Source organism: Paenibacillus sp. FSL R5-0623, assembly GCF_037974265.1.
GTDB lineage: Bacteria > Bacillota > Bacilli > Paenibacillales > Paenibacillaceae > Paenibacillus.
Genome location: NZ_CP150233.1, coordinates 3748647 through 3863989 on the forward strand (window position 1 = coordinate 3748647; position 115343 = coordinate 3863989).

The 115343-nt window shown below is 43.5% G+C and carries 96 protein-coding genes and 4 pseudogenes (2 of these 100 cut by a window edge); 60 read left to right on the forward strand and 40 right to left on the reverse strand.

The window, feature by feature from the left end:
• From MKY92_RS16370 to MKY92_RS16410, 9 genes are all read left to right on the forward strand, one after another.
• Window positions 1–300: the 3' end of an extracellular solute-binding protein gene (locus MKY92_RS16370; protein ID WP_339296928.1), read on the forward strand. 1353 nt of this gene lie to the left of the window's left edge; the window shows 300 of its 1653 coding nt (coding positions 1354–1653); its start codon lies beyond the left edge, outside the window; it ends in the stop codon at window positions 298–300.
• Between the two features lie 74 nt (window positions 301–374).
• Window positions 375–2213: a histidine kinase gene (locus MKY92_RS16375; protein WP_339296929.1), complete on the forward strand. Its 1839-nt coding sequence runs from the start codon at window positions 375–377 to the stop codon at window positions 2211–2213.
• Window positions 2214–2216: 3 nt separating this feature from the next.
• Complete coding sequence (locus tag MKY92_RS16380; RefSeq protein ID WP_339296930.1) at window positions 2217–3758, forward strand: response regulator; 1542 nt, start codon at window positions 2217–2219, stop codon at window positions 3756–3758.
• Between the two features lie 153 nt (window positions 3759–3911).
• Window positions 3912–5960, forward strand: a complete 2049-nt coding sequence (locus MKY92_RS16385) for a glycoside hydrolase family 16 protein (protein WP_339296931.1) — start codon at window positions 3912–3914, stop codon at window positions 5958–5960.
• Window positions 5961–6162: 202 nt separating this feature from the next.
• Complete coding sequence (locus MKY92_RS16390; protein ID WP_076250519.1) at window positions 6163–6537, forward strand: DUF2750 domain-containing protein; 375 nt, start codon at window positions 6163–6165, stop codon at window positions 6535–6537.
• A gap of 32 nt (window positions 6538–6569) precedes the next feature.
• The gene (locus MKY92_RS16395) at window positions 6570–7007 is read left to right on the forward strand and encodes an Imm26 family immunity protein (protein ID WP_339296932.1); all 438 of its coding nucleotides are present in this window, start codon (window positions 6570–6572) and stop codon (window positions 7005–7007) included.
• A gap of 323 nt (window positions 7008–7330) precedes the next feature.
• A complete protein-coding gene (locus MKY92_RS16400) occupies window positions 7331–7537 on the forward strand; it encodes a helix-turn-helix transcriptional regulator (protein WP_076215179.1) in 207 nt (68 codons plus the stop codon).
• Window positions 7538–7978 (forward strand): hypothetical protein, encoded by a 441-nt coding sequence (locus tag MKY92_RS16405; protein ID WP_339296933.1) that lies wholly within the window; start codon window positions 7538–7540, stop codon window positions 7976–7978.
• Between the two features lie 581 nt (window positions 7979–8559).
• Window positions 8560–9315, forward strand: coding sequence for an AAA family ATPase (locus tag MKY92_RS16410; RefSeq protein ID WP_339301816.1), 756 nt, complete (start codon window positions 8560–8562; stop codon window positions 9313–9315).
• Window positions 9316–9913: 598 nt separating this feature from the next.
• Here MKY92_RS16410 and MKY92_RS16415 read toward each other — a convergent pair.
• Window positions 9914–10114, reverse strand: a complete 201-nt coding sequence (locus tag MKY92_RS16415; protein WP_339296934.1) for a hypothetical protein — start codon at window positions 10112–10114, stop codon at window positions 9914–9916.
• A 686-nt stretch (window positions 10115–10800) separates the two neighbouring features.
• On the opposite strand from MKY92_RS16415, the gene MKY92_RS16420 reads away from it, so the two are divergent.
• The 4 genes from MKY92_RS16420 (at window position 10801) to MKY92_RS16435 (ending at window position 14218) form a co-directional block, all read left to right on the forward strand.
• Window positions 10801–11991: a glycine C-acetyltransferase gene (locus tag MKY92_RS16420; protein ID WP_339296935.1), complete on the forward strand. Its 1191-nt coding sequence runs from the start codon at window positions 10801–10803 to the stop codon at window positions 11989–11991.
• A 37-nt stretch (window positions 11992–12028) separates the two neighbouring features.
• A complete protein-coding gene (locus tag MKY92_RS16425; RefSeq protein WP_339296936.1) occupies window positions 12029–12988 on the forward strand; it encodes an NAD-dependent epimerase/dehydratase family protein in 960 nt (319 codons plus the stop codon).
• Window positions 12989–13468: 480 nt separating this feature from the next.
• Complete coding sequence (locus MKY92_RS16430; protein ID WP_339296937.1) at window positions 13469–13945, forward strand: SDR family NAD(P)-dependent oxidoreductase; 477 nt, start codon at window positions 13469–13471, stop codon at window positions 13943–13945.
• A gap of 39 nt (window positions 13946–13984) precedes the next feature.
• A complete protein-coding gene (locus MKY92_RS16435) occupies window positions 13985–14218 on the forward strand; it encodes an NAD(P)H-binding protein (protein WP_339296938.1) in 234 nt (77 codons plus the stop codon).
• Window positions 14219–14626: 408 nt separating this feature from the next.
• Here the strand turns inward: MKY92_RS16435 and MKY92_RS16440 are convergent, their stop codons facing one another.
• Window positions 14627–15478: an aldo/keto reductase gene (locus MKY92_RS16440; RefSeq protein WP_339296939.1), complete on the reverse strand. Its 852-nt coding sequence runs from the start codon at window positions 15476–15478 to the stop codon at window positions 14627–14629.
• A 173-nt stretch (window positions 15479–15651) separates the two neighbouring features.
• On the opposite strand from MKY92_RS16440, the gene MKY92_RS16445 reads away from it, so the two are divergent.
• Together MKY92_RS16445 and MKY92_RS16450 are read left to right on the forward strand one after the other, a co-directional pair.
• The gene (locus MKY92_RS16445) at window positions 15652–16101 is read left to right on the forward strand and encodes a MerR family transcriptional regulator (RefSeq protein WP_339296940.1); all 450 of its coding nucleotides are present in this window, start codon (window positions 15652–15654) and stop codon (window positions 16099–16101) included.
• 638 nt (window positions 16102–16739) lie between these two features.
• The gene (locus tag MKY92_RS16450) at window positions 16740–16931 is read left to right on the forward strand and encodes a hypothetical protein (protein ID WP_339296941.1); all 192 of its coding nucleotides are present in this window, start codon (window positions 16740–16742) and stop codon (window positions 16929–16931) included.
• Window positions 16932–17337: 406 nt separating this feature from the next.
• On the opposite strand, the gene MKY92_RS16455 is transcribed toward MKY92_RS16450, so the two are convergent.
• Entirely contained in the window at window positions 17338–18402 is a 1065-nt protein-coding gene (locus tag MKY92_RS16455) for a GntR family transcriptional regulator (protein ID WP_339296942.1), read from the reverse strand.
• Window positions 18403–18664: 262 nt separating this feature from the next.
• On the opposite strand from MKY92_RS16455, the gene MKY92_RS16460 reads away from it, so the two are divergent.
• The 5 genes from MKY92_RS16460 (at window position 18665) to MKY92_RS16480 (ending at window position 25445) form a co-directional block, all read left to right on the forward strand.
• Complete coding sequence (locus MKY92_RS16460; protein ID WP_339301817.1) at window positions 18665–20002, forward strand: extracellular solute-binding protein; 1338 nt, start codon at window positions 18665–18667, stop codon at window positions 20000–20002.
• A gap of 84 nt (window positions 20003–20086) precedes the next feature.
• Window positions 20087–20983 (forward strand): sugar ABC transporter permease, encoded by an 897-nt coding sequence (locus MKY92_RS16465; protein WP_221821455.1) that lies wholly within the window; start codon window positions 20087–20089, stop codon window positions 20981–20983.
• A gap of 1 nt (window position 20984) precedes the next feature.
• Window positions 20985–21833 carry a carbohydrate ABC transporter permease gene (locus tag MKY92_RS16470; protein ID WP_339296943.1) on the forward strand — a complete coding sequence of 283 codons (849 nt, stop codon included), beginning with the start codon at window positions 20985–20987 and terminating at the stop codon, window positions 21831–21833.
• Between the two features lie 27 nt (window positions 21834–21860).
• A complete protein-coding gene (locus MKY92_RS16475) occupies window positions 21861–22844 on the forward strand; it encodes a family 43 glycosylhydrolase (RefSeq protein ID WP_339296944.1) in 984 nt (327 codons plus the stop codon).
• Window positions 22845–23459: 615 nt separating this feature from the next.
• A complete protein-coding gene (locus MKY92_RS16480; protein WP_339296945.1) occupies window positions 23460–25445 on the forward strand; it encodes a beta-L-arabinofuranosidase domain-containing protein in 1986 nt (661 codons plus the stop codon).
• A 137-nt stretch (window positions 25446–25582) separates the two neighbouring features.
• Here the strand turns inward: MKY92_RS16480 and MKY92_RS16485 are convergent, their stop codons facing one another.
• Entirely contained in the window at window positions 25583–26515 is a 933-nt protein-coding gene (locus MKY92_RS16485) for a helix-turn-helix transcriptional regulator (protein ID WP_260632768.1), read from the reverse strand.
• Between the two features lie 376 nt (window positions 26516–26891).
• Between MKY92_RS16485 and MKY92_RS16490 the strand changes: the two genes are divergently transcribed.
• The 3 genes from MKY92_RS16490 to MKY92_RS16500 all read left to right on the forward strand — a co-directional run bounded on the left by MKY92_RS16490 (window position 26892) and on the right by MKY92_RS16500 (window position 34208).
• Window positions 26892–32531, forward strand: coding sequence for a DUF5695 domain-containing protein (locus MKY92_RS16490; RefSeq protein WP_339296946.1), 5640 nt, complete (start codon window positions 26892–26894; stop codon window positions 32529–32531).
• Between the two features lie 8 nt (window positions 32532–32539).
• On the forward strand, window positions 32540–33094 hold the full coding sequence (locus tag MKY92_RS16495) for a hypothetical protein (RefSeq protein ID WP_339296947.1): 555 nt from the start codon (window positions 32540–32542) through the stop codon (window positions 33092–33094).
• 85 nt (window positions 33095–33179) lie between these two features.
• A complete protein-coding gene (locus MKY92_RS16500; protein ID WP_339296948.1) occupies window positions 33180–34208 on the forward strand; it encodes an S-layer homology domain-containing protein in 1029 nt (342 codons plus the stop codon).
• 149 nt (window positions 34209–34357) lie between these two features.
• On the opposite strand, the gene MKY92_RS16505 is transcribed toward MKY92_RS16500, so the two are convergent.
• Window positions 34358–35566, reverse strand: coding sequence for a sugar efflux transporter (locus MKY92_RS16505; protein WP_339296949.1), 1209 nt, complete (start codon window positions 35564–35566; stop codon window positions 34358–34360).
• Between the two features lie 582 nt (window positions 35567–36148).
• On the opposite strand from MKY92_RS16505, the gene MKY92_RS16510 reads away from it, so the two are divergent.
• From MKY92_RS16510 to MKY92_RS16520, 3 genes are all read left to right on the forward strand, one after another.
• Complete coding sequence (locus MKY92_RS16510; protein WP_339296950.1) at window positions 36149–36652, forward strand: sigma-70 family RNA polymerase sigma factor; 504 nt, start codon at window positions 36149–36151, stop codon at window positions 36650–36652.
• A 1010-nt stretch (window positions 36653–37662) separates the two neighbouring features.
• Window positions 37663–38685: a glycoside hydrolase family 43 protein gene (locus tag MKY92_RS16515; RefSeq protein ID WP_339296951.1), complete on the forward strand. Its 1023-nt coding sequence runs from the start codon at window positions 37663–37665 to the stop codon at window positions 38683–38685.
• Window positions 38686–38931: 246 nt separating this feature from the next.
• Window positions 38932–39768, forward strand: a complete 837-nt coding sequence (locus MKY92_RS16520; RefSeq protein WP_339296952.1) for an alpha/beta hydrolase — start codon at window positions 38932–38934, stop codon at window positions 39766–39768.
• A 786-nt stretch (window positions 39769–40554) separates the two neighbouring features.
• On the opposite strand, the gene MKY92_RS16525 is transcribed toward MKY92_RS16520, so the two are convergent.
• Window positions 40555–41763 (reverse strand): IS110 family transposase, encoded by a 1209-nt coding sequence (locus tag MKY92_RS16525; RefSeq protein WP_339296953.1) that lies wholly within the window; start codon window positions 41761–41763, stop codon window positions 40555–40557.
• Between the two features lie 860 nt (window positions 41764–42623).
• On the opposite strand from MKY92_RS16525, the gene MKY92_RS16530 reads away from it, so the two are divergent.
• On the forward strand, window positions 42624–43325 hold the full coding sequence (locus MKY92_RS16530; RefSeq protein ID WP_310335857.1) for an SDR family NAD(P)-dependent oxidoreductase: 702 nt from the start codon (window positions 42624–42626) through the stop codon (window positions 43323–43325).
• A gap of 215 nt (window positions 43326–43540) precedes the next feature.
• Window positions 43541–44002 carry a MarR family transcriptional regulator gene (locus MKY92_RS16535; RefSeq protein WP_339296954.1) on the forward strand — a complete coding sequence of 154 codons (462 nt, stop codon included), beginning with the start codon at window positions 43541–43543 and terminating at the stop codon, window positions 44000–44002.
• A gap of 128 nt (window positions 44003–44130) precedes the next feature.
• Here MKY92_RS16535 and MKY92_RS16540 read toward each other — a convergent pair whose 3' ends face one another.
• Window positions 44131–44604 (reverse strand): tautomerase enzyme, encoded by a 474-nt coding sequence (locus tag MKY92_RS16540; RefSeq protein ID WP_339296955.1) that lies wholly within the window; start codon window positions 44602–44604, stop codon window positions 44131–44133.
• A gap of 226 nt (window positions 44605–44830) precedes the next feature.
• Here MKY92_RS16540 and MKY92_RS16545 point away from each other — a divergent pair, with 226 nt between their 5' ends.
• The 4 genes from MKY92_RS16545 (at window position 44831) to MKY92_RS16560 (ending at window position 50475) form a co-directional block, all read left to right on the forward strand.
• Window positions 44831–45388 carry a PadR family transcriptional regulator gene (locus tag MKY92_RS16545; protein ID WP_310335863.1) on the forward strand — a complete coding sequence of 186 codons (558 nt, stop codon included), beginning with the start codon at window positions 44831–44833 and terminating at the stop codon, window positions 45386–45388.
• Between the two features lie 212 nt (window positions 45389–45600).
• Entirely contained in the window at window positions 45601–46263 is a 663-nt protein-coding gene (locus MKY92_RS16550) for an NAD(P)H-dependent oxidoreductase (protein ID WP_339296956.1), read from the forward strand.
• A 432-nt stretch (window positions 46264–46695) separates the two neighbouring features.
• Window positions 46696–47961 (forward strand): DUF1565 domain-containing protein, encoded by a 1266-nt coding sequence (locus MKY92_RS16555; protein WP_339296957.1) that lies wholly within the window; start codon window positions 46696–46698, stop codon window positions 47959–47961.
• A gap of 231 nt (window positions 47962–48192) precedes the next feature.
• Window positions 48193–50475 (forward strand): helix-turn-helix domain-containing protein, encoded by a 2283-nt coding sequence (locus tag MKY92_RS16560; protein ID WP_339296958.1) that lies wholly within the window; start codon window positions 48193–48195, stop codon window positions 50473–50475.
• Window positions 50476–50563: 88 nt separating this feature from the next.
• Here MKY92_RS16560 and MKY92_RS16565 read toward each other — a convergent pair whose 3' ends face one another.
• From MKY92_RS16565 to MKY92_RS16580, 4 genes are all read right to left on the reverse strand, one after another.
• Window positions 50564–52075, reverse strand: coding sequence for an extracellular solute-binding protein (locus MKY92_RS16565; RefSeq protein WP_339296959.1), 1512 nt, complete (start codon window positions 52073–52075; stop codon window positions 50564–50566).
• Window positions 52076–52119: 44 nt separating this feature from the next.
• On the reverse strand, window positions 52120–53001 hold the full coding sequence (locus MKY92_RS16570; protein ID WP_339296960.1) for a carbohydrate ABC transporter permease: 882 nt from the start codon (window positions 52999–53001) through the stop codon (window positions 52120–52122).
• A gap of 19 nt (window positions 53002–53020) precedes the next feature.
• On the reverse strand, window positions 53021–53962 hold the full coding sequence (locus tag MKY92_RS16575) for an ABC transporter permease subunit (RefSeq protein WP_339301818.1): 942 nt from the start codon (window positions 53960–53962) through the stop codon (window positions 53021–53023).
• A gap of 565 nt (window positions 53963–54527) precedes the next feature.
• Window positions 54528–54806 (reverse strand): helix-turn-helix domain-containing protein, encoded by a 279-nt coding sequence (locus MKY92_RS16580; protein ID WP_339296961.1) that lies wholly within the window; start codon window positions 54804–54806, stop codon window positions 54528–54530.
• 46 nt (window positions 54807–54852) lie between these two features.
• On the opposite strand from MKY92_RS16580, the gene MKY92_RS16585 reads away from it, so the two are divergent.
• Window positions 54853–55053, forward strand: coding sequence for a hypothetical protein (locus MKY92_RS16585; protein ID WP_339296962.1), 201 nt, complete (start codon window positions 54853–54855; stop codon window positions 55051–55053).
• A gap of 154 nt (window positions 55054–55207) precedes the next feature.
• Here the strand turns inward: MKY92_RS16585 and MKY92_RS16590 are convergent, their stop codons facing one another.
• The 5 genes from MKY92_RS16590 to MKY92_RS16610 all read right to left on the reverse strand — a co-directional run bounded on the left by MKY92_RS16590 (window position 55208) and on the right by MKY92_RS16610 (window position 59337).
• On the reverse strand, window positions 55208–55729 hold the full coding sequence (locus MKY92_RS16590; RefSeq protein WP_339296963.1) for an NUDIX hydrolase: 522 nt from the start codon (window positions 55727–55729) through the stop codon (window positions 55208–55210).
• Between the two features lie 37 nt (window positions 55730–55766).
• Entirely contained in the window at window positions 55767–56519 is a 753-nt protein-coding gene (locus MKY92_RS16595) for a ribonuclease J (protein ID WP_339296964.1), read from the reverse strand.
• Window positions 56520–56533: 14 nt separating this feature from the next.
• Window positions 56534–57331, reverse strand: a complete 798-nt coding sequence (locus MKY92_RS16600; RefSeq protein ID WP_339296965.1) for a ribonuclease J — start codon at window positions 57329–57331, stop codon at window positions 56534–56536.
• A 106-nt stretch (window positions 57332–57437) separates the two neighbouring features.
• Window positions 57438–57857, reverse strand: coding sequence for a universal stress protein (locus MKY92_RS16605; RefSeq protein WP_339296966.1), 420 nt, complete (start codon window positions 57855–57857; stop codon window positions 57438–57440).
• A gap of 16 nt (window positions 57858–57873) precedes the next feature.
• Window positions 57874–59337 carry a SulP family inorganic anion transporter gene (locus MKY92_RS16610; RefSeq protein WP_339296967.1) on the reverse strand — a complete coding sequence of 488 codons (1464 nt, stop codon included), beginning with the start codon at window positions 59335–59337 and terminating at the stop codon, window positions 57874–57876.
• Between the two features lie 163 nt (window positions 59338–59500).
• On the opposite strand from MKY92_RS16610, the gene MKY92_RS16615 reads away from it, so the two are divergent.
• Entirely contained in the window at window positions 59501–60043 is a 543-nt protein-coding gene (locus tag MKY92_RS16615) for a recombinase family protein (RefSeq protein WP_339296968.1), read from the forward strand.
• A 92-nt stretch (window positions 60044–60135) separates the two neighbouring features.
• Here MKY92_RS16615 and MKY92_RS16620 read toward each other — a convergent pair whose 3' ends face one another.
• Entirely contained in the window at window positions 60136–60675 is a 540-nt protein-coding gene (locus MKY92_RS16620; protein ID WP_339296969.1) for a cupin domain-containing protein, read from the reverse strand.
• A gap of 239 nt (window positions 60676–60914) precedes the next feature.
• On the opposite strand from MKY92_RS16620, the gene MKY92_RS16625 reads away from it, so the two are divergent.
• The 8 genes and pseudogenes from MKY92_RS16625 to MKY92_RS16660 all read left to right on the forward strand — a co-directional run.
• Window positions 60915–61964 (forward strand): NAD(P)-binding domain-containing protein, encoded by a 1050-nt coding sequence (locus MKY92_RS16625; RefSeq protein ID WP_339296970.1) that lies wholly within the window; start codon window positions 60915–60917, stop codon window positions 61962–61964.
• Between the two features lie 65 nt (window positions 61965–62029).
• Window positions 62030–62488: a MarR family transcriptional regulator gene (locus MKY92_RS16630; protein ID WP_079350227.1), complete on the forward strand. Its 459-nt coding sequence runs from the start codon at window positions 62030–62032 to the stop codon at window positions 62486–62488.
• 80 nt (window positions 62489–62568) lie between these two features.
• Window positions 62569–63972 carry an NAD(P)-binding domain-containing protein gene (locus MKY92_RS16635; protein ID WP_339296971.1) on the forward strand — a complete coding sequence of 468 codons (1404 nt, stop codon included), beginning with the start codon at window positions 62569–62571 and terminating at the stop codon, window positions 63970–63972.
• Window positions 63973–64118: 146 nt separating this feature from the next.
• Window positions 64119–64445: a metalloregulator ArsR/SmtB family transcription factor gene (locus tag MKY92_RS16640; protein ID WP_339296972.1), complete on the forward strand. Its 327-nt coding sequence runs from the start codon at window positions 64119–64121 to the stop codon at window positions 64443–64445.
• A 72-nt stretch (window positions 64446–64517) separates the two neighbouring features.
• Complete coding sequence (locus MKY92_RS16645; protein WP_339296973.1) at window positions 64518–65813, forward strand: arsenic transporter; 1296 nt, start codon at window positions 64518–64520, stop codon at window positions 65811–65813.
• A gap of 25 nt (window positions 65814–65838) precedes the next feature.
• Window positions 65839–66258: an arsenate reductase (thioredoxin) gene (gene arsC, locus MKY92_RS16650; RefSeq protein ID WP_339296974.1), complete on the forward strand. Its 420-nt coding sequence runs from the start codon at window positions 65839–65841 to the stop codon at window positions 66256–66258.
• A gap of 116 nt (window positions 66259–66374) precedes the next feature.
• Window positions 66375–66812 (forward strand): dual specificity protein phosphatase family protein, encoded by a 438-nt coding sequence (locus MKY92_RS16655; protein WP_339296975.1) that lies wholly within the window; start codon window positions 66375–66377, stop codon window positions 66810–66812.
• Window positions 66813–66963: 151 nt separating this feature from the next.
• Window positions 66964–67429 (forward strand): annotated as a pseudogene (locus MKY92_RS16660) (5-methyltetrahydropteroyltriglutamate--homocysteine S-methyltransferase); the annotation flags it as partial.
• A 296-nt stretch (window positions 67430–67725) separates the two neighbouring features.
• Here MKY92_RS16660 and MKY92_RS16665 read toward each other — a convergent pair.
• The 4 genes from MKY92_RS16665 to MKY92_RS16680 all read right to left on the reverse strand — a co-directional run bounded on the left by MKY92_RS16665 (window position 67726) and on the right by MKY92_RS16680 (window position 71885).
• Entirely contained in the window at window positions 67726–68178 is a 453-nt protein-coding gene (locus MKY92_RS16665; RefSeq protein ID WP_339296976.1) for a GNAT family N-acetyltransferase, read from the reverse strand.
• A gap of 155 nt (window positions 68179–68333) precedes the next feature.
• Complete coding sequence (locus MKY92_RS16670; RefSeq protein ID WP_339296977.1) at window positions 68334–68945, reverse strand: TetR/AcrR family transcriptional regulator; 612 nt, start codon at window positions 68943–68945, stop codon at window positions 68334–68336.
• Window positions 68946–69963: 1018 nt separating this feature from the next.
• Entirely contained in the window at window positions 69964–70854 is an 891-nt protein-coding gene (locus tag MKY92_RS16675; protein WP_339296978.1) for an alpha/beta hydrolase, read from the reverse strand.
• Between the two features lie 137 nt (window positions 70855–70991).
• On the reverse strand, window positions 70992–71885 hold the full coding sequence (locus tag MKY92_RS16680; RefSeq protein ID WP_339296979.1) for an MBL fold metallo-hydrolase: 894 nt from the start codon (window positions 71883–71885) through the stop codon (window positions 70992–70994).
• A 258-nt stretch (window positions 71886–72143) separates the two neighbouring features.
• Between MKY92_RS16680 and MKY92_RS16685 the strand changes: the two genes are divergently transcribed.
• The 11 genes and pseudogenes from MKY92_RS16685 to MKY92_RS16735 all read left to right on the forward strand — a co-directional run bounded on the left by MKY92_RS16685 (window position 72144) and on the right by MKY92_RS16735 (window position 85141).
• Window positions 72144–72689, forward strand: a complete 546-nt coding sequence (locus MKY92_RS16685) for an XRE family transcriptional regulator (RefSeq protein ID WP_339296980.1) — start codon at window positions 72144–72146, stop codon at window positions 72687–72689.
• A gap of 331 nt (window positions 72690–73020) precedes the next feature.
• A complete protein-coding gene (locus tag MKY92_RS16690) occupies window positions 73021–73254 on the forward strand; it encodes a hypothetical protein (RefSeq protein WP_339296981.1) in 234 nt (77 codons plus the stop codon).
• An 81-nt stretch (window positions 73255–73335) separates the two neighbouring features.
• Window positions 73336–75312: a sigma-70 family RNA polymerase sigma factor gene (locus tag MKY92_RS16695; RefSeq protein ID WP_339296982.1), complete on the forward strand. Its 1977-nt coding sequence runs from the start codon at window positions 73336–73338 to the stop codon at window positions 75310–75312.
• A gap of 73 nt (window positions 75313–75385) precedes the next feature.
• Window positions 75386–75496 (forward strand): annotated as a pseudogene (locus tag MKY92_RS16700) (tyrosine recombinase XerS); the annotation flags it as partial.
• A gap of 473 nt (window positions 75497–75969) precedes the next feature.
• Window positions 75970–76635 (forward strand): GntR family transcriptional regulator, encoded by a 666-nt coding sequence (locus tag MKY92_RS16705; RefSeq protein ID WP_100527506.1) that lies wholly within the window; start codon window positions 75970–75972, stop codon window positions 76633–76635.
• Between the two features lie 15 nt (window positions 76636–76650).
• Window positions 76651–78342, forward strand: a complete 1692-nt coding sequence (ilvD, locus tag MKY92_RS16710) for a dihydroxy-acid dehydratase (protein WP_017688240.1) — start codon at window positions 76651–76653, stop codon at window positions 78340–78342.
• Between the two features lie 569 nt (window positions 78343–78911).
• Window positions 78912–80036: pseudogene (locus MKY92_RS16715) on the forward strand (IS3 family transposase).
• Window positions 80037–80254: 218 nt separating this feature from the next.
• Window positions 80255–81874, forward strand: a complete 1620-nt coding sequence (locus MKY92_RS16720) for a spore germination protein (RefSeq protein ID WP_339296983.1) — start codon at window positions 80255–80257, stop codon at window positions 81872–81874.
• A gap of 12 nt (window positions 81875–81886) precedes the next feature.
• On the forward strand, window positions 81887–83110 hold the full coding sequence (locus MKY92_RS16725; RefSeq protein WP_339296984.1) for a Ger(x)C family spore germination protein: 1224 nt from the start codon (window positions 81887–81889) through the stop codon (window positions 83108–83110).
• 29 nt (window positions 83111–83139) lie between these two features.
• Window positions 83140–84237: an endospore germination permease gene (locus MKY92_RS16730; RefSeq protein ID WP_339296985.1), complete on the forward strand. Its 1098-nt coding sequence runs from the start codon at window positions 83140–83142 to the stop codon at window positions 84235–84237.
• Window positions 84238–84784: 547 nt separating this feature from the next.
• Window positions 84785–85141, forward strand: coding sequence for a TetR/AcrR family transcriptional regulator (locus MKY92_RS16735; protein ID WP_339296986.1), 357 nt, complete (start codon window positions 84785–84787; stop codon window positions 85139–85141).
• A gap of 436 nt (window positions 85142–85577) precedes the next feature.
• Here MKY92_RS16735 and MKY92_RS16740 read toward each other — a convergent pair whose 3' ends face one another.
• On the reverse strand, window positions 85578–85886 hold the full coding sequence (locus MKY92_RS16740) for a helix-turn-helix transcriptional regulator (RefSeq protein ID WP_339301819.1): 309 nt from the start codon (window positions 85884–85886) through the stop codon (window positions 85578–85580).
• A gap of 43 nt (window positions 85887–85929) precedes the next feature.
• Here MKY92_RS16740 and MKY92_RS16745 point away from each other — a divergent pair.
• A pseudogene (locus MKY92_RS16745) lies at window positions 85930–87132 on the forward strand (family 1 glycosylhydrolase); the annotation flags it as partial.
• Between the two features lie 283 nt (window positions 87133–87415).
• Here MKY92_RS16745 and MKY92_RS16750 read toward each other — a convergent pair.
• From MKY92_RS16750 to MKY92_RS16775, 6 genes are all read right to left on the reverse strand, one after another.
• On the reverse strand, window positions 87416–87814 hold the full coding sequence (locus MKY92_RS16750; RefSeq protein ID WP_339296987.1) for an RDD family protein: 399 nt from the start codon (window positions 87812–87814) through the stop codon (window positions 87416–87418).
• Between the two features lie 299 nt (window positions 87815–88113).
• The gene (locus tag MKY92_RS16755) at window positions 88114–88323 is read right to left on the reverse strand and encodes a hypothetical protein (protein ID WP_339296988.1); all 210 of its coding nucleotides are present in this window, start codon (window positions 88321–88323) and stop codon (window positions 88114–88116) included.
• Window positions 88324–88705: 382 nt separating this feature from the next.
• Complete coding sequence (locus MKY92_RS16760) at window positions 88706–89017, reverse strand: hypothetical protein (protein WP_339296989.1); 312 nt, start codon at window positions 89015–89017, stop codon at window positions 88706–88708.
• Window positions 88993–89382 (reverse strand): ABC transporter substrate-binding protein, encoded by a 390-nt coding sequence (locus MKY92_RS16765; protein WP_339296990.1) that lies wholly within the window; start codon window positions 89380–89382, stop codon window positions 88993–88995. The genes MKY92_RS16760 and MKY92_RS16765 overlap by 25 nt, the downstream gene beginning before the upstream one ends.
• Window positions 89379–89624, reverse strand: coding sequence for a hypothetical protein (locus MKY92_RS16770; protein ID WP_339296991.1), 246 nt, complete (start codon window positions 89622–89624; stop codon window positions 89379–89381). The genes MKY92_RS16765 and MKY92_RS16770 overlap by 4 nt, the downstream gene beginning before the upstream one ends.
• A gap of 83 nt (window positions 89625–89707) precedes the next feature.
• The gene (locus MKY92_RS16775) at window positions 89708–91003 is read right to left on the reverse strand and encodes an ABC transporter ATP-binding protein (protein ID WP_339301820.1); all 1296 of its coding nucleotides are present in this window, start codon (window positions 91001–91003) and stop codon (window positions 89708–89710) included.
• A 123-nt stretch (window positions 91004–91126) separates the two neighbouring features.
• Here MKY92_RS16775 and MKY92_RS16780 point away from each other — a divergent pair, with 123 nt between their 5' ends.
• Together MKY92_RS16780 and MKY92_RS16785 are read left to right on the forward strand one after the other, a co-directional pair.
• Window positions 91127–91684, forward strand: coding sequence for an XRE family transcriptional regulator (locus MKY92_RS16780; protein WP_339296992.1), 558 nt, complete (start codon window positions 91127–91129; stop codon window positions 91682–91684).
• Window positions 91685–91738: 54 nt separating this feature from the next.
• Window positions 91739–92212 (forward strand): YbaK/EbsC family protein, encoded by a 474-nt coding sequence (locus MKY92_RS16785; protein ID WP_339296993.1) that lies wholly within the window; start codon window positions 91739–91741, stop codon window positions 92210–92212.
• Window positions 92213–92366: 154 nt separating this feature from the next.
• Here the strand turns inward: MKY92_RS16785 and MKY92_RS16790 are convergent, their stop codons facing one another.
• The 10 genes from MKY92_RS16790 to MKY92_RS16835 form a co-directional block, all read right to left on the reverse strand.
• Window positions 92367–94874, reverse strand: a complete 2508-nt coding sequence (locus MKY92_RS16790; RefSeq protein ID WP_339296994.1) for a WG repeat-containing protein — start codon at window positions 94872–94874, stop codon at window positions 92367–92369.
• Between the two features lie 181 nt (window positions 94875–95055).
• Complete coding sequence (locus MKY92_RS16795) at window positions 95056–96453, reverse strand: hypothetical protein (protein WP_339296995.1); 1398 nt, start codon at window positions 96451–96453, stop codon at window positions 95056–95058.
• 13 nt (window positions 96454–96466) lie between these two features.
• Complete coding sequence (locus MKY92_RS16800; RefSeq protein WP_339296996.1) at window positions 96467–97009, reverse strand: sigma-70 family RNA polymerase sigma factor; 543 nt, start codon at window positions 97007–97009, stop codon at window positions 96467–96469.
• A gap of 342 nt (window positions 97010–97351) precedes the next feature.
• Window positions 97352–97630, reverse strand: a complete 279-nt coding sequence (locus tag MKY92_RS16805; RefSeq protein ID WP_339296997.1) for a hypothetical protein — start codon at window positions 97628–97630, stop codon at window positions 97352–97354.
• Window positions 97617–99449 carry a hypothetical protein gene (locus tag MKY92_RS16810; RefSeq protein ID WP_339296998.1) on the reverse strand — a complete coding sequence of 611 codons (1833 nt, stop codon included), beginning with the start codon at window positions 99447–99449 and terminating at the stop codon, window positions 97617–97619. The genes MKY92_RS16805 and MKY92_RS16810 overlap by 14 nt, the downstream gene beginning before the upstream one ends.
• A 4-nt stretch (window positions 99450–99453) precedes the next feature.
• Complete coding sequence (locus MKY92_RS16815) at window positions 99454–103011, reverse strand: DUF4132 domain-containing protein (protein WP_339296999.1); 3558 nt, start codon at window positions 103009–103011, stop codon at window positions 99454–99456.
• 19 nt (window positions 103012–103030) lie between these two features.
• Entirely contained in the window at window positions 103031–104254 is a 1224-nt protein-coding gene (locus tag MKY92_RS16820; protein WP_339297000.1) for a VWA domain-containing protein, read from the reverse strand.
• The gene (locus tag MKY92_RS16825; RefSeq protein ID WP_339297001.1) at window positions 104239–106707 is read right to left on the reverse strand and encodes a DUF5682 family protein; all 2469 of its coding nucleotides are present in this window, start codon (window positions 106705–106707) and stop codon (window positions 104239–104241) included. The genes MKY92_RS16820 and MKY92_RS16825 overlap by 16 nt, the downstream gene beginning before the upstream one ends.
• The gene (locus MKY92_RS16830) at window positions 106695–107795 is read right to left on the reverse strand and encodes an AAA family ATPase (protein ID WP_091019424.1); all 1101 of its coding nucleotides are present in this window, start codon (window positions 107793–107795) and stop codon (window positions 106695–106697) included. The genes MKY92_RS16825 and MKY92_RS16830 overlap by 13 nt, the downstream gene beginning before the upstream one ends.
• Window positions 107796–108214: 419 nt before the next feature.
• On the reverse strand, window positions 108215–109192 hold the full coding sequence (locus MKY92_RS16835) for an aldo/keto reductase (protein WP_339297002.1): 978 nt from the start codon (window positions 109190–109192) through the stop codon (window positions 108215–108217).
• A gap of 190 nt (window positions 109193–109382) precedes the next feature.
• Between MKY92_RS16835 and MKY92_RS16840 the strand changes: the two genes are divergently transcribed.
• The 4 genes from MKY92_RS16840 to MKY92_RS16855 all read left to right on the forward strand — a co-directional run bounded on the left by MKY92_RS16840 (window position 109383) and on the right by MKY92_RS16855 (window position 112830).
• Complete coding sequence (locus MKY92_RS16840; RefSeq protein ID WP_339297003.1) at window positions 109383–110582, forward strand: cytochrome P450; 1200 nt, start codon at window positions 109383–109385, stop codon at window positions 110580–110582.
• Window positions 110583–110622: 40 nt separating this feature from the next.
• Window positions 110623–110964, forward strand: coding sequence for a ribosomal protein L7/L12 (locus MKY92_RS16845; RefSeq protein WP_339297004.1), 342 nt, complete (start codon window positions 110623–110625; stop codon window positions 110962–110964).
• Window positions 110965–111134: 170 nt separating this feature from the next.
• Entirely contained in the window at window positions 111135–111419 is a 285-nt protein-coding gene (locus tag MKY92_RS16850) for a metalloregulator ArsR/SmtB family transcription factor (protein ID WP_176872808.1), read from the forward strand.
• Window positions 111420–111645: 226 nt separating this feature from the next.
• Window positions 111646–112830 (forward strand): MFS transporter, encoded by a 1185-nt coding sequence (locus MKY92_RS16855; RefSeq protein WP_339297005.1) that lies wholly within the window; start codon window positions 111646–111648, stop codon window positions 112828–112830.
• A 110-nt stretch (window positions 112831–112940) separates the two neighbouring features.
• Here the strand turns inward: MKY92_RS16855 and MKY92_RS16860 are convergent, their stop codons facing one another.
• Together MKY92_RS16860 and poxB are read right to left on the reverse strand one after the other, a co-directional pair.
• Window positions 112941–113696: a glucose 1-dehydrogenase gene (locus MKY92_RS16860; RefSeq protein WP_036673709.1), complete on the reverse strand. Its 756-nt coding sequence runs from the start codon at window positions 113694–113696 to the stop codon at window positions 112941–112943.
• A gap of 323 nt (window positions 113697–114019) precedes the next feature.
• Window positions 114020–115343: the 3' portion of a ubiquinone-dependent pyruvate dehydrogenase gene (poxB, locus tag MKY92_RS16865; RefSeq protein WP_339297006.1), read on the reverse strand. Its footprint extends 404 nt past the window's final position; only the last 1324 of its 1728 coding nucleotides appear in the window; its start codon lies beyond the right edge, outside the window; it ends in the stop codon at window positions 114020–114022.

Sequence of the window (115343 nt, forward strand, 5' to 3'; positions counted from 1 at the left end):
CCCGAGCATACTCCGTCCATTAAGCAAATGGAGGCGTTCGCTAACCAACACGCCGATCTGGACAGCGGCATCTATAAGGGACTCGATCCTGTAGGGGATTCCGATATAGCGTTAGCCTGGTCACGTATTTCTCAGAATTGGGAAGAGGTGCTGCCAGAACTGATTACAGCGAAGGATGAAGCTGCCTTTGACAAAATTTTTGAAAATTTTCTGATCCGTCGTGTGAACTACGGCTTTAACCAGGTGATGGAATATCGCCAGGCTGAACTGGAACTGAGGAAAGCCAAGATAGCCAGATAACCATTCCCTACTACATTGTTAACGATCAGCTAACTAGTAATATATGGTATAACAAAGGTGGTGAATACATCAGAATGAAATACCTGCTAACGAGATTGAGGAAGCTTTATCGCAATGCCCGTATATCCCAAAAGCTGTTTCTGGCATTTAGCCTGATGATTGCCATACCTGTTATTTTGATCTCCTTTGTGTATATCCGCATGCAAGAAACCCAGCTATATAAGGACGCTATGGCAACGGGCAACAGCCACGTTTCATGGCTGAATGAACAATTGCGCAGAAGAATGGATACAATTGAGAACGCTTCCAACACAGCCCTTACTCAAAAGTCATTTGTGGATTTTATTCATTCCAATATGCTTGTGGATGGACTGCGTCTGGTGAAGTTTAAGCAAAACCAGTTTGAGCAAATGCTTAATATCATTCAAAGCAATGCGATGATCAGTGAGCTTAGCTTTTACGTTGATAACCCAAACTTGTATGAAATCTGGCCTGAAATCTATCATTACAAGAAATTTTCGCCGCAGGATTATTGGGTAAAGCTTCGGGATGAAGGTGGCGCGGCTTACCGCTTATTTTCTTTTAGGGATGGTGAGCACACCTTATCCTACTATCGTCTGGTTCGCCTTCAAGGGCAGGAACAAAAACGCCCTAGTATTATGGAAGTGCGAGTTCCCCACAGCATATTTTTCAGCGACCTGCTCCAGGAGAGCAAGGGGGACTTCTTTTCGGTGTTGATGAACGCAAGCGATTCTCCCCAGTATGTTTACAATCCTCAGCATGAGTTTTCTGAGAAGTACGGGAAGGCGCTGAAGGAGATCCTTGGCAGTATTCATCACCAGCTGGATATATCGCCGCAGGAAAGCCCGCTTCAGGTTAGGGTGGGAGATCAGAGTTACTATGTATTGTATCGATACATCCCTCCATTGAACACTTATGTGGTCGATATTGCTTCCCATCAGGCATTGATGAAGGGACCGCGCAGTTGGTATGCATTTGTGGTAACGATTACATTATGTGTATTGCTGCTGATTATGCTACTCGTATCCCAAACGACGCGGCGTATTTTCCGGCGGTTGGACAGCGTACTGATATCCATGCGTCAGGTACGGAAAGGCGAGCTGGATGCAATGATTGATACAGGCCTGGATGAGAACGAAAGAGGAGATGAAATCGATGAGGTGGCGGTGAACTACAATAAAATGTTACATGAGGTCAAACGTTTAATGACACAGGTCGTGGATAAGCAGTTAATTGCCAAAAACGCACAGTTGCACTCCCTGCATTCGCAAATTAACTCCCATTTTTTATATAACGCCCTGGAATCGATCCGGATGGTGGCAGAGGTACAGAGGCAGCCTGCTATAGCCAATTCATTGGTGTCGTTGGGCTCCCAACTACGCTACAGCATGCAGTGGCGTAGCGATACCGTTGCTTTTCGTGAGGAGCTTGCCAATATCCAAAGTTATATTGAATTTATCAACTTTATGGAAGGCGGCAGTATTGTTATGACCGCGGATCTTCCTCAGGAAATACTTCGCTACGCCATTCCCAAGATGTGTATGCAGCCCATCGTTGAAAATGCCGTTCATCACGGGGCACCTTCAGGTGGCAGGGTATCTATAGAGATTACCTTTTCTGTGGAGAATGACAGTCTGCTATTCATTAACATAAGAGATGACGGAGAGGGGTTAGAGCCTGAGATGTTACACCGTCTTCAGGCAGTACTGCAGAGCGAATCGGATACACCGATGGTGACTAGCAGGAGCGGACTTGGTTTGGAAAACGTGAATAAGCGATTGCAGCTTCATTATGGCAAGAATTGCGGTCTTTGGATTGATAGTGTGCAAGGTGCATATACCTGCGTAACGATACGCTTGCCTTGGGAAAATGTAAATCTTGGAGGGTGGTAGAGCATGATTAATATCCTGATTGTGGACGATCAAAAACACATTCGTGATGGCCTGCAGGCCATGCTGCATCAATTTCCTCTGGAGCTGAACAACATATACTGTGCCGCGAGCGGGATTGAGGCGCTGGGCCTATTGCGGCAGCATTGCATTCACATCGTGATTACCGATATTATGATGCCGGATATGGATGGGTTGGCACTCATGGCTCAAACCAAAGAGGAATACATGGATGTGGAATACCTCATTATCAGCGGTTATAGTGATTTTACATATGCCCAAAAAGCGATCGGGCTTGGGGCAAAGGGCTACCTGCTCAAACCTTTGAAGCGAGAGGATCTGCAACATTCCCTGGAGCATGTGTGGCAAGAGATCCAGACACGGCAGGCACTTACGCATAATATGCAGCGTGTATCCCGTCTCGCCCAAGAGACCGATCGTAAAGAATTAAGAATGTTTATGCAAGGTGCGTTAAGTGATGACGCATGGATTCTTCAGATTGAGGAACAACATTATGCGTTATGGCGTAATTATCGCCTAGCCCTACTGCGGGAAGAAGTTTGCATGAACCAGCCCGGAGCCAGCAGCGCCCATAGCATGGAAGCCATTGCGTATCGTGTGTTTGGCAGACAAGGTTGTATTTGCCTGCAACATCGCCCATACCTGATCCTTGCGGTGGATGCATCCATAGATCCAAGTGTTTTGCCTGCAGCGCTCAAGGAAGGAAAGATCGATGCCATAACGGCCATGACTAACCCGATTCAGGGGTTAAAAGAACTACCAGACAGCTATACCCAAGTGCTTGAGCTCTATCGCCACAGTTATCTGTTTCCTGATCAGTACAGTATCTTCCCAGCACATATTGAGCATATGGAACAGCAGTGGCAACTTCCCTATGAAGACTTATATGAACTGTTCCAGTCGGTTGGAACAGATAACAGCGGAACAATTACTCAGGGTATTTCTGCAATATTTCACAAAAAGGTGCTGCAACGTTATCCTATTCGCTATACTCAACAGCTCTGCGCCGCTACCGTTCAGATGATGGAGGAATACGAACGAGTTATTCACCCTTATATGGGGAAAGAAGTGCTGGACCTTGAATCATTGCGTAATCTCTTTGATTATCAAGGGATGCGTGAGTATATACAAGCACTGCAACAGCAGCTGCTTCGGCTGAATCAGTTCTATTATGACTATAAATGCAGCTATCGCCATTCGCAGGATCTAAATGAAGCCATTCGTTATATTCACGAGAGTTACCACAAACCGCTGGATCTTGCGATGGTATCCAATCATGTATCGCTTAATTATGCTTATTTCTCAAATCTGTTTAAGAAGAATATTGGTAAGGGTTTTGCTGAGTACCTACGAGATGTGCGTCTGGATAAAGCGCGGCGGCTTCTCGCCGAAACCGATTATAAAATTGTTGAAGTGGCTGCTATGGTAGGCTATGAAAGCTACAAAAGCTTTACACGCGCGTTCCGACTTGTGATGCAGATCCAACCCACAGAGTACCGACAGATGATGCGGCAGAAGGCAGATTGAATCAAAAGCCAAAAAAATGGGATATCACAAAAACAATTGTACCTTTTCAGCGAATTAACCTATTCGATAGAATAAAGATATCCCTTCATGTAAGCGATTTCCTTAATGCGCATGGATTGGGAGAAGTTATTATTCTATTAAAGGAGGGCAATTATGAATCCATCTCACTTTAGGGAGAAACGGTTTATGAAAAAGGTACTCGGTATGTTGCTTGTGATTGTGATGCTGACTAGTGTTGGCATACTGCCAGCTTCAAAGGTTCAGGCAGCCGGAACTACCGTAACCTCAATGGAGTACTTCTCACCCGCAGACGGGCCTGTTATTTCAAAATCAGGGGTTGGCAAGGCCAGCTACGGATTTGTTATGCCTAAGTTCAATGGAGGCTCCGCGACATGGAATGATGTTCACAGTGATGTGGGCGTTAATGTAAAAATGGGCAACAACTGGGTTGATATCGACCAGGCAGGCGGTTATATCTATAACCAAAACTGGGGGCACTGGAGTGATGGCGGCTTCACTGGCTATTGGTTCACCCTCTCCGCAACAACCGAGATTCAACTGTACTCCAAAGCGAATGGTGTTAAGCTGGAGTATCAACTTGTATTCCAAAACATCAACAAAACAACCATCACAGCGATGAATCCGACACAAGGTCCACAAATCACTGCAAGTTTCACAGGCGGTGCAGGCTTTACATATCCAACGTTCAACAATAATCCTGCCGTCACTTATGAAGCTATTGCGGATGATTTGAAGGTGTATGTCAAACCTGTAAACAGCAGCACCTGGATTGATATTGACAATAACGCAGCCAGCGGCTGGATCTACGATCAAAATTTTGGCCAATTCACGGATGGCGGCGGTGGGTACTGGTTTAACGTAACGGAGTCGATCAATGTCAAATTGGAATCAAAGACTTCTTCGGCTAATCTGGTTTATACGATTACGTTTAATGAACCTACAAGAAATTCATATGTCATTACGCCATACGAAGGAACAACCTTTACAGCAGATGCAAATGGGTCCATCGGGGTTCCGCTTCCGAAAATTGATGGAGGGGCGCCAATCGCCAAGGAACTAGGTAATTTTGTATACCAAATTAACATCAATGGGCAATGGGTTGATTTGAGTAACTCCAGCCAGAGCAAATTTGTATACTCCGGTAATGGGTATAACAATATGTCCGATGCCAACCAGTGGGGTTATTGGGCCGATTATGTCTATGGTCTTTGGTTCCAGCCAATCCAAGAAAATATGCAGATCCGTATTGGATATCCGCTGAATGGACAGACTGGTGGAAATATTGGCAACAACTTCGTCAACTATACCTTCATCGGCAATCCAAATGCCCCGCGTCCGGATGTATCCGATCAAGAGGATATCTCCATCGGAACACCAACCGACCCGGCAATCGCGGGCATGAATCTCATTTGGCAGGATGAATTCAACGGAACTACGCTAGATACAAGTAAATGGAACTATGAAACAGGATATTATCTCAATAACGATCCCGGTACTTGGGGATGGGGAAATGCAGAACTGCAGCACTACACAAACAGCACTCAAAATGTATATGTACAGGACGGGAAGCTGAATATCAAAGCCATTAACGACAGCAAATCTTTCCCGCAGGATCCGAATCGGTATGCGCAGTATTCTTCAGGAAAGATTAACACCAAGGATAAACTATCCTTGAAATACGGCAGAGTCGATCTTCGTGCCAAGCTTCCTACAGGTGATGGTGTATGGCCAGCACTGTGGATGCTTCCACAAGATTCGGTATACGGCACTTGGGCTGCATCAGGTGAAATTGATGTTATGGAAGCGAGAGGCCGTCTGCCTGGATCAGTAAGCGGTACCATACACTTTGGTGGACAATGGCCTGGGAACCAGTATTCGGGCGGCGATTATCACTTCCCGGCGGGGCAAACTTTTGCCAATGATTATCATGTGTACTCGGTAGTCTGGGAAGAGGACAACATTAAATGGTATGTGGATGGCAAGTTTTTCTATAAAGTCACTAACGAGCAGTGGTATTCCGCAGCTGCACCGAATAATCCGAATGCACCTTTTGATGAGCCGTTCTACCTTATTATGAACTTGGCAATCGGCGGAAACTTTGACGGTGGCCGTACCCCAAACGCCTCCGATATCCCGGCGACTATGCAAGTGGATTATGTACGCGTGTATAAAGAACAGTAATTTGCAATTTCCGATACGGAGAATGAAGATCAGATGGAACAGATGCCGGGCAAACCGAAGAACCTGAAATCTCATACTCTAAAATTGGCTTACGACCGATTCCCAATATTTCTACCTGGGAGTCGGTCGTTTATATTTAGACTTGATAATTTAGTTCATCGGCTGCAACTCTTGTCGAAGGACAACATCATTAGGAGGAAATATGAATCAGAAAGAATTTGAATCAGTCATCAATCTCCCTGCAAATATTCGTTATGAATACTTCATCAAAAAAGTAGTAGATTCAGAAGAAGTGTGGGGGCTTTATGAGAATGGTTGGTCAGTTACTGAAGATGATAAAGGTAATAAATTACTTCCATTTTGGCCTAAGAAAGAATTCGCGGAATACTGTGCAACTGATGGTTGGGAAATTTACTCAAGTAAAAGTATGGATTTGTACGAGTTCATAGACGATTTTCTACCCAATTTAAAAAAAGAGGGTTTTAAACCTTCAATATTCTTAAATAATGCTGATTCTGCTGTATTAGAAGTCGATATACTAATTGAGGATTTAAAGACAGAACTTGAAAAATACTAACTTAAAACCTCAATAAAGGAGTTTGGAAAACCGTGAAAAATACGAGACGTAAACGAATAAAATTGGGTGATATCTACGCTATACCTCTGCCTAACGCTAAGTTTGCCTTTGGGAGAAGGCTTAAAGATGCCAGCATTGCAATCTATAATGTGATAAGTGACACGATAGAAGAGATACCTCAAGAAGAGGAATACCAATTTATCGTGGGTGTATATGATGATGTACTGAAATCAGGTGATTGGCTGGTCGTTGAGAATCGTCCGTTCCCGGATGAAGAAGAGGCGTGGCCCCCACCTGCCTGTATCATTGATAGGATATCAGGAGGGTATGAAATATATCATTTGGGAGAGATTAGACCTTCTACTCGCGAAGAATGTGAAGGGTTAGAGATGGCGGCTGCTTGGGAAGCTCATCATATTGTTGATAGAATAATGGGAGATGATAAGTGGCACCGAGACCCGAATAAATAGTGTACGAGTATACCATCTATGGTTCCAGAGATCAGGTGTAGCGGTTTGAACCGCTTTTTCACTTTCCAATACAAACATTAAGTCACGGCCTACATACGTTTCTATAGGGGTAACACCAAGCGCTTCAACCATTTGCTCTGTTAAAGTAAACTCTTCTCGCATCTTATATAAACAAAATCAACCGAGCCAAGCCCTCCTTTTACAAAGAGGGGCTTGGCTTGTTTTGCATTCAGATGTAAGTAATAATGCAAAGTGAACTTGACACATAATGCAAAGTGAACTATGCTAAAAATGCAAAGTAAACATTGCAAGGACGTGATCACTTGAAGACAAAAATTGCAGAACTGCGTAAGCAGCATAAGCTGTCACAGGAAGAACTGGGACGAATTGTTGGTGTTACCCGGCAAACCATCACCTCTCTTGAAAGGGGAAAATATACGGCTTCCCTTATTCTTGCTTACAAAATTGCCAATTTTTTCGGACTCGCCATTGAAGATGTTTTTGATTTCAGCGAAGTGGAGGAAATGTAAATGGACAAGTACAAGATTAAAGTAAAAACTCGCAAAAACGTACTGTCACTGGTAGCTGCTGCTACACTATTGATCTATGTAGGACTTATATTTTACCGAGGTGGACTACCCGATTTACCTAGTTTTATAAAGGGATTTCACACAGGCGCTTTTATCGGGGTTGAATTGGCCGTCGCTTTTTTCCTCGTCAGGTATATAAAAGCCAGTAATAATGAAGCCGAGCTGAAGAAGCAGTATATTGAGGAGAATGACGAGCGGAGTGTGATGATACTCCAGAGAGCCGGCACACTCAGCACAGCAATCATTCTCGTTGGTCTGGGCATTGCCTCCGTGATCGCCGGTTTCTTTAATCCCTTGATATTCTACACCTTACTAACTTGCTTATTATTTGTTTTAATCGTATTTTTTGCACTGTGGATGTATTATGCGAGAGCAATTTAAGGTTTAGATCAAAGCAGTGGAGAGAGGTGAATGTTTACGGGTGTAGTTGTACTTGGTGCATATCGAGCGGTCCGTAATCGTGGGGTATTTTCGTGATTTGAAACACTATGAGGGAACATCATGTATTAAACAATTAGGTCCGTAGATTCTGCGGGTTTCTTTTCATATGAATAAGAATGGCAGTGTCCCGAGCTGAGGACAAGAACTTGGTTCCATTGCCAAAAGGACAAGTACATTGTGTCATTTCAGATTAGGTAGTTATCTAAATAGTAGTATGATGGAACTCCTATGGCGAGATAAAACCCACATTAATATAAGACTTCGTTTGATTTTTGTATCAGGAATTGGTTCTTCCGATCTAAGTCAAGAACTTAGTACCATTCTTGAAATGGTTAAGAACTGGTACCGATGTCGATTAGAACATTTATCTGTTTCATTAAACTAACGGGCAGGTTAGTTTCGGTATGTGGTATTATTTGTTTGATGGAGTAAACTAAAAGGCGAGACTAACATGAGTCAGCGTTTCCCAACATAGGTAAGCATAACGATCAAAGTTTTAAAAGGGAGTGAACTATATTAATATACACCATCCCTATTTACGACAAATTCAGCTTAAGAGGCAACAAGTACCCACCTATAATTGTTACCCCTTTGATTTGGTGGTCATTCGAAACCTAAATACTCTTGATTTCCACCCCAAGGTAACCTATATCGTAGGTGAAAATGGGATGGGCAAATCTACACTGATGGAGTCCATTGCTGTCGCATGGGGATTTAACCCGGAGGGTGGGACGGTCAACTTTTCCTTTTCAACCCAGGCTACTCACTCGAGCTTATATGAATATATACAATTGATCAGAGGTCTGCGACGCCCGAAGGATGGCTTCTTTTTCCGGGCAGAAAGTTATTATAATTTAGCCACGACGATCGATGAGTTGGACAGCCAACCTTCATTTGCTCGCCCTATTATAGAATCGTACGGTGGCAAGTCCTTGCATGAGCAGTCCCACGGAGAGTCGTTCTTTTCCACTTTCATTCATCGGTTCGGGGAGAATGGATTATATATACTGGATGAGCCTGAGGCTGCACTGTCTCCCCTTCGCCAAATGGCGATGCTGACACGAATCCATGAACTTGTTTTGCAAAACTCTCAATTTATAATTGCGACCCATTCCCCAATCCTTATGGCATATCCAGATTCGATTATTTACAATCTAAAGCCGGATGGGATTGAAGTCCAAGTTTTGGAAGAAACCGACCATTATATGATTATGAAAGAGTTTGTAAATAACAAGGATCGGATGCTCAGAGAGTTGTTCGAAGAAGCTCAAGATTAAATCCACTGCTATCCTATAGAATCTAAAAGCTTAAGAGAGATCGTTATAAAGAAACCGATCTATTGTCGAGATTAAACTTAATAAGGCATCAAATTGATCAGCTACTGATTTTAATTAGCGGACTGACAACAGGGATCGTTGCAGAAATGCTGACGATCCTTTTTATGTATATACGTATGAGTATTTAAATCACGAAAAAGGGCTAATCCGTAGACAATCTTACATGCTGTAAGCTTAGTAGAAGTGACTTTGTAGAACCATTCAAACGCTCTACACAGAGAAACAACGGATCGAACGGGAAGAATGGTACGGTATACTTCAACTACTTGAAGAACGGTTTATGTCCATTATATAAGCCTATTGACAAGAAGATGGGGGGGAAGTATAACTATATTGGACTGTTATGGAAAAACAAGGTATAGAAAGCCACTGCCTATATATATTTTAAAACAGAAGATTCTATTTTCTGGCATGGGTGCTTGTGGGGGAGAATGCATGTTGGAGGAGATATATTTCATTATTTTCTGAAGATAAGCAGAAACATTGTTAGGATTGCTACTGGGAATCATTCGTCCTAAATCGAGGAAGTATAAATATATTACTCTCTATTTTCATCATCTAATCGCCGACGAAATATCAAAGCCGAAACAGCAAATATAATAAAAGATAATGTTGAAGCAGCAGTAACTATCTTCAACACACTTCCTATTGAGGGGTTAAACAACAGAGCAATTGAGATGATTAAAACAGCACCTGTTAATCCCATTCCCAAAATCGAGATCGCTAAAATCTTGTTCATCAAATCACCTCACAGGTTGAAATAGAGTTTCTCATCAAAATAATTGTGTCTGCTCAATAAATGGGGGGTTATCGGCCAGTACTCCATAGCGGAAATATCTTCATACTTTTGGAATATTATACCATATAAAATATAATTATGAGAAACATAGATACAGATAGACACATTTATCCATATATTGAGACCAATTAGAAATTTATATATCTTTCGCAGGTAGTGGTGATAAAAAAATGGATTAATGAATATGAATCGCCTTGGTCTGTATTTGAAAAATTGGCTTAGGTAAACTAAACCTTACGGATGGGTGTCGAGGGACAAGAACATATTTCCATTGAAGTCGCTATTTTAGCGGCTTTTTTTAATTTTATCGGTACAAGTTCATGTCCCGAGCCGAAGACAAGAACTTATACCGATTACCGATTTGTCGTGTATCTAATCGGCATGGTATCGCAAACTACCAAGCAGCAAAAGATATAAGCAAAGATTAAGTAGCGATTGCTTCCGGGAATGGGGGAAGCAATCGCTATGTTTTTTTGCGGATATTTTTATTTTTTGTCCACCACATGTGTACAAAAAATAAAAATGATGATACATTGAAATTAGTTTATTTCCTTTTATAACAAGGTTTTTTTGAAGAATACTATGTCTCCTGTACGAGGACATGCGTATATCGAGGAGGGAATGGAATGTCAAGTCAAGCATTGGACCAATTTTTAAGTTCGAACATCGAAGATCTAAAGACCAAAGGTCTATATAACGTCATCGATACGCTGCAGGGTGCAAATGGTCCCGTTATTCGTATCGACGGAAAGTCCCTAATCAATTTGTCTTCCAATAACTATTTGGGACTGGCAACAGATTACCGGCTGATTGATGCTTCAGTTAAGGCGTCGCAGACATACGGGGCAGGCGCAGGGGCTGTGAGAACAATTAATGGTACGATGGATCTTCATATTGAGCTTGAAGAAAAACTGGCCCGTTTCAAAAAAACGGAAGCCGTTATCGTGTATCAATCGGGATTTAACTGCAATATGGCTGCTATATCCGCGGTAATGGACCAGCATGATGCGATTTTATCAGATGAGCTGAACCACGCTTCGATTATTGATGGCTGCCGCCTGTCGAGAGCCAAGGTGATTCGCTTTAAGCATTCGGATATGAATGATTTAAGACAGCAGGCGAAAGATGCCAAGGAATCCGGTCAGTACCATAAAATTATGGTCATCACCGACGGGGTTTTCTCCATGGATGGTGATATAGCAAAGCTGCCCGAAATCGTGAAAATAGCAGAAGAATTCGATCTGATTACTTATGTGGATGATGCCCACGGTTCGGGCGTTCTCGGAGCAGGTGCGGGAACCGTGAAGCATTATGGATTGTCCGACCGCATTGACTTTCAAATTGGTACTCTTTCCAAAGCGATTGGCGTTGTCGGCGGTTATGTGGCGGGTAAAAAACAACTGATTGAATGGTTGAAGCTGAGAAGCCGTCCGTTTCTGTTCTCGACATCGCTACCTCCGGCTGCAATCGCTTCTTGCAACGCTTCTGTCGACATTTTGATGAATGACAAAGAGCTGATCGAGAAGCTGTGGGAGAACGGCAATGATTTGAAAAATGGCTTGAGCCGGCTTGGATATGATGTAGGCCAAAGCGAAACGCCGATCACACCTTGTATCATTGGGGATGAAGTAACCACCCAACAGTTCAGCAAACGACTTTATCAAGAAGGCGTTTACGCCAAGGCAATCGTGTTTCCGACGGTTCCGAAAGGAACCGGAAGAATACGCAACATGCCGACAGCTGCCCATACCAAGGAGATGCTGGAACAGGTGATCTCCGTTTATGAGAAAGTTGGCAAGGAAATGAAGCGGATTTAGCTGCATTCACGGGAGTATATTTCGGGAGGAATGTCTTATGAAAAAGATATTGGTGACCGGAGCACTGGGCCAAATCGGCTCTGAGTTAGTTGTTAAATTACGTGAAATTTATGGTCAGGATCACGTCGTTGCTACGGATCTCAAGTCATCATCCCACGAAATTACCCGATCCGGACCATTCGAGCTGCTGGACGTGACGAATGCTAAGGCGATGTTCGAAATCGCTAAGCGATACGAAGTGGATACCGTCATTCATTTGGCTGCGCTGCTGTCAGCTACCGCAGAGGAGAAACCCCTGCTTGCCTGGAATTTGAATATGGGCGGATTGATGAATGCACTTGAAATATCCAGGGAGCTCGGCTGCCAATTTTTCACTCCAAGCTCCATTGGATCTTTTGGTCCTTTGACTCCGAAAGACAATACCCCGCAGGATACGATCCAGAGGCCCAATACGATGTACGGCGTGAACAAAGTGTCCGGCGAACTGCTTTGTGATTATTATTTTCACAAATACGGCCTGGATACTAGGGGGCTGCGATTCCCAGGTTTGATATCTTATATGACGCCTCCCGGCGGAGGGACGACGGATTATGCTGTTGAAATTTACTACGCAGCCGTGACAGCCGGCCGATACACATCTTATATCGCCAAAGACTCCAACATGGACATGATGTATATGCCGGATGCCCTGAACGCTATCATTGTTCTAATGGAAGCGGATTCATTTCGGTTGATACACCGAAACTCATTTAATGTCACCGCAATGAGCGTGGACCCGGAGGCGATCGCTGCAGCGATTCGGGATGAGCTTCCCGGCTTTATCCTCGATTATGACGTTGATCCGAAGAGACAGGCGATTGCCGATAGCTGGCCGCATTCTATTGATGCAACGGCAGCGAAAACAGAATGGGGATTTCATGCCCGCTACGACTTGAAGACCATGACGAAGGATATGCTTTCACAGCTAAGCGATAGACAAATGCTTCGCAAAGCTTAAAGTTATTATGAATTCGATCGAAGAGTGACAGCTAGAAAAAGCAATTCGGATTTAATCCGAATTGCTTTTTAATGATTACTCTCATTCAAAGATGGCTTACGATGGTGAGAGGACAACTTGGACTGGCCATAAGGTAAATAGGTGATACCCGTCAGAAGAGCGAGACCAGGGATTCTTTTCTTGAAGTCTCTCTGCAAAAGGTGCACTGTTCTTTTCTTCTGAGAGGAACGACCAAACCGAATTTATACATCAATCTGCGAATTTATTTAAACGACCACATCCAAAATATGGTGAAACATATACAGATATGATTTATATACGTTTACCATTTAATTTGGTTTATTATCAAGTATCCTTCAGCAATTCAACCATGTTAGAATAGTGAATTTCTCTAAGTTGCTCGATAAAGTTATCTACCCTGTAGTTCTCCGGTTCAACAATCCAGAGACAAATTACTCCTACCAACAGGCTATGACCAACATGAAAGAAAAGTATGGTCCGATTGATGTGTTGGAATTCAGTCCAACAGCAGGCAATTATCCTCCGACTTCTGTATTGGAGTTAACGGTGGAGAACGCCAGGGACGCATTTGAGGCGAATGTGGTTAGTGCCATCCATGTCGTCAATGCTGTTCTCCCTGATATGCTCGCCAGGAAAGAGGGAGCCTTGCTCTTTACCTCAGGATTATCCGCCATGTACCCTGTGTCCATGATGGGGAATATCGGTATTGCTCTTTCAGGGTTACGCAATTATGTTGCTAATCTTCATACTTCATTGTCTGCTCAAGGGATTTTTGTGGGCCACCGCTCTTTAGGTTTATTAATCAAGGAGTCGGGTACTGGCGCAATTAATGATCCAGATGTAATTGCCGAGATGTGGTACCAGGCCTATGTAGAGAAAAACGTATGGGAAGAAGAGTATCCTAAGGGTGTTACCCCCGAAACCATTCTGTTTTAACATTTGTGATAATTTCTGCTTCCTTGCAAAGATGTGGAGGTGGATAACAAGAACATCACAGTATTTGACTGTACGGGTAAAACCAGACGAGAAATCGTCCGTCAGGCGCTTGAGCGCGGACACTTCGTAACGGCTTATGCTCGCAATCCACAAAAGCTTGAAATGACGCACCCCAATCTGAATGTAGTCAAGGGAGAACTTTACGACTTGGGAGTTCGTGGAATTTTCATAGGTTTTATGTACATCTTCAAGACAATGATAAACGCAATGTGAATAGTGGATGGATGTACTTTTAGATTATCAGTAAAATTGCATATCATTTCATTATTTGTCTTCATTTTAGTGATTTGTCGAGGGACAAGAACATAGTCCGATTACCGATTAGGCATTAAAACTAAACGGTTCTTTTCCTCGTTAATTCATTAAACTAACGGGAAACGATAGCTCATACAACAAACAAAGCAGCTGACCAATCGGCTGCTTTTATTCAACTAACGGGCAAGATAGTTCGGGAGATCTTGGTGCTTCTGTGTGTTACCTGCTTAGATAGATTTCGTTACACTACTAGCTGCAGTTTTGCTATTTTTAGAATTTGTAATTCAAAAAAAAAGGACAGCGGCGGCCTGTCCTTTCTTAATAGATGAGTGTACAATCCTGATGAGTTTACGGTTCGATCAAGGTTTACAGATCGACTTTCAAGGTGCCCAGCATCTTGGCGAATTTCGGATCGTGGTAGGATAAGAAAAGACTTTCCCGTGTATCGAGGGTGGCAATCTGTTGCATATCGTCTGCGCTCAACTCAAAATCGAAAATGTCGAAGTTTTCGACGATCCGCTCTTTTCTCACCGATTTTGGAATAACAACGACTTCACGCTGAACAAGCCAGCGCAGCACGACCTGGGCGACGGACTGGTTGTGTTTTTCTGCTATCGAGGCCAGCACTTCGTTGTCGAACATGTTGCCCTTTCCTTCAGCGAACGGCGCCCACGACTGGTGCTGCACTCCCTGCTCTTTCATAAAAGCGGTACTCTCGATCTGCTGGTAGAACGGGTGCGTTTCAACCTGGTTGACTGCAGGTACGATTTCGTTATGCACGATGAGGTCCATCAGACGGTCGGGTAGGAAGTTGCTGACACCGATCGCCCTGATCTTGCCTTCGCGGTATAGATCTTCCATCGCACGCCAAGCGCCATAGTAATCGCCGAACGGCTGGTGTATAAGGTATAGATCGAGATATTCCAGCTGTAACTTCTTCAAGGATTTGGCAAACGCCAGCTTGGCACTCTCGTATCCTGCATCTTGAACCCAGAGCTTGGTCGTGATGAACAGTTCCTCACGCGGTACGCCACTGCGCTTGATCGCGCGTCCGACCGCTTCCTCGTTCAGATAACCGGCGGCGGTGTCGATCAGGCGGTAACCGGCCATCAGCGCTTCATATACCGCGTTCTCGCATTCTTCAGCATCGGGAACCTGGTAGACTCCGAAGCCGATAATCGGCATTTTAACTCCGTTGTTCAATGTTACGTTTTGCATTTTAACTCCTCCTAGTATTTAAATGTATGATAGCAAACGGCGCGTATCCCGGGAATCGGGCACTGCAGCGGTAATTCCACTTACGGCTGAATTGCATTACAATAAGCTTAGAGCCTTCGTGCTACACGAAGTCAAGTCGTATTCACAACTTTATTTTCCAAGGAGGAATTGACATGTATACGGTCAAAGAAGCCGCCCAGATAACGGGACTCACCCAGCACGCCGTGCGCTTTTACACGGATAAAGGCCTGGTGCCTAGCGTACAGCGTAATCAAAACAACATTCGGATGTTCAACGACGAATCAATCAACTGGCTGCATGGCGTGAAATGCCTCAAGCAATCCGGGATGCCGATTGAATTCATTAAAAAGTATATCGATCTCTGTCTCGAAGGGGATTCGACCATTCCGCAACGCTTCGCACTTATAATGGAGCATAAAGAAGCGGCGCTCGTTCAGCTTGAAGAAGCCAAACAGCACGTTGCCCATTTAGAACAAAAAACCGACCTATATCAGGCCATTCTGGAGCACCGCACTCCAGACACGACCAATCCCGGTAACTGGGACAAAATTCAGCATATGCATGCTGACGTATTTTACTCGCCCTCTGTTCGGAAGGCGTGAGACATATTTTGAGCCCATCAACCGTTTTGGGGAAAATCTTCGGTTTAAAACTCTTGATTGGCTTGCAATGAACAAGATTCACATCAATCTAGATTGAACTATCGGGAGACTATAGTTTAGAGGGGCTTGGTATGAAAAACATTTTTCTGATTGGCGGTACAACGGGAGTAGGAAAACAACAACTTGCCAAATTATGAAGGATAAATTGAGCAACAGCGTATTTCTTGATGGGGACTGGTGCTGGGACATGCGTCCATTTCAAGTGACCGAGGAAACCAAAGAGATGGTTATGCAAAATATATGCTTCCTTTTGAATAATTTTATCAAGTGTACCGTTTATGAAAATATTGTTTTTTGCTGGGTAATGCATCAGCGAGCTATTGTTGATGAGATTATAACGGGAAACGTTAGTTGAGTAATAGCAAGGAGCAGTTTGCCGTTGGTAGCTGCTCCTTTTTTAATTAAGATAACTGGGGGTTAATGGAGCAGTTAGATAGAATAGTTGGTATTAAAAGCTTTGGAAAATAGTTTTAGATCGGAGATGAGGTTGATACTGTGACACTATTTTATTATATTGTGCAAGCCATGAGCTTCCTTATGTTACGAATGTGAACCCTGCCGCTAAGGATGATAAACTTATGGAGGTCTACAATACGGAAGAGGATGCAGCAGGATTATATATAACCGGTTTAGTAGAGCTTTTCAAATATATACGCAGCAATATGAGAATAGGTGAGGACTTAGAGTTGTATTGCTGCTGGGCGCACGGACAGGAAAGATTTTTGGATGCTCCAAATAAAGAACTCGACCTCGTGATTGAACTAGCTTAAGAAGTGAATCAAGGTACAGTTTTCCAATAAGCTAACGAAGAAACGTTAGTTCAATAAAACCAAGGAAGAACCAGCTGATGATGTGATGGAATGACAAAATGTCGAAGGACAAAAACATAGTCCAATTGAAGTCGCTATTATAGCGGCTTTTTTTGTTTTTAGGAACCATGTCTTGTCCCAAGCTGAGGACAAAAACATTGTGTCATTTCGGATTAGGTAATTATCTAAATAGTATTATGATGGAATCCTGTAGCGACATAAAAGTTAAATGAATTGAATATTTTGCTTGAGTATGTTTTTTTGTATCATGAACTAACTTTTCTAGGCAGACAACCATGAACAACATCGCCGGTAAAACCAAACAATATGCCCAGTTTATCTATCGCCTGGCTGCAACCTTGTCGTGTCAAGGGAAGATGAGTTGCACGGGGATGACGGCGTTCTTAGGAGAATAAATATCTTCCATCTGTTCACATAACAGCTTGACGGCTGTTCGTGCCATTTCCTGTTCATCCTGCTGCACATAAGCTACGCCTGAAAGATGTGGATTATCGAAAGATAGTAAATCGATATTTGAGTGTTCGTTCAGAAGACTGATAGCGGCGGATGTAAGGCGTGCTGTTTCTTCAGTCAAGGAGAAGGCTGCTGAAATTCCACTGTGGTTCTGCAAGAAGTTGCTTACATAGTCCAATGCTTGCTCGCTGCGTAGAATGTCGAGAGGAATGTGACACCACAAGCTCTTGTCAATCGAGATACCTTGATCTGTATATGCCTGCTCGAAGCCAAGCGTGCGATCCTCGACGGCTGTATTGGCATTTTCAGGTGAGATGAGCGCAATCTGCTGATGACTCTTGGATAACAAATGGGATACAGCCTTATACGCACCGCCGTAATTGTCGGATGTAATGGTGTACGTCTCAATGTTGCGCAGATAGCGGTCGATGAACACACACGGAAATTTGTCGAGCGACAGACGCAGTAATGATTCGTTGTACTTCTCATCTTCCGTCGGAAAAACGATCAGCCCCTTCACACCGAGTTCCGTTAGTGTACGGATGACGTTTGTTTCGATAGAGGAGGACTCTCGCGTGATGCTAAGTACCATGTTGAGGCCGGCTTCTTGCAGGAATTGTTCTGTGTAGTCAACGAGCTTTTGAATGACACGGGTTCTCATCGTCGGAATGATGAAGCCGATGAGCGGTATGGAGGACGCGCTGCCTTGGGATGGTGGAGAATGGATGCTAGAAACAACAAGACTTGAAGAGACGAATGAGCCTTTGCCTTGTACGCGTATAATTAATCCTTCGTCAGCTAGTGAGGTTAGGGCGTTCTTGACGGTTATTTTACTTACTCTGAATTCGTCCATTAGTTCTTGCTCAGAAGGAATGCGGTCTGTGGGTCGAAGCTGTCCTGATTTAATTTTCTGAATAATATTTTCTCGAATTTGTTTGTAGAGCGCCAGCTTTTTCAAAGAGTAGCATCTCCCCATAAACTTTATGATTTTATAATCAATTGGTTATATAAAGCTTATTTCATATATATTATAATACGGCATGTAAAGCGCTTACAATATGGAATCTGAGAAAGTGTTGCGAAGGGGTCTTTTCTTTGAAAGGTTAGAATTATGTTAAGGATGGTGGTGCCAAGGTGTATTGAAACCGCTTAAATTAACAGAACTAACTAGTCAGCCGACTTTTCAAATGCATAACAAAAAAAGAGAGGATGACGAACAAATGAAAAAACGCAGTGCTTTAATCTCCATCGTTACACTCCTTATTATGTCACTTGTTTTTACTGCATGTGGTAATCCTTCCGGTTCAAAAACGGAAACGCAGCAATTAGGCGCTAATGCCGGTGAGAATGCAACAGAATTATCATTTTGGACATTCGTAGATTTGCACGGCAAGCATTTGGATAAAATGCTGGGGTTATGGAACCAACAGAACCCAGACAAACAGATTAAGTTGAATGTAACGGTTATGCCTTACGATGATATGCACAACAAGCTCTTATTGGCAGTTACAAGCGGAAAAGGTGCTCCTGATATCGCGGATATTGAGCTTGGTAAATTTCCTAAATTCTTGGAAGGTGACAACGTTCCACTGGAATCTTTGAATGATGTATTTGCACCATACAAAGACGTTGTTGTTCCTTCACGTGTCGAGATTTATTCCAAAGCCGAACAGGTTTATGGATTCGATTATCACGTAGGTGCGACACTTGCTTTCTACAATACTGAGATTCTCGAGCAAGCAGGTGTTGACTACAAGACAATCAAAACGTGGGAAGATTACAAACAAGCAGGTATCAAGGTTTATGAAAAGACTGGCAAGTACTTAGGTACTGCTGATACATCAGCTACGTGGCAAGCATCGCTGCTACTAGCTCAGCAAAACGCTGATTTTACAGATGAAAATGGTAATCCAAAAGTGAACTCGCCTGAAATGATTAAAGCGTATGAAATGTTAGTCGATCTGCAGAAGAACAATGTTATTCATACGATCCCTGGTGGACAACCCGACACAGAAGAAGCAAAAGGCGAATACAACAAAGGCAACTACGCAAGTGCATTGATGCCTGAGTGGTACATGTCCCGCTTTGTAAACGAAATGAAAGACCTTAAAGGTAAGTATGCAATAGCTCCATTGCCTGTATTTGAAGAAGGTAATCCTCGTTCCGTTGGCTTAGGCGGTACTGGCACAGTTGTAACTAAGAATGGTAAAGACGTTCAATTGGCCAAAGAATTTGTAGCCTTTGCTAAGCTTTCGAAAGAAGCTACTACTGAAATCTGGAATACACTTGGATTTGACCCAATCAACATGGAAGTATGGAAAGATGATGCAGTTACGAAAAACCCTGATAATGAATACGTCCAATACTTTAAAACAAATGCATTTGATACTTTGAATGAAATCAAGGACGAAATTCAAGCGATCAAGTCCGTTAAAGCTTCACCGACCATCGGCAATATCTTCAATACGGTAACTTTGAACGCGATCTTTGAAGATGGTCAAGACGTGAAGGAAGCGTTGGATGAAGCACAAGCAGCCATTGAACAAGAATTGAAATAAATATAATACGTAAATGATTTGGTTAAACCTGTCGGCAGGTATAGTAGTCGGCAGGTTTAACCTTAGTCAAGGGAGATTGAGAATATGATAAAGAAATTTGTATACTCTCAAAAAGTTGCGCCTTATGTGTTTGTGCTTCCATTTATACTTATATTTTTGATATTCTGGTTTTTTCCGCTTGTAAATTCATTCGTAATGAGCTTTCAAGATCGGATGTTGGGACAGGATCCTAAATGGATTGGTGAAGCGAATTATTCGAAATTACTTACGGACAAAGTGTTTTTGACATCTATTAAAAATAGCGTTGTGTACATGTTAGGAACCTTAGTGCTGTTAATTCCTTTCCCAATGTTATTCGCCGTTATGATCAACAGTAAGTTAATGAAGGGAAGAGAGTTTTTTAAATCTTCTTTCTTTCTCCCTGCATTGACTTCTGTCGCAGTAGCGGGTACCATTTTCCGCCTTACATTCGGTGAAATGGAAGGTTCATTAATGAATAGTTTCCTGGGTCTATTTGGTATAGAACCTATTAAATTTTTGAAAGACGGAAATTGGAGTATGGCAGCACTGTTAATCCTCGCATGTTGGAGATGGACAGGTGTTAATATGCTTTACTATCTTTCCGGTTTGAAGAGCATTGACAATGAATATTATGAGGCTGCTTCAATTGACGGGGCATCTGCTTGGCAGAAGTTTAGAACGATCACAATGCCATTATTGAAGCCGACCACGGTATATGTTACGACAATTAGTGTTTATGCAGGTTTAGCCATGTTTACCGAGAGCCTGATGATGTTTAACGGTAACAATTCACCCAAAAATATTGGCTTAACCATTGTTGGATATCTGTACAGACAAGGGATTGAGCAGAATAAGCTGGGTTACGCAGCTGCAGTTGGTATCATTCTGTTAGTCATTGCTATGGTTATCAATTTAACGCAGTTGAAATTTAGTGGAATGTTCAAAAAGGAGGAGGATTAAAGTGGGCAAAAGTCAGACGAGGAGTGATTTCATCTCTAGAATAGTAATTATTTGTTTATTCGTTATACTATTCGTTTTAATTATGATTCCATTCTATGCAGTTGCCCTATCTTCCTTTAAACCAGGTGAATCATTAGTTAGATATGGTCTTAACCTAAGTTTGGATTTTGAAATCATGAGTTTTAATAATTTTATCTATCTGTTTACTGGAGAACATGATTATTTTGTGTGGTTTTGGAACAGTATGATTTTAACAATCGTTCAAGTGGTTTTAACACTTTTTGTAAGCGCATTTGTTGCTTATGGTTTTGCAGCATATGATTTTAAAGGCAAGAACTTCCTCTTTATATGTGTTTTGCTCATTATGATGGTGCCTTTTGAAATACTGCTGGTTCCTTTGTATAGCCTAATTAATGATTTGGGAATGGTGAATAGCTATTCGGCAATCATTTTGCCAGGTATAGCCAATGCCGCGACAATATTTTTCTTCAGGCAATATCTAAGAAGCATACCCAAAGAGATTATTCAATCTGGGCGAGTTGATGGGGCAAACGAGTATGCAATTTATTTCAGGCTAATTATGCCGATTATGAAGCCATCCTTTGCGGCAATGGCCATTCTGAATGGTATGAATAGCTGGAATAATCTGTTGTGGCCATTCATGGTGTTAGGAGATCAGAGTAAGTATACACTTCCAATCGGTTTGAAAACGTTATTAACTCCCTATGGCAATAACTATGATCTATTGATCGTCGGCTCTTTCTTCTCCATCATTCCAATTTTTATACTGTTCATTGCTTTCCAGAAATACTTCATAGACGGTATGACTGCAGGTGCTGTTAAAGGGTAGTAATATTATGATGAAACAGGTGATAAGATGGAAGTCCAAAAAAGAGTGTTACACGACGTACAACCATTGATTGAGCAGAAAGCGGATCCTTTTATTTACCGACATTCAGACGGTTATTATTACTTCGTAGCATCCGTTCCGGAGTATGACCGGATTGAAATCCGTAAAGCCCAGAACCTTGAGGGGCTTGTTACATCAACTCCTGTAGTGATTTGGAGAAAGCGCGAGACGGGTATCCTTAGTGCCAATATTTGGGCACCTGAACTGCATTTTATTGATGACAAATGGTATGTGTATTTCGCTGCCGCACACACGACGGATACGAATGAAGGCTTGTTCGACCATCGGATGTACGTGCTAGAGAATGAAAAAGCCAATCCGCTCGAAGGCAGTTGGACGGAACGAGGACAGGTTCGTACCGCGTGGGAAAGCTTCGCCCTCGATGCCACTACCTTTGAGCATAATGGAAGCCGTTATTACGTATGGGCACAAAAGGATCCGAATATTGAAGGTAACTCTAATCTGTATATATCTAAAATGAGCAATCCGTGGACGTTGACTGGGCCGCAAACGATGATTTCGATGCCGGAATATGACTGGGAAATCATTGGTTATAAAGTGAACGAAGGCGCGGCATTTATTCGCAAGGGTAATCGGGTATTCCTCTCTTACTCGGCTAGCGCCACGGATTTCAATTATTGCATGGGCTTACTTGAAGCCGATGCGGATGCTGATTTGCTCGATGCCAACTCATGGCGCAAGTCTCAAGCAGCGGTTTTCTCTACAGATGAGAGTATCTCAATGTATGGTCCCGGTCATAATTCTTTCACGGTGTCAGAGGACGGCGAAGAGACGCTATTTGTGTTCCACGCAAGAACGTACAAGAACATTATAGGAGATCCGCTGTACGATCCGAATCGCCATACATTTGTGACGGAGCTTTTGTGGACGGCTGACGGCAAACCCGATTTCCGCGGCTCTGTTGCAGCACTTGCACGTTCTGTACAGTGAACGAGTGTCCCAACAAGGTTGATTGATGGATTTGAGTTCGTTTATCCAACTTGCCAAAGAGAGACAGTTAGAACATCGAAGGTACCCTACTGGGTGCCTTCGACTTCGCTCAACAGATAATACGTCGAACCGTAATACAAGTAGTGGTAAGTTGCCTTAAAACTTGCCGCTCCAGTTATCCCGGAAAATCATATCAAAAAAACAAAAACAGTCGCTGATCAATAGGATCGGCGGCTTTTTTTATGTTATCGGTACGAGTTTTAGTCCATGCCAAGGACAAGAACTTCTATCGATTGCCGGAATGGACAAGAACATTGTCCGATTACCGTTAAGAAGTACATCTAAAGAATAAAGATGTAATTTAAATCTTAACAGGCAGCATAAATTTTGCACAGTTTTCAAATTTCTTATGGGACAAACAACTCGATAAGATACAAAAACGGGCTTTGAGTCACTTACAGCGAGACGAACTGTAAGAGGTAAGTTTCTGATTTGTTACAAGGTTAGCATATGTACAAGGTTGTAATTATGTAAATTTCAGTTGGAAATGATGATTTCAGCCTGATGTAATGATTTGTAAAATAAGGTTATCAAAAAGAACAAGGAGAGGTTCCCATGACAAAGCCAGACGTCTCGCACCATCCACAGACATCAGGTTATAGCCATAAAATCAATGATCCATTCTGGTCGCATTATATTGAACTGGTCCGCAACGTAGTTGTTCCTTATCAATGGGAAGCGCTCAATGACCGTATCGAAGGAGCTGAACCAAGCCGGGCCATACGGAATTTCCGCATAGCTGCTGGGGATGAAGAGGGCGTTCATTATGGCATGGTTTTTCAGGATAGCGATGTTGCGAAATGGATTGAAGCAGCTTCGTACCTGCTCTCCGCGAAACCCGACCCGGAACTTGAAGTCCTCGTGGATTCTGTTATTGAGACCATAGCTCGGGCACAGCAAGCCGATGGTTATTTGAACACGTACTTCACCCTGCGTGAACCTGGGGCGCGCTGGACGAACCTCGCCGAGTGTCATGAACTTTATTGCGCAGGACATATGATCGAGGCTGGTGTGGCGTACTATCATGCCACGGGCAAGCGCACGCTGCTGGATGTGGTTATTCGCCTGGCGGATCATATAGGCACCGTGTTTGGTACAAAACCGGGACAATTGCCAGGTTATGATGGACATCAGGAGATTGAACTTGCACTCTTCAAATTGTATGAGACGACAAAAGAAGAGAAATATCTGGAACTGAGCCGTTATTTTCTGGATCAGCGGGGAGCGAGTCCGCATTTTTTTGTAGAGGAATGGGAGCAAAGAGGCCGTACCATACATTTTGGCGAGTTGGATATGGTTCACCGACACACGTACTCGCAGTCCCATCTGCCTATTAGGGAGCAGTCGACAGCAGAAGGCCATTCGGTTCGACTGGTTTACATGTGCGCGGCTATGGCAGATGTAGCTGCGCACACGGAGGATACATCGCTGAAAGAAGCCTGTGAACGGTTGTGGAGCAACATCGTAAGCAAGCGAATGTACATTACTGGAAGCATTGGTTCATCAGCCAAAGAAGAAGCATTTACAGGCGATTATGATCTGCCTGGAGATACCGCCTACGCAGAGACCTGTGCCTCAATTGGCCTGATCTTTTGGGCGAAGCGCATGCTGCAGATGGAGCAGGATAGCCGGTACGCAGACGTTATGGAGCGAGCCCTGTACAACACGGTGATTAGTGGAATGTCTCTGGATGGTCAACGTTTCTTCTATGTGAATCCGCTTGAAGTCGATCCGAAGATGCAACGTGTAAATCCAAATTATGCCCACGTGCGAACACGCCGGCAAGGGTGGTTTGGTTGTGCTTGCTGTCCGCCGAACATTGCGCGATTAATTGCCTCATTGGATCAATATGTATATACCCCGGCTGTGGAACAGGCTACGTTGTATGTACAATTGTACATCGGAGGGGAAGGGGAATTCACACTTGAGGGTAGGAGAGCAGCCCTAACCATGGACTCTGACTATACCTCCACTGGAGATGTGAAGCTGATCGTTCGGCCTGATTCCCCAGAGGGAATGCAGTTTACGATAGCTCTGAGAAAGCCGGACTGGTGCAAGATTCCCGAGCTGTGGATTAATGGGGAGAAGAGCGAACAGGATGGTTTTACTTTTGAATACGGTTACATAAAAGTGACCCGTTCGTGGAAAGCCGGTGATGAGATTAAACTTCACTTCCCTATGGAGTTGCTGCGGATGAAAGGGCATGATCACATCAAAACCACTTTCGGAAAAGTAGCCATCCAGCGGGGACCGTTTATGTACTGTCTCGAAGAAGTCGACAATGGCCGCGGATTGCATCGCATTCAGCTGCCCCGGGATGCCGAGTTTCATATCGGTAGCGGGGAACAGATGCCTCTGGGGGTTCCGGCTCTTACAACCATTGGGCAGAGAATCGTATCCCAAGAAGACTGGGGAATACATCTGTATCGCTGTGATGTTCACTGGGATATACAGCCTGCCGAGCTTCGGTTCATTCCTTACTTCACTTGGGCCAATCGGGATGAAGGAGAAATGAGCGTTTGGATTCGCGAAAGCGAATAAGAAGAAGTCTACTAGTGCTGCTGTAAAAAGGTATGCAAAAGGAAAGCGTCCGATAGACCCACAATACGCGCTGTAGGATAACGCGATCTTTGATGAGCGGACACTTTTTTCACGGCATCAGTTCTGATTGAGTCAGTTTATTTATCTGAGTTGGTAAACTTGCTGCGGAAGTTGGAAGGAGAGATGCCCTCTTTTTTCGAGAAACAGGAAGAGAAGTAGGATACATGATTAAAGCCGATCTCTTCGGCGATGCGAGCAACGGACCAGGCGGTTTGCAGCAGCAGCTTTTTGGCCTGTTCGATTCTGTAATGCAGCAGATATTCCATGGGTGTCATGCCATACACTTTCAGCATGCTGCGTGCGAGATAGTTTGGATGGTAGTTAAGTTCCTTTTGCAGCATCGGATTGGAGATCGGTAGCGGGTAATTGTGACGGATGTATAGTTCAACTTTCTCGGCAATCCGGATTGCGGCAACGTCTGACAGTGAAGACAGCCCAAGATCCAGATGCTGCATAAATTGCTGGAAGGTCGCCTGTCGTTTCCAATTGCGCAGGGACTGAGGCTCCTGATCAAGCTGAGAGAAATGCTCCAGCAGTTCCATATCTTTGATTGCAATGTGCAAATGTTTGGGAATGAAGATGGAACAGACATCACAGTGGTTCAGATATGCGCTCACCTTATGTGTCTCGATTAGTTCGGCTTGATTGGCGAGACATTCGTCCATGTTGGCAGACTCTCTCCAGCTACCAAAGGTTTGAAAATGAATCCAGATCATTTCCGTTTCCGCCTTACAGGCTGCGCTGCCGTAATGATGTCCATCCGGCTTAAGGATCAGTGCTTCTCCCTGGTTCAGAAGCCATTCTGTCCCGTTCTCGCTAATGGCGAGCGAACCACGTGTAACAACAATTAGATCAAAGACACCGATGTCACTGCGGCTAATGTGATATTCACCGGCTTCGTAACAAGCACGTCCGCAATCAATAAAATAGGGAATGGGCGGGGTAATGAAATGAAGGATGGGCGAGTCCAATCCGGCACCTCCGAACAGGTTGAAATATTTAAAATTCATGTTGGCATCGAGAATTCATTTTTTATGATACAGCAAGTAACATAGAAAATAAAGCGCTTACGAAATTCAGTTTTAACCTTCAACGGATTCAAGTTTAGAACCTAATATTCACTCTAGTGCTGGTTGTGATGATGATTCCAATGGAAATTATTATCCTGCCCCTGTATGGCTACAGGATGTAGGCTCCACGCAAGTGGAGTAACGTTTATAGGATTCGATTATCTTAACAATTGACTTAGAGATTCTACTTTAGACGAAAGAATGAACGTCATTTTCGATGGATCGGTCAAAGGTGTTTCGTAGAAGAAACTATACTTACCGGTTTGAGAGAATTAAACCCCTAATGAATATGATCACATATATACAGGAGGTTATAATGACAATGATTTCGAAGAAGTGGAAGCCGCTCATGATCGCGCTGCTCCTGGCATTTTCAAGTCTGCCGCTGCAGGTTAGCGCTTTGCCTGCGGCCGCGACGGCTGCAGCAAAGACCGGTATCTCCAATGCCAGCCTGTCGGCCAAAGTCGGCGACTTAGGCCAGATTGAGGAGCTTTATATCAACAACAATCCTGCCAATAAACAGGGAGAGCCGATCAATTTCGTCTTGCCTAACACTACATCACCGCAGAATGGTACCGAGCACCAGTGGATGGGTGAAATGATCTTCTCTTATCGTGCTGGTGACAGTGGACAATTCCCTGACAACAGGGACGGCTTTGTAGAAGTTGATACCAATAAAACATTGGCTGCCGGGGGATCTACACAATATTCGACCATTAATCCGGATAACCCCTATATGAACAAGACCGCAACAGCAGACGGCAAGAAGGTAGAAGTCAACTATATTGGACAGAACCTGAATTCTACAGACCAGCGGGTAATGAAGGGCTTCGATGTGAAATCCGTTTTTAATATGGAGACCGATGACGGTTCAATGCTTTGGGAAATTACGGTGAAGAACAAGAGCAATCAGTATATCGAATTCGGGGATATTGGCTTACCGATGCCTTGGAACAACAAATACCAGACCTTATCCGATACCTATGATGACCGTGTGACGGTGCATAATTTCGCAGGTGCTGACAGTGGGTATTCTTATGCCATCCGCACCAGTGGTGAGGGGAACTTCATGCTCTTCACTCCGGTGCCGGAGAGCGGCGCTCGAATCGAGTATGTGGATTATTGGATGCATGAAGCAGGAGAGCGACGTGCTGCAGACACCTTTAAAAACTGGACAGGAGACAGTGGCGGCTGGTATCCAGGGCTGAACGTGCTCTATATTCACTCCAAAGAAATCCAGAAAACGGGACGCGGATACTTCACTGATGCTTCCAGCCTCGTCCTAGGACCGGATGAGTCCAAGACGTATAAGTTCAAATTCTCAGCAGTCCGTGGAGGAGACAATACGCCGCAGGAAAGTGCCCAAAGCCCAAATAACAGTTCGACCTCGATGGAAGACCGTGAAGCCAATCTGCGGTCCATCCTATATAAATCAGGCATGATTGATGCCGTAGCGGTGCCGGGCTTCCAGACTGCAATCAATATGCCTGTCAAGCTAGACCTGCACTATGACGACAATATCGTTGATGTACAATCCATCGATATTCAAAATGTGGCAGAGAATGATCCGTTTGATGAAGCGCATATTCCGGATATCAAGCCTGGGAAGAGCAGAAAGGAAATGGTTGACAACTCGCGGGCCGGACGTGGACTGTCTAACGGGAACCCTGGCTACAACGAGTCGGTTGAGTTTGTGGAGACCAAGATCGTAAATGGTGAACAGCATCACATCTATTCGCTTCAGTTTGATTCGATCGGCAATAACAGCGTGCGTATCAATTATAAGCTGAAAGACGGTAACGAATGGGTGGATAAATTCACTCAATATGAATTCAATGTTCTAGCCGAGCTGGATGCAATCTCGGATGCCCATTCCGATTTCATGGTCCAGAAAACACAGGATAAAAACCCGGAAAGTCCGACTTACGGTAACTATTTCGACTGGTATCTTTCAAGCGGCATGGATCTCAACACAAGCCATTGGGGAGATGACTGGAGCCATGATAACATCAACTTCATGACGATGAAGAACTATCTGGCACCCAACCCTGATGAAATTCGCTCAATCGAATCATACCTGATCGACTTCATGTGGGAACGATATATGAAGAATACTCAGGATAGCTATATCGTTGCGAACTGGCTGAAAGACTCTGGAGCGTACACCGACAAAGATAAGCCTTATACACGTACCTTCTCCGAAATCATGGAAGCTACCGGATTTTTCAACATGTATCGGATTCAGAAGGCTTATCCTAATTTGATCGAGTACCGGGAATCGCCTCAGTTTTATCTGGAGAAAGCGTATAACATCTACTATAAGCGCGTTTCCACCGGGGCCATCGGATTCTATGGCGAGCAGCAAATCCCGGATATGATTGAAGCACTGAAGGAAGAGGGGATGCAGAACGAGTCAACCAATCTGCAGAAGAAGTTCGCCCTCGACAAGGGACGGAATATGACCAGAGCCACTTATCCTTACGGATCGGAATTTGAATATGACAATACTGGCGAAGAAGGGGCTTATGCAGCAGCGAAGGCTCTGCGCACGTACTATCCAGCAGACGCGCTTACAGGTGCAGCTGAGAAAAGTATGGAAATGGCCGATTGGAAAACACGTGCTATGCGCGGGATTCAGCCTACCTGGTTCCATTATTCCGTGCCCGTTTTCCGCGGCGGTGAAGGCTGGTGGAATTTCCAATATACTGCTTCTTTAGCAGGTTACATTATGGATGACTGGCTAAGGTATGAGAATGATGGCAGATCGGTGGAGCAGAAGGCCATTGCACAGCAGCGCAATTATGCCGCTAAGATTTCGAATTTCAATGCCGTCAATATGGGACAGATTTCGGCTAATTCAGTTGGCGGTACGTCTTGGAGATATTCGATGTATAAAGGAGGCACAGGTACGAAGGACGTATACGATGGCGGCTCACGCGTCATGAGTAACGGCTGGAATGATTTTTCGGGCGAATCAGAAGAAGGCCTCTATGGTTCCCTTCTTAGCATCAGCTCCGATATTGTTACAGATCCGATATTCGGGCTGTTCGGTTATGGAGCGCTGGTAACTGACGAAGGAGATAGCTACAATATTACGCCGAAAGACGGTTTCGGCAAACGGATCAATCTGATCGATGAGAAAATCTATTTGGAGCTGGAAAGCGATAAAGTAGAAAGCGCGCAAATTCAAAAAGATGGTAAGGGTTTTACTCTCCAGCTCCTGAATCCATCAGGGAAAGAGCATACTTCACGGATTTTGTTCGATGGAGTGGGGATGGAGAATGGCTACTATACCATGAAGCTGAATGGTGCAGATGCCGGACAGTTTTATGTTCAGAACAATGAAGGCGTTGCCATGTTTCAGATGGGTAGCGTGCAGCGTGCTGAATTGATCATTGAAAAGTCAGCCGGCGGTGAAAATGAAGCTCCGCAAATTACTGTAGAGCTGGCGACACAACATCCACAGGCGTTGATTCCATTTATGCTGAATGGGATTGTAACCGATGATGGCGCGCCGGAAGGAACTCTGTCTTACCAATGGGAAGTGGTCAGTGCCCCAGAAGGCGCCAAGCTAACCTTTACTCATCCGAAAGCAAGCATTACACAGGCTACGGGTACCAAAGCAGGCTCATATAAGGTTAAGCTTAGTGCAAGTGATGGACAACTGACTGGCTCCAGCCAGGTAATCTTCGAACTGGCTTCACCGCCGGATAAACAGCCTCCAGCAATTGGCCACGTAACTGCGGTTCAGGATGTTGCAAATAACAGTATCGTGGTATTGTCCGGGGAGGCCATTCCTGACCCTGTGCATAGCGAGGCAGAAGAACCCCAGTTGAAGTACACTTGGGCCGTCAAGCAAAAGCCTGAAGGTTCAGCGGACATTTCCTTTGTGGATGGTGACAAAACAGCGGCCTATGCGCGTGTAAGCATGGCAGGCACCTACACGTTTACTTTCAGTGCTGCAGACGGAGATAAGAAGGCCAGCAAGGATATAACGATAGAGATTAAGGAAGATACCGTTGACGTTTACCGGGCACTCAGCGTGGTCACCAAGAAGGATATTGAACCAGAACTTCCTAGACAAATCTATATTCTGTCAGAGGAAGGGTATCTAGAGCAGGAAATCACTTGGGATGCTATTGATCCAAGTAGCTATGCTAGTGTAGGCCAATTTGAAGCCAGAGGAACGGTCAATGGAAGTGCGTTGGAGGTATGGGCTACCGTACATGTCGTGAATACTGAGCTGCAAAATGCGGCGCTGACAGCCAAGGCTTCCGCTAGCTTCTCTGGTGGCGACGGTTATCCGGAAGCGATGAATAACGGCATTGAACCTAAAAGCTCGGCAGATTTCTCTCCGAACCGAGGTGCCCCCAACAGTGCATGGCATAACTGGGGTAGAGAAGGAGATCCAGCATGGGTGACGTATGAATGGGATCAGCCATTCCTGGCCTCATCCATGGATGTATATGTATTTCAAGACAACGGCGGGAACTTTCGTCCAAAGGATATGCAACTTATGCTTCGCGGCGAAGATGGGAAATGGTACACCCCGCGGGACATAAAGGGATTGGGCAATGAACTTAATAAATACAACACGACTACCTTTGAGCCAGCATATATTACAGGTGTTCGTATGGACATGAAGCCTTCCGTTAATGGCAGCGGTATTCTGGAATGGAAGGTATACGGCTATACCGGAGCGGTAGATAAGTCAGAACTGATTAAGGTCTATAACTATGTAAATACATTAAATACTTCGAACCTTGCAGATCCTGGTCTTGCGCCAATCGAAGCGGCGAAGACAGATGCATCTGCTGTGATCAAGAATATGAATGCCACAGACGAAGAAGTTAGCCTGGCGCTTGAGAAGCTGTTGATGGATTTGCGCCTGCTCAGTCCGAGAGACGGCAATATGGCCTTCCTCGCAAATGCTTCTTCCAGCTATACCTCTCCTTGGGAGAGTCTGGCTGCAGTACACGACGGAAAGAAAGATGGCAATAACATTTTGCATTGGGGAACCTGGGGCCATGAGGGCGCAGAGGAGTGGGTGCAATATGAATGGCCGCAGGGTGCCACCGTCCGGAGTTCGAATCTGGTGCTGTGGTCAGATGGCGGCGGAATCAAGCCGCCTACCCAAATTGTATATTCCTACATCCCGGCGGATAGCGCAACTGATGAATGGGTAACAGCGGGAACGGTTACGGAGGGAATCAAAGTGGTTGAACATACTCCAGCGGAATCCTCCAATCCGTACACGTTTGACTCGGTGCTGAATGTAAAGGCAGTGCGAGTAACCCTGACCAAGCAATCACAGGCAGACGATAACGGTGTAGGCCTATGGGAATGGGAAGTTCACCAGGCCGGATCCACTCAAGATCGCGAGGCTCCAGTAACACCAGCCGGGGTGGCACCGTCCGTTCTCCATGGAGATGACGGCAAACTGATCGGTGTGACAACAGAAATGGAGTATAGGAAGGAAGGCGAAGAAGAATATATTGCAATTGCAGGAATTGAGGTCACAGGTCTCACCGCCGGTAAATATTATGTCCGGTATATGAAGACCGGTTCGCTGAGCGCCAGCCTGGATAAGGAAGTCGTTATTCCGGAAGCGCAGACACAGGAGCAGGTTGCACCCGATGCGAGTGGGTGGGTAATCTCACACGCCAATTCGGATACCGGCATAAAAGGCATAATTGAGGGTTTGAATGATACGATGGAATACCGGAAGCTGGGCGAAGAAGACTACACGCCTGTTACAGATTCAAGTATCAACGATCTGGAGCCTGGCAGCTATCAGATCCGGTATGCAGCCACAGACAGCCTAAAGGCAAGTCCGCCGGTAACCGTGGACATTCGCAATGAAACCAAGGCAGACAGAGAGGCACCAACAGCGGAAGGACTCGTCATTAGACCGCCTACAGCAGCAGGCGGGAATGATGGCAGAATGAAAATGTGACTGTCGATATGGAGTACCGGAAGGTGGATCAAGGGGGCTACATGCCGGTGAGTGGAACCAGCATTGAAGGCCTCGAAGCTGGCAGCTACGAGCTCCGGTACGCCGGGACGGATATGAGCAATCCAAGTCCTGCTATCTTGATCGTTGTGCCTGACGGAACCAAGCAGGAGCAAAATCCGCCGTCCAGTGCAGAGGTCAAGGCTGTAAATGTCAGTGCAGCTGGAGCCAAGGATGGTAAGATCACTGGTGTAAGTCCAGTAATGGAATACCGGCAACTGGGAGTGGACGCTGGCAGCTGGAATGCGATCACAGGCACAGAGGTTACAGGTCTTGGCAACGGAATCTATGAAGTGAGATTCAAAGAGACGGCAACTCATTATGCGAGCCAATCCCTTACTGTCGTTATCAGCAATCCAGTCATCAATCCGAAGCCTACGGAAACACCGCCGTCAATGGATGCACCTGTGTCAGTGACCACACCTTCACCGGTTCCTGAAAACATCAAAGTCGAAGGTAATTGGATTAAGATTGTGGCACTAAAAGACGGATACCAAAACCGGTAAAGCTAAAGGAGCACCCATCCGGCAGGAAGACCTTAATGAGGCTCTGGAGCATGTAAAGGCGAATAGCAATAATATTAAAACAATTATGGTGGATATTCCGAAAGCAGAGGGAGCCCATTCCTATGCGGTTGAGCTTCCTGCAGCTGCACTAACCGCAGCGCATGCCAACATCAAGATCGAAATTAACACGGAATTTGGAACCATTGCAGTACCTTCTAATTTGCTAAAGTATGTATCAGATGCCAAAAATGTGGAACTGTCACTGAGCCGGCTAGATACTGTAAAGCTTCATTCAGATGTAAAATCAGTGATAGCCAGCAGACCTGTTATTGCATTCGCTGTCCAATTAGATGGAGAAGAAATGGCAACCTTGAATGCACCGGTTGAAATCAGACTGCCTTATACTCCTGATGTTGAAGAATTGGCCAATTCCAAATACCTTACAGTTTCGTACATGGCTGCAAATAGTACATTTGTTCAGCTACTGAATGGTAAATACGACAGTGCTCTACAAGCCATGGTTTTTCCAGCGGCAAATACAGGTCAATATGCAGTTGTTTATACGAAGAAGTTCTTCAATGATGTCATCAAGGATTCGTGGTACGCACCAGCAGTTGAAACAATGGCGTCCAAAGGATTCATCGACGGGACATCAGCAACAAGCTTTAGTCCTGAGCAAAAGGTCACAAGAGGTGAGTATCTAGCTTGGTTGGTAAGGACACTGGATCTCAAAGCAGAGTTCAACACCACCTTCAGTGATATGAAGCGAACAGACCTTTATTATGAGGAAATCGGAATCGCCAAAGCACTCGGGATCGCCCTGGGCACGAACGGCAGCTTCTATCCGGAAACGGAAATTGCTAGACAAGATTTGGCTGTGCTGACCATGCGGGCTTTACGAGCAGTGGGCAAAACCGAGCAGACCCATACAGCCGAGGATCTCAAGAGATTTACAGATGCGGCAAATGTAGCAGAGTACGCAGTTGATGACATGGCTGCAATGGTTAAAATGGGTTTCATAAACGGGCGAAGCAATGTCACCTTGAGTCCTGCTGGAACGACAAGCAGAGCAGAAGCTGCTCAGGTTCTGTGTAAGATTTTCTTGCAGCTATAATTAAAGAAACCGACCTTGATCCTGTTTCATGCAGGACCAAGGTCGGTTTCCTTTTTAGGGAGTGCTTCAAGCATGATGCCGTGCCCAATGTTAATTACCCATACCTGGAAAAACTTAAAAATCTAAATTATCCCGTTGAATTGGCGTAGTTAAGTCGAGATTTGCGGTTCATCTACAGGCTGTCGTCCACTTACCACAAGCATAATTACAGCAACAATGATAAGTATAAAGCAAAAGATAAATGAGTATCGGTAACCCACAATGCTGGCTACTCCACCACCAACAAGACTACCAATCAGCCTGCCGATAGTGGATGAATTAGAATAGAGTGTGGAAGCATATCCCGGCATACTAGGCAGCAGGTCCTGAATGTAGCTAATTCCAATCGCAGAAATGACCGCGACAAAAACAGCGAGCAAAATTTGTGCTGCAAGCATTTGCCACATCTCGTTCGAGATAAGGATAACGAAATAATAAGCTCCTCCAAAAATAGCCCCGCAAAACACCAAGATTCGGTTACTATACTTTGCACTAAGTAGACCGAGTACAATCATAAAGGGAATTTCCAGCGCAGCACATATACTGCTGACTAAACCGACATGACTTGTCGTTCCCCCAAGATTGTTTGTAATAAAGAGAGCCGTGTTTATGGTGCTCATCCAATGAGCCGTATACATGAGTATCATAATGAGAAAAGGAATTAGAATATCCCGGTTTTGAGCCAGTCGGAAACTTTTTATATTCGCTTCAGCATTACTGCTCTTCATTTCTGTGTTTGATTTGAGAAACAGGAAAACAAGCAGAGCTACGAGCAGGAAAGCTCCGATCGTCCCCAAAAAAATCCCCTTAAATCCAATAGCAGTGAGTAATAAAGTGCCGATTAAAGGACCTGTAATAAAGCCGAGAGAGAAAGCAGAACGCAAGGTGGAATTAGCAAACGCACGCTCCGTAAAATGACTCTTTATCACTGCTTCTCTGGAAATAGCGAACAACTGGGGCATCCCTAGTGCACCAAGGGCAGTAAACACAGTCATGTAAATGAACAACATCGGAAAATCTTGAATGAACAAGTATCCACTGAAGGCCAGGACATTAGAGAGAGTAGAGAAAAGATAAATGCTCTTCCGATTCAAGCCGAGGTCAGAACGTCTCCCGATTAGCGTACTGATCCATATTCCTGCAATTAGTGTAACAGCTAGATAAAGACCAAACATTCCAATAGATACGCCAAGCTGTTCCGTGAAATAAATAGATAAAAAGGGGGTACTGAGTGAAATGCCCATTCCCTGTAATGCCATACACATAAAGAGTAAAGCATACGAAGGAATGGAAAATAAGCTGATGAATCGATTGATCATAGTGTAAAATTACTCCTCAGAATTTGTTGTTGTGTAATCACCATACATGACCTTGCTTTATCTCGTCTAATTGCATTTTACTGGTGAATTCTTCACATCCACTTTGGGAAGCTAATAAACGCTCACAATCATGGCTGAATAGAATCAATCGTACATCTTTATTATGTATTAAATGACAACACAAACAATATAACATTCGTGCCAAATGCTTGCCTAAACCTACCATAGACTCGTGTGAGTATACAGTAAATTAAAGGCATTTCCCGGAAAAAGGAGGTTCCCTTTTCACTATCAACAGGTTGTTATTAAGGAAATACATAGTCATTTCTAAGACAGTACATGTGGAGCATGATCGAATGCCTCATTCTGCTGTAAACTATGCTTGAAGCCACCAAAAATCCCTTTTACAAGATAGGGGGATGAGCGTTAAAGTTAACGCAATTAAAGACAGGCGATAGATTTAAAAAGATGAGGTTTCAAAACAAATCAGGTGTACTCAAATCAGCTTTAATTTTGTTTTATAAAACACACAGATGCGAACTCCCTAAGTTACCATTTTGTTGTTAGAATATTTTTCTAAACATGGATGAGGAAACCGAATACAGAATTAAAAGAGTACAAGCGGGCGAAATTCAGGACTACGTTAAGCCTGAGGTTTTTTTCTCCGCCTGGCTCTACAAATTGGCCTATCATCACTACATAAACATAATCCGTCGAAAAAAAATGCAACAGAAATGGAATTTCAGATTAATGGCTCAAGATCAATCTACCATTAGTCCTGCAGAAATGCTGGATAGCCAACTCTTTAACGAACCACTAAGCCGGGCGCTTGAGAAACTAAATGTAGTTGAACGGAACCTATTGATTCTGCGCGTTTTTGAAGAAAAATCGTTTGCTGAAATTGCTGGAATTCTGAATAAAAGTCCCGATGCCAGGGATAAGAAAACTAATTACGTTACTTACCATCGAATTGTATGGAGGGACGATCACAATCATTTGTTGTACGAAATATCGAATAATACTGACAGCGCTCTAGGTAAAGAGGATCTGGTCAAAATAGCTGAAGAGATGATTACATCTCGTTAGTGTTCTAAACAACAAACTCAAATACAAAGTAAAGAGTGAGTACAGATTATCTAAGCAACATTCGCCGATCTCAGTCGGAGAGCACTTTTGTTCAACATTAATAATCTTTCTTACCCTTGAATCCAATCCATAGTAACGATAGAAGATTTGCTTGGCTCCAACATGGATGCTCCACCTAAATAGGTATCCCCGAAGATTCCTTTTTGATAAACTTGGCAAAAAGTTGACTTATAGACGGGATATCTAACTACAATTCCAGTTTTTTGCCGAGGAAGGAAATTCACTGGAAATGGGCGAAAGCTTTACAGTCGCAAGTCTATTATCAAGATTCGCAAAAAGGGAAGAAACTGGAGAGAATTCCAGTGTAGACCGATTCGTCGGAGCGATTCTCCATTTCGTCCACAGGTATGTATGGTGACGCTATCCTAAATGTTTACCTAAGAACGGCAGGAACGACCTATTCGTGGTCAGAAGAGGCACAATGAACACGTCTAATTTTTCAAGCTAATACGCGCTTTCCTCCTTTTCTGCACACCCTCATATTCGATTACAGCAAAAGGCCACCCGCAATCATTTGCGCCAGCGGCCCTTTTTTCTTGGCCTTGTTGTGCGGCGACACAAAACAAGAAGCAAAACGCGAGCAATAGGTGTATATTTCCAATATAATCAAATAGGCGGGAATTGTACATTTTTTCGGGGAAAGATCTTTATTATGTGTATAGGAAAGAATAAGCGGGGCTTATACAATAACATTAGAGATTGTAAACGCTTGCTTTGAATTCTGAGGATGCAATCAATGAATTACCGTAATCGCTGGATACTTGAGCGCTATTCTGAACCGAGCGCGGGAATGCCTACATGCTGGACGATGAAGCGCCTCCCTTGTTCGCTTGCCTCAGCCAGCTGCTTCACCGGCGTCTACCTGGGGCTGCGCGCCTTGGGCAACGGTACAGAGAACACCAGCCCTAATTATGAAGGATTCTATTATCCAATACCAAAGGAGATGCCTTATGAATCAACAACAACTACCTAAGCCCCACCAGCCGCTCGTAACCCACATCTTCACTGCGGACCCGTCCGCCCATGTCTACGAGGGCAAAATCTACATCTATCCTTCCCATGACCTCGATCATGACGAGCCGAGCAACGATAACGGCGACCAGTATAAAATGGAAGACTATCATGTCCTCTCGATGAACAACTTCGATTCCCCTGTGGTCGATCACGGCGAAGCGCTGCATCTGAGAGATATTCCGTGGGCCTCCAAGCAGCTCTGGGCACCGGATGCCGCTTATAAAAACAATACCTATTACCTGTTCTTCCCGGCACGGGACCATGACGGCATCTTCCGTCTGGGTGTGGCAACATCAGAGTCTCCGGCAGGCCCGTTCAAGCCGCAGCCGAATTATATGGAAGGCAGCTTCAGTATCGATCCAGCTGTACTGGTGGATGACGACAATCAGTCATACATCTATTTCGGCGGACTCTGGGGCGGACAGCTGGAGAAATGGCAGACCGGCAGCTTCATGCCAGATGCAGAAGGACCGGGTCCTGACCAGCCAGCGCTTGGACCGCAAGTTGCACTGCTTAGTGACGACATGCTGTCCTTCCATGGCAAGCCTGCAGAGATATCGATTGTCGATGAAGACGGGAATCCGATTCTGGCCGGGGATGAGGAACGGAGATATTTTGAAGGCCCATGGATCCATAAATATAACGACTATTACTACCTGTCCTACTCCACAGGAACCACGCATAAGCTCGTATATGCGATCGGCAAGAACCCGATGGGACCATTCACGTTCAAGGGCGAGATTCTCTCTCCAGTTATCGGCTGGACAACCCACCACTCCATTGTACAAGTTGAAGATAAGTGGTATCTGTTCTATCACGACAGCTCCCTGTCGGAAGGCGTCAACCACAAGCGCTGCGTTAAATATTCCGAACTGAAATACAACGAAGACGGAACGATCCAGAAGATCAATCCTTATCCGGGTGTCGAGTTAGCGGAAACAGATAGGATTACAAAATAAGGCATAACATGAGGCAGCTCCTGACGGGGCTGCTTTTTTGATAGATCAGTTGTGTTACTCAAACTTGGAGAAAATCTCTGCTGAACAAAGAATATTTTTACTATGAGACTATGTGTAGAACAGGAGAAAATGATTTACAATGAACGATTCTATTTAATTCTTGGGTACGATTGACAATAGTAGATTGCATATGTAGCATTTGAATAGTAACAATTAAACGATCATAACTAAACGGAGGGATTTTCCATGGCTAAAGTAAACGTAGGCGAAGAGAATGCACAACCAATTGAACTGTATTACGAAGATCATGGCGAGGGGAAACCCATCATCCTTATTCATGGCTGGCCTTTGAGTGGAAGATCCTGGGAGAAACAAGTACCTATCCTGATTGAAGCGGGCTACCGTATTATCACGTATGATCGTCGTGGTTTTGGTCAGTCTTCCCAACCTTGGGATGGTTATGAGTACGATACTTTTGCATCTGATTTACATAAATTGATTTTGCACCTCGATCTGCGCGATGCTACACTGGTTGGGTTCTCCATGGGAGGCGGCGAAGTAGCTCGCTATATCGGAACATATGGAACGGAACGGGTTTCCAAAGCTGTATTTGCAGGCGCTGTTCCTCCTTACCTGTATAAGTCCGAGGACAATCCACAGGGAGGATTGGACGATGCAACGATTGCTGAATTCCAAAATGGGGTTAAGGGTGATCGTCTAGCCTTCTTGGATGGATTTACAAATAACTTTTTCGCTGCAGGAGATCGTACAGACCTTGTGAGCGAGCCGTTCCGTCTATATAACCGGGATATTGCTGCTCTGGCATCCCCTAAGGGTACCCTGGATTGCATTGCTGCCTTTGCTCTTACCGATTTCCGTCAGGACCTGGAGAAATTCAATATTCCGACCCTGGTTATTCATGGCGATTCCGATGCCATTGTGCCGCTTAAAGTCAGTGGACAACGTACACATGAATCTATCCCTGGCAGCCGGCTTGTTGTTGTAGAAGGTGGACCACATGGCTTTAATGCGACACATCCTGAAGCATTTAATGCAGCGTTGATCGAATTTCTGAAGAGCTAAGCTTTGATTAAAACTGGTTAGAATAACATACGAAATAAAAAAAGAGCAGGACACCCTTTTGGAGTAGGGTTGTCCTGCTCTTTCAACGATTACAGAAATTCGACTGTATCATGTTGTTCCCGGACAATCCTGGTTGTATCAACCTTGTTGCGCAAGGAAGCGACCGCTTCTTCACTCCATGACGAACCAAAAACCAAACTCAATGAGTTATTATCAACGACTTTCCATACTGAAACACTGTCTGAAATTAATAGTACTTTGTATACGCCAACTAACCTGTATATTCTAATGAAGAGGGCTTCGTTCGAAGATAGAAGAAGACCACCTTAACCCTAAGTTTGATAATTAATCTAAGGCCAGGACATATGCATATATAACAATCGAAGAGCTGAACAAATTGAAATATTTCCATTATATATTGCATGTACTTCAACAGCTGAGCTTAATACCGTTACTGAGTATGTAAATATGTCGAGGGGCAAGAACATGGTCCCTTTGAAGTTGCTATTTTAGCGACTTTTTTATTTTATCGGTACAAGTTCTTGTCCCAAGCCAAGGACAAGAACTTGTACCGATTGCCGGAATGGACAAGAACATAGTCCGATTACCGATTAGGCATATACCTAAACGGTTCTTTTCCTCGTTAATTCATTAAGCTATACCAGCTAATAGCTTGTCAATATTTCCTGCAAAACAACTCGAAGACCTGTGTTATATTGTTTATTAGGCATGCCAAACAACCCTCCAACTCGGGTTTTATTGGAAGGTTATTCCATTATAATTCTTCTATACTGGACGGAATGATTTCTTACTTTTTAAAATGGCATACAACCAATGAACCAGCTTATTCGCACATGCCACTAAAGCCACTTTGTGAGGTTTTCCTTCAGTTCTTTTGCGTTCGTAAAACTCTTTCATCCGAGTGTTACGAGAACGGATTAGGCCACACTGCACCGCCATAACTAGTGCATATCTAAGCTGCCTGGAACCACGTTTGGTGATTCGATTCCGAGTCGCTGCAAACTTACCTGAAGCAAAAACGCTTGGGTCGATGCCTGCAAAGGCAACCAGCTTCTTTGGATGATCAAACCTGTCGACTTCTCCAATTTCCGATAAAATTGTTGCAGCAATTTTAGGGCCAATACCGGGAATCGACTGGATTAAATCATACTCTTCAATCTCTGTAGCCAGGGCATCTATGGTCTGTTCCAACGCAGCAAGATGCTCTTGGTACTGAAGAATAAGACAGATCAAGATCTTAAGATTAATCAAGTGGCTCGCATACATCGTTTGCTGAAATGGGTTTTGTTTTGCAGCATCGAGTAACCGTTGGACTCGTTCGTTAATCCACCTCTCTGATCGACCACGTTTTGAAGACAGGAGAGCACTGATTGTATTTTTAAGTGTCTCTTCACTGACCTGTAGAACAGAGGATGAAGTCGGAAACTCATGTAAGAACCGAAGGGATACTTTAGAATACATGGCCCCGAAAACACCTTTGTACGCTGGGAAAACCTGATCTAGAACAGCTTGGAATTGCAGTTTCGTCTGCACGCACATCTTAGAAAAGGATTCGTATTGTCGCGTCAGATAACGCATATTAAGCAGTTGTACACCTCTTTTTTTGAATGGTTCGAAATCCTCCCTATAGTAAAGTTCACCCAGAAGATAGGCATCCGCAGCATCTGTTTTCACTTTACGAAGATTGGTTTTTCGAAGGCGATTAGAAATGAGCGGATTGATAACGATGAATAAATAATGATGCTCCTCAAGGAACTGAACAACGGGGCTTTGATAATGCCCGGTTGCTTCCAGAATTATTATTGGTCGACGTCCTGATGCTTGTTCGACGTCCTGAATAGTTTGAAGTAATATCTTGAGACCATCCCTTGTATGTTCAAAATGAAAGGTCCCTCGGTATGGTTTTCCTCGATCGAAGAAAGCTTGTCCATGGCTTTCTTCTTTAGATATGTCTAGTCCTAAAACAGGGTTCATTTTATCTCTCCTTGAAATAAATTTACCGGCAGCCCCTATGAAACTCCTTGTCGCTCCACAGCATCGCATGTGATACGGGATCTATGTCCCAACCAGCCTCAATCATGGTCATGACAAGTAGGGGTGAACATTATAGCGCTCGGGATCAAAGTCCCACGGGCAGGTACGTTCGACCCGGCTACTCTAATCCTCGAAGCTAATGCAAAAAGGATCAACCAGAAAGATATGGTTGATCTCATAATACGAACGGGCAGGTTAGTTACAGTATGTGGTACTAGTGTCGAGGGACAAGAACATGGTCCCATTGAAGTCGCTATTTTAGCGGCTTTTTTATGTTATCGGTACAAGAACTTCTACCGATTGCCGATTAGATCCATACCTAATCAATGAGCACATACACTTTAAAACCTCTTTAAGGACCATAATACACGAAAATATTCAAAGTGTATGGAACAACTGGCACGCTTAGAGGAACACATAGGCAACTAGGTATTAAAACAGTGAAATATTGATACAGAAATTAGCTATTAAGAACTGCAGAAAAGGGCTAAAACATTGTGTCATTATCGGTTAGATTTACATCTAAACAGCTTAGCTCATACTACTTAGCAAAAAAAAAGCTTGCCATACGAGAGAATCTACCTTAAACTGTTGATACATCAACTGTTGATATATCAACAGTTTTGTGTTTTTTCTAACTGAATATACAGTTGTTCAATTTGGTATCTATGCGAAAGGGGGCTAAGAGCAACGAAATACATCAGGAGAAATGTGATCAGTCGCTTATGAAAATGGAAGACAAGGAATAACGTTACGGAGCAGTGAACTAAAGATTGCCCGTTAGAAAAGGAGAATAACAGATGACTAAGACAGCATTAGTAACTGGTGCGAATAAAGGTATTGGATATGAGATTGCAAAGCGGTTGTTAGAATCGGGGTTTCGTGTTTTAGTTGGGGCACGCGATCAGGAACGAGGAGAAACGGCAGTAACTGCGCTCCAAGCATTTGGGGATGCACATTTGGTATTGTTAGACGTTGCTGACTTACACAGTGTTGATAATGCTGTAAAAACGATTACTGAAAATCATCCAGAGTTATCGCTTTTGGTAAACAATGCTGGTATTCCAGGAGATATGCATAAAGTTGGATGGGAGTTTGCGGTAGAGGATCTGCAAGCAACTCATCAAGTTAACTTTATTGGTCCTTTTGCACTTTCAAAAGGCTTGCTTCCCCTATTGATTGCCAATAAAGGCACGATTCAAAATATCAGTATACCAATTGAGCCGTTACCTTACTTTAATGCATTTGCCTATACAACATCCAAGGCTCCTTTAAATGTCATGACAAAGTCTTGGGGAATGAGTTTTGAGAAAGAGAATATACCTGTAGAGATTTTCACAGTGATGCCAGGGGCGGTTTCAACAGATTTGAATGGGCGTATGACAGGAGATTATGTGAAGACACCTGTTCAAGCTGCGGAATTAATCGTTAACTTTGTTCTGGATGAAGAAAATCACAATGGACAGGTTATTAATTACGACGGTACTTTATCAGTATACTGAGTTTACTTATCGATGTTCTAATTTCAAATTTAAAGCCCTTCTCCACTGGAGAGAGGGCTTTTAGGTTTGGATGATACAATGGAAGAACTATAACTTAATTGACTTTTGCGAAGCCTCTAACTTAACAAAACGTTGTGTCTAAAGAGCCTAATTGCTTGTAAAATGAGAATTTAAGTTGTATATTGACAATACATTGCAAGCCGTTAGCAATAAATATGATTAAGAAAGATGTGATGGTTTTGAGTAAAGATTGGTCACAGGAGTCCACGTTATTATACGAGATGTATCGTGTAAATAACGCTATAAATACTACATTTGATAGCTACATCAGCATTAGCCAATCTCGCTTTGAAATACTCGCATTGATATATAAAGAAACCGAAATCAGTCAAGGTGACTTACAAAAAAAAGTGACACTTGACAAGGCTGCCGTCGCTAGACATCTCAAACAGCTTGAAGACCATAAAATCGTGTCTAGAAGAAAAAAAGATGAGGATAACCGTATTATTTTAGTTCAATTAACTGATTACGGAAGAGAATTAATTGAAACTTCACAAAAGGAAAAAGAACATTTTGCACAGGAACTATTAACTGATATTAGTGATACAGAGCTTACTTTACTTCGAAAAATATTAGGTCAATTAAATAAGAATGTTGAACAAATGAAGGAAAAGTAATTTTCATATTAAATAAAATCACCGCCATCTTGATGATAAGATGGGCGGTGTTTTTATTATAAATAGTGTTTCAATATTTGATCCTTTCCAATAACCTCATCGTATTTAAATGATGATTCATCAAATTTCTACCCTAAAATGTTTTTTTGGATCGCTTTTATCTTCTCGTCAGTAAACACGCCTGATTTAAGTAAATCTAAAATAGAAAGAACACCGCCACTAGAACCCCAGCTTCCATCTTCAATGACTTGAAAACTTACCCACCAGCTAGGAGAAGGTTCCGGAACCTCAAGAATAGTGGTGAGACTACGTAGAATATTTTCAATGACTTCTTTACGCACATCGTTTGGCCAATCTCCATCCATTACCAACACATTGAGCGTAATGACATCACGCTCAGGCTGATCCGACAAAAGCTTACCTCCGATAGCCATGTAATCTTTTGCACGCTCTGTGAAATGGACTTGAAAGCCTTCTCTTGCAGGGGGACAAAATTGTCCAACTTCAGGGACTAATACGGCATCAGTTAGAGCTTCAGCCAGAAGAACACGTTGTTTCTCGGAAATCCGTCCAGTAGGGAAATTCACATTAATAATTGTCACAAAGATACACTCCTTCAATGTGTTCAGAAAATAAAATGAGTCAGACATGTTTACATTTTGCCGGCAAATCAACTATAAACTCTTCCAAAAACCTTGTCAATCAAAGTTATTTAATTAATATATATTATAATAATATATAACGTGATAATGCTAAACCACCTGGGATAAGATATAATATAATCTGATTTAGAAGAAGTGCATTAACTGGATTTAGGAGGAAACTGAAATGGCAAATCGACCGGGGAGAGCCAACACCAAGTTTGCTGTGTTAGGCATTCTCGCCCTTGGACCACATACCGGTTACGATATTAAACAGCATATGGAACAAAGCACGAGTTATTTTTGGAATGAGAATTATGGGCAAATATATCCCAGTTTGGCGGAACTACTAGACAACTCTGATATTAATTTGGAAGTGATTCGTCAAGACGGAAAACCTGATAAAAAACTTTACAGAATAACAGATCAGGGAAGAGAGACATTGTCTCAATGGCTATCTCAGCCAACAGATTATGTGGTAGATCTCAAAAAAAACGAGTTATTATTACGAGTTTTTTTTGGCAATAATGTTTCATCTGAGAAAATCATCATGCACATAGAGGCATATCAACGTAAACTTGAAGAGAGTTTAAAAGTATTTGAAGAACTGGAAAAATGGCTTCTTAATATGGAGCACAAGGATAATAACTACAAATATTGGATGATTACAAATCAATATGGAAAGAATCACTTCACCAGTTTAATCCAGTGGTGTAAAGATAGTATTATCATTCTTAAATCATAATGATTGGATCTTGATCAAAATACACTCTTAGAATAGTTCTTGGAACCTTCTTGGGTTTATCCACGATTCTATGGGTGTATTTTTTTTGTATTACACATAAACTTATTTCTCTTGCAACTGATCCGTTCTTGTTGTATATTTGTTGATATATCAACGTTGATCTATCAAGGAATATACAACATAGCTTGGGGAGGCTTAAATAGTGAGCATTATTGAAGATAAAAAAAAATGAGATTTTAAGCGCGTACCAATTTAGACATGCCTGCAAAGTTTTTGATACTAATCAAAAGATTTCGGATGAAAACTTCCACTTCATTCTGGAGACGGGAAGATTGTCGCCCAGTTCATTCGGTCTAGAGCCGTGGAGATTTGTTGTGGTTCAAGAACAGGAACTGCGTGAGAAGTTAAAACCGGTTGCTGGAGGTGCTCAAAGACAGCTACCTACATCAAGCCACTTGCTATTTATATTGGCTAGAAGAGAAAGCGAGTTGAAATTTGATTCCGAATATGTAACTAAGTTAATGAAAGAAGTTCAGAATATGCCCGAAGAAGTTGTTAAATTTGTTTCCAACATGTACAGAATGTTTACGGAAATAGAGCTTGAAAATAACGAACAACTTATTTATGAATGGGCATGCAAGCAAAGCTATATTGCAATGGGGAATATGATGACAGCAGCAGCTCAAATCGGAATCGATTCCTGTCCAGTAGAAGGTATTGACCGGGAGAAAGTGGCTTCCATATTCCATGATGAAGGAATTATGAACAAACATGAATTTGGCGTAGCGTGTCTGGTTGCTTTTGGCTATCGTTCTGAGGATCCACATCGTCAAAAAACCAGACAAAGTATAGAGGAGATTGTTGTGTGGAGATAACTCTACATAATTAAGCAGTAATGCAGCTATTGAATTGACAGTATCCATTTGTTTCAAGAAAGTACTGTGAATTTCTCTACAACCAGGAAATCCAAACTCATTCCCACTGAAGGTCGCTATTATATAGCGGCTCTCTTTATGCTGAAAATTATTAAAGCACAAGAATTTAGTCGAATTTTCGGCTACATTAGAGTGGTATCTGATGGTGGAATAACTTAAGAAGTCATGTCCTACTAATAATACGATAAATTTAGGAAATATTACCTATGTAAGAATTTTGTAATAAAAACGATATAAGAATAGTGATAAAATTTTGAACATATTTGGAGAGAGGGGTTAATTACGGATTGATCATTACATCTTTGGTTAATGAAAAATGTCTAGATTAGAATCTGTAACCAAAAATTCATTTGGCGTGAGGAGCAATTTTCAATGAAAAAAGTGACCACTTTATTGGTAATCGGTTGTATGTTAGCAACCTTGTTTATGACTTTTTCTGCATATGCAGCTGGCAGCCCAACCACTTATTACGTTGCCCCAACGGGTAGTGACAGTAATTCAGGAACAGCAAGCAAACCATTTAAAAGTATAATGAAGGCACAGTCAATAGCTTCTTCTGGTGATATCGTATATATTCGTGGAGGAGTGTATGACGATTTTGAAATTGCAAGAACCGATAGCAATTATAATTATGTACATGATATGACGAAGAGCGGGATTACCTATGAGGCTTATCCTGGAGAAAGACCTGTGTTTAATTTCGAAAATGTACCCACTAATTTGCGTGTAGCTGCTTTTCTGATTGGTGATAAAGTAACTGGCATCACGTTTAAAGGATTTGATGTGACTGGTATTAAAGTAGGGGATCAAGCGCAATCAGAAGCTTTTCGAATTCGGGGGCAAGCCGATTTCATGAATATGGCAGCTTATGATAATGAAGCCATAGGGTTTTACTATACTGCTAATGGGACCGGAACCGTTATGAATTCAGATGCATATAACAACATTGGGCCAACACCGTTATCTGCTGGAAATATTGACGGATTTGGTGCGCATGGAGGAGATGTTTCATTCATTAACTCCCGTGCATGGAATAACAGCGATGATGGATTCGACAGTATCAGTTCAACAGGAACCGTAATATATGACCATTGCTGGTCGTTTGACCATAGAGGTAATCAAAACGGTATCGGCGACAAAAATGGTTTCAAAGTGGGTGGTTATGCATATAGAACAACCGGCTTTCCAGACCCCTTACCCGTGCATACTGTAAAATATTCCTTAGCTGCGAATAATGGAGCTAATGGCTTTTATGCGAATCATCAGCCCGGACAATCAGCTACTTGGATCAATAATACGGCCTTTCAAAATAGTAGAGCCAATTTCGATATGCTAGAACGCGCTAGTCAAACAGACATAACCAATATCCCCGGTTACAGAGAAGTTTTACATAATAATATCGCGTTTATGGGCACTACAATTATTCATGACAATAATTTACCGGAGAATGTGACTAATAATTCTTGGACGATCGATGGAGGGTTGGAGATCACGGCCAAAGATTTTGTAAGCCTGGATACGGCTCAACTATCTGCACCAAGAAAACAAGACGGCAGTTTGCCTGATGTTACATTTATGCTTCCTGTGAATTCCAGTCCTCTTTACCAATACAATCTAGGGTATCTTGCTGATAAGTAAACTTTATTTCAGACCGTCGATCTTGATGAAAAGATCGATGGTTTTTTGTAGTGAGCAACATCCAATCAAGATGCTATTCTCTCAAGGTGGATAAGTTTTTTTAAAAGTAAAAAGAGTCATGGGCATTATATGAGAAATGCTGTATTGAAAAATTATGTAATAAAAGGATTAAGGCATAGTGATCAAGAAATAATATAATATTGTAGATAATGGAGAATAGAGGAGGCCCCTATGAAACTACGTTCCCCATCTTACCTATGGAAGCTGTTACTATTCTCAATTCTCATAGGGACGCTACCTGTAATTGTGCTAGGCACATTTTCCTACTATAATTCCTCCTTGAATGTACAAGAAAAGGTCAATGAGAGCAACAAAGTACTTCTCCAACAAACTCAAATGGGCGTGGAGCAAATCCTTCGGACTGTGGATAACTCGGCAACACAATTTTTGCAATCACCGATTGTAAGTAAGGCCTTCTCCAAACCAATCACAAATCAAGATTTTGAAATGGTACATGAGCTGTATAAAGGGATCGCAACCATTCAAACCTACGAGCTAGGTATTAAGGAAATATACTTATTCAGTCTTAGCAAGAAGTGGGTTGTTACAAGCGTAGGGGTCAATGAATATAGTTCTCCCAATTTCATTCCTCAATTGGAAATATTCTCTCGCGAGCAAGTAGGTTCTTTCTGGACTAGAGGACCGAATGACATACCAAATTCTTCGGAGACGGTATATTTCGTGAAAAAAGTTCCGTTTAACGCTGTCAATCCGAAAGGCATCATCTGTGTTGCGCTTTCTACCGATGTGATACAACGAAGTATGGCTATTCAAAACAGAAAATTGGGAAACGCTTTCATAATGAATCACAACTTGAATATGATTCATCGTACGGACGGGGGTGAACTGCCGGGAAGCGACATGTCTGGGCAACCTCATCTGCAACCATTAATGGAGACACAGGCTAATATGGGGCAATATGTGTCCAAGGTAGAAGGACAAAAGGTAACTGTCACGTATCGCAAATCTTCCTATAATGGCTGGATTTATGTGTCTGTAGCTTCTAACGAGCAATTGAACGAACAGAACCGAATTATTGGCTGGATCACCTTACTCGTTTGTTTTCTTATTTTGATTATTACTTTAATCATTGCCTGGATTGGATCAAAAAGAATGTACAGCCCCATTCAGTCCTTATATGCTGTCCTTGCAACAGTTGCTTCTCCTAAGGAAAAAGAGAAGGCTACCAGCGAGCTGCAAATTATCGGAGAACGCGTGGACAACTTGATTCGCAATCATTCACAGATCCTCAGCGAACTTCGAGGCCAACAGACGCAGCTTAGAGAGTTTTTTATGCATAAATTGCTCGCTGGCGAGATCAGTCATACAGATTTTGAGGAGAAATTAGAGTTGTATGGTGTGGAGTGTACATGGCCGTCCATGAGCCTGGTTGCCGTTCAAATCGATACATTGCAGAATACACGCTATGAAGAGAAAAATCGGGATTTGCTCATGTTTGCCATTAGTAACATGGTCGGGGAACTTGTCCCAGGGGAGCATAGGCTTGTGCCGGTAGTGACAAGCGATTCTCAAGTGACTTTGATAGGGGCATCCGAACAAGGTTCAGTGTTGAAGCAGGAGCTGTTCACATTGTCTTTGGACATCCAAAAAGCCATTGCTCAATATCTTGGAATCCGAGTGAGTATTGGAATTAGTCGTCCGTTCAACACTTTTAGCCACACCAGGCGAGCGATGCAGGAATCTATGACGGCATTAAAATTCAGCGTGGGGCTTGGGCAAGAGTCGATTTTATTTATTGAAGATGTGCAGCCCCAACAGAATGATCTAAGTATCTTTCCTCATGACAAGGAGCAAGCCTTGTTTGATTCCATCCGGGCAGGGAACCTTGCGCAGTCAGAAATGGAACTGAAAAATTTCATCGCGGAACTGTTTGCTTCCAATACACCGTTTCAGGACTACCATTTATCATTGTTACGACTTCTGGTCAATGTTCTCAAATTCGGACAAGAGTTATCCATTCTGTCGGATCGAATAGCAGGAGATGAATCATCACTGATCCAGTCATTGTTCAAACTTCGTAATGTCAGTGAGATGGAGAACTGGTTTTGGACATTATTTGTGAAGCCTTATACTGAAAAACTCGAAAATCGTCGTGAAACCCAGTTCAAACATATATCTGAAGCCATTATTGACATCATTCAACGAGAGTTCGATTCAGAGCTGACGCTAGAAAATTGTTCTGCACGGATTAACTATCACCCCCATTATGTGAGCCGTGTTTTTCGTCAGGAGACGGGAGTCAATTTCGGGGAATATCTCACGCAGTATCGTATGGATATCGCCAGGAAGTGGTTGATAGATACGAATATGAAGATTGCTGAAATTGCGGGACGCCTGCAATACAATAACTCCGCGAATTTTATCCGCTCTTTTCGTAAAACAGTAGGCACCACGCCTGGAAAATACAGGGATCAACATGGAGGTCAATCTTAATTTATACAGAAAACACCCCACAGGTTACGCTGCTGAGAGCGCTCCTACATTGGGGTGTTTTCTTCAAAATGCACGGTTGAGCTTCCTTTTATTTAGTCGCAGACTTGTTGTATTCGGCATTTATTTCTTCGATAATCTTGCTTCCGCCACCTTGCAGCCACTGATTAACAGCTTGATCCCAGTCTGCCTCTGAAGCTTTTCCCATGATAAATTTGACCGTTGCATCCTGAATGATTTTATTAAGTTCATTACCCAGCTCTATGGCGGTATTCGAGATAAATGGAGCCGCAGGATTGTTTATGGCAAACGTGGCATTATCTCCAAACAGTTCCGTGCTAAGCTTCTCCAGTTCGGTACCATAGTTTTCGATTTGATCCTGTAAAATCATGAATTGATTGCTGTCCGTCATCTCAGCCCGCAACTTCGGATCGGAATTTAGCTGGTAATTCCCGTTCTCAATCGAATATTGTTTCCCTTCAACACCGTATTTCAAGAGATTCTGAATGTCCTTCTCCGATACCTTGTCAAAGTAGGCGAGAATCTGTTTTAATTCATCTTCAGTCTTTACGCTCGTTTTTGGAATCATGTACATCCCCAGGAACCCAGTACCTGCTCGAGTTGCTTCCCCCTTCGGGCCAGAGATTCGGTTAATCAGATTAATTTCCGCATCAGGAGAAACCTTTTTGATGTTGTCTTCGATATTTTTACCGTCTACCATATTGTCAATCCATAATCCCGCCTTACCTTTATACATTACGGTTCGACCGTCCTGGACCAGCGCAAAATCTTGATTAATGAGTTTTTCGTCATATAGTTTCTTATAGAACTTCAGGGTGTCCATGTAAGGCTCCGTCATATGGGCAGGAATAAGTTGGCCGTCTTTCACTTCCCATTCGTTCGGTCCTCCCAAATAAACTAGCATATCTTTAAATCCGGCAATATTATTACCTTGCATACCGACTGCGAGTCCAACGGTATCCTGTCTGCCGTTTTGATCCGGATCTTCTGTGGCAAACGCTTTCAAAACAGTATAAAGTTCATCCACATTTTGCGGTGATTGTAATCCCAGGTTGGTTAACCAATCTTGACGTATCATCAAACCGAAGCGAGCGATATCCCGCTCACGATAGAGGCCATAAATTTTGTCGTCAATTGATGCATTGCTTAATACGATGTCGGACATCTTGCTAAGATTCGGATAGCTTTGAAGGTAGGGTCCCAACTCCCAGAACATGCCGGATCGGGCCGCATTAATGATAAAAGACGCTTTGGGTTCCAATGCAACAAATGTTTTAGGAAGTTCGCCTGATGCAACGGTCGCGCTCAACTTATCCGTGTAAGATGAAGAAGGTACCCACGACACGGATAGATCCGTATTCGTTTTCTCCTCCAGTAATGCAAGAATGGAGCTGTTCCCACTCATCTGCTCTGCGCTATATGTTGGCATCATCATCGTTAGAGATAGCTTTCCTTGTGAATCCCCAGTGCTAGCTCCCTGGGGAGAACTGACATCATTCCCTCCACAACCGGTAATCACCAAAGCGAAAGAAGCGACCAATGCAATCGTGCTAAACAGTGACTTGCGATACTTTTTCTTCATAAATAAATCCTCCTCATCGTAAATTCATTGCTTAAGTTAAGTGTTCAGCCTTTCACTGATCCCAGTAATACCCCTTTGGCGAAATGCTTCTGTAAAAACGGATACACGAGCAATATGGGCAGTGTAGAAACAACGATGACGGCCATTTTAATGGATTGTTCCGGTGGAGATACATAGTCCGCATCCATGGCAGTGGAATCTCCGATTCCGCCCGATGCCAAAATAACGAATTGCCTCAATAGAACCTGGATTGGCCATTTGGTGTTATCGTTGATATAGAGAACGGCGCTAAAGTACGTATTCCAGTGACCTACGGCATAGAACAAGGAAAATGTGGCGATAGCCGGCATAGAGAGCGGGAGAACAATTCTGAAAAAAACGCTCAAATCATTGCAACCATCGATTTTGGCAGATTCCTCCAAGCTTTCAGGAAGCTGTTGAAAAAAATTGCGAATAATAATCAGATTAAATGCGCTGATCGCTCCAGGAATGAGCAAGGACCAATACGTATTGATCATACCCAGTTGTTTAACCACGAGAAATGTTGGAATCATTCCGCCGCTGAACAACATTGTGAATACAATCAGCATCAGGATCGGTTTGCGGAAGTCCATGTCTTTACGGGCTAGTGGATAGGCCATCAAGCATGTTAAAAATATGTTAATAAGCGTACCGAATACCGTAATGAAAATGGTGACCAACAAACTTTTGATAAGGGCGGGGGTAGAAAATATATACTTATAGGCGTCCAATGAAAACTCCGTTGGAAATACGATGAACCCGCGAAGCAATAATTCTTTCTGAGTGGCAAAGGAGCCGGCAATAACATATACAAAAGGTAGAACCGTGAGTAGTGCGAAAATGCTCAACAGCGTTATGTTCAAGCAATCGAAAATCCGGCTTCCGCGGCTTGGCGATATGTTCATTCTGTAATTCCTCCTTTCCTTAGTAAATCCCTTCTTCACCAAACCTCTTGGCTAAATGATTGGCCACCACAACAAGAATCAGACCAATAAACGATTTGAATAATCCGACGGCTGTACTGAAACTATACTGACCTTGGCTAATTCCGACCGAGTATACATACGTATCGAAAACTTCTCCAACCTCGCGATTCATCGCGTTAAGCATTAGGAAAATCTGTTCAAAGCCCGTATCCAAAAAGTTCCCCAAACGGAGGATCAACAGGATGATGATGGTGCTGCGAATTGCTGGCAATGTAATATGCCATAACTGTCGTAGTCGATTCGCTCCATCCATCCTTGCCGCTTCGTACAATTGTGGATCGACGCCTGACAACGCAGCAAGAAAAATAATCGTGCCCCAACCTGTTTCTTTCCAGATGACTTCGGCCGTAACGATCGTCCGGAACCACTCGTTGCTGGCCAGAAAATTTATTTTTTCCCTACCGAAGTATGCCAGGATATCATTCACGATACCGCCTTCTGTGGTCAAAAAAATATAAGCAATTCCCACGACAACGACCCAAGACATAAAATGGGGAATATACACCAACGTTTGAATGGTTCGCTTGAATACATGATGCCTCAGCTCGTTCAACATCAGTGCAATGATAATGGGAAGCGGAAAGAAAAACAAAATATTAAGGAAAGCAAGCACAAGCGTATTGCGGAATAGAACAACAAAATTGGGATCGTTAAATAAACGTTCGAAGTGCTTAAGTCCTACAAAGGGGCTGTCCAAAAAACCTAGGAATGGTTGATAATCTTTAAAAGCGATTAGAACTCCGTACATGGGCCAGTATTTAAAGAGGAGAAAATACAATAGTCCAGGAAGAAGCATGAAATATAACCAGCGATTCTTAACGATCCTTCCGAACAACGTTGGTGCTCGTGTTGTAGAGTATGGAAGGGAGTGGACATTCATTTTTTTTTGCATGTCATCTTATCCTTTCTAATGAAGTCAATTTGGAATTGATTTACATAGCCATAGCATAGAAGGAACGGATGTTACCGTCGATAGTCCCTGATTGTGGAAAGTAGTCCCCCTACGTGATACGACAGACAATAAACGCCAATAGTCATTCGTTGCGCAAGTAATCACTAATTGCTATTTGAGACTATGAAGCAGCTTTGATCTTCTAAATGAACCAGTTAGATCCGTGCATTGTATGTCGTATTGAGAATGCTAGTGGTGGTTATTTTAAAGAAACGAAGAAGCGAACCCCCCGCAAGGGGTTCGCTTCTTCGTCTTAAAGTTCCTACCAAATATTATAGTGCCAAGGTAATTCGGGCATGTTGGCGTCGACATACCCTCTCCCAAATAGCAATAGGGAGGGTGCCATTGCACATATCCTTTGATTGTCATGTTGTTTTGAAAGGCTGGATCTTGCGCAAGTGTAAACAATCTTGCAGTAGACGGAGAATCCACGGAAATTAGATAAACTGTTCTCAGTTCATTTACCGATCCGTTTTTTTAGTTTACCTTTTGTTTAAGAATGAATTCTTCTAAATTGATTTAGACCCAGCAACTCTTGTTTTTTAAATACAGTGCAAAAATAGTTTGCGTCTTCAAATCCGGCCAAATAGGCAATCTCTTTGATTTGCATTTGTGGGTTATGCAGGAGAAGTTCCTTGCTCTTTTGGATTTGATAAGAATGGTCGGTTATGGTTCTTGAACGTTGACGTAGCTTCTGGGACTGTATACTTCCTTGTTTAAAATTGGTGGCACAAGATACAACCGTTGAATATTGGAACTTAGCTTTAGACATCAATGCATGGAGTCAATTTGTAGGCATAAAAACGATTGTGCCATTCATGAAGGAAAATGGGGGCGGATCAATAGTCAACGTGCGGAAGAAATACGCTCGCTTCGCTATATTCCGAATTGTCGAGGGACAAGAACATGTTCCCATTCAAGTCGCTATTATAGCAGCTTTTTTATTTTATCGGTACAAGTTCTTGTCCCGAGCCAAGGACAAGAACTTGTACCGATTGCCGGAATGGACAAGAACATAGTCCGATTGTCGATTAGATGGATATCTAACTAGAATTCACAGCGTTATTCCATTAAACTAATGGGCGGTTAGTTGAATAATAGGGCACCCAAATCTTGTCCCTGTTTATGCAATAGTTGGGTGCCTTACTGATTAAATTGCTTTTTATGTTCTAATTAAAAGATTAGTTCAGATGCAATCAACTCTAAAACAATCGTCTCTCTTTCAATGGAAAATCCCATAGAAGCCTCTTTATTCAATATTACCTGCCGATTATGCATAATGGCCTGATGAATGTCGATCCAGACGGCAGACATCCCATTGTTCATTTCATAATCTTCGAGTTTGGCTTCTCCAAGCTGTTCATGAATGTTACAAACATAGTAATAAGATAACATATGGATCAGATCATATTCGAGTTTGTAATGGGGACGATACTCTTCAATGTAGCCGAACTCGCTTGTCACCTCAATCTGGGTAGCACCGGTTTCTTCGGCAATCTCTCTTCTTAGCCCACTTAGTAGGTCCTCATCCGCTTCCACACCACCTCCGGGAAAACTGTAGTCATTATATCTACGTGTATAGAGTAGAAGAATCTCAGAACCACGCATAATAATGCCACGTGCTGCTTTTCGTTCAAACATTCGTCCATTTAGGGCGGGTGTATCGGGATGAATTAACTTTTGAATCATTCTCATTGTTTAGTCTTCCTTTACTTGAGTAGGATGTGAAACGCTATGAATGGAAGAGAAAATCACAGGAGTACGTTGTAATTGTGAGTAAAAGAAGTTTCTGGAGTACTTCTGAGATCTTCTTTTCCCAAATCTCACAGCGGGCTTCTTTTTTCTGCTCTAGTCCATATAGTGCGGATTTCAAATGGGATTCTGTTGTTTTCATCAGTTCATTAGCATCTCGTACATAGACAAACCCTCGGCTAATGAGGTCAGGCCCTGCTATCATTTGGCATGTCTCATTGTTTAAGACAAGTGCGACAATAAGTACACCATCCTTAGCCAATACATAGATTCTGTTGGAGGGTATTCCAACTTGCTCAGCTAGTTTTTGATGACTTACCAGCATTCGATATTCTCCATGGATCGGTATGAAATATTTCGGGCGCATGGTCCGTATCATCAGTTTTAAATCTTCCCGTGATCCATGCCCGGAAGTATGAATGTCATACTCCGCTCCGTAGAGGACAGCGGCTCCAGAACGCATCAGCATATCTATGCTTCGATTGACTTGAATGACGTTACCAGGAATCGGAAAAGAAGAAAAGACGACCGTATCTCCTGGGAATATTTGAACGTGACGGTGGGAGCCGGCTGCAATACGGGTTAAAGCTGCATTAGGCTCTCCTTGACTACCCGTGCATAAAATGATGACTTGATGATGTGGAGTGGTGTGGATTTCCTTCATATCCATTAGCATACCTTGTGGTATATGAAGGTGTCCAAGTTCTTGACCAATGGAGAATATTTTTTCCATGCTGTGGCCCAGTATTAAAATTCTCCGATTACACTCCGAAGCAGCATGAATAACTTGTTGTAACCTGTGGACATTGACGCAAAAGTCGCAAACAAAACTCGACCTTCACATTGCTGGATTAATTCCAAAACAGATTTACCCACTGTATGTTCTGAAAGAGACTGACCTTCGCGTTCACTGTTGGTACTATCAGACAGCAAAGCAAGCACACCTTTTTCACCTAACTGCATCATTTTATGAAGATCTGCTGTCTTTCCTTCAGGTGTCATATCAAATTTGAAGTCACCTGTGTGCACAATAGAACCATAAGGCGTATCTACAACAATACCAAAGGCATCGGGTATGCTGTGTATTGTTCGGAAAAAATGAACAGAAAGCTGCTGAAATGATACGCGTTCGTGATCCTGAATGATATGAAAATCCACTGAATTCGTTAACTTGTGCTCTTCCAACTTGGCTTTGACCAAGCCGATCGTTAGTGCACCGCCATAGATTGGAAACGAGAGATGTCTGAGTAAATAAGGAATAGTGCCAATATGATCTTCATGTCCATGAGTAAGGAAAAGAGCTTTAATCTGTTGAGGCTTGTCCAGCAAGTAACGTATATCAGGAATAATGTAATCTACACCGTTCATATGAGCATCGGGGGATTTCAAACCTGAGTCAATCAAAATGATTTCATTTTTGTATTCGATCCCATACATGTTCTTTCCAATTTCCCCGAGACCTCCAAGCGCAAAAATACGTACAGCAGGAGGAAGATAGCGTGATGTTTTTTGTGGTTTTTGAGTCTTTAATTTGGAGTGTTCCAAGATTTCCTCTCCTCCAGTCAACGTTTAAATGATCTAATCTAATTCCTTTTAGAAAAAGAAGAGAGACCTCTGCAATTGCAGAGGCCCCATGCTTCATATCCATCATCTATTTCACAATCATAACTGGACAATGAGCCCTCTTAACGACTTTATGACTTACACTTCCAAGTACGAATTCCTGTAAGGAGTTCAGTCCCCGGCTACCGATAATAAGCAGATCAACGCTGTTCTTATTCGCGTAATCAACAATCGTAGGACCAGGATCTCCATTTACGAAGGTAACTCGATATTTCACATGTTTCTCTGTAAGTTCTTGCTGAACAGGCATAAGTTTCTGTTTACGTTTCAGTTCAATTTCCTCATGATTCTGAGAATGGAGCACTTCATCTTTGACCTTGGATAGGTCTACAACAAACAGAATCTCGACCTCAGCATCAGGGATTAAGGATGCAATATAAGCGGCTTCTTTCGCTGCCCGAATGGCATTATTAGAACCATCTGCAGCAAGTAGAATATGTTGATACATGTTCATCTCTCCTACCTTAATGTGATTTTAATTGTGCATTTGGATCTTGATACACCGCTAACTTATTTACGAGTTTTTCACTTGACGTATTCAGTCCTTTAATCGTGACACGATTATGATTCTCCCGATATCTTATGACCACTTTATCGACAGCGCCTACACCTGAATCATCCCAAATGTGTGCATTCGAGAAATCAATGACAATTTCCGAATCCGCAATCTCGAAGTCAAAAGATTCAATAAATCCTTCCACGGATGCAAAGAATAATTGACCCGTCACATCAAATCTTACGTTTTTCTCCGTTGAGAGCTGCTTCACACTCACCTTTGAAATTTTAGAAGCAAAGAAGATGGCACTGAGAATGACACCGACAATGACACCTAGTGCAAGGTTATCTGTTACCACAACGACAATAACGGTGACTAGCATAACAAGTGCATCACTTTTTGGGGCTTTACGGAGATAAGAGAAGGAAGACCAGTCAAACGTTCCGACGGCTACCATGATCATAATCCCGGCGAGTACAGGCATAGGGATCTGAACAACGACACCGCCAAGTACAAGGATAAGGAACATGAGGAATACGCCAGCTACGAGCGTAGATAACCTTCCTCGTCCGCCAGACTTGACGTTGATCACAGACTGTCCAATCATGGCGCAGCCTGCCATTCCGCCGAAGAAACCGGTAATGACGTTGGCAATTCCTTGTCCGCGAGCTTCTTTGTTTTTGTTACTGTTCGTTCCCGTCATATCATCCACGATAGAAGCGGTCAAGAGAGATTCGACCAATCCGACAATAGCCAGTGAAATAGAATAAGGGAATATAATTTGCAATGTTTCGATATTAAAAGGAATATCGGGAATAAAGAATGAGGGAAGAGATTGTGTGATAATACCTAGCTCTCCAACCGTTCCCAAATCCAGGTTACCCCAAATGGTAGCTGCGGTTAAAACCACAATGGCAATAAGAGGTGCTGGAATGGCTTTGAAGAATCGGGGTAAAACATATACAATAAGTAAGGTAACTCCAACGAAGATGTAGGTCAGCGTGGATATGCCTACAAAATGGGGAACTTGTGCCATGAATATCAGAATAGCGAGAGCATTCACAAAGCCGATCATGACAGCCCTCGGGATGAATTTCATGAGTTTCCCGATTTTGAATACACCAAAAAGCAATTGGATAACCCCAGTAAGAATGGTGGCTGCCAGTAAATACTGAACGCCATGTTCCTTGACCAAAGGAACCATAAGTAAGGCCATGGCTCCAGTAGCAGCCGAAATCATCCCGGGCCGGCCGCCAATAAATGAGATGATGACAGCAATACAAAACGATGCATACAGACCCACCATGGGATCTACACCAGCAATAATAGAAAATGCAATGGCTTCGGGGATCAGTGCCAATGCCACTACTATCCCTGCTAATATGTCCCCTCGAATATTAGAGAACCAATCTGTCTTAATCCGTTCAATCACGTGTACTTCCACTCCTTATCTTTTTTTATGACTCTTACTCGACTAAAAGTCATATCCGGTTGAAGTATATTGATCTTATCACAGAGAGTTCCAAAAAGGAACCATTTCGGTTCTTATTTTGTGTTATAATTTTATAATGTCAGTTGCAGTTAGGAGTTTTAACATGATTATTGGCTATATGAGACCTTCACAGGATGACCCGAATTGTCAAAATCAACACGAAATTTTAAAGCGGAAATCCTGCGATCGAATATTGAAGGAAGAACATTCATCTGCAAAACAAAGAACGCAGCTAAATGCCATGATGAACGAGCTCCAGGCAGGAGATGTCGTCGTTGTTACTCGATTGTTCTCCTTAGCTGACTCTACAAAACATCTTGTCGATCTGCTGAAGGAATTTCAAAAGCGAGAGGCTCATCTGTATTCTCTGAATGAAAATTTGAATACCCAGGACAGTTCTGGTCGTATTTTTCTGGAGCATGTGAAGGCTTTACTTGATTTCCAAGGAGATTTAACTAGTGAAAGCACGAAAAAAGGAATGGATGAAGCGAGGGAAAAGGGGACGAAGTTAGGTCGTCCTCGTAAATTAGATGGCAATGTTATGAAGGCGATACAAATGTATGAAAGTAAAGAGTACAGTCTTGCTGAGATTCGTGAAGAAACAGGTATTAGCAAAACAACCCTGTATCGATACCTCGATAAGTAATTAAATTAAGAAATAGCCTGATTTTTCTCCACGGCGAATGAAGAGAAATCAGGCTTTTGTATTAAAATTGGTTAACATTAGAATACGATCAACTAACTTTCAGAAGACATGGCAATGGCTTTTGTTTCATGCACTGTCCCATAAGGATGCTCAGGCGGCGCATAGATCACGTACACTTTAAGTGGTATACTGCCTGTGTTGGTGATATTGTGCCATTTTCCAGCAGGCACCATAACGGCATAGTCCTCACAGGCCATCGTTTGAAAATTCAATTTGTCTTTCTCGTCTCCCATTTGCACAAGTCCCTGACCTTCTTCAATCCGTATGAATTGATCGGTTGTCGGATGGACTTCCAGACCGATATCTTCGCCAACACGGATACTCATCAGAGTCACTTGAAAATGCTTTCCTGTCCATAGAGCCGTACGATAATTTTGATTATACTTTGTGGCTTGATCAATATTGATTACAAGTGGTTGTTGTCCATAATCTTTTATTTCTATATTTCCACCAGGGTGACTAAGGTTCACATTTCCATGATAGCACGGAGTGGAGATCCCCACTCCGTTGTTATTCCGGATGTTAGGCACTGGATTATGCCATTGATTTCGATTTGATAATTTAGGGTACATAGTCATTCTCCTTCTTTGGTGAAATATCTACTCACACTCTATGCATCCGCCTATATAAAGGTATACAACATTTGCAATAATGGGCATAAGCCTACATGAACACTTACAGGGTGGCTTTAGAGATGAGATAACTAGTCACCAAAGGATAATACTTGCAATTTGCAAATAAATAATTATACTAAATGAGTACATACCTTGTAAGAATGAATCACTCTAATTGTATTTGAAGGAGATGTGTTATGAAACCTATCTGGGATGTCATTGTTATTGGTGGAGGTCAGTCAGGACTTGCTTCCGGTTATCATTTGAAAAAGAGATGGATGTCTTTTTTAATTTTGGAGGCAGGTGAAGAAGCAGGAGGAGCTTGGCCTCAGTATTACGATAATTTAAAGTTATTCTCACCGGCCCGGTACTCGTCTCTGCCTGGGCTTTCGATAGATTCTCCAGGGGATCGATACCCACAACGTGATGAAGTTATTCAATACTTGAAGGACTATGCTTCTCATTTTGACTTGCCTTTAGTTTATAACAGCCGTGTAGATCAAGTATCCAAAGAATCTGGCATTTTTACAGTAACAACTTCAAGTGGAAAGAAATACTTGGCTCGCAATCTGATTTCAGCAACAGGATCGTTTAGTAGGCCCTATACCCCTTCGATTCCAAATCACGAACAATTTGAGGGGGAAATCTTACATTCCGCGACGTATCGAACACCGGCCCCTTTTCATAATCAATCGGTCATTGTTGTAGGGAGAGGAAATTCCGCGGTTCAGATTGCGATGGAACTATCCGAAGTAGCTGAAACAACACTTGCTGTGAGAGAACCAGTAGCACTAATCCCGCAGCGTCTCTTGGGCCAGGATATTCACTTCTGGTTTAAGTTAACGGGGATCGATTCGTTTTGGAAATTTGGGAAGTCATTTGCAAACGGTTCATCCGTTCTAGATTTGGAGGGATATAAGGAGCGGCTTAAAGCGGGAAACCCGAAACAAAAGAAAATGTTCACCGCATTTTATGACAGTGGGGTGATCTGGTCTGATGGAACACGAGAAGAGGTCCAAACCGTCATTTTCGCGACAGGATATCGCTCTAATGTTTCTTATATTGATGCATTAGATGGACTAGATGGCCAAGGCGAACCCCAGCAACAGAACGGGATTAGCAAGACAATCCCCGGACTTTATTTTGTAGGCTTGTCTGGACAGCGCTCCTTTGCATCAGCGACCCTTCGGGGTGTCGGACCAGATGCTGAGTATGTCGTTAAGCATATTCGTAACAATGTGAAATAGCAGAAGAATGCACGATAGTTGCAATATACAAATAATATGATTATAATAGACACCAAGAGGTGATCATGTTGCCGGATAACCAAAACCCCAGAGAGTTATTACAGATCATGGTACGTCGCTTCGGCTTGCTGGATAAAAATTGTTGTACGGTTGGAGAGCAGGAAATATCTTTAATCCAAAGCCATATCCTATATGAAATTGACCATCAACATGAGCCATCCATGCAACAAATTGCCGAAACGCTAGCCATGGATATTACAACCTTTAGTCGTCAAATACAGACGTTGATTAAGAAAAACCTGGTCTTAAAAACACCTCATCCTGAAGATCGTAGAGTATACATTCTGAGATTGACGGTAGAGGGAAAGTTTGTTGCGACAGCTATAGATCATCGGATGAATACACATCTGGAAGAAGTTTTTTCTTTCATGACCGATACAGAAAAAGCAATCGTTATGCAATCTGTTAAACTGCTTAATGAGAGTATGTTAAAATCGAAAATGTGCTGTACGCCAGTGGGGTAATGAGCAGTATTACCCCGTTACATTGCTCTAATACTTGTAGTTTGCAAATATATTCAACTAACTACTGGAGGTCATTTGAAATGAAAAACATTGAATTTAAACAAGTCGAGTCCTGTTGTGAACCTACGCTCATGGAAAAGCAGATCTCTCTTCAAGATCCTGTACACCAAGGAGAGCTATCTCATTTACCTGTAGCCATCATTGGTGCTGGGCCTATTGGTCTGGCAGCAGCAGCACATCTGATTGAAGCTGGCCAATCATTTATCATTTTTGAGGCGGGGAGTAAAGTAGGTGAGAATATCTCCAAGTGGGGCCATGTTCGTCTATTTTCGCCATGGCAGTATAACGTAGATAAAGCAGCAGAGAGGTTGTTGAAGAAGATTGGGTGGATTGCCCCATCTCCAGACGAATTACCGACGGGACATGAGCTGCGTGATCTGTATTTACTTCCGCTCGCAAAACTTCCGAAAATTCAAACTGATCTTCATTTAAATACACGTGTTGTGGGGATTAGTCGCAAAAATACAGATAAAATGAAAACCGTAGGCCGCGAGAAACAACCCTTTATGATCTATGTTGAAGAGGAGGGGAAGAACAAGCGGTATGAGGCTAGAGCTGTGATCGATGCTTCAGGAACGTGGGAACACGCTAACCCTGTACTTTCTAGTGGTGTACTCACTCCTGGAGAGAAAGCTCTTCATGACCGTATATTCTATGGCATTCCGGATGTACTAGGGGAAGCGCGGGAGCGTTACAAGAATAAACATGTTGCCGTTGTAGGAGGTGGACATTCGGCCTTGAATACGTTACTTGATCTATCCAGTCTGCAAGAAATGGATTCAGGTACAAAACTGACCTGGTTGATGAGAAGAGATCAAGTAGAGGAAGCTTATGGTGGAGAAGCGAATGATCAACTGGAAGCCAGAGGTGAACTAGGAAGTCGAATTCATCAACTCGTTGATGCTGGAAAGGTCAACGTGATAACGCCATTTCATATTCAGGAACTTCAGCAGAGAGGCGATCAAGTCACCATCATTGGAGAGCAACGTGGTGTTATTCAGGAAATAGCTCAAGTGGATGAAATCATTGTGAATACAGGTAGCAGACCCGACTTTACCTTCTTAAGAGAGTTGAGGCTTAGCATTGACCAGATTACCGAAAGTGTCGAAACCCTGGCACCATTAATTGATCCGAATGTTCATAGCTGCGGCACCGTTCGTCCACATGGTGAGAAAGAGCTTCGTCATATGGAACAAGGGTTGTATATTGTAGGTATGAAGAGTTATGGACGTGCACCTACTTTCCTGATGGCTACAGGATATGAACAGGTTCGATCCGTGGTGGCCTTTTTAGTCGGTGATCTAGAAGCCGCTTTAAAAGTAGAGCTGGATCTACCGGAGACCGGTGTATGCAGTGTCAATCGCCAGCAAGTGAAGGTGGTAGCTGAGGAAAAGGGTGATTGCAGTACCTCTTGTACCAATTAAAAATGGAAGAGAGTTTACGAACACCCGAAGCGTTGGTTCTAATTTGAACCAACGCTTTTTAAGGTTAATTCGATTTAAACGTTGACTTCAATTTTTTTATATTATAATATAAGCATGCACTTATATTGACGGAAGGAGGAAGTGATATGGATTCTATTCAAGAAGCAGCGGATAAGATTAAATTGCTGGGCGATAAAACACGTCTTACTATACTTACACTCCTCAAAGAACGTGAATGGTGCGTGTGTGAATTTGTAGAGATTTTAGACATGTCACAACCTGGAATTAGTCAGCATTTGCGCAAGCTGAAGGATCAAGGCTTGGTTAAAGAGAATAAACGTGGCCAATGGGTACACTATTCTTTAAATGTAGAGAATACACCCTATATTAAATCTGTCTTGGAACTGATGCCGGACACGGCAACGATTCTTAAGTCTTTGAACAAAGAGAACTTTACATCCGTGTGTAATTAATTTTTAATCAATATATAAGTATATTGTTATATACAAATATAAATTTAAAGGAACTGAAAGAGGGGGAGGGTTTTGTTTTCTACGCTGTTAGCCTGTATTATCTTTTTAATTACGCTAGTCCTGGTCATCTGGCAGCCTAAAAACCTATCCATTGGTTGGTCTGCTTGCGGCGGAGCAATTCTTGCTTTACTTGTGGGTGTGGTCAATCTCCAAGACGTCTGGGATGTGACGCAAATCGTGTGGAATGCCACGCTTGCGTTTGTAGCGATCATTCTGATTTCGTTAATTCTGGATCGTATCGGATTTTTCGAGTGGGCTGCCTTACATATGGCCAAGGCTGCTCACGGCAATGGTGTCCGGATGTTTGTTTACGTCTCGATCTTGGGTGCTGTGGTTTCTGCCTTCTTTGCCAATGACGGAGGCGCACTGATTCTGACACCGATTGTTCTAGCCATGGTACGTGCACTGAATTTCGATGAGAAAAAAGTGTTTCCGTTTATTATTGCTAGCGGATTTATTGCCGATACGACTTCCTTGCCATTGGTTGTAAGTAACCTGGTCAACATCGTATCTGCTGACTTCTTTGGCATTACCTTCATGGAATACGCAGGAAGGATGTTTGTTCCGAATCTGTTCTCACTGGTTGCAAGTATCGGCGTGCTGTATCTCTTCTTCCGAAAAAGTATTCCAAAACGCTTTGATGTGAGCGAATTGAAACCACCAGCAACTGCCATTAAGGATATGAAAATGTTTCGGTTGTCGTGGGTGGTGTTAGGGGTTCTTCTCATTGGATACTTCACCAGTGAATTCGTCGGTATTCCCGTATCTCTTGTAGCAGGTGTTGTCGCAATATTCTTCCTGATCATGGCTTCCCGAAGTTCTGCTGTACCGACTACATTGGTTGTCAAAGAAGCGCCGTGGGCCATCGTATTCTTCTCCATCGGCATGTATGTCGTGGTCTATGGTCTACGTAACGTGGGTTTAACGGATCTCCTAGCCGTGGTCATTCAGGCTGTGGCTGATCAAGGGTTGTTTGCTGCAACGATAGGTATGGGCTTTATCGCGGCAATCATTTCATCCTTGATGAACAATATGCCTACCGTGCTAATTGATGCGCTTGCCATTGATGCAACAACGGCTACAGGAACGGTTCGGGAGGCGCTCATTTACGCCAATATTATTGGATCAGACCTGGGTCCCAAGATTACCCCGATCGGTTCACTGGCGACGCTGCTCTGGCTTCATGTGCTTAGCACGAAAGGCGTCAAAATCTCATGGGGCACTTACTTCAAGACAGGTATCATTATCACCGTTCCGACTCTGCTTATTACGCTAGTGGGTCTATATCTGTGGTTAAGCATTCTATAATTCAAACAACGAGGAGACGATGAACATGAGTAAAAAAACACTGTACTTCCTGTGCACAGGCAACTCTTGCCGGAGCCAAATGGCCGAAGGCTGGGCTAAGAAATATCTAAGTGAGGACTGGAACATTTATAGTGCGGGAATTGAGGCACACGGTCTGAATCCAAAAGCAGTGGAAGCCATGAACGAAGTTGACCTGGATATTTCTACTCAAACTTCCGATATCATTGATTCAGAGTTGTTGAACAATGCTGATTTTGTAGTTACGTTGTGTGGGGATGCTGCCGATAAATGTCCAATGACACCACCACATGTCAAGCGGGAACACTGGGGATTCGATGATCCTGCCAAAGCGCAAGGTACAGATGAAGAGAAATGGGCTGTATTCCAAACGGTTCGTGACCAGATTGGGGAGCGCATTAAAACGTTCGCTGAAACCGGCAAATAATATAAACCTGCCGGGAGAGTTCTTTCCCGGCTTTTCCATATGCTACTGGATTTGAACTCGTCGTTAGCGGTGGCCCAAGCTACTGTTAGGAACAACTAGAGAAGGGGAGAATAACGATGTCTAATTATCATGAACTGGTTAAAGGTAAAGTATATATTGGAGGAGCAGATGCTGCTCTAAGTGCGATCAAGGAGCAAGGTGTAACTGAGGTATTTGATCTCCGAGATGATGGTAAGGCACAAGAAGGATTCCCTGATTCAGCACACCGACATCATTATCCAATTGTTGAAAATCGGAATGATCAGGAAGAATCCATCAAGTCCGCCATTCAAGCCGTGACTGAAGCTGTTCAGGAAGGTAAAAAAGTATTCTTTCACTGTGCTGGTGGCCGGAACCGTACGGGTACAGTGGCCACAGCTCTTTTGATGAATTTGGGTGAAGCTAGTACGGTTGAAGAAGCCGAAAAGCTGGCCATGGAGAGACGTCCGGACATTTCAATCAAGCCTGAAATGCGTAATATGCTGAAGAATATGTATGAAGCAAATAATAGTTAATATTATCTCTTTCGATAAAGGGACGTTGTCATACACAATGACAACGTCCCTTTATCCGTGCATTCCAGCTTTGTGAATGAGTTATAGCACTTGTGTCAGAACTTAAGCCACGTCGTAATAAAACGTTCGAGGCGCGTCAATTCTAGCGTAAGGTGAGTGGTCGAACGAGCAATACAACAACTTCATTCAAAAAGAGATTGACACTTGGGTACAGCTACAACAGGATATCGGCATTTGAGCTCCTTGTCCATGGTGAATTTGAAAGAACTGACATGGTTGAATTCTTTGGTTAAAAGCTTGATGAGTTTGCTTTTACTCTAAGCGGTTGGGCACAGTCTTATGGTTCATGTTGTGTGAATCCACCAGTTATCGGCGCATTTGATGAGGCCACGACTGTGCAAGAGACAGTATATGCTCAATCCTTGACTGAACGCCCGGTTAAAGGAATGTTAACAGGTCCAATCACTATTATGAAATGGTCATTCGTACGTGATGATATCTCACGGGAACAAGTTGCATATCAACTGGCCTATGGCTTAAGACAAGAGGTAGAAGCACTGGAGATTGCAGGAATGGGAGTGATCCATGTAAACAAGCACGCTGTCCATGAAGGATTGCTGCATATGATTTGTTTTATTTTTTGGTTAAGCATCAGGAAAAGGCGTTTTTAGAGAAGAATTACTCAGAGAAGTGTGGAAGTCGTCCCGCCAGCAAATTTATTATCAACGTACAGTTGATACATACATTCAAAGATTACGTGAAAAAGTGTTTTCCGATTATTCAAATGGGAACGAATTCACGGGTATTTTATAGTTGGATAATTTTAAGAACCTAGTAAATATAATTTTTATCTGAAAGATACGTAGATCTTATAAATGTTGTCGGCGCAAGTTGTTCAAGCTTGTTGTGGCGTTTAGGCCTTCTCGAAACACAACGAGACCATGTGATTGATACCAGATATGCGGGCCTGCCTGGGGGATAGGGACTTGCGTTTGTACTCCGTGAACCCCAGCTTCTCATACAATCGAATGGCCGGGACATTGGTATCGGCAACCTCTTCTATGAGATAGTTACGGTACGGCAAATGAACCAGCATATGTTTAATAACTGCCGAAGCCGCTCCTTGGCCGCGGAAGGATAAGGCAGTACCAATAAACTCGACCGATCCCGTTTCGGCCGGCGGGTCAACAAACGGCTTTTGGAACTCCCTCTTCAGAATGAGTGCGGCCATCGAACCCTTGAACCAACCCAGATGCCTGCGGAGTGGTGCGCTCTGAAGTTCTAGGGAGAAGCTCTGACAGTCCGTGCATGCGCCGAAGGCCGCCACCCGATCACCAGCGAGAGCCACATAAAATTGATCTAGCACGAACATATGGGCGAATGCCTTTGCGGTGACATCTCGGTCTTTAGAGAAATACGTGAGCCACTGCGAGAAGCCGTCGGCGAAAATCTCCGACATCTGGTTTCTGACCTCTACACCCGCGTGGTCTGCGCGGACAACCTCAAATGCGCCCGAGTACTTCATAACGTTTCACCTTCCTTTTCGAATACTAAGGTCAAGAGCGATCTCGACGGCATCGTGAATTTTTCTTCCAGCATCACCTTCATCATCGCCAGCCCCTGAATGGAGGAAAAGAAATATTGTGCCATCTCAAAAGCGCTCCCTTCACGGAGCTGGCCCTGCCGTTGTCCTTGAACGATGAGCGTGGCAGTCGCTTGCAGTAGATCGGTATTAATCTGCTTGAGAACCGCTTTCCGACCGTCCGTCTCCGTGGAGAAGAAGGATTGCGACATCAGCAATAAGAGGTGCCCCAAGTCATCGCCAGAAGACAGATCGAGATACACCTCGGTCGCGAACCGTGCCAGTTCCTCAGCAGGCTCATCACTGGTCTTAAATCTCGCGATCAGCGTCTCAAGTCCGGCCATGGCGAACTGCACCAGTTCCTCGAATAGCTGATCCTTTGTTTTGTAATGGCGGTAGAGCAGACCGGTGCTAATGCCAGCCTGATCGGCAATATGCTGCACATTGGTGGAGCCGTATCCTTGACGAACAAACAGCCGCATCGCCGCTGTCTGAATTTTGGTGCGGGTTGCAAGGCGCATCGCCTCGTATTGCTCGGGTGTACGGGGCACTTTGGACGCTCCTTTATTGAATGAATTTTAATTCATCGTAAAATCATTGAAGCAAATTGTCAACGTGTATTGTGGAGTAGGGAGCGGTAGACGAATCAAAAGACCCGCGAGAAAGTCGAAGGACTTAAGCCGACTAAGGAACTCATTCAATAAAATGGGAACCTTAGTTAAATAACCCCATTCTAAAACATCTTATTTAAACTTACTGAACATATGAACATTGATATTACTGAATTTCCCACATGAACATAGAGTTCAAGCAGAATAAGGTATATAACCACACCGGGTGGATATAATCCATTTAAAGTCGCTATTTTAGCGGCTTTTTTATTTTGTCGGTACAAGTTCTTTCAACGCTAGGAGGTATTTCCACTGGAACTGTAATCCCATTTGAAATAGATAAAACAAGTTCGTTAACAAGCACTTAGCAAAGAAAAGGGGAGGAAGATGAATGTGATTTTGGATTAAGGGAGGAGAAACATATGCAGATATTGTACTTGGTGCTGATTTGTCATTGTTAGGCACAAACAAGAAAATGTTTCTATTGCAGAATAGGCGTAATCGTTATTTTGCCCTCTTTAATTTCATTAAGCTAACGGGCATGTTAGTTGAATAAATTGAGAGAGGGAAGGTCAACGTGTCGGATATACAAAAATGAGTTGAATAGTAACGAGCCCAAATATAAAGCTTCTTTACATAATCATAAGTTCCGTCGGGAAAATATCCTTTTTTTCCACTAATCGCTGCATTAGGACTTCTTAACTTAGAGATCATAGCATCATGAGGCAACGTAACCTGCTCCGCAGTTGATCTGGAGCCAACATTTCCGGTAGCAATGTCTTGAGTATAAGGGGCCTATTGCCGCCGGCGCTTGTGCCGATGTAATCATAGTATGATTCATGGTGAATTTTCCTCCTTTAATGAATATAGAATGATTGTCGTTTTTGTTTGCTTGGTAAAGAACCCGCAGTAATAAGCTGCGGGTGCGAGATTGTATTAAAATCCGCTAATCGCGTCGTTATTGACCCGCTGGTGTGTAATTCTCGTCTAGAAATGATTGAACAGCTTGGAACGCTTGAACTCTATTTTTTTCGAGCAGTACCATATGAGTACCTTCTCCGATTTCCACCCAACGGCGATAAGCAGCTCCAGTTAAGGAAGTAAAGAAGTTTTGTGCCAAATCTAATGGTACATCGATATCCCACTCCGCATGAATGAGGAGTACAGGTACGGTGATATCTTTAGGTTCATAGAAGGCTTTGCCAACCGTCCAATATTCACGTATGTCTAGAATCGGTCCGTTGGTAGCGCGAATATGCTCAGGGTGTACGGTCTTGTTATTAGGATCGGAGGCCAGCGTTGCTTCAACCCATTTTTCAAACCAACCCTCAGGGAGCAAGCTGTCACGTTTTCCTTCAGGAGCAGCACTTAACCAGCGTTCTTTAGTAGTAGCTGCGGGCACAAGGCGATAAGAGCCAAGCGGGCCGCCTGTATCAATAGGGATTGGTTTGTTGCTCAGCCACTGAGGAGCAATAAGGGTTAACTTGTTCACTTTGTTATTATTGCGGCTTGTATATGCCCCAGCCACTGTACCGCCCCAAGACATCCCAAGTACATTGACTTTCGATAGATTTCGATGCTGTAGGACGAAGTCTACGGCCGAGCCAAAGTCACGAACTCCGGTTTCTGTACGGACAAGCGGAGGATTCTGATCAGCAGGTTGCTCCATTTCTGGGGGTCTTGTGGATCCACCATAGCCACGAACATCTACTGCATAGACGTCATAACCGTGACTTGCGAGGTAATCAAGGAAGGTGAAACCGTCTAGCTCAACATCATATAGGCTGCCAATTGGATAAGTAGCACCGTGGACCATGACGATCGTTTTCTCATTAGAGAAGACAGTCATAGATGCAGGACGTTTATTAAGGACCGATAGTTCAATACCATGCGTATCGCTAGCTATGTTAAAGTTCTCAGATACGATGGAGATAGATTGGTTGAATGTGTTGTTAGACATTATATTATTCGCCTCTCTTCAAAGTATTAGATAAAGCGCCAGTTGAAGCCGTCTTCGCTTCGGGTGACGTATCCCGCTGAACTCTCTGGGAAGTGCGTACTGAAATAGATAATTGGACGATCGGCAACATATTCCAAAACCCAGCGGCGTGAAATTCGGGCCTGATCGCCAAATTCACAGTACATAGAATTCCAGTCCGGTCGCATAACTTGGAATGGGTGATGCATGATATCGGCGCCGAACAAAGCTTCTTCACCACCCGATGAAAGACGAATAGACATTTGTCCGATACTGTGACCTGGAGTCGGAATGAATGTAAATATATCTAGTAACTTTCCGCCTTCTGGACCGATAGTTTCCGTCAAGCCTGCCTCAACGATAGGAAGTACACTCTCTTCATAAACATTGAAATTTGCTTCATTTTCTTTGTTATGGCTCGCTTCGCTGGAGTAATACTCATGTTCTTTAATAGGGAATACGTACTTGGCATTGGGGAATGTCGGTACCCACTTGCCGTCAACTAGCTTTGTATTCCAACCGACGTGATCCACATGCAAATGAGTTAGTAATACGTAATCGACTTCTTCAGGAGTAACGCCTGCCTCTTGAAGTCGCTCGAGATAAGGTAGCTGCAGATTGGCAAGATCCGGATTTAGTGGCAGGTTTTTATCGTTACCTGTAGCTGTATCAATAAGAATCGTATGATGGGGTGTCTTCACGACCCAGGTGCCAATACTCACGATGAGTTGCGAATTTTCGTCAAGCAAGCCCTCAGGGAAGAATTGTTGATTCTCTTCTAATACAGAGGGGTCCCACGTACCTGGGAAATAAATTTCTGGCGGAACACCACTGATTACCATTTCGGTGACTCGGGTAACAGTAGTATCGCCTACGGTGTAAATCTTAGGTAGATTAGTCATATAGCTCATCGCCCTCCTTCAAAATTTCGCTGGAAATGAAATTCTATATTTAAAAAGCATTATGTGTACATGTCCCGGGAACGTATTTGCACATCAGCCTTGTTAAAATCTTAATCCAATAATGTTCTTAAATCAACGTTTTTACACCGAAATTGAACCACCATAAGAAAGCTTGCTATTGCTAGATATTTTAATTATTATCAAATTATAAATTTCGCTGAGAGCGAAAAAAATTCAAATGTGAAGGAGACATGAAAGATGAATTCTATAGGCGAGGTCATTAGAAATACCCGCAAAAAGCAGAAATTAACTCTTAAAGAAGTAGCAAAAGCAGGATCTATCTCAGTCTCTTTTCTCAGCGAAATTGAACGGAACAAAGCGAATCCGTCGATAAGTGTCCTAAAAAGGATTGCCAATGCGTTAAACGTGAATTTTACTGATCTATTTGGAGAGAAAGAACAAAGCATCGTTGTGAGAAAAAACGAACGTAAACCGTTGGTACATTCTGAAGGCTCACGTATTACATGGTATTCCCTTAGCGAGGGAAGTAAAAATAAGATGGGACCAATCTGGGGGGTGCTTGAAGAAGGTGCGACTTCTGGTGATGTTGGCGTAGGACACAGCGAAGGAGAGGAGTTTGTGTATGTCCATTCTGGTTGCCTGGAGTTCATGCTTGGGAATGATAGATATACGTTAGAAGAGGGGGATAGTATATATTTCGATGCCAAGACACCGCATAGCTATAAGAATGTATATAAAGGTGAGACCTTGGTGATTGCCGTGTCGACGCCTCCAACTTTTTAAGTCCAAACCGACAATGTCAAAATAGTAAGTCTGCTAAAAACACTTACATATTTTTACTTCAGCGTTGTTGGTTTTGTCATTAAATCAATTTATTCTCGAAAGGTAAAACGGGCTGGGAGGTTACTATTGTGTTGATAGGAAATGCACCTTTCTTCTGGTCAAGAGTCTTCTGCAAAAGGAAAATGAAATAAAAGAGTAAATCATTACTAAGCTAACGGGAAACGATAGCATTACTATTGGGGATACATGAGCAGAATGGCAAAGATATAGACACTTAGTACGTTAGCTTATATCATTAAGGCCAAATTAGTGGATGGACAATGGAAGATTGATGATTTGGGTGTACGTTCAAGGGCGTGGAAACCATGAGGATATTGCGAAAGAAATCCATGTCGCTCGCGCCATCGACTACCGGGGGATCGAACGGGGAAAGGACTGTGAGTTCTCCAATACCCGTACCGGGCTGGAAGAACTGCTTCAGTGGATGAAGGAGCTTCAGCAGGAACACACCAAGAGTGACGTGCTCTTTGGCACCCGTGCTTGCCGCATGCGAGTGGTCACTTGATCGGTCAGTTCCAGAATAATGTTACATTAATTAAATCCAAACCCCCGAGTTAGCTGTCTATATAACAGGAGGTGAACGACAATGATCGATGCACAGCAACAAATCAACGCCGCACAAAACGGAGATCACGATGCCTTCGTTTCTCTTATAAAGGATCGAACGGATAAGCTGCACCGAGTGGCTCGCCATTATGTACGGGAGTCCAAAGATGCGGAGGATATCGTTCAGGATGCCCTGGTTAAGGCTTATGAGTCACTGCAAACGCTGCAGCAAGCCGAAGCGTTTGAGAGCTGGCTTACCAGAATTGTGGTGAACCGGGCGCTCAATCATTTGGAGAAATCCAAGCGTGTTCACCTGAGCGAAGACCCACAGGCGCAAGAGCCATTGGTCGTTAATGATATCGATCAAACCCTGGATCTGGAGCGTGCATTGGCCAGTCTGAATCCGAAGCTGCGTCAGCTCCTGTTCTTAAAATATAAGAAGGACCTGACCCAGCAGCAAATCGCCCATCTCCTGGATATGCCATTAGGTACTGTAAAAACACAATTACGGAAGGGGCTGGAACATTTGCGCAACGAAATGGCTCAAGATTTTCTCGAACGAGACCTGGATACATTACGCCTGCAGTTAAGACAACAGGCAGAGCACCAGTTTGCCGTTTCACCGGATTATGATTTGATCGTCAATGACTATCAAGAGAACACCATGAGGGGAACAAGAAAGGGAGAAGCGGGATTCTTATGGGTTAAAACGGGGAGTAATGACGCCGTTTCTGCCACGCTCTCCAGGGACGGCAACTTGCTAGACTATGCCATTTCCTGGGCCTCATTGGACAACGAGACACGGATATCTGAGGATGAGCTCAAACAGCAGGCAGAGCAATTCCTGGAAGATCATTATCCCGGCGCACTGCGTGATTTTCCGTATTGTGAGATGGAGTGGATGGAAGGGATGTTTGGGTACACACGACAGCAGAAGGCGATGGGGCTGCCGCTTCCTGAGACGGGATGCCTGATTATGGTTCACCCCAGCGGTCGCGTGGTCGGATTTAGGTACTACGGAACCGTTCCAGGGCCAGCACTCCCAACCATGATCACACCAGAAGAGGAACAGATGGCGTGTATGAAGGCGAATTTTTTGCTACATGTGGAATATTGCGTATTGGACAAAGCCGTGTACACGGATGGTGACGATCAGGTCCATCTTGTTTACGCCCCCCGAAGTAGAGGACTAATCTATACTGCATCATCACAGGAGGAAGTTCCGACAGCCTATAGGGCAGAAGCTGTCCCCTCTGACCCAAGAACTCTGGACGAGTGGCCAGGTGAGTTCCCGCCCACACGAAGCCTAGAAGAGTGGATTGGCGTAGACAACGACCAATTTCAGTTAGTACAAGACGACAATATTGGCTCGAACACCAAGTTGATGGTGTGGAAGCAACAGAATGAAGAGCGTCCAGCCAAGAATGACCGGTCTTGGAAGGCCTATTGGGCTGATCAGATGGAGGGAGCGGTCAAGGCGCGAGTAGACAGCCAAACCGGACAACTGATTGACTTTGTTTCGCATGGTAAGCCAGATCAACTAGCTCCATTAACCTGGGATCGAGACGCATGTATAGAAGTAGCTATGGACTATGTCCGAGGACTAGCAGCCGAAATGTTGCCGTATCTCAAGCTTCTAACTGAAGAGACCGACGACGAAGATCGTTTGGAAATCATTCGCTTTGGTGTATATGTTCAAGACGTATCTGTCAGGGATGAATGCTATCAACTAGCTGTTGACCGCTCTAATGGGAGGGTCAAAAGTTTGATGTCCCCCTCCATAAGGCCAGAACAGTTAAAGAAGCTGGAGACCGTGCCTTCATTTGATTACCAGACAGCCATCCTCCGATGGACGGCACAGGCCAAGCTGCGTCTGCAATGGGAACGGATGCACAATGCTCGGCCGGAAGAGGCCCCGTACGAACTAGTGTATCGAATGATTGGTAGCGAGCACGAGCGGACGCCCGAAGTGCTTGATGCGCATACGGGGAAGTTATACGAAAATACTTTTTACTGACAAACAAAAACATCTAGCCCGAAACTAAGGGCTGGAAGGCATTCAAAAGCCTGCGGACGTGGAACAGCATTTTAAAAATAGACGTTTAACACAACGTTCTATAGAAAAACTTGTTGAGAAATATGCAACAGCCTTTGGAAAGCCGGCTTTGACGGTTCATTCTTCTTTGAGGTATTCATTAGCCATTATTTAGACAAAGGGCATAAATTCATGAATCTGGAGGATGCGAGAGTCGATCAAACCGGCATATTAATTGTGTCCATTGAATTTTAAAAACGCCGAACTCGGAATATGAGTTCGGCGTTTTAGGTAGATTATACGACGGAGGGGTGAGAGTTAAAACTACAAACTCATGTCGAGGGACAAGAACATCGTCCGATTGCCGATTAGATGTGTACTTAAGTAAAAAGTACATAAGCCCTCATTCGTACCAAATAATTTTATATAAGAGCATTCACATTAAAATATATTACTTATGTAACATTTCTCAAAGAAAGACTTTTAAATTATAGTTCTCTTTTTTGTCTCAGACTCTCAATAAAAAACAGATAGTTATCTGGATAAACTTAATTGAGCGCGTAAATGAAATAATAATTGCTTCTCGATCGCGTATGCGATATATTGCATATAAGAATAATTGTAATGAGGATGAAAACAATGCCAATACCTAAAGATTTTTCCTTACCAGTCCGTATGTCCGCAAAAGAAAGAGCCTTTTCTCAGATTCAACGATGGATTATTGATGGAACACTGCAACCAGGTGAAAAGCTTATTGATGCGGAAATGGCTGAATCGCTTGGAGTCAGCCGGACACCGATTCGGGAGGCATTTCAGTTACTCGAAGTTCAAGGCCTCGTGTCTATGCATCCAGGAAAAGAAACAAAAGTAACGAATATTGAGAAAAACGATATTTTTAAGATGTATTCAACGATGGCTGCTCTTCAGGCCTTAGCTGCTGAAATCACCGCCCAAACTATTGTTCCAGAACAGATCGAGAAACTAAGATCCATAAATTTGGAATTCGCAAGTTCTATTAAAAATGGACAAGTTTATCAGGCTATGGAGGTGGATGAGCAATTTCATAATTATATTGTGGAGCTCTCAGATAATCCTTATGTAGCTACATTTAATACATCTCTTCAGATTCACATTAGGCGATTTAAATACGTATTTTTAAAACAACCTATTACGGCTACACTAGCTTCAGTTGAAGAACATGATCAGATTATTAAAGCTTTTGAAGGCAAAAATAGCAACGATGCCCATAATTTAATGAAACAAAATTTTATTCGACCGATGCAGGAACTGAACGAAATACTTTAAAATGAGGGAAGAAACATGGAAAATAAAAAAGATCTTCGCATTCGTAGCAAGGTAATCAGTGAAGGTGCTAACCGGGTACCGAACAGAGCGATGCTGCGTGCAGTTGGATTTCAAGATGAGGATTTTAAAAAGCCAATGATCGGAATAGCAAGTACGTGGAGTGAAGTAACACCGTGTAATATGCACATCAATGATTTAGCGGTGCAAGCTAAGCGGGGCGCACGTAATAACGGCGGTGCTCCACTAATTTTTAATACGATTACCGTTTCTGATGGGATCTCGATGGGGCATGGCGGGATGTTGTTCTCGCTACCAAGTCGGGAAGCTATAGCTGATTCGATTGAAATTGTGACCGGAGCCGAGCGTTTTGACGGCGTTGTTGCAATCGGTGGATGTGACAAGAATACGCCTGCATGTTTGATGGCTATTGGACGGATGAATATTCCTTCTGTTTATGTATATGGAGGAACCATTCAACCTGGTAATCTCGACGGTAAAAAAGTGGATATCGTTTCAGCTTTTGAAGCCGTTGGGCAATATCAAGATGGAAAAATAACAGACGAACAATTGCATAAGGTCGAATGCAGTGTTTGTCCAGGTCCAGGGGCTTGTGGGGGGATGTATACCGCTAATACGATGGCCGCAGCTGCAGAAGCAATGGGTATGTGTTTGCCTGGTTCTTCTTCGACATCAGCTATCTCAGCGGATAAAGCATTGGAATGCGAAGCAGCCGGTAAGCAGGTCATCTCACTTCTTGAACAGGAAATCTACCCAAGAGACATTATGACGAAGAAAGCATTTGAGAATGCGATCACCGTTGTTATGGCTCTAGGGGGATCAACCAACGCATTTCTCCATCTGCTAGCTATTGCGCACTCCGTAGAAGTGGATTTAACCTTGGATGATTTTGAACGAATTCGCTTGCGTGTTCCTCATTTGGCAGATCTGAAGCCAAGTGGTCAGTATGTCATGCAGGATTTGAATGATATTGGTGGTGTTTCCGGGGTAATGAAGCTATTGCTCGCTGAGGGATTACTTCATGGGGATTGCCTCACCGTAACTGGTAAAACGTTGGCGGAGAATTTAGCGGAAGCTGCTCCACTTCAGAATGATCAAGAGATTATACGTCCACTCAATAATCCGCTTAAACCAAATGGACCACTGGTTGTGCTTCGAGGAAACCTAGCTCCTGAAGGCGCTGTTGCCAAAATGTCAGGCATGAAGATACAACAGTTTTCCGGACCGACAAAGGTGTACGATAGCGAAGATGAAGCGACAGAAGCGATCATGAATGATGAAATTCAAGAAGGGGACGTATTGGTCATACGCTATTGTGGACCGAAGGGTGGACCAGGTATGCCTGAGATGCTTTCCGTTACAGCACTCATTGTAGGAAAAGGTCTCGGTGGGAAAGTTGCTCTCATAACAGATGGTAGGTTCTCGGGTGGCTCGCATGGATTTGTAGTCGGCCATGTATCCCCTGAGGCACAAGTAGGTGGACCGATCTCTTTGCTCCAAAATGGAGATATTATCACCATCGATAGCGACATTCAGGAAATTAAGGTTGAAGTGCCAGAAGAAGAGTTGGCCGCTCGAGCGCAAGCTTGGGTACAACCGCCACTGAAAGTGAAATCCGGTGTACTTGCCAAATATGCTAAATTAGTTTCCTCCGCTTCCAGAGGGGCAGTAACAGATTTGATGGAATAGACAATTAAACATTGATGCTACATATAAAATGGGAGGGGAGAAGCTACTACAACGAATGCATGAAGCGCGCTAAACAAAAAAAAGAAAAAGATGAAGAATTTAGTTTCATCATTTGAAAATGAAGTGTACCCCCTAGAATAGACATTGGAAAAACCCCTGAGTTTAGCCGATGAAATTCTAGGGGGTATATTTTTGCTTGTACCGTTTCTCGACTTTCATTAAGTGGGGGTTCGCTACGAATAGCAGGCAGGTTCCGGCTAGTGGTGTCGCGGGACAAGAACATTGTTCCATTCAAAGTCGCTATTATAGCGGCTTTTTTGTTTTAAGGAACCAAGTTCTTGTCCCAAGCTGAGGACAAGAACTTGGTTCCTTTGCCGAAAAGGACAAGAACATTGTGTCATTTCGGATTAGGTAAGGATCTAAATAGTTATCATGCTGGAATTCATGTCGCGAGACAAAAGAAAAGTAACATAAAAATTGCGTTTGGTATTATTCCCTCAAGGTAGACAGTGAAAAAAGAGGTCATGTTAAAATGAACTCAACACTGAAAGCCGGAGGGGATTTTTGCTATGTCAGCTAAAAAAGGCCAAACCTTTAATCAATATAGTGAAGAAACGAAGAAAGAGGCTGTTCGTTTGCGATGGAAGAAGGTTGGACATACAGTCGGATCATGGAGAAGTTTGGTATTAAGAGTGAGAGCCAGATTATTACTTGGGTACGGAAAAGCCAAAATGGAGAGAGTTTTGAGGATTTCGAGGACGTTGGACGAAGAAGCATTTTAGCAGTGCAGAAGAAGAAAATGCTTATCTGAAAGCGCTGGTAGAATATCTAAAAAAGCTCAATCCCAATTTGCACGGAGAGGGAAGCTGGATTTCGAAGCCCGGTGCCAGTCCGTTCGAGAAATAAGCAAGTGGGCACCTGTGGTTTGGTTGTGTAAAATTGCTGAAATCTCCCGTGACGGTTACTACAAATGGAAGAAGAATATTGTCCTCCGAGAGAAACGAGCAGATCGGGATGCGGATCTAAAAGCGCATATTTTAGGCATTCATCGGCTTCGTTCTTATTTCGGCTACAAACGTATGCGAACCGCGTTAGGAAAGGAAGGCCTTGTGGTGAATCACAAAAAGGTACGCCGCTTAATGAGAGAACTCCAGATTTGTTCCGTGATTAGCAAGAAACGACCATTTGCTGGCCGGAAACCGTCAGTTCTATTCTGTAATGTTTTCAATCGGGAATTCTCGGCGGCAGCTCCTGTGCAGAAGCTCGTGACGGATATTACGTATGTCCGGATTGGGCATGATTTTAATTATCTTTCGGTTGTGATGGATCTATACAACAACGAGGTAGTAGCTTGGGAACTCTCCGAGCGAAATGACTTAAATCTCGTTATGGACACGGTGAAGAAACTGAAATGTGGACCTACCTTGCTCCATTCGGACCAGGGGTTCCAGTATACAACACAGAGCTATGCCAAGTTGCTTGAAGAGAAGAAGCTAACAGGAAGCCATTCTCGGCGTGGAAACTGCTATGACAATGCATGTATTGAGTCGTTCTTCTCCCACTTAAAGACGGAGAAGTTGTATTTGGAGAAGCCTCAGAATCTGGAGCAAGCAAGGAACCAAATTACAGAGTATATTTTGTTTTACAACAACGACCTCTCCCCGATTGAATTCAGGAAAAAAGTCGCCGCTTAATGGAATTTCTCATTTTTTATTGTCTACTTGACGGGGCTATGGCCACACTGATATGCACCCCTAACGGTTGACATGTGAAATAACATACCTGTTTTCGTGACTAGTAGAGGCACATAACAAAAAAACTGAAAACTTGCTCAGGGTAGGTCAATGTGTATATATATAAACAGATGGAAGCATATTACCAATTGACCGCTACTCAGAGGGGAATGTGTTCTGTGATTCAAAAGGTTACAAATTGGCTGTTTAAGCAGGATTCAAGATCCAACAAGAATATTCACGATTCTGAACAAGTCAGTAGCAAAAATACGCTTGAATCACCTAAGCTATTGAGTCGTTCGCTCAATGATAACTTGACCGTATTGAAACAGAGAATGGGTCATAGTACGGATTTCATTGTCCGTAGCTGGAATACTGAACAGGGAGATAAAGCGCTAGCTGCAAGTTATATTGAAGGCCTGGTTGATCATCAACTTTTAACGATGCTTTTGGAAGATCTCACGGAAGCCATTCGGAATGGATCCATCCCAGATCAGAGTGCCGAAACTTGGTTGTTAGATTACGCTCCTATTGGGAGTATAACCAGCCTTAAGAACGAAGAAGAATTAATTAATGCAACTCTTAATGGTCAGGTTGCACTCATCGTCGAAGGTAACTCAAAGGCTTATGCCGCCTCCATTAGCGGCGGGGCTAAGAGGGCTGTAGAAGAGCCAACTTCACAGACGGTAATTAGGGGGCCTAAAGAGGGATTCACTGAAGATATTTCCACCAACATAGCACTCCTCCGGAGAAGGATCAAATCAACTGATCTTAGCATTGACTCTAGAAATATAGGAGAATATACCCAGACGAAAGTGTCGGTGGCATATATTAAGGGAATTGCGGATCCGAATGTTGTGAGAGAAATTTCCAAACGGTTGGATTCTATTAAAACCGATAGTATTCTGGAAAGTGGATATATTGAGGAGTACATCCAGGATGGTGTTTGGTCTCGTTTTCCCACCATATTTAATACGGAGCGGCCGGATGCCGTTGCCGGCAGCTTACTTGAAGGACTAATAGCGATATTTGTTGATGGGACCCCATTCGTGTTGGTTGCGCCCGTAACTTTTTTCCGGTTTATTGCATCCAGTGAAGACTACTATCAGCGTTATGACTTGGCAACATTTCTTCGGTTTATCCGTACGGTATCCTTTTTCATTGCATTGCTTCTTCCGTCGTTATTTATTGCTACAACCACATTTCACCAGGAAATGCTACCAACTACACTTCTGATTACCTTAGCTGCACAGAGGGAGAATACACCATTGCCAGCGCTACTTGAGGCAATACTTATGGAACTAACCTTCGAGGTTATCCGCGAAGCAGGAATTAGGATGCCCCGAGCAATCGGGCCGGCCATCTCCATCGTTGGGGCATTGGTTCTGGGACAAGCTGCGGTTCAGGCGGGTTTAGTATCCGCTGCTATGGTAATCGTGGTTTCCTTCACAGCCATCAGTAACTTTGTGCTTCCCTCTATTAATATGGCGGGTGCTATTCGTTTGCTCCGGTTTGCACTCATGCTGCTGGCGGGTACGTTTGGTTTATATGGTGTACTGGCTGGATTGATTCCCATACTCGTTCGATTAGTGTCTCTGGATTCGTTCGGTGTACCTTATATGTTGCCGCTTGCACCCTTTTATAAAAGTAATATGAAAGACTTGTTAGTGCGTGTACCTTGGTGGAAGATGAAGAAGCGACCAGTAATGATTGGTGATTCCAATTTAATGAGGCAATCAACGGGACAGGAATCATTTGCTGAACAGGCAGGCGAACATGACCGAGACCCTATGGCGTAAAGGAGGAATCATATGGTTCGTTCAATCAGGTATATAATGATCGTCGTCTTGTTATTTGGTCTGACAGGGTGCTGGAACCGAGTCGAACTTAACGAGTTGTGGGTAAGCGCGGCTACGGGAGTAGACACGACGGATGACGGCCAATGGATCGTATCTTATCAAATTATTGTTCCCTCAGCTATTACTAGTGGCACCGGAGGATCAGGTGGATCTTCCCAACCCGCATCCTATGTATTCTCTGTCAAGGCAAAAACGTTTAACCAGGCTTGGTCGTACAGCACTATGGATTCGTCAAGACGAATTTACATAGCACATAACCGTGTTATATATATCGGAAAGAAAGCTGCAGAGAAGGGACTAGATCATCTAGTCGATTTCTATTTACGCAATACGGAAGCCAGGGAATTGGTAACTATGGTTATAACCGAGGGTCTTGCTTCAGATATATTAAAAAAAATAATGCCACCTGAAAAACTTCAAGGCGCTGCAATGCATGACTTGATTGACAATGAGAGTGATATTTTATCCGTTTACCCTAAGGTGAGGGTCTTTGATTTTGCATTAAGCATGAACTCCGATTCTAGGTCCATTGGCATACCGGTTGCTGGCTTGGTGGGGGAGAAGGACCAAAAGAATGAAAAGGAAGCAGAGAGTTTGGATGTGCTCAAAAAAACTTCAACTCCGCTAAAGCTTAGATTAACTAAATTAGCCGTTTTTCAAAATGGAAAGCTCAAGGGTTTTCTTAATGAGGAAGAGGGTTTGGGGGTATCCTACCTTTCTCAAAAGATTAAAAATACCGAAATTTCTTTCCCATGTAGCGAACAGCCCGACAGGGAATCGTATTCTTCCTTTAGAGTTAATTCGGCGGATGTAAAGCTACGGCCCAGAAAGACCGGATATCATTATAAAATGCAAGTAAAAGTCAAAGTTAATGGAACTTTAATTGAGACCACATGCATGAAAGATATTTCCCAAACGCATACCATAAGAGATATGGAAGGTGAGATATCCAAAGAAGTAACCAGAGTGATCAATGAAGGATGGACTAGACTTCAGGAACTTGGTGTGGATGCAGTTGGATTTGCTGACCAGATTCATCGTAAATTCCCCAGGGACTGGAGGACAGTGAAGAAAGATTGGGACAAGGAGTTTAAAAAGATGGAACTGGATATTCAAGTTGATGCAAGGATTCGGCGTCCGGGACTCCAGCAAAGGCATATTGGTAGTAAGACCTAATCCATATTTAAAGAAAGGGTTTATAATGAATGAGCAAAACTGTTAACAGTGTATCCGGGTTGGTGATCGCCTTTTCCCTGTTTCAAGTCGGCAGCACAACTTTATTTCTATTAGGTGCTACAGCCAAGCAGGACGCCTGGTTGAGTATGATGATCGGGGCGCTCGGTGGCTTCGCATTGCTTATGTTGTACCTGTTCATTCACAAACTTGACCCACAGCGGGATTTATATGAACTCCTCCGGCATTATTGGGGGAAGTGGGTTGGCAACCTGGGTGGTCTGCTGTTCATTGGTTACTTTACTTATGAAGCCTCCAGGAGTGTCAGAGATATAGGCGAACTCGGTACATTGACATTGCTGAATCAAACTCCTACGGCAGTCGTTACGTTTATAGCATTAGTTGTATGCGCTGATGTTGTGCGCTTTGGGCCTAGGGTCTGGTTTCTTTTATGCCATATATTCCTGCTTTTGATGATACTTGGCTACGGTGCTATCCTGATATTGGTTCCTTTTACGGGGCTGATTCACCTGGATTTTTTATTCCCTGTATTAGAGAACGGCTTAGCTCCCGTTGTCGAAGCTGCCATTCCTGAAATTATATCATTCCCGTTCGGTCAGACAGTACTTTTCCTCGTGCTGTTTAAGCTTATTAAAGATAAAAGTAAGCTAAAGCGCTCTATAATGATTGTCTACGGGATCACTGCCGTCTTCCTAATCATAATGAATGAGTTATCGGTGCTTGTTCTTGGCCCAGAGATCGCAGCTTCAAGCACATATCCATTGTTTGAAGTTACTCAACTTATTGAGGTTCCGAAGATTATTGAGCGAGCAGATGTCTTGTTTACAATGATTCTATTTATTGGAATCGGGGTAAAAACGGCCGGTTTTATGTTTGGAGCCGTCATTGGGTTACAAACAATAACCCCCTTTAGATATAAGCCCGCGTTACTCTTGCTAAGCCTAATTATTTATGCTCTAACGTTTCTCTCACCAAGGTTAACCGATTTTTTATGGATCGGGCTCCATATCGCTTTAGTGAAAATTTGGCCTGTTTTTCAAATTGCTCTTCCTGGGCTCCTTTTCTTAACCATATTGATCCGAAAGAAGATAAGAAAGATGCATAGTTAGCTGGAGGTGGTAATTAAACAGAGACAAGCAAACAAGAATACATACCAATATCAGAGGCGACACGTACATTATCTCCAAAGGAAGGCATGAAGAGGAAAGCAACATGCGGCGCATTGAAAAAAACCAATTGTCGAACCTCTTCTTTTTTCGACCTTCTTGATCTTCGCGAGCTATACCCAATGCCTCATAATATGTTTGTCCTTGTTCTTTTTGTCGTTCATCATACCGATCATAAAATTCATTCATATCAAATGTAAAGTCAAGTGAAAATTGCCCTCTTTCAAACGCTTCAATTAAAGCCTTACTAAGTTCCTCTTTCTTTGCGCCAGAAACGATATGAACATCCCAAGGCTGTGTATTACAATTCGATGGGGTATTCTGAGCATCTTTAAGAATTCCACGAAGAACTTCCTCTTCAACTGGTGTAGTAATAAATTGACGTATAAACTTTCGACTGCGGATAACTTCTTGAAAAGAAAAATTATGATCGCTTAAACAACAAATAAATTATATTGTTGTTTTCTATCATAGGAGAGTGGAATTAATTATGCAAAATACAAAAGTAGATCCGCGTATTATACGAACTAGGAAATTATTAATGGATGCCTTTACAAAATTAACTCAAAAAAAAGGTTTTAAAGATATTACCATAAAGGATATCACAGATGAAGCAAACATTAACCGCGCTACCTTTTATTCTCATTTTCAAGATAAATATGACTTAATAGATGCTGGTATTACAAAAGAAATACTAGATAGTATTGTTAAACACTGGAATCATTTTAATAGGCTAAATAAGAAAACTATTTTAAATATCTTTTTAACATTAACTGAGTTTCATACAAAAAACACAGAATATATCACCCACAATGTAGAAAGAGCATGGAACCCTTTAATTCAATAATTGAACAGAAAATAAGAAAAGAATTGGGAGAATTATTCTATTCTCTATTATTAAAACAACAACATAACATGAGTTCGGAGATTTGAAAATTGGTTCAACTATGTTTAGTTTGGGGATTTATGGAGCATCTATGGATTGGGAAAATAATAGTTCTCTTTCAGCAGAACAATATATAAAAAAGCACTACCTTTTATAGTGTCGGAAAGATTAATTTTAAAGGATGATTAATAATCCTCGTTAAACTTTTCAAAATGCAAAATTACTATTTTTCATACTTTTTCATCTAAACAAGTCCTATCGAGATTAAAAAATCTTACTCATGAATAAGTTTAGGACAATTACATGATCTACTAGAGCTCTATCCGTGCAAGCATGCAACTGGAATATCAAATTCTCAACTCAATGCAACACAAATATATTTCCTTAAGCGGAACCATTATTTTAAATAGTTGTGGACATTGTTTTTAAAATCTCGCGGTGTCATTCCATAAATGGCTCGAAATACACGATTAAATGTACGTTGGCTATCAAAACCTGCATTCACACCTATCGTCGTTAAAGATGCATCGGTTGTACGAATCAACATGGAAGCATACTCTACCCTAAGCATGGAGAGATAGTTTCGAAGATTTATTTTGATCTTATTGGAAAAGATACGAGAAATATAATATTTACTTACATTAAATTCGGCAGCGAGTGAATCCAACGTAATCGATTCCGTAAAATGATTTGACAAGTACTCCATTAATTTCTTGGACAAGTCTTGTATAGGAGATCGCTGTACTTAAGACATAGCATTGTTTGCAGAAATGGGGTTCCGCTGTTTTCGGACATCGATAGCTTGGACACGTATTTTTCCTGAAGGAGATGAAGAGTTTCCTAATGAAAAGGGCCTCCGTTTCTATGAGCGCTTAATCGATGAATTACTGAAATACAATATTGAACCTATCATTACGATCTCCCATTATGAAATGCCATTAGGATTGGCTAAGAAATATGGAGGCTGGAGAAGCCGCAAGACCATTGAATGTTATGAACGATTTGCAAGGGTTCTATTTGATAGATTTAGAGGGTAAGTAAAGTATTGGATGACTTTTAACGAAATCAATATTTTGGCTCATTACCCCTTTACAGGTGGTGGAATTATTGTGCAGGAAGGGGAAAATAAGAAGCAGATCCAATATCAAGCTGCACATCATCAATTCGTAGCAAGTGCTCTCGCTGTTAAAGCCTGTCATGAAGCTATTCCTGATGCCAAAATCGGGTGTATGTTGGCTTATATTCCTGCTTATCCTTTGACCAGTGCTCCTGAGGATGTTTTTGCTGCTCTGCAAGGAGAGCGGGAAATCCTAATGTTTGGTGATGTGCAGGCAAGGGGAGGTTATCCTTCATATGCAACACAATTTTTTAAAGAGAATAATGTAGTTCTTGAGATGGAATCAGGGGATGATCTTATTTTGAAAAGCCATCCTGTTGATTATATTGGCTTTAGCTATTATATGAGCCGTGCAGTAAGTGCACACCCGGAGGGAAAAGAAACAACAGCTGGTAATCTGTTTGGTGGTGTCAAAAATCCTTATCTACCTTCATCGGAATGGGGCTGGCAGATTGATCCGATTGGTCTAAGAATTGCTCTAAATCTATTATATGACCGTTATCAGAAACCGTTGTTTATTGTGGAGAATGGTCTGGGTGCAGCAGACATTTTGGAAGTAGACAACATGATTAATGATGATTACCGCATCAATTATTTGCGGGAGCATATATCTGAGGCTGCTAAGGCTATCCAAGATGGAGTGGATTTAATAGGATACACAAGTTGGGGCCCGATTGACTTAATCAGTGCATCTACTGGAGAAATGAATAAACGTTACGGATATATTTATGTAGATAAAGATAATGTCGGTGAAGGAAGCTTAAGAAGGATAAAAAAGAAAAGCTTTTCTTGGTATAAAAAGGTGATTGCATCAAATGGATCTGATTTAGATTAATATTTAACAGGTATAAAGGCCGTCCTTTAATTAGGGACGGCTTTTATGTTAAGGATAATTATGTTTTATACCAGGGTCTATTTACAACATTATCAAATAATGGAGCAGTATTGATAATGTGAGCTAATTGGCTCTAATCTAAAGGGAGGATTCATTGGCCAATGGAGTGAATTGTAGATCCGGTCTACATATGTACAAAATACGAGTTTTGTGAAACAGTACTAATGTTTTTAAAGGCTGCACTTGTGCAGCCTTTTTTTACTTCTACCTGACTTTAATCCGATTAATCCCAAACTACTTCTGTTCCTGCTACAAAGTCATGAATTGCACGTCGATCTTCACGTATACCGACCATAAAAGCACTCACAATAACTCCGATACCTAAAGTTAATACGTACACAAGTCCAGCCACAACAACTCGCATCAGCATCGTACCAATTTTTGGCGGTTCGTGTGTATCGTATTGGCGGATTCGAATTCCACATATACGTTTGCCTATGGTTCGACCATACCAGTAAACTGGTAATAAAATTGAGTATAACGCACTAACTAGTTTGGCAATCGGCTCATCCGCATCAAAGTTACCCGTCAGCACACCTGCAATAATCACTAACGGAATTGAAATAATAAGACTATCCAATATACTTGCTCCTAATCTAATCCAAAAACCTGCTTTATACAAAATGCTTTCCTCCAAACTACAATATTAAACTAAACGGCTAATTTCTTTCATGAACTCCCTTCATTAAAATATCTAACTTTATGTACACAACTCAAATAGTATAACAGAAAATTTTACCTATTTACGATAAAACTCCTATTCATTTTACTCGCATCCCTTGTGAATTTTATAACAAACTATCGAATTAACTCAACCGCTGTTCATGTACACTAATTACTTTTACATAATCCTTTCTAACTGAGTCCCCCAATGAAAACACCATATTAATTATGTAAACCAAGAAAGCTACTCAACATTTGTTAAGTAGCCTTCTGTTCGTTCTGCATCTGCCCTCTTCGCCAAATCTTATTCTCCAAGAGACTATACACTACACCAGCAATGGCAAAGATCCATATCGATGTCATTTGGTTCAGATGGTATCCATTCACGAAATATGGATTGTACATGAGATCAAAAACCCATAGCCCGCCCCATCCAAACCCAATCATATAGATGAAAGTTCTCACCATAGGTAAGCATACATATTTCCGCAGAAGCCATGAGATCGGGCTAAGAATAACAACATAAAAAACGACTAAATAGTGACCGAATCCCAGGATGAGCGAAAGAATATATATTCCCCCCCTGCATTACGTAAGCCGTAATACTCTGTCGTTGTAATTTGGTATCCTTCAATCCTTTCAAGAACGATATAAGCCGTTAAGCTTATCCCAATAAATATACATGCTAATACCATGTAACGTTGAACCGCGTTAACCAACATCAGATCACCCCAATGTCTAAACGCAGCCAGAACTACTCAAGTTACATGATTTCGAACAAATCACACAATCACACATAAGCCTCCGTTAGGTTCTGTTCAAAGTTAAAGTTAATCCATCGTGAATTACTCTAATCCAACGACGACTTCTGACCTTCCAGAATCATCGTACCCAAACGGTCCATAAGCTCCATTCTTCCCATGGCTGTGTACGAATAATTGTAATTATCGACATTAGAGATTTTATAGATCTTGCCATTCTTCACGGCGTTCATGTTATTCCACACCTTACTGTCTACCATCTTATTCTCACTATTCTCCATCAAAAGCAGACGATCCGGATTAATGGTAACTAAAGCCTCCAGGGCGATCTCTTTGCCTCCCCAGCCCTCTGGATCAGGGATACCCTCTGTGCGCTTCAGGCCCCATTCAACGTACAACATCTCGGCTGCACCTTTATTCGAATAGATGACCAGATTGTTTGGGTATGTTTCGACCACGGCAAATGATTCACCATGTACAGCCGAAGCCAGTTTTTATTTCCACTCTGCAGATTTCGCATCATATTGGGCCAAGTAGTCATCTCATAGTATGAGTAAGGCAATGCAATCGTAGGCGCAATTTTGGATAAGGTTTCATACTGATCCGTGTTAAAATCCTTACCCAGAATAATCAGATCCGGATTGGCACCCGCTATAGCTTCAATACTGAACGGGAAACCATACCAGCCCAGATTAACGGTATCTGCACTCAGCTGATCCTTAATGGTTGGTGTGATTTCCTCCGGGTTGCCGTAATCCGCGCTCATCGTGGCCACAGGTGTTTCCCAATGATCAGTAGCTCTTCTGTAGAGCCGGATAGATCAACAATGCGCTCTGGATTCAAAGGGATCGTAATCTCTTCTCCATTCGGGTTGGTAATCACTTTAGTCGTCGCTTGTGTCGTTCCTTCTGAGGAGTTATCGACTTCACTGGTGGTCTGGGTCGTTCCACAGGCCGCCAAGGTGAGCATACAGCATAGTGCAATCCATACAGGAATTCGTTTAAACATCGTTGTCATTCTCCTTTTATGTCAGTTCAATAGCCACATTAGGCTTATTTGCTTCAGTTACTTTATCTATCTCATCGGTCACATTATCCGTTTACTTTTACCTGCCAGCCTTCAGCATCCTGTTGTAATTGCCACAGACGAGCGTAGATGCCCGAGTAACCTAGCATTTGCGCATGCGTTCCCTGTTCTACAAGCTGACCTTGGTCCAATACAATAATCTGATCGGCATTCTGAATGGTCTTTAATCGGTGTGCAATCAAAATAACCGTCTTGTCCGCGACCAACTCATTAATCGCTTGCTGCACCGCGGCTTCGTTCTCCGGATCAAGTGAAGCCGTGGCTTCGTCAAGCAATACAATCGATGCATTTTTTAACAAGGCACGTGCAATGGAAATACGCTGTTTCTCCCCACCAGATAACGTCGATCCACCCTCGCCAACAAGCGTATCGTATCCTTGAGGCAGACTGGAGATAAACGCATGACAACAAGCTCTGCGTGCTGCCTCCTCAATCTCGAATTGCGAAGCGTCTTTCTTTCCTACACGAATGTTGTTGCCGATTGTATCCTGGAACAGATACACGTCCTGGAAGACCACAGAGATATCCTGCAACAGCTTCTCGGGGTCCATCTGATCAACGGGGCTACCACCAATGCGAATCGTTCCTTGCTGTACATCCCAGAAGCGCGCAATGAGACGTGTGACTGTACTTTTACCACTACCCGATGGGCCAACCAGGGCAGTAATGGTATGCGGCTCAATCGTAAACGACAAGTCTTTCAACACCGGCTGCTGAGCATCATATCCAAAGGTCACTTGGTCGAATGAAATCGCCTGATTAGGCTGTACATCTCCCTTTCCTGCCATCGGGGCCTCCTGCTGCACATCCATAATGCGTCTTGCACTATACGCGGAGTACCGCATCTCCCCATAACTCATCAGTACAACCGTCAACGGTTCAAATACCTTTGTGCCTACCAGAAAAAATAACAGAAATACCGGTAACGACAACTCACCGCCTGCAAGCAAATAACTGCCCACCAGAATCATCCATGTCATTCCTGATCGTGCAAGCAACATCGCGCCCATGATCATCGGTCCCATAATGCCTTCCAACCGAATGGAAGCTGATTTCAATTCGTCAAAAGAACGACGTAGCCGCTCAAAACGTTTGCCCCCCATATTGTGGGCCTTAATCTCACGAATACCGCTCAGATACTCCTGCAGCCGACTGGCGGCTTCGTTTTTGGCTCGAACATGGTTCTCACTCAGTCGTGCCTGAATGGAATCCGTAAGCCGGAGAAAGTTTTCGTTTTTTGCTTGTATAGATAAATATGACTTCTCTGATCTGTAACTCCCGTAATATTTTCCATTTAGTATGGATAAATATTACGGGAGTTCTGAAGGAGTTACTTACATCATTTAACTGTCGCCTATTGAATTCAACTGTTAGTATGTTATATTATATTTTAACATGTTATAACATACAAAAGGAGTGATGTAATGCAATCGCCAGTATTAACTATTGGAGAACGGTTAAAAGAAATACGAGCAACGAGAAATCTTACACTTGAAGATGTTTCTAAACTTACTGATGTAAGTAAGCCTATGCTTGGACAGATTGAAAGAGGACAGTCTTCACCAACGATTACAACTCTTTGGAAAATCGCAGTGGGCTTAAAAGTTCCTTTATCTTTATTATTGGAAGAGCTAGAAGATGAGTGCAATGTGGTTGATACACGGTCCAAAGACGCTATCATTGAAAATGATGGAAAAATGAGAGCATTTCCTGTTTTTCCTTTTGACCCTACCCGTAACGTTGAAATATTTTATATCGAATTTGATCCTGGATGTCACCATCCATCTGAAAGGCACCTTGATGGTGTGGAAGAATATGTTTTTGTGGTACAAGGTATGTTAGAGCTGGTAGTCAACACAAAAAAAATTATTCTAAAAGAAAATCAAGCACTCCGCTTTCGTGCTAATGTTTTTCATTCTTATAATAATCTCTATCAAGAACCATGTGTCATTTACAACATGATTTTTCACCCAAGAACATAGGCAAGTTTCATCTATGATCTTCTAGAAAATATTTTAAAATGAGGTGTGATGATTATGGCAATTGAAAAAGTAAAAGATTTTTTTAAACAATATGGTATGGATTCTCAAGTTAAAGAATTTGAAGTATCTAGTGCAACCGTGGATTTGGCTGCATCTGCATTAGGTTGTGAGCCAGAGAGAATCGCAAAAACACTTTCTTTTATGGTGAATGGACAAGCGGTTTTAGTAGTTGCCGCCGGGGATGCAAAAGTGGATAACAAAAAATTCAAAGAGTATTTCAAAACAAAAGCAAAAATGCTTTCCCCTGATGAAGCCATTGATATGGTTGGTCATGCCATTGGAGGTGTTTGTCCATTTGCTATTAAAAATGATGTTTCTGTTTATCTAGACATATCTCTAAAACGTTTTGAGACAATCTATCCAGCTTGCGGGAGTAGCAATAGTGCTATTGAACTTACAATAAAACAATTAGAAAAATACTCTAGTTATTCTGAGTGGATTGATGTATGTAAAGGATGGAATGATTGATTTATAGTAGTTCTATATGGGGTAGCGCCAACATTTTGACTGTTATATACGCTAAGTATTAGCGAACATTTGCTTAAAGCAGGAAAAATCCGCTGTCTTTGCGCCTTAAAGTCCTTAGCGTATATTTTCGTTAAAATGTTGGCTGTACCCTCAATCAACTATGAAGAGCTTTCCAGAACGAACCTTCTGTATTAATGATATCCTTGATCTGGACAAAAGGAATTGTAAACGTTGGAAACCCTGCCGCATAGGGCGCGATATCATATGGGTTGAAGTAGAGATGCAGAGCATCCGCTGTAACAAAAAACGGCTGATCCGCACTAATCCCCATATAGGTGTCCGGAAACACATACGAGTATTGAGGATCATTTTTGATCTGATCCCCCACAATCTGGCTTAACACTTTTACGTAGTCACTATTCGGTTTAAATAAATCCTTCAGCTCATATAACTGACCATTCGTCAGATTAATGATCGCATAGATCATTGTAGGCATACCATGCGCTGCACCCGCCGGATAGTTATAACCTGTGAGTTGCAGTTGCAGCAATTGCTGCTGATAAAACGTAATATCAAAATCACCTGTATACGTGTAATCCAGCTGCTGATCTGCAGGGATCGGTTTAACCTGGGAGAGTTGCTTCAACTTGGCATTCAGCGCAAGCTGCTCCGCTTGGTTCGTTAATCCCTCCACCTGCGGATAATATACGAGATAGTCCCTGTTTGGTTTGTACTTCTCTTCGCGTACACGGTACGGCAGCTGAAGTGGAACGATTGTATTTTGCCGCCAGATGATCTGTCCGGCACGGTTCACATACGATAAGCGCTGGTCTACATAGGCCTTAATCAGATCTGGTGCCACGACCTCCAGCGTACCCGAACCTTCAACATGGGGATACCCAGCGGCAGGTCTTCCACTCAGATCCAGCAGATAGGTTTGTCTGCCATCCGATGCGGAAGCAAGGCCGTTTTTGTAATTGCCTACTTCGCGATATAGGAACTCCGTAAGTCTTCTGCCATGGGTATCTGCAATCGCGTATACAGAGCCAATGTAAGGCTGCTCCGGATTAATTGCTTGACCCAGCGCATAACGATGCTCGCCTAGTTCACGGATGTCATTATAGGCAGATTGAATGATAAATGATCCTTGCGTATTAATAACACCGTAGATCGATTTGTAGTCCTCTGCTGTATTAACAATCGCTTGCCCGCCGTTAAAAGGAAATGCCAATGAAAATTTGGGCTGAATGCGAATATTACCCCGTTCGTCGATGTAGCCATATTTGCCCGATACTTCTTTTTGAAAAGCCAGCAGTCCATCCCCTAGTGGTCCCACATAGGCATATGGATACGTTGCGAGCCGATGTCCATTGCGATTAATGAGTGCATATTCATTGTCCTTAATCTGCACGACCGCTTTGCCATCTTGAAAATCGTTCGCAGAAGCAAACTGTGCAGGTATCACCTCATTGCCCGACGCATCCAAATAACCATACCGACTCACCGATCCATCTGCCTGACCAGGATTAGAATCGTAAAATAATGCTCGACCGTCGTTCATATTCGAGATATACGGGTACGCCCGTTTGGTCAGGACCGTACCTTGTTCATTAATCATCTTAAATCCTTGAGAATCAATTGTTATCGCCCGTTCTTCGGAAAAGGAATTGATGGAATCGTATACAGGTTGAACGACATACTGCCCCTGAAGATTAATAACGCCGGCACGACCATCCTTCACAACCACAGCCAATCCATTGGGCTGAAACTCTTGCGCGTCATCCAGTACCGGCTCAAGCCGAATGTGGCCTTGGGCATCCATATACCCCCAATGCGTCCCACTCGTAGTTCGAACGGAGATTGGATATAACCACGTCGTTACCCGGGCATGGCTTACAGGGACCATCGCCTGCTTAATTTTCTTTTCCAGCTCCTGTAGTACCTCTCTGGAAGGATACGCTTCCGGGAAACTGAGTGCCTTCTGAACGGAAGCGAGTGCTGCCGGATACTGGCCCGCATGGTACTGAGCATCCGCAAGGTAATACCAGTAAAAGATATAATCAGGATATTGTTGGGTTAGTTGCTCGTAATATTGCACCACTTTGGGATAATAGGTTGCATATACGTCCGGTGCAGGAACCCATTTCCCATTCTGCCATCGTATAATCTCCACACGATAGGCTTCACCTGTGTCATGTATCCAGAGTGCAATCTCCACTTTCCCATCTCGACCATGCGGACCAGGCATATCTATAATCTCTGCATAGCTATAATATAGATCGTCAGGCGCCAGATCTTTGAGCCCTGATTCCGTCCACTCATATACGGCAAGCTTAGACCAAATAGAACCAATCCGCCAACCGATAATGAGATTGTTCCTTGCCGTTGAAGTTACAGGGGCTGCAGTCATTAAAGTCACCCCATACCCCAATCCCTTAATTAGAGCCATCTTGATCCAATGTCCTTGAACAAATTTCAGAATGAGCAAATACAGCTCACCATTCAACTGATAGACTGCAGCAATCTCTGGCATACCGTCACCGGTAAGATCTGCCGCATAGATCGCTGGATGTTGAACAGGTTTATCAATAGTGACGACCGTTGCACCAGCCGGAATATGTTGTTTCACAATTTGCGTTAACAGCGGTTCGCTCATGGACATCTCAGTTTCCTCCCTTATGACCGCATTCGCCTAATGGTATGCGTCATAAATCGGGATATGACATGTAATTCATTTTATATAAGTTGAACTAAAGAATACTCACACTTACCACTCTGATGACAGAACAACCTTCTGATTGCACTTATCCCCCGATTTTTGATTCACCGTTTAATTATTCTTCTTACAAAGTCACTTTCTCTCCATTGATTAGCAGGTAGCTCACATCGTTCACCGGAATGGTCTTAGGGGATATCCACTTAATGAGATCCTGATCCAGCTGGAGGAAACCGGATGCGCCAGACAACTTTATACCATCCTTCAGGTGTACTTCAATATTCAGATCCTCCATGCGAATCTTGCTCAGCGCCTCACCTGTAAGCGTGACGCCAACCGAGGAAAGAGTAACATTTGCCTGTAAGCCTCCATTTGCATCAAGCTGAACGTTGCCTGTTTTACTCAAAGCATTTTGACTCAAGTTAAAAGTAGTTTTCCAATTTCCCCGCACAACTTCACTAATACTCGTAAAGCTGCCTTGAAGTCTCAGCTTATCTAATTCGTCAACAGAGGACAGATCATACACATACTCAATGTAATCCCCACCAATGTCTACTCCATTTTTCATGTATCTCCCGTAGCTAATGGAATATTGGGGAATATCGAGCGTTTGACCTTGCTCATCCGTGAAGTAGAAATATCCATGATTATACTCGCCTATCTCATTATCCGGATTAATCTGAATGTGTAACTTGCCCTCCACAAAACCCATATTAGAAATATGCATCCAATCAATACCATCAACGGGGACATTCGTTACATCCTGATGCAATACCGGAATAGGATCAGTTTCCAATTGAATATCGGTTTGACCTCCCAAGCCACTTATACGATCTTGATCCAGGATATAATAGTTATTGTTTTGCTTTTCTTGTAACAACTGCTCCCAGTTCACTTGTACGTTGTAACCATCTTGTCGAGATGTACCCGACATCAACGTGTTGATCTGAACGGTAATTCGATTTTTGCTGACTTTTCCTTGAATGAGGAATCGAACAATAGCCGTGTTATTAGCTTCATCATAATGAATAATCTGAGCGTTGTTTGCATTACCTCCGGTGACCCTGTAATCATACACATCCAGTGTATCGTCAATGCGATGACCCGTCAGATCCGATAATGAAACATAGATCTCCGTTGTATCTCCGTCCCTGACAGCACCTATAACCTCCATTCGAATCCCTTGATCTTCACTAACCTGGTGAACAGGCTGAAGAATGCCAATCCGATCTGCACCTAGAAAATGAAGAATAGAAGGCAGGTCAATGATGCCCATGGATGCAGCTGCACCTGTAACAAGACATAACGATAACGCAGCGGTTACAGGAATATAGATGGCTTTGCGATACTTTCTTCTCCTATTCATGGACTTCTTGGTCTGTGCGGATGGATATAATACAGGTGGATACAATGTTGAATCTGATTTCGTAACGGGTGGTGGTTCATTCATCGCCAATTTATCATAGAACAACTTTTTAATATTAAAGAGGTTCTGCTCAGTAAATTCTTTTTCGGATTTTCGCATTGGATCGCCTCCTTTATTTCCTGTTCATCCACCATGTCCTCAATCGTTGCCTGGAGCGATAAAGCTTGTTATGGACTTGTCTAACGTGTAGGGACAATGCTTCCGATATCTCATGGGGTCTCTGTCCTTCGTAAAACCGACGTTTCATAATCTCCCGTTCCGGTTCTGGAAAAGATTCAATCATTTGATTAAGTTCCGTATATGTTTCCTTACTGACCATCTGAACCAACAAATCATCCGTTTGCACAGAATGAATCTCCTCTTCATATGTAAGCTCAGATCTTCGATTGAGTTTCCGGTAGCGATCAATCGCTTTATGTTTTGTGATCGTTGCAAGGTAGTTTTTCAGGCTACTTCGCCCAGATTGGAATGCATCCGGATTCTGCCAAAAAGCAAAAAATGTATCTGCTACGCATTCTTCTATCTCTTCTGCCGATGCATGATGTAGGATGGAATGAGCAATCTTCCATAACAAACCTGCATAGTGGTTCATCACCCATTCCATGGCTTCAGGATCACGATTCACTACTGCCTTCCGTATTTGTTCTTCTTCCACGATTATGTATCCCTCCCTTCCATGCTCATATCACGAATGTTTGTATTGATCCGTGCTACCTACCTATATTCGTTTGGCAAATGACTTTTACTTAAATCAATTTCATAATACCTTTGGCTGCTTCAATCAAGGCTAGATATAGATCAAAACGATTCAATTTGTCTGTATCTAGTTACATAAATCCGTTTTTAATGAGTTATGAGATTGATTCGCTTACTCCACGATAAAAAAAGATTTGCAGTGACCTTGTGGCCTGCTGCAAATCTTCTTATATTCTATAATACATCGTTATTTATTACATCATATCGCTTCATAGGCCTTCGCTTGGAATACTAACCAATATTACGCCTCTTCTTGCACACTGAGCTGCACATATTGGGTGAGACGACAATACTGAAATAACAACAACTCTTCATTACCTTGTCCAAGAGCCACGCTACGCCCTTCCTTGATGAGGTGATTCAACAACTCATGCAGGAAACTCATCTGCAACCGCGAGGATTCCGCTGCGAGCTGCTCAAGTACCTCAATATCCCGGATCGTAAACTGGGATAACCCACGCAGGAGCAACTCTTCTGACCAGCCGCTAATTTTCTGCATAAACTGATTATATTCTTCCAAGTCTGCCCATCCTCCCATTACCGATATCCAGTTTCAGACTGAGCACCGTTTGACCCTTCAGGAAGCTGATTGGGTTAATCCGATTTGGTTCCACACGCACAAAGGCATAGAAGTGTTCAAGTGATTGGGAACCATATCCTGACTCCAGTCTTTGGATCATCGCCTGCCAGTCAGATGAATACGGGAGAGTGAGTGCCAATCGTTCTCCTTCGGTACTCTCAACCGTCAGGACAAGATCCTGCGTTTGTTTGACAAAGCTATGGTCCACAACTCGAGCAACTTTGATCACAACCAGTCGTTCTCTAGGAGCAGCAAATAAGTCAAATGTTCGCGATTCCTCTTGAAGTACAGACGATACATCTTGCATGGTTTTGCCCATATTCAACGTTTCCACACACGTTCGTGGCAAAATCACAAGCTTGGCACCTTCCCCGGAAGAGATCCGGCGTTCTTCATTCACTTTAACTGAATGGAATTGAACTTCTTCACCCACGAACTGGCGAAAGGTCAGATTAGGCAACCATGGTGTGAATGCACCATAATGCTCTGTATACGAGAACTGCTGATCATCGTAATATACAGCACGTACATCGCTATAGGTGTAGATTTCCTCATCATCGAAACAATAGAAATAATAGGTGATTCCACGGAAACCGGATCGTGTCTCCCACGCATCAGCTCCCAGTCCATACAGGTGAAGTGAAGGAACCGTAAAGTATTTACTTCGAAAACTGCCAATGAGCTGACTCTGCTGAATGACAGATACCTTTTCTTCTTCAAGAACCTGGAGTGCAAGATACAGCTTGCTTACCCGATCCAACATGGATTGCATGGAGAAACGTATATGTCTGTTGAAAAACAACTGTAGTTCCCCTTGAATCCCTCGTAAACTGCGTTCTATGTCAGGCAGGTTGCCACTATGAGCTGCAATTGCCAAAGTCTCCAGTTGTGCCATATAAGACTGAGGAAGACGGGCCAGTCCCGTCTTCAACAATCCTGCCAGCATACCCCGACATTCCTGCACCGTCTGCAAAGAGAACTTGGCTTCGTACACCCGTCCACTTAATGCATCCCTATCATCCAGGCCTTTTAGGTTCCGGTACCGTAACAAAGCTTCAAGCTTGGCCATTTTCCCAGCTGTCTGCTGCACCTTACATAGTGCTTTTGCAAGTTTCGGTTCCTCAGTAAAAGACACCTCGATATTCTGGGTGGTCAGATGAACCGTAAGAAGTGAATCTTCAATGATCTTAATTTCCTCTGGGTATCTCAGTCGGAAAACAACTTCCTCAATCATGGAAGAACTATACGATTTAATTAACATGGTAAGGTCAGACTCCGTCATCCAGCGGAAGCGAGACTCGATCTCACGTGATACCGTAGGCGGAATTTCGCTTGGATCGTCCACATTTGATACTAAGTTTGTTACTGATTCTGTTACCGATACGTTTTTTGGTACGTCCAACGGATCATTATCCGATATCCCTGAGTCCTTATCCAGCGCATGCTTCTCGTCTGCATTCATTGAATCCTCTAACGGATGTTCCCGTTGATCGTATAGTATGGCAATCAGTACATGCTTGCAGATATGATCGGCCGGGCAGGAGCATTCCCAATGATCCAGTGTATTCTCAAGCGTACATTGTGTCCCGTCACTGAGCTGACAACTCACCGATGATTCATTCCATGTGTACGTTACACTTACACCGTTGTCCAACTCTTTCAAAGACCTTTTGTACAACCCCTTGTTGGCATACCGAATCAAATAATCCTCCGTACACAGCTTCGAAAAAGTCCGGAATTTTTCCTTGAATCCACTCACTTCATCAACGCCCCGTTGCTCTCAGAATATCGTAAATCGTTTCACTGAACACGCGACCTGGAACGTTGCCTAGAGCAATGGGTTTATTGTCCCCATAGTAATAATATTGCTTGTTATTCGGTTTGAAGAAATGTAGGGATTCCAGGGTAATGTCATCCAATCCCTCGTAATACGTGATGCTCGTACCACTGAATTGCAATTCCGCAACAAGATCTCCGTACTCTTTATAAAATTCATGATACCAGCCGCCGTCCTGTGCCGGTCCTTTGATCCAACCATATTTCTCCAGTGCTTTGGGGAAAGCCGTTGGTGAAAAATCAGACTCGGGCAGATGATCGTATTCATTCTTCGTTTTATCCTCATCTTCCGGCTGGTGAATCTCACGATTCAATTGCTCGAATGGCTGCTTGATCTCGTAATCCTCCAACTGCGTTGTCCAACCTTCAAGCGTTGCCTGATCCAGTTCCAGCGGGTGTATAAGTCCCACCTGCGCACCTGAAGGCAGATCAACCTCGTCTTCATCCACGGAATTGAAGGTGCCGTCCTCCATATAACGGAAGGTGCTGATCAGAGCGCCATCCTCATATGTTCCCCAGATCAGACCAACAGCAAATTTTTGCATGATTACATTTTGTACAAACAATGCTTTCCACTCATCGGCAGACCACAGACGTTGCTTGGACAATGACTCTTCCAGACGCTGCGCCTGAATGTTAACCATGGATTTGAGATCTTTTTTCAGCTGTGTGAAACGTGCCTTGGACTGCGCTGCCAATTCAGGATCATCTTTCTGTGCAGGAGCAGGCAGACTCTTCACGGATTTGCCCGTTTCTTCATTTAAGACAACGACTTGTAAGTCTCCATTGACCTTAACCAGGAAGGAACGCTCTCCGTAACTCAGCTGCATGGTTCCTTTTTCATCAAAACCAAGTGTGGTGACCAGCCGATCCTCCAGTTGTTCCGAGGTAAGTCCCATATTATCGGCTGCAAGTTGCAATGCTTCTTCTGCTGCACCTTTCACCTGACGGTTCTTCACGCCACGTTTGATCTTGTCAATCGCCATAAGAGCGGATGGATCTTTCAGATAAGCGAGCACTTTTACAGCATCTGCTGCAATCGCGCCACGACTGTTTTCTGTCCATTCCTTAATTTGCGGAGCCAGAATATTCACAAACTGAATATCGCCAAAGAGTGCTGATACATACATCACCCATTTCTCTTTTGCAGGAGCACCTTCCTGAATCCAGACCTGAAGCAGTTCACTTGCAAAACGAGCGAGCGATGCCTCACTTACGTAATCCCTTAATTCATTCAGTCTTTCATTGGGTCCTGACGTGTGATCCAATGATTGGACCAAAGCATACTGTTTAATCCGATCATCTAAAGGCTGATTGTCTTCAATACGTATCAGTGAAGGGAGATCATTCAAGGACAACCAACTCAGTCTCGACAACTTTTTGGCATCCGCCTGATCAGCGAGCGCAGCATGAGCATACTCCGGGCTCAGATCTGCGGTATCCAGCAGAATTTGGATCAAGCTCTTCCACTCATCGGACTTCTCTTTCTTCAGAAGCTCACCGTACAGCTCCTTGCTGTTTTCCAGACTGCGGATTGCGGTCAGAGCCATCTCTTTGATTCCCACTTTTTTCTCCGAGAGGTATACGAGCGTATACAAGTCCTGATCAGGAATTCGGTTGAATTCCGCTAACGCCACTCCGTTGGCCTTTTTGGACGAATCCTGCAATCCGGCACGAATCGCTTCGGCCAATATTTTCTTCGATAACTCATCACGCTGTTCAAAGGTAATCTCCAGAATTAAAATGCGCGTATCCGTTGGCAGTTTCTTGTACTGTGTCAGTGCATAGTCCAGATTTTGCTGAATGATTCGGCGGTATTCGTCATGCGGCATGGATTTGTATCTATAGTCGGTCATGCCATTGAGTGAGATCAGGCTGGTTAGCAATTTCTCACGTTGTACCTCAGGATCTTGCCCATAACGTTGAAGCAGTTGCTCTCCACTAAACGCGTATGAATTGTACATGTCCGAGACAATATCCAGTGTCCAATCGGGATGAGTGGTCAGGATTGCGAACCTGCGCATCGCCTCCGATTCCAAGGGCAGAAAACTAATACTAATGAGGTTGTGAACACGCTTCTTATCCCGATTCAGTTGATTAAACAACCCTCGACTATTCGGGTCCTCCCAATATTCCTCAAGGGTGTTTTCCCCACTTAAGTATCTTGCAATCGCAAGTCCTTGACGTCCCCCGTCCAAAGGATGCCGAAGAGCGTTAAATACCGCTTGCTCCAGTGACCCCTCCGCATTAGGCAATGTCAATCCTTGATCCTCCATGAATTTCTGAATGCAGAGTTTGAGGAATGGCGGTTTGATAATCTCGTATGCTCGAATCGCTTGTTCAGGACGATTCGCGATCGCGGATTGTAACATGTTCCAAGATACCGTGTACGAATTAAGCTCGTCCCGCAACATTTCAACCAACTGATAAGGTTCATCCAGAGGCACAAGTCCAGCAAGCAGATCATTTGGACTCTTGGCTCTAGGGTCCATACTCAGCAAGTAACGGCGAACTTCAAGTGGATAAATCTCATGTAATTGATGTACTGTGTGAAGCAAAACATGCCCAATCTCACTATTTGTATCAAGGAACCGTTGTTTACCTCCACTAATGTTAATCAGGTACAACAAGGCACCACTCACAAGTACCATAGTTTGATGGAATACTGTGTTTGAACATTGCTCTTTTGAAGAGAAAGACGTATTGGGATACAGTTCAGCTATGAGCTGACTACGCTTCTCCTTGAGGAAATCATCCTTCAATTCTTGGGAAGATCCGTTATGCTTTCCTTGAATATTACTGACCACTACAGGTTCAATCAACGTATGTAGCTCGTCCCGCAACTTATCTGGATCATTAGCCATTACATGTTGAAACAACACTGGTAACGATTGAACAGAAGATTGAACCTCTGCAAGATGAGAAGCCGTGTCACTGAGTCTTGAATATAATTGCAGCAGCATTAATGCATTAATTACATCCCGGTAATCCCCTTGACTGTCCGCTTTTTTGGAATCAAAAAGCCACTGGGCACGCTTTAATTTACTCTTTAATTCAGTCAAAATTTCGTTCTCGCCTGCAAACTGTTTGATCTTCTCCAACCGGGACAACAATCCATCCATGCGATCAGCACTTTTGCTCTTCCCGCTTAATCCGTAGGCTTCGGAGTCATTTCCCATACAGACAGTAAAGGCATCCGTTCTCCATGAATTTCTTTTGGAATAATTGGATTCCAGATATATCACAATAGCCCCGGCACGGTAAAAGATATCTCCATCGTCTTTTTTGGCAAGCTTCATGAGCAGATCAATCGTTTGATACACATAATGACTCGAATTTCCCAACATATCCGGGAACTTGTCTGTCGTTCCCAAGACAAAATCAATAATTTCGGAGCTTCGATCTGTTTTCAATGAATACTCGTTTGAACAGGTTACTGCGAATTTCTCCACCAAAGTTTCAACTGCGCGGTCTGCGGTAAGCATTACACATTCCTCCTTGAATTTAAGTGATGATCTCGCCAATCCAATCCGCGAGTTCGTTAGGCGTAATTGCTGCTACATGTGCCCCCATATTGGTTAATGTCTGTGCGGCATGTTTGTTATAGACTGAATCCCCGTTAAAATCGAGCGCGGTGAGAACCAGCAATTTGCATCCTGCATCGATGATATCTTTACAGGCTTTGTACATTTGTGCGATCGGGTACCCTTCCTCCAGATCACTGACCAGAATAAAGATGGTTTTGCCTGGGTTATCGATTAACGTCTCGCCATAACGCAACGCTTTCGTAATATGTGTCCCCCCACCGAGCTGTACATTCATGAGCACGTCTACGGGGTCTTCCAGTCTGTCGCTCAGATCAACAACCTGCGTATCAAATATGAATAATTGGGTGCGCAGCGCATTCAAGCGATAGAAGATGCTGGCCATCACCGAACTGTAGATGACTGAATCCAGCATACTGCCACTCTCGTCCACACCAATGATGATATTCCACTTGTTATGGGGCTGGATATTCCCGTCGAAATACAGGCGATCAATCACAAACCTGCGCTTGTTTTTATCGTAATTCTTCAAATTCTTGGTGATGGTTCGCTTGAAATTCAGATTGCGCAAGGATCGTACTGAACTCGAGGTATAGCGACTGCGCTTGCCCATGATACTCGCTCGGGTCTGAGATTCCAGCTTGCTGCGTAGCTCTTCAACCACGGTTCGCACGATCTCCTTGGCGCTCTTTAACACCTCACCTTTCATCCGTCCTTTGAACTGCATAATGTTCTTGAGCAGATTCATGTTGGGTTCAAGGGATTCAAGCAGCTTTTTGTCCGTTAACAATTCTGTCAGCCCATAACGATCAAGCGCCTGTTTCTCCAATATTTCGACCGTTGGTTTGGGGAATAGGTCCCTGACTTTGTGCAGCCATTTTGGTACAGTCAGATTAGACGCACCGCGTCCTCCCTCTTTTCGGTAACCTTGTTCTTCACCGTATTCACGGTTATACAGATACCCCAAAATCTCATCGATTTCCGTATATTGAAATTCAGCAGAAGTGTATTGGTCTGTATTACACAACCCTTCTTCCGCCGATTCACCGAGAATCAGACGCCATCGATTTAAGGTTTCAGCAGAATGTTGATCCCCTCGGTTGCTTGCATCCGGATTGGAACTTTCATTGATTTCTCTGGTTTCGTCCGTTCTCCGAAGCACTTCATTCATATTAACTTCCATGCGGCAAACTCCTTTCGAAGCGCTTCGTCCCATGCTTTGGACTGGATCAGCATCTGCTCATCTACCGCAGGCCTCAACATCTCCTCTGGTTCAACCTGATGCAGACTCGCCACCCGCTCGGCAATCAAGCCCGTCTCCATGGGTGTAAAGTAGGTGAATGCCAGCCTTAATTCCGGTACCATACTGATGAAGTCGTCGTATGACAGCTGTTCAATCAGATAATTCAACTCGGACAACAGCTGATCTTCATATAAAAAAGCGTCACGTGCTACAGTGAATACTCCCTGTAAAAAAAGTGCCGTTTGACGGGTCTGATCCGGTGTACCATGGATATACCCGCGAGCACGATCAACAATCTCATCCCTGGGCCTGTCACCGAGCCCTGAGGAAATAGCCACACACACACCCTCCAGCTGAGCCGGAAGCTGGTGATCAGACAGGAGCTCATTCAGATGTATTCGGAATGTCTCATCCTGAAAAGACCCCTCTGATGACTCCGCGAGCATGGCTAGCAGCTTCAATCCCTGAATTATGGCTTCATGTTCATCCGGATTGGCTCTGGAGAGCTGTAACAACTTGTCCACGGCGTTCCTATAGGCTTCGGATACCAGATCAGGGAGATGATGCTCGTCAGATAATCCCAGCAACCTGCGGTGTTGATGAATTCGGTTCAAGACATGCAGACTATTACATAGGGATAGAAAATTCCCATCCGTTCTCAGCGCTGAGCGGACCTGTTCATAGAGTTTCATCGCTGTGTCCTGAAGCCCGATAAGTAGCGCTTGAAGCATGAGTCGGGCAAGTTCACCGCTATGATGATCCGGTACTTCTTGCATTTGTTCTTCCATTTTGCGTGTAGCCGCTCCAGCAAGCGTTCCGCCATAGAGAGAGTTTTCTATCAATCTGGCTTCAATACGGGAGGAGTACATATAAAACCAGGTTTCGCGAACAAGATTCATATCACGCTCTGCGATCCAGTCCGGCCCCGATTGCCGTTTTGCGAATTCCGGAACCAGATAGGTGATGCACTGAATCAATTGACTTATCTGACGATGCTCCGGTTTTGCATACAGATCCAGCACTTTCTTGTGTTGTCCTGTTGTGCGGATCTGCAGTTTGTACTCTGTACAACGCGCCTTGAAGTCCTCCACGATGGGAATACTGAATGAATTGGGAGCCACGCTTCCAATGACGTCTCCGGTCAATAACTGCTGCAGCTCTTGCAGCGGTTTATCGGTCGCCAAGGTAAGCTCCCCCTTCACAAAGGAAGAGAGTGCTGCATCCATCAACTCATAGACGCCGCCTTCCCTTTTACCCCGAAGCCCGGCAAGACCTTGAATCATGCTGTACGCTTCAATTGCATCACTCGTTGATACATGCTCGTGTCCGTCCCGTAATTGGCGCATCAGCCGGGATAACAAGTCCAGAGCCGTTAGATTATATGGTGTACTCTTTTTGCGAAGCAGCTGGTTCCAGATCTGATCGTAATAATTTACATAAGGCATGCCGCTCGCATATCCATTGAGCCGATCCGCTTCAGCAAAGGTGTAGACCATCGGGTACATTTGTTGGTGAACCGCATCTGGATTCACCGCAATTTGTTGAGACGTACCTGGTTTACCTCGTCCATCCAAACGTTGGTCTGCATGCTGTTTATCCATTTCTGGCTGTTCCAATTGGGATTCATGTTGCTCTGACATCAACAGTCCATACGTATGAAATCCACCGGTAATGACAAGCACACGGTCATGTTCCTGCACCGCTTGATTAATATGTTGTTTCATATGTGATTCTCTTGCCAGATCACCTGAAGACTGTAATCGTTCCGTGGAATAACACATTCGGGATAAAGTACAATACGTGAATACATCCTGCACGAATTCCTCAGTAGATTTCTCCAGGCCACCGATCTCAAACACCTTTTCCCACAATTCATCAAAACTGCGACAGTTTGTTTTTTGACACAACCGGTAAATGAAGTCAGACCCCGCAAGCAAGGTTTCGTCCTGGATGGAGATCTCCTTTTGTTCAGTCTGGCCGGATTTGGGTGCACGAGTGGAGAAGTGTTGATAGTCCAAGTCAATAAACTTCGCCGGAATGTCCAGCCGTTTTGCTTCTTTCAAAGCTACATATTCAGGCGAATAACGAAGCATCGGATAATAGCAGGCTTCTCTCTCCAATTCACTCTCATAGGTATAGTACAGACTGACAGGAGGTACCGTTGCCTCATCACTCAGAACCGAAATTAATGGATTACCACTCTCTGGTCCTTCGATCAGAATGATACCCGGCTTGTACTCCCCAATTAATCGTAACAAGTGATATGAACATGCAGGGCTATGGTGTCGTATTGGATAATAGACCGTATGATTACTCAGGTTATATACCTGGGATTCGAACAAGGATTGTAACTGATCAACATCAGGGTCCAGTACTGCTGCTAACCGATCCATTTTCTCTCCTCATAATAGTCCTTCCACATTCCCTCTTCTCTGGAACGCTCTTTTACGACCTTGGAGAAATAGGTTTTGAGAATGGACAGATCCTTGTCGTTTTCCTTTGCAATGGTCCCCAGCATGTTCTGTACCAACCGATCCAGTGCAATAGCTTTATCTTCGTAATAATAGGAAGTCATTGCACTCTGAACATAGACAGACACCGCTTCCGCCGTACTCATGGATGCTTGAGGGGTATCGAGCTTGTATCCTTCCCGTGTCATGCCGGTGCGCAGTTCCATAAATGTTGTAGCCAGCAATTCAACCACATCCGGGTTAATTTCAATATCAATTCCACTATGTAATAACAGGCTTCGTGCCTGGGATTCAATGATTTTGGCTTCCATCTTTACGTTATGAATGGGCTTGATCGTTTCAAAATTGAACCGACGTTTCAATGCACCACTCATTTCGTTAACACCTTTATCCCGAATATTGGCTGTAGCAATGACGTTAAATCCAGGTTGGGCAAACAGTACACCACCATCCAGTTCAGGAATGCTCATGACCTTGTCACTGAGAATACTGATCAGACTATCCTGCGCTTCAGCGGGACAACGTGTAATCTCTTCAAAACGGGTAAGAATGCCTTTCTTCATTCCGTTATATAACGGTGATGGCACAAGCGCAGCTTCCGAAGGGCCTTTATCAAGCAACATGGCGTAATTCCAGGAATACTTGATCATATCTTCCGTCGTGCCTGCCGTACCCTGAATCGTATTCAGACTGGTTCCGGAGATTGCAGCGGTTAGCAGTTCGCTCAGCATGGTCTTGGCTGTGCCGGGTTCTCCCACGAGCATTAATCCTCGATTGCCTGCCAGAGTAACCACTGCACGTTCAATTAACACGTCATTGCCATAGAATTTGCGGGTAATCGGGATCTCTTCTCCATTTAATAATGCAGGCTTATCCCTGCCTATAATAAAATCGCGCACATAGGCGGGAGATAACAGCCAGTTCGGGGGGCGTTTCCCCTGATCTTCCTCTCGCAGCGCGCGTAATTCAACCTCGTATAATGTCTCGGCGGGTGGCTTAAGCATCTCCATCGTCAAGGTGTCTCCTCTCACATAAACAGATCGTATGTTCTTATTCCTATCATTTTATCACAGCACTCCAGCAACTACCCCGTAAAACGATAAAAATGGTTGAAACGTCCTTCTTATCAGCACTCTCCCTAAGCCCATGGACATAGCCTCTAGCGCAAATATGAAGGTGAACCATCCTTACAACCGTGCCAACACACTGGTTTCGGATCCGAATCAGCATGCTTATTACCCATGTAAACGCATTGTAGGCCATATGACCTCAGGATTCATTACATTTTCGATAAAGTGTTTCAACCAAATGAAGCCGATTATCACAAAGAAAACACAGGCCATTAGCAGCCTGTGTCTTCTATATGTTCAAATTTCACCCAACATCTATGAATTTTAATCGGAACAACCAATCTCTTAGAAGTTCCTACTTACATTCTACGCCCGCATGAGGCGGAATACAGCTCGTACCACTCATAACGGGTAAGTTCAATATTCGTTGCATCACGACAGGCCAGAATACGTTCTGGTCGAATCGAACCAATGACAGGTTGAATCCCTGCTGGATGCTTCATTAACCAAGCCAGTACAATAGACTCCGGTGTCACCCCACGCTCCTTGGCCATTCGATCAACCAGTTGAGCCGTATGCTCAATCTCCGCGCGCTGTCCCTCAACTACCCTGCCAGTAAATCGCCCCTGAGCAAGGGGACCCCAAGCTTGCAGTTGAATATGCTCTGCCTGACAATATTCCATCGTGCCATAGGGAAACACGTTGTCTCTCGCTTGGGGCCGATTAACTGTCACACCGGCCTCTACGAATCCGATTTTGTCCAGACTCATCTCCAACTGATTCACAATCAGAGGTACTTTACTATGGAGCTGAAGAAGGCGAATCTGTTCAGACCCCATATTGGACACACCAAAATGGCGCACTTTACCGGAATGATGCAGCTCAGCCAGTGCGTCTCCAATTTCTTGCGGATGGGCGAGCGGATCAGGACGGTGTAACAGCAAAATATCCAGATAATCGATCCCGAGCCGTTCCAGGATACCGTCCACACTCGCCAGAATATGTGCACCTGAGGTGTCATAACGTTGCGGTCCTTCATCATCACCTACAAGACGAATACCACACTTCGACTGTATAATGATCTGTTCACGCAAGCCGGGAGTTTCGGATAAAACTCTCCCCAAGACATGCTCTGCCTTACCACGTGTGTAAATATCCGCCAGGTCAAAGTGATAAATGCCTATTTCGATAGCTGCTTCTACCGCTCGATGACCTTCTACGACAAGATCTGAAGTAATGGGGAGCCCATCCCATTCACCTCCAAACCGCATACAGCCAAGAACCATTCGACTTGCCGGAATCTGGTGGTGATGCAAAGGAAGTTGTGCGTAAGACATGTCAGCGTTCACCTCATTTTCATTTTTACCAAGCATAATAAACGATTCTCTCTACTCATGTCTTCTTCCATCTTCCTCTATTTTCCTGCTCTATCATCCATATGAAGAAAAAACAAGGTTTCAAAAGCTTGTGTATTGAATATATAGAAGGTGCAGGTATTATGCAGGAATATGAGAGGAGATTTTGCATTTGAACCCGAATGAACCCAACGAGTCCTCAAAGCCAGCGTTTTTCACGAAAGAATTCACGCATAACCCTTACCAGGTATATGAAAAGTTAAGAAAAGAAGAGCCCGTTTTCCGAGTCATGTTTCCTCAAGGAGAATTCGGCTGGATGATTACTCGATACGAGGATGCAGTACAGATTCTGAAAGATCCTCGCTTCAGCAAAGACATGGTCCGACGTTACGGTGCTGACAATCAAAGCATTTTCTCGAATAATATGTTGTTCTCCGATCCGCCAGATCATAAACGTCTTCGCGGACTGGTGCAGAAAGCATTCACACCCAAACTGGTCGCAGACATGCGGAGCCATATTCAGGACATTGCTGATGAACTGCTGGACAACCTCCCGTCACAGGAAAAAATGAATCTGATCGATGACTTTGCCTTCCCGCTGCCCATCATTGTCATTAGTGAAATTCTGGGAGTCCCTGCCCAGGATCGTGACCAATTCCGCATATGGTCCAATACGGTAATCGATGCTTCCACAGCCGAGAGCGCTGAGCTGTTTGAGCAGCATTCCAGAGAGTTTATAGATTACCTTACGGCATGGTTCGCGAAAGTTCGCCAAGATCCCGGCACTGATCTGATCAGTCAGCTCGTCATTGCGGAAGAATCCGGGCAGCAGTTAACTGAACGAGAACTGCTTGGCGTGGTCTCTTTATTAATCATTGCCGGTCATGAAACAACCGTTAATCTCATCGGCAACGGCATTCTCGCCCTGCTGGAGCATCCGGAGCAACGCGAACTTCTTATCAAGCAACCCGAGCTTATTCACAATGCCATTGAAGAGATGCTTCGCTATAACGGACCGGTGGAGTTCAGCACATCCCGCTGGGCTCTGGAAGATATTGAATTCCGTGGACAACATATTGCTCAAGGTGAACTTGTCATCGTTGCGCTTGATTCCGCCAACCGGGACGAACAGCAGTTTAAGGATGCTGATATCTTCGACATTACCCGCGAGAAAAGTTCACACCTGGCTTTTGGCAAAGGCATTCATCTCTGTTTGGGAGCACCGCTTGCTCGTCTGGAAGGTGAGATTGCAGTCAGCACACTTCTGAATCGTTTTCCAAATATACAGCTTCAGGCAGATGTGAATGAACTGGAATGGAGACCTGGCATGATTGTTCGTGGTGTCAAGGAAATCCCGGTTCAACTTAAATAATGGCCAAATATGACCAAATGAGAGCGAGGCACATGACATCATGGAAATGAACACCTTGGTATGGATCGTTTTGCTGCTTCTGATCTTTGTGTTACTGGTCAGAGTCACCAGCCTGCAACGCCAATTAAATGAATTGAAAAGAGATGTCGAGCGTCTGGAGAACGGTTCAACCGGCAGCGTCCGATCCGACTTCAATTACACCTTGTCGCCGAAGGAAGCACCTCCTTCCCATACAAGCCAACCAGCCCAAACGGATCTGGATTTGGAGCTGCTTGCACTTATACAACAAGGGAAAAAAATTATGGCGATCAAACGACTGCGTGAAGCCAGAGGTCTTTCGTTGAAGGAAGCCAAAGACTATGTTGATTCCCTGGATCGGTAATATACAACTCACATAACTCTCGGGAGAAGTTACTCCAGACTTTCGGCTGTTAATACAGACGCAGTAGAAAGTATGGAATCTTCGTCCGAGAGTTTACTTTTCAAACAACATATGCTACTGTATTTCTATATTACTAGAAATAAGAAATAAAGACGAAAGGACAGATCATTATGCAATCAAACTCGAATGAGATTGAACAAGTCGTCAAAATTCATAAAGCACTGGGCGAACAAACACGCTACAAAATCATTCAGATTTTATCGAGCGAAAGCAACCTGTGTCCCGCCGATCTGGAGAGCCGCCTTGTTACGGTTGCCCTATCGACTCTGTCTCATCACCTGAAACAGCTATCCGATTGCGGCCTGCTTACATCGCAGAAGAAAGGTACGTATATCTACTACAGCCTGAACACTGAGACCGCACAAAAGTTTGTTCCCTATCTGCTAAATAAATAAAAAATTTGAGTTATATTTCTATATAATTAGAAATATTGAAACAACGCACAATATTTATTAGTAGAACTAGGTCACCTAAGTTTACGCTGATACTAATATTCATTATCTAGGTTGTAATATCACCGTTCGTATATCGGTTACATTCAGAGCATTCATGTCTTGTTCTATCGTCTTTATTTCTATATTTCTAAAAATATAATAATTATCAGAAAGAGGTTATGTTTCCATGTCTTCTACGCTCAAAATCTATGTTCTTGCCCTGGTCAGTTTCCTTGTAGGAACGTCCGAATATGTCATTGCCGGCATTTTGGATCGTATTGCAGATACGATGAATATCTCTTTAATCGCTGCCGGACAGCTCATTACGATTTTTTCACTCGTATATGCGCTCGGTACACCTGTCATTATTGCACTGACTTCGCGCTGGGACCGTCGCAAGCTGTTGCTATACTTCCTCGGTCTATTCGTTGTGGCTAATGTTCTTGCTTACCTGTTGCCGGGTTATGGACTGTTCGTCGCAGCACGAGTGTTGATGGCTTTAGGCGCAGGTGTTGTTGTTGTCACGGCATTAACGGTCGCTTCCCAGATAGCAGCGGAGGGCAAACAAGCTAGTGCAATCGCCACGGTAATCACTGGATTTACGGCTTCTTTGATTGTTGGCGTTCCGCTCGGAAGGCTTGTGGCTGCATCTTGGGACTGGAAGCTTGTTTTCGCCGGCATAGCCGTTCTTGGCGTTCTCGCCATGCTGGTAATCGCGGCAGCCATTCCGCCTTCCAAAGCAGAAGCGCCTGTTCCGCTGAAGAAACAACTGTCTTTGCTCAAACAGCCACGAATTGTACTGGCACTGCTGGTGACCTTTTTCTGGTTAGGTGGTTATTCCATTGCCTACACGTACATTTCACCTTACCTTGTATCCGTTTCAGGAATGAGCGAAGCACTACTCAGTTCAGCTTTACTCGCATTTGGCATAGCAAGTCTGATCGGTTCAAAAGTTGGAGGATTCAGTGCTGACCGATTGGGTGTCAAACGAACGCTGATCACAGGCATGACATTGCATATCGTGAGTCTGGTCCTGTTGAATATAACAGCAAGCTCTCATCTCGCTGTCTTCCTTGTTCTGATTTTGTGGTCTTTTTCCGCCTGGTCTTCGGGTCCAACTCAGCAATATAACCTGGTCACCATGGCTCCGGAATCCTCTGGCATTATGCTAAGCCTGAATAGTTCGGTCATGCAACTGGCGATGGCTGCCGGCGCAGGTATTGGTGGCATCGCGGTAAGCAGTATCTCATTGTCATCCATCACCTGGATTGGCGCTGTCGGGGTTGCTGTTGCCGCCATCATTGTTATAGGCTCGTATCGTTCAGCACCCGTCAAAAGTACACAAACCAATACATCGCACAACGTTGCATGATATGAATTCGTAGTACAAAAAAAACAAACCAAAAAGAGAGGCACTGTATGCATACAGTGGCCTCTCTTTAACCATTTTAACGGCTATTCTATTGCCGATAAGTTGAACTCTTATTGGGCTGTAACTGCACCATCGATCGGGTATACTGCACCGTTGATATATGGCGCTTCATCTCCAAGCAGGAAGGAAACCAGGTTCGCGATCTCTTCCGGTCTGCCAAGGCGTCCAGATGGAATGCTGTCAACCGTTGCTTTGAACACTTCAGGGTTATCTTTACCAAACTGAACAACCATCGGTGTCTCAATAGTACCTGGCGCAATCGCGTTCACACGAATGTTGTCCTTGCCATATTCAATTGCAGCTGTGCGGGTTAAGCCCACCACGCCATGTTTGGTTGCTGCGTAAGGCGCAACCGCGGGTACACCAACAATACCAGCTGTGGAGGCCGTGTTCAGAATGGAACCCCCACCTGTTTTGAGCATTTCCGTAATCACATACTTCAACCCGTAGAATACACTTCTCAGGTTAATATCAATAATCTGGTCAAACTGTTCGATCGTATGTTCAATCAACTTGATCCCAGGACCCGCAATACCTGCATTATTAAAGAACATGTCGATTCGTCCGAACTCTTCGACTGTTTTTTTCACATAATTCTCAACTTCAGGTGCTTTACTCACATCTGCTTGTACAAAAATAGCTTTACTTCCCAGCTTCTCAATCTGCTTAACCGTCTCAAGACCTGTCTCTTCGACAAGATCCACGACAACAATAGATGCGCCCTTTTCAGCCAGCTTTAGCGCTGCTGCTTGGCCCAATCCACTTCCTGCTCCAGTGATAATGGCTACTTTTCCTGCGTGACTCATGTTGATCTCCTCCATGTGTGTGTGTCATCTTGTGATTGGATCGATGAATACGATTCGAAACGTCCGTACATGCAATGATGCAATATGTAGGTCAAAAATGGCATAATACCTTCCTGACTTTACCTATTCTAATAGACTTTCGACATAAAAACAAATCATATAATATGCATTCATACTATATCATATGTCACATTTTCAGCATTCTATTCAAGAAGCACGCAACAATAATGTCTTGCTGCGTACTCCTCTTTTAAATGACCAATCCTTTTTAAAATCGGGATCTCTACAACTTCAAACGGTGCATATCCGCTTTATCGTAACGCCTATCTTAGCAAATTGGTTTTGGCCAATTCAATAATCTCGTCTCCGCGTCCGTTGAGCACGGCTTTCATCATCCATAAGGTGAATCCTTCCGCCTGTTTGATATCAATCTTCGGTGGCAAAGACAATTCCTGACGGTTCACGACCACATCGATCAGTACAGGACCATCATGCTGAAGTGCACGCTGTACAGCTCCTTCCAGTTCGCCCGGATCTTCAACCCGAATACCTTCCATGCCCATGGCCTGAGCAACCATCGCAAAGTTGGGATTGACAAGCTCTGTTCCCGATTCCAGGAATCCGGCAGCTTTCATCTCCAGCTCAACAAAACCAAGTGCTCCATTATTAAACACCACAACTTTAATCGGCAGATTATGCTGTTTCAATGTCAACAGATCACCCATCAGCATCGTGATACCACCATCACCCGACAACGAGATGACTTGTCTGCCTGGATCAGCGACCTGGGCACCAATCGCTTGCGGCAAGGCATTTGCCATCGTACCGTGACTGAATGAACCGAGCAGCCTGCGGTTGCGGCTCATCTCGATATATCGGGCCGCCCATACTGTCGGAGTACCGACATCACAGGTGAAGATGGCATTTTCTGCTGCGGCATCACTAATGACCTTGGTCAGGTACTGCGGATGAATGGGCTTTTTACCCGGTTTTCCAACGGCTAGCTCGTCCAGTTCTTTACGTACTTTCACATAACGATCCACACTTTTACGCAAATGTTTGTCACTGTGTTCTTCTGTTAGATATGGAAGCAAATTTTCAATGGTCGCTTTTACATCCCCGCATACCCCATAATCCAGCTTCGTACGCCGACCGAGATGGGAAGATTGAATGTCGACCTGAAGCACTTTTGCATCTTCGGGATAGAATTGACGATATGGGAAATCTGTTCCGAGCATCAATAATACATCACAGTCCATCATGGCATGATAACCGGATGAATACCCGATTAGACCCGTTAAGCCGACGGAATAAGGGTTGTCATACTCCAAATATTCCTTCCCTCTTAACGCAATAACCATGGGGGATTTCAACCGATCACAGAGCTGCATAAGGGGTTCCCGAGCGCCCGCGCAGCCTGCACCGCACAATAACGTAATTTTTTTGCCTTGATTCAGATACTCCGCCAGTTTCACGAGTTCAGTCTCAGAAGGATGTACCACGGGATTGGTCGCATGATACACATGCTCAGGCACAGGCAGATCCGCTGCTTCAAGTCCTGCTACATCCCCCGGCAATACAACGACAGACACACCTGAACGTGCGACTGCTGTCTGAATGGCCATCGTGAGAGAACGCGGCATCTGT

What these genes read in the sequence shown, in the direction of transcription:
- MKY92_RS16595 (WP_339296964.1), bottom strand. Translation starts at nt 56,519, where the DNA reads ATGGAAAAAATATTCTCCATTGGTCAAGAACTTGGACACCTTCATATA.
- MKY92_RS16685 (WP_339296980.1), top strand. Translation starts at nt 72,144, where the DNA reads ATGAATTCTATAGGCGAGGTCATTAGAAATACCCGCAAAAAGCAGAAA.
- MKY92_RS16500 (WP_339296948.1), top strand. Translation starts at nt 33,180, where the DNA reads ATGGTGGATATTCCGAAAGCAGAGGGAGCCCATTCCTATGCGGTTGAG.
- MKY92_RS16770 (WP_339296991.1), bottom strand. Translation starts at nt 89,624, where the DNA reads ATGTTTAAACGAATTCCTGTATGGATTGCACTATGCTGTATGCTCACC.
- MKY92_RS16565 (WP_339296959.1), bottom strand. Translation starts at nt 52,075, where the DNA reads ATGAAGAAAAAGTATCGCAAGTCACTGTTTAGCACGATTGCATTGGTC.
- MKY92_RS16845 (WP_339297004.1), top strand. Translation starts at nt 110,623, where the DNA reads ATGGAAATGAACACCTTGGTATGGATCGTTTTGCTGCTTCTGATCTTT.
- MKY92_RS16375 (WP_339296929.1), top strand. Translation starts at nt 375, where the DNA reads ATGAAATACCTGCTAACGAGATTGAGGAAGCTTTATCGCAATGCCCGT.
- MKY92_RS16525 (WP_339296953.1), bottom strand. Translation starts at nt 41,763, where the DNA reads ATGAACCCTGTTTTAGGACTAGACATATCTAAAGAAGAAAGCCATGGA.
- MKY92_RS16460 (WP_339301817.1), top strand. Translation starts at nt 18,665, where the DNA reads ATGAAAAAACGCAGTGCTTTAATCTCCATCGTTACACTCCTTATTATG.
- MKY92_RS16785 (WP_339296993.1), top strand. Translation starts at nt 91,739, where the DNA reads ATGGCAATTGAAAAAGTAAAAGATTTTTTTAAACAATATGGTATGGAT.
- MKY92_RS16830 (WP_091019424.1), bottom strand. Translation starts at nt 107,795, where the DNA reads ATGGAGATGCTTAAGCCACCCGCCGAGACATTATACGAGGTTGAATTA.
- MKY92_RS16555 (WP_339296957.1), top strand. Translation starts at nt 46,696, where the DNA reads ATGAAAAAAGTGACCACTTTATTGGTAATCGGTTGTATGTTAGCAACC.
- MKY92_RS16475 (WP_339296944.1), top strand. Translation starts at nt 21,861, where the DNA reads ATGGAAGTCCAAAAAAGAGTGTTACACGACGTACAACCATTGATTGAG.
- MKY92_RS16420 (WP_339296935.1), top strand. Translation starts at nt 10,801, where the DNA reads ATGTCAAGTCAAGCATTGGACCAATTTTTAAGTTCGAACATCGAAGAT.
- MKY92_RS16495 (WP_339296947.1), top strand. Translation starts at nt 32,540, where the DNA reads ATGGAGTACCGGAAGGTGGATCAAGGGGGCTACATGCCGGTGAGTGGA.
- MKY92_RS16505 (WP_339296949.1), bottom strand. Translation starts at nt 35,566, where the DNA reads ATGATCAATCGATTCATCAGCTTATTTTCCATTCCTTCGTATGCTTTA.
- MKY92_RS16675 (WP_339296978.1), bottom strand. Translation starts at nt 70,854, where the DNA reads ATGACTGTCTTCTCTAATGAGAAAACGATCGTCATGGTCCACGGTGCT.
- MKY92_RS16780 (WP_339296992.1), top strand. Translation starts at nt 91,127, where the DNA reads ATGCAATCGCCAGTATTAACTATTGGAGAACGGTTAAAAGAAATACGA.
- MKY92_RS16605 (WP_339296966.1), bottom strand. Translation starts at nt 57,857, where the DNA reads ATGTATCAACATATTCTACTTGCTGCAGATGGTTCTAATAATGCCATT.
- ilvD (WP_017688240.1), top strand. Translation starts at nt 76,651, where the DNA reads ATGGAAAATAAAAAAGATCTTCGCATTCGTAGCAAGGTAATCAGTGAA.
- MKY92_RS16445 (WP_339296940.1), top strand. Translation starts at nt 15,652, where the DNA reads ATGTATACGGTCAAAGAAGCCGCCCAGATAACGGGACTCACCCAGCAC.
- MKY92_RS16760 (WP_339296989.1), bottom strand. Translation starts at nt 89,017, where the DNA reads ATGTTGTACGTTGAATGGGGCCTGAAGCGCACAGAGGGTATCCCTGAT.
- MKY92_RS16765 (WP_339296990.1), bottom strand. Translation starts at nt 89,382, where the DNA reads ATGAGCGCGGATTACGGCAACCCGGAGGAAATCACACCAACCATTAAG.
- MKY92_RS16680 (WP_339296979.1), bottom strand. Translation starts at nt 71,885, where the DNA reads ATGACTAATCTACCTAAGATTTACACCGTAGGCGATACTACTGTTACC.
- MKY92_RS16725 (WP_339296984.1), top strand. Translation starts at nt 81,887, where the DNA reads ATGGTTCGTTCAATCAGGTATATAATGATCGTCGTCTTGTTATTTGGT.
- MKY92_RS16515 (WP_339296951.1), top strand. Translation starts at nt 37,663, where the DNA reads ATGAATCAACAACAACTACCTAAGCCCCACCAGCCGCTCGTAACCCAC.
- MKY92_RS16615 (WP_339296968.1), top strand. Translation starts at nt 59,501, where the DNA reads ATGATTATTGGCTATATGAGACCTTCACAGGATGACCCGAATTGTCAA.
- MKY92_RS16690 (WP_339296981.1), top strand. Translation starts at nt 73,021, where the DNA reads ATGATTTGGGTGTACGTTCAAGGGCGTGGAAACCATGAGGATATTGCG.
- MKY92_RS16695 (WP_339296982.1), top strand. Translation starts at nt 73,336, where the DNA reads ATGATCGATGCACAGCAACAAATCAACGCCGCACAAAACGGAGATCAC.
- MKY92_RS16485 (WP_260632768.1), bottom strand. Translation starts at nt 26,515, where the DNA reads ATGAATTTTAAATATTTCAACCTGTTCGGAGGTGCCGGATTGGACTCG.
- MKY92_RS16740 (WP_339301819.1), bottom strand. Translation starts at nt 85,886, where the DNA reads ATGGAGTACTTGTCAAATCATTTTACGGAATCGATTACGTTGGATTCA.
- arsC (WP_339296974.1), top strand. Translation starts at nt 65,839, where the DNA reads ATGAGTAAAAAAACACTGTACTTCCTGTGCACAGGCAACTCTTGCCGG.
- MKY92_RS16815 (WP_339296999.1), bottom strand. Translation starts at nt 103,011, where the DNA reads ATGCTTACCGCAGACCGCGCAGTTGAAACTTTGGTGGAGAAATTCGCA.
- MKY92_RS16560 (WP_339296958.1), top strand. Translation starts at nt 48,193, where the DNA reads ATGAAACTACGTTCCCCATCTTACCTATGGAAGCTGTTACTATTCTCA.
- MKY92_RS16585 (WP_339296962.1), top strand. Translation starts at nt 54,853, where the DNA reads ATGAAGGAAAATGGGGGCGGATCAATAGTCAACGTGCGGAAGAAATAC.
- MKY92_RS16655 (WP_339296975.1), top strand. Translation starts at nt 66,375, where the DNA reads ATGTCTAATTATCATGAACTGGTTAAAGGTAAAGTATATATTGGAGGA.
- MKY92_RS16405 (WP_339296933.1), top strand. Translation starts at nt 7,538, where the DNA reads ATGGACAAGTACAAGATTAAAGTAAAAACTCGCAAAAACGTACTGTCA.
- MKY92_RS16380 (WP_339296930.1), top strand. Translation starts at nt 2,217, where the DNA reads ATGATTAATATCCTGATTGTGGACGATCAAAAACACATTCGTGATGGC.
- MKY92_RS16860 (WP_036673709.1), bottom strand. Translation starts at nt 113,696, where the DNA reads ATGAGTCACGCAGGAAAAGTAGCCATTATCACTGGAGCAGGAAGTGGA.
- MKY92_RS16390 (WP_076250519.1), top strand. Translation starts at nt 6,163, where the DNA reads ATGAATCAGAAAGAATTTGAATCAGTCATCAATCTCCCTGCAAATATT.
- MKY92_RS16425 (WP_339296936.1), top strand. Translation starts at nt 12,029, where the DNA reads ATGAAAAAGATATTGGTGACCGGAGCACTGGGCCAAATCGGCTCTGAG.
- MKY92_RS16450 (WP_339296941.1), top strand. Translation starts at nt 16,740, where the DNA reads ATGGAGGTCTACAATACGGAAGAGGATGCAGCAGGATTATATATAACC.
- MKY92_RS16825 (WP_339297001.1), bottom strand. Translation starts at nt 106,707, where the DNA reads ATGGATCGGTTAGCAGCAGTACTGGACCCTGATGTTGATCAGTTACAA.
- MKY92_RS16545 (WP_310335863.1), top strand. Translation starts at nt 44,831, where the DNA reads ATGGCAAATCGACCGGGGAGAGCCAACACCAAGTTTGCTGTGTTAGGC.
- MKY92_RS16640 (WP_339296972.1), top strand. Translation starts at nt 64,119, where the DNA reads ATGGATTCTATTCAAGAAGCAGCGGATAAGATTAAATTGCTGGGCGAT.
- MKY92_RS16850 (WP_176872808.1), top strand. Translation starts at nt 111,135, where the DNA reads ATGCAATCAAACTCGAATGAGATTGAACAAGTCGTCAAAATTCATAAA.
- MKY92_RS16480 (WP_339296945.1), top strand. Translation starts at nt 23,460, where the DNA reads ATGACAAAGCCAGACGTCTCGCACCATCCACAGACATCAGGTTATAGC.
- MKY92_RS16465 (WP_221821455.1), top strand. Translation starts at nt 20,087, where the DNA reads ATGATAAAGAAATTTGTATACTCTCAAAAAGTTGCGCCTTATGTGTTT.
- MKY92_RS16630 (WP_079350227.1), top strand. Translation starts at nt 62,030, where the DNA reads ATGTTGCCGGATAACCAAAACCCCAGAGAGTTATTACAGATCATGGTA.
- MKY92_RS16535 (WP_339296954.1), top strand. Translation starts at nt 43,541, where the DNA reads ATGATTAAGAAAGATGTGATGGTTTTGAGTAAAGATTGGTCACAGGAG.
- MKY92_RS16735 (WP_339296986.1), top strand. Translation starts at nt 84,785, where the DNA reads ATGCAAAATACAAAAGTAGATCCGCGTATTATACGAACTAGGAAATTA.
- MKY92_RS16570 (WP_339296960.1), bottom strand. Translation starts at nt 53,001, where the DNA reads ATGAACATATCGCCAAGCCGCGGAAGCCGGATTTTCGATTGCTTGAAC.
- MKY92_RS16820 (WP_339297000.1), bottom strand. Translation starts at nt 104,254, where the DNA reads ATGGAAGTTAATATGAATGAAGTGCTTCGGAGAACGGACGAAACCAGA.
- MKY92_RS16635 (WP_339296971.1), top strand. Translation starts at nt 62,569, where the DNA reads ATGAAAAACATTGAATTTAAACAAGTCGAGTCCTGTTGTGAACCTACG.
- MKY92_RS16490 (WP_339296946.1), top strand. Translation starts at nt 26,892, where the DNA reads ATGACAATGATTTCGAAGAAGTGGAAGCCGCTCATGATCGCGCTGCTC.
- MKY92_RS16730 (WP_339296985.1), top strand. Translation starts at nt 83,140, where the DNA reads ATGAGCAAAACTGTTAACAGTGTATCCGGGTTGGTGATCGCCTTTTCC.
- MKY92_RS16790 (WP_339296994.1), bottom strand. Translation starts at nt 94,874, where the DNA reads ATGTCCATGAGCGAACCGCTGTTAACGCAAATTGTGAAACAACATATT.
- MKY92_RS16855 (WP_339297005.1), top strand. Translation starts at nt 111,646, where the DNA reads ATGTCTTCTACGCTCAAAATCTATGTTCTTGCCCTGGTCAGTTTCCTT.
- MKY92_RS16520 (WP_339296952.1), top strand. Translation starts at nt 38,932, where the DNA reads ATGGCTAAAGTAAACGTAGGCGAAGAGAATGCACAACCAATTGAACTG.
- MKY92_RS16415 (WP_339296934.1), bottom strand. Translation starts at nt 10,114, where the DNA reads ATGAACAAGATTTTAGCGATCTCGATTTTGGGAATGGGATTAACAGGT.
- MKY92_RS16385 (WP_339296931.1), top strand. Translation starts at nt 3,912, where the DNA reads ATGAATCCATCTCACTTTAGGGAGAAACGGTTTATGAAAAAGGTACTC.
- MKY92_RS16590 (WP_339296963.1), bottom strand. Translation starts at nt 55,729, where the DNA reads ATGAGAATGATTCAAAAGTTAATTCATCCCGATACACCCGCCCTAAAT.
- MKY92_RS16795 (WP_339296995.1), bottom strand. Translation starts at nt 96,453, where the DNA reads ATGCGAAAATCCGAAAAAGAATTTACTGAGCAGAACCTCTTTAATATT.
- MKY92_RS16440 (WP_339296939.1), bottom strand. Translation starts at nt 15,478, where the DNA reads ATGCAAAACGTAACATTGAACAACGGAGTTAAAATGCCGATTATCGGC.
- MKY92_RS16530 (WP_310335857.1), top strand. Translation starts at nt 42,624, where the DNA reads ATGACTAAGACAGCATTAGTAACTGGTGCGAATAAAGGTATTGGATAT.
- MKY92_RS16510 (WP_339296950.1), top strand. Translation starts at nt 36,149, where the DNA reads ATGGATGAGGAAACCGAATACAGAATTAAAAGAGTACAAGCGGGCGAA.
- MKY92_RS16835 (WP_339297002.1), bottom strand. Translation starts at nt 109,192, where the DNA reads ATGTCTTACGCACAACTTCCTTTGCATCACCACCAGATTCCGGCAAGT.
- MKY92_RS16755 (WP_339296988.1), bottom strand. Translation starts at nt 88,323, where the DNA reads ATGGTGAGAACTTTCATCTATATGATTGGGTTTGGATGGGGCGGGCTA.
- MKY92_RS16625 (WP_339296970.1), top strand. Translation starts at nt 60,915, where the DNA reads ATGAAACCTATCTGGGATGTCATTGTTATTGGTGGAGGTCAGTCAGGA.
- MKY92_RS16705 (WP_100527506.1), top strand. Translation starts at nt 75,970, where the DNA reads ATGCCAATACCTAAAGATTTTTCCTTACCAGTCCGTATGTCCGCAAAA.
- MKY92_RS16575 (WP_339301818.1), bottom strand. Translation starts at nt 53,962, where the DNA reads ATGAATGTCCACTCCCTTCCATACTCTACAACACGAGCACCAACGTTG.
- MKY92_RS16580 (WP_339296961.1), bottom strand. Translation starts at nt 54,806, where the DNA reads ATGTCTAAAGCTAAGTTCCAATATTCAACGGTTGTATCTTGTGCCACC.
- MKY92_RS16620 (WP_339296969.1), bottom strand. Translation starts at nt 60,675, where the DNA reads ATGTACCCTAAATTATCAAATCGAAATCAATGGCATAATCCAGTGCCT.
- MKY92_RS16430 (WP_339296937.1), top strand. Translation starts at nt 13,469, where the DNA reads ATGAAAGAAAAGTATGGTCCGATTGATGTGTTGGAATTCAGTCCAACA.